The 115343-nt window shown below is 46.0% G+C and carries 75 protein-coding genes, 1 tRNA gene and 2 pseudogenes (1 of these 78 running past the window's edge); 53 read left to right on the forward strand and 25 right to left on the reverse strand.

Features of this window, described 5'->3' with window-relative positions; translation table 11 throughout:
* From DW800_RS03995 to DW800_RS04050, 12 genes and pseudogenes are all read left to right on the forward strand, one after another.
* On the forward strand, positions 1–937 hold a 937-nt coding region (locus DW800_RS03995), incomplete at its 5' end, for an RHS repeat-associated core domain-containing protein (protein ID WP_243634903.1).
* 299 nt (positions 938–1236) lie between these two features.
* Positions 1237–1824 carry a TIGR00730 family Rossman fold protein gene (locus DW800_RS04000; RefSeq protein WP_044468813.1) on the forward strand — a complete coding sequence of 196 codons (588 nt, stop codon included), beginning with the start codon at positions 1237–1239 and terminating at the stop codon, positions 1822–1824.
* Complete coding sequence (locus tag DW800_RS04005) at positions 1821–2552, forward strand: DUF4271 domain-containing protein (protein WP_117703878.1); 732 nt, start codon at positions 1821–1823, stop codon at positions 2550–2552. Before DW800_RS04000 ends, DW800_RS04005 begins: the two co-directional genes overlap by 4 nt.
* Before the next feature lie 4 nt (positions 2553–2556).
* On the forward strand, positions 2557–3309 hold the full coding sequence (locus DW800_RS04010; protein WP_005834069.1) for a uroporphyrinogen-III synthase: 753 nt from the start codon (positions 2557–2559) through the stop codon (positions 3307–3309).
* 170 nt (positions 3310–3479) lie between these two features.
* The gene (gene rnpA, locus DW800_RS04015; RefSeq protein ID WP_044468782.1) at positions 3480–3896 is read left to right on the forward strand and encodes a ribonuclease P protein component; all 417 of its coding nucleotides are present in this window, start codon (positions 3480–3482) and stop codon (positions 3894–3896) included.
* Entirely contained in the window at positions 3893–4114 is a 222-nt protein-coding gene (gene yidD, locus DW800_RS04020; protein ID WP_005831056.1) for a membrane protein insertion efficiency factor YidD, read from the forward strand. Before rnpA ends, yidD begins: the two co-directional genes overlap by 4 nt.
* Positions 4111–4776 (forward strand): TatD family hydrolase, encoded by a 666-nt coding sequence (locus DW800_RS04025; RefSeq protein WP_044468783.1) that lies wholly within the window; start codon positions 4111–4113, stop codon positions 4774–4776. The genes yidD and DW800_RS04025 overlap by 4 nt, the downstream gene beginning before the upstream one ends.
* Positions 4777–4883: 107 nt before the next feature.
* Positions 4884–6176 carry a tyrosine--tRNA ligase gene (gene tyrS, locus DW800_RS04030; RefSeq protein ID WP_009037551.1) on the forward strand — a complete coding sequence of 431 codons (1293 nt, stop codon included), beginning with the start codon at positions 4884–4886 and terminating at the stop codon, positions 6174–6176.
* Between the two features lie 124 nt (positions 6177–6300).
* Positions 6301–6371: transfer RNA gene (locus DW800_RS04035), tRNA-Gln, on the forward strand.
* A gap of 253 nt (positions 6372–6624) precedes the next feature.
* Positions 6625–6759: pseudogene (locus DW800_RS04040) on the forward strand (5-keto-4-deoxyuronate isomerase); the annotation flags it as partial.
* A 56-nt stretch (positions 6760–6815) separates the two neighbouring features.
* Positions 6816–7619: a gluconate 5-dehydrogenase gene (locus DW800_RS04045; RefSeq protein ID WP_005831048.1), complete on the forward strand. Its 804-nt coding sequence runs from the start codon at positions 6816–6818 to the stop codon at positions 7617–7619.
* Between the two features lie 165 nt (positions 7620–7784).
* Positions 7785–9017: a DUF4861 domain-containing protein gene (locus tag DW800_RS04050; RefSeq protein ID WP_044468667.1), complete on the forward strand. Its 1233-nt coding sequence runs from the start codon at positions 7785–7787 to the stop codon at positions 9015–9017.
* A gap of 78 nt (positions 9018–9095) precedes the next feature.
* On the opposite strand, the gene DW800_RS04055 is transcribed toward DW800_RS04050, so the two are convergent.
* Both DW800_RS04055 and DW800_RS04060 read right to left on the reverse strand, forming a co-directional pair.
* Complete coding sequence (locus tag DW800_RS04055; protein ID WP_005831042.1) at positions 9096–9728, reverse strand: response regulator; 633 nt, start codon at positions 9726–9728, stop codon at positions 9096–9098.
* Positions 9725–11614 carry an ATP-binding protein gene (locus DW800_RS04060; RefSeq protein WP_117703879.1) on the reverse strand — a complete coding sequence of 630 codons (1890 nt, stop codon included), beginning with the start codon at positions 11612–11614 and terminating at the stop codon, positions 9725–9727. The genes DW800_RS04055 and DW800_RS04060 overlap by 4 nt, the downstream gene beginning before the upstream one ends.
* Before the next feature lie 321 nt (positions 11615–11935).
* Here DW800_RS04060 and DW800_RS04070 point away from each other — a divergent pair, with 321 nt between their 5' ends.
* A complete protein-coding gene (locus DW800_RS04070) occupies positions 11936–12832 on the forward strand; it encodes a DUF4595 domain-containing protein (protein ID WP_005831035.1) in 897 nt (298 codons plus the stop codon).
* A gap of 143 nt (positions 12833–12975) precedes the next feature.
* Here DW800_RS04070 and DW800_RS04075 read toward each other — a convergent pair whose 3' ends face one another.
* Positions 12976–13632: a polysaccharide deacetylase family protein gene (locus tag DW800_RS04075; protein ID WP_117703880.1), complete on the reverse strand. Its 657-nt coding sequence runs from the start codon at positions 13630–13632 to the stop codon at positions 12976–12978.
* Positions 13633–13776: 144 nt separating this feature from the next.
* On the reverse strand, positions 13777–17121 hold the full coding sequence (locus DW800_RS04080; RefSeq protein ID WP_117703881.1) for a DUF2723 domain-containing protein: 3345 nt from the start codon (positions 17119–17121) through the stop codon (positions 13777–13779).
* 419 nt (positions 17122–17540) lie between these two features.
* Between DW800_RS04080 and DW800_RS04085 the strand changes: the two genes are divergently transcribed.
* The 17 genes from DW800_RS04085 (at position 17541) to DW800_RS04170 (ending at position 50417) form a co-directional block, all read left to right on the forward strand.
* A complete protein-coding gene (locus DW800_RS04085; protein WP_044468759.1) occupies positions 17541–18812 on the forward strand; it encodes an ATP-binding protein in 1272 nt (423 codons plus the stop codon).
* Between the two features lie 918 nt (positions 18813–19730).
* Positions 19731–19958 (forward strand): hypothetical protein, encoded by a 228-nt coding sequence (locus DW800_RS04090; RefSeq protein ID WP_117703882.1) that lies wholly within the window; start codon positions 19731–19733, stop codon positions 19956–19958.
* A 411-nt stretch (positions 19959–20369) separates the two neighbouring features.
* Positions 20370–20669 (forward strand): hypothetical protein, encoded by a 300-nt coding sequence (locus DW800_RS04095; RefSeq protein WP_119957836.1) that lies wholly within the window; start codon positions 20370–20372, stop codon positions 20667–20669.
* A gap of 23 nt (positions 20670–20692) precedes the next feature.
* On the forward strand, positions 20693–21874 hold the full coding sequence (locus DW800_RS04100; protein WP_117703883.1) for a DUF4988 domain-containing protein: 1182 nt from the start codon (positions 20693–20695) through the stop codon (positions 21872–21874).
* Between the two features lie 321 nt (positions 21875–22195).
* The gene (locus DW800_RS04105; RefSeq protein WP_052573212.1) at positions 22196–24100 is read left to right on the forward strand and encodes a hypothetical protein; all 1905 of its coding nucleotides are present in this window, start codon (positions 22196–22198) and stop codon (positions 24098–24100) included.
* 160 nt (positions 24101–24260) lie between these two features.
* A complete protein-coding gene (locus DW800_RS04110) occupies positions 24261–27467 on the forward strand; it encodes a SusC/RagA family TonB-linked outer membrane protein (protein WP_044468230.1) in 3207 nt (1068 codons plus the stop codon).
* Positions 27468–27479: 12 nt separating this feature from the next.
* Positions 27480–29003 carry a RagB/SusD family nutrient uptake outer membrane protein gene (locus DW800_RS04115; RefSeq protein WP_117703884.1) on the forward strand — a complete coding sequence of 508 codons (1524 nt, stop codon included), beginning with the start codon at positions 27480–27482 and terminating at the stop codon, positions 29001–29003.
* Between the two features lie 101 nt (positions 29004–29104).
* The gene (locus tag DW800_RS04120) at positions 29105–31477 is read left to right on the forward strand and encodes a hypothetical protein (protein WP_052573214.1); all 2373 of its coding nucleotides are present in this window, start codon (positions 29105–29107) and stop codon (positions 31475–31477) included.
* Between the two features lie 79 nt (positions 31478–31556).
* Entirely contained in the window at positions 31557–35597 is a 4041-nt protein-coding gene (locus DW800_RS04125; protein ID WP_052573184.1) for a two-component regulator propeller domain-containing protein, read from the forward strand.
* 94 nt (positions 35598–35691) lie between these two features.
* Complete coding sequence (locus DW800_RS04130; protein ID WP_117703885.1) at positions 35692–39720, forward strand: hypothetical protein; 4029 nt, start codon at positions 35692–35694, stop codon at positions 39718–39720.
* A gap of 23 nt (positions 39721–39743) precedes the next feature.
* Positions 39744–40943 carry a glycoside hydrolase family 105 protein gene (locus tag DW800_RS04135; protein ID WP_044467393.1) on the forward strand — a complete coding sequence of 400 codons (1200 nt, stop codon included), beginning with the start codon at positions 39744–39746 and terminating at the stop codon, positions 40941–40943.
* Between the two features lie 40 nt (positions 40944–40983).
* Entirely contained in the window at positions 40984–43548 is a 2565-nt protein-coding gene (locus DW800_RS04140; protein ID WP_117703886.1) for a hypothetical protein, read from the forward strand.
* Between the two features lie 13 nt (positions 43549–43561).
* On the forward strand, positions 43562–44857 hold the full coding sequence (locus DW800_RS04145) for a DUF4861 domain-containing protein (protein WP_052573183.1): 1296 nt from the start codon (positions 43562–43564) through the stop codon (positions 44855–44857).
* A 2-nt stretch (positions 44858–44859) separates the two neighbouring features.
* Positions 44860–45981 (forward strand): beta-galactosidase, encoded by a 1122-nt coding sequence (locus DW800_RS04150; protein WP_196297950.1) that lies wholly within the window; start codon positions 44860–44862, stop codon positions 45979–45981.
* 336 nt (positions 45982–46317) lie between these two features.
* Positions 46318–46473, forward strand: coding sequence for a hypothetical protein (locus DW800_RS19595; RefSeq protein WP_165859885.1), 156 nt, complete (start codon positions 46318–46320; stop codon positions 46471–46473).
* A gap of 721 nt (positions 46474–47194) precedes the next feature.
* Entirely contained in the window at positions 47195–48829 is a 1635-nt protein-coding gene (locus DW800_RS04165) for an ATP-binding protein (protein WP_044468315.1), read from the forward strand.
* A gap of 166 nt (positions 48830–48995) precedes the next feature.
* Positions 48996–50417, forward strand: coding sequence for a sialate O-acetylesterase (locus DW800_RS04170; RefSeq protein WP_044468314.1), 1422 nt, complete (start codon positions 48996–48998; stop codon positions 50415–50417).
* 153 nt (positions 50418–50570) lie between these two features.
* On the opposite strand, the gene DW800_RS04175 is transcribed toward DW800_RS04170, so the two are convergent.
* A complete protein-coding gene (locus DW800_RS04175) occupies positions 50571–53105 on the reverse strand; it encodes a glycoside hydrolase family 9 protein (RefSeq protein WP_044468313.1) in 2535 nt (844 codons plus the stop codon).
* A 339-nt stretch (positions 53106–53444) separates the two neighbouring features.
* On the opposite strand from DW800_RS04175, the gene DW800_RS04180 reads away from it, so the two are divergent.
* The 6 genes from DW800_RS04180 to DW800_RS04205 all read left to right on the forward strand — a co-directional run bounded on the left by DW800_RS04180 (position 53445) and on the right by DW800_RS04205 (position 65750).
* Positions 53445–54698, forward strand: a complete 1254-nt coding sequence (locus DW800_RS04180) for an AGE family epimerase/isomerase (protein WP_044469000.1) — start codon at positions 53445–53447, stop codon at positions 54696–54698.
* 23 nt (positions 54699–54721) lie between these two features.
* On the forward strand, positions 54722–56596 hold the full coding sequence (locus DW800_RS04185) for a hypothetical protein (protein WP_227224273.1): 1875 nt from the start codon (positions 54722–54724) through the stop codon (positions 56594–56596).
* 286 nt (positions 56597–56882) lie between these two features.
* On the forward strand, positions 56883–59294 hold the full coding sequence (locus DW800_RS04190) for a TIM-barrel domain-containing protein (protein WP_117703887.1): 2412 nt from the start codon (positions 56883–56885) through the stop codon (positions 59292–59294).
* 148 nt (positions 59295–59442) lie between these two features.
* Positions 59443–62631 carry a SusC/RagA family TonB-linked outer membrane protein gene (locus DW800_RS04195; RefSeq protein WP_117703888.1) on the forward strand — a complete coding sequence of 1063 codons (3189 nt, stop codon included), beginning with the start codon at positions 59443–59445 and terminating at the stop codon, positions 62629–62631.
* A gap of 11 nt (positions 62632–62642) precedes the next feature.
* Complete coding sequence (locus DW800_RS04200) at positions 62643–64322, forward strand: RagB/SusD family nutrient uptake outer membrane protein (protein ID WP_016272264.1); 1680 nt, start codon at positions 62643–62645, stop codon at positions 64320–64322.
* 27 nt (positions 64323–64349) lie between these two features.
* The gene (locus DW800_RS04205) at positions 64350–65750 is read left to right on the forward strand and encodes an alkaline phosphatase (protein WP_117703889.1); all 1401 of its coding nucleotides are present in this window, start codon (positions 64350–64352) and stop codon (positions 65748–65750) included.
* A 111-nt stretch (positions 65751–65861) separates the two neighbouring features.
* On the opposite strand, the gene DW800_RS04210 is transcribed toward DW800_RS04205, so the two are convergent.
* The 3 genes from DW800_RS04210 to DW800_RS04220 form a co-directional block, all read right to left on the reverse strand.
* Positions 65862–68117 (reverse strand): glycoside hydrolase family 3 C-terminal domain-containing protein, encoded by a 2256-nt coding sequence (locus tag DW800_RS04210; RefSeq protein ID WP_044468306.1) that lies wholly within the window; start codon positions 68115–68117, stop codon positions 65862–65864.
* An 18-nt stretch (positions 68118–68135) separates the two neighbouring features.
* The gene (locus DW800_RS04215; protein WP_044468307.1) at positions 68136–69746 is read right to left on the reverse strand and encodes a DUF5597 domain-containing protein; all 1611 of its coding nucleotides are present in this window, start codon (positions 69744–69746) and stop codon (positions 68136–68138) included.
* Between the two features lie 153 nt (positions 69747–69899).
* A complete protein-coding gene (locus DW800_RS04220; protein ID WP_117703890.1) occupies positions 69900–73892 on the reverse strand; it encodes a two-component regulator propeller domain-containing protein in 3993 nt (1330 codons plus the stop codon).
* A gap of 261 nt (positions 73893–74153) precedes the next feature.
* On the opposite strand from DW800_RS04220, the gene DW800_RS04225 reads away from it, so the two are divergent.
* From DW800_RS04225 to DW800_RS04250, 6 genes are all read left to right on the forward strand, one after another.
* On the forward strand, positions 74154–76529 hold the full coding sequence (locus DW800_RS04225) for an alpha-xylosidase (RefSeq protein WP_117703911.1): 2376 nt from the start codon (positions 74154–74156) through the stop codon (positions 76527–76529).
* 211 nt (positions 76530–76740) lie between these two features.
* The gene (locus tag DW800_RS04230) at positions 76741–79905 is read left to right on the forward strand and encodes a SusC/RagA family TonB-linked outer membrane protein (protein ID WP_117703891.1); all 3165 of its coding nucleotides are present in this window, start codon (positions 76741–76743) and stop codon (positions 79903–79905) included.
* Between the two features lie 31 nt (positions 79906–79936).
* Positions 79937–81625, forward strand: a complete 1689-nt coding sequence (locus DW800_RS04235; RefSeq protein WP_117703892.1) for a RagB/SusD family nutrient uptake outer membrane protein — start codon at positions 79937–79939, stop codon at positions 81623–81625.
* 167 nt (positions 81626–81792) lie between these two features.
* Complete coding sequence (locus DW800_RS04240) at positions 81793–83028, forward strand: AGE family epimerase/isomerase (protein ID WP_117703893.1); 1236 nt, start codon at positions 81793–81795, stop codon at positions 83026–83028.
* 5 nt (positions 83029–83033) lie between these two features.
* On the forward strand, positions 83034–85559 hold the full coding sequence (locus DW800_RS04245) for a glycoside hydrolase family 9 protein (RefSeq protein ID WP_044467910.1): 2526 nt from the start codon (positions 83034–83036) through the stop codon (positions 85557–85559).
* Positions 85552–87444: a hypothetical protein gene (locus tag DW800_RS04250; protein WP_044467909.1), complete on the forward strand. Its 1893-nt coding sequence runs from the start codon at positions 85552–85554 to the stop codon at positions 87442–87444. The genes DW800_RS04245 and DW800_RS04250 overlap by 8 nt, the downstream gene beginning before the upstream one ends.
* A 74-nt stretch (positions 87445–87518) precedes the next feature.
* On the opposite strand, the gene DW800_RS04255 is transcribed toward DW800_RS04250, so the two are convergent.
* From DW800_RS04255 to epsC, 9 genes are all read right to left on the reverse strand, one after another.
* The gene (locus DW800_RS04255) at positions 87519–88325 is read right to left on the reverse strand and encodes a metal ABC transporter ATP-binding protein (RefSeq protein ID WP_005834252.1); all 807 of its coding nucleotides are present in this window, start codon (positions 88323–88325) and stop codon (positions 87519–87521) included.
* Between the two features lie 10 nt (positions 88326–88335).
* Positions 88336–89262 (reverse strand): metal ABC transporter solute-binding protein, Zn/Mn family, encoded by a 927-nt coding sequence (locus tag DW800_RS04260; RefSeq protein ID WP_057281477.1) that lies wholly within the window; start codon positions 89260–89262, stop codon positions 88336–88338.
* A gap of 70 nt (positions 89263–89332) precedes the next feature.
* Entirely contained in the window at positions 89333–90019 is a 687-nt protein-coding gene (gene mnmD / locus DW800_RS04265; protein WP_034529232.1) for a tRNA (5-methylaminomethyl-2-thiouridine)(34)-methyltransferase MnmD, read from the reverse strand.
* Between the two features lie 162 nt (positions 90020–90181).
* Positions 90182–90661, reverse strand: coding sequence for a YqaA family protein (locus DW800_RS04270; protein ID WP_005830979.1), 480 nt, complete (start codon positions 90659–90661; stop codon positions 90182–90184).
* Positions 90646–91641: a hypothetical protein gene (locus tag DW800_RS04275; protein WP_016272275.1), complete on the reverse strand. Its 996-nt coding sequence runs from the start codon at positions 91639–91641 to the stop codon at positions 90646–90648. Before DW800_RS04275 ends, DW800_RS04270 begins: the two co-directional genes overlap by 16 nt.
* Positions 91642–92916, reverse strand: coding sequence for a phosphoribosylamine--glycine ligase (gene purD, locus DW800_RS04280; RefSeq protein WP_117703895.1), 1275 nt, complete (start codon positions 92914–92916; stop codon positions 91642–91644).
* Between the two features lie 183 nt (positions 92917–93099).
* Positions 93100–95325 carry a S9 family peptidase gene (locus DW800_RS04285; protein ID WP_117703896.1) on the reverse strand — a complete coding sequence of 742 codons (2226 nt, stop codon included), beginning with the start codon at positions 95323–95325 and terminating at the stop codon, positions 93100–93102.
* A 20-nt stretch (positions 95326–95345) separates the two neighbouring features.
* Positions 95346–96845, reverse strand: a complete 1500-nt coding sequence (locus tag DW800_RS04290; protein WP_016272277.1) for a class I SAM-dependent RNA methyltransferase — start codon at positions 96843–96845, stop codon at positions 95346–95348.
* Positions 96846–96984: 139 nt separating this feature from the next.
* On the reverse strand, positions 96985–97884 hold the full coding sequence (gene epsC, locus DW800_RS04295; RefSeq protein WP_005830965.1) for a serine O-acetyltransferase EpsC: 900 nt from the start codon (positions 97882–97884) through the stop codon (positions 96985–96987).
* A 219-nt stretch (positions 97885–98103) separates the two neighbouring features.
* Between epsC and cysK the strand changes: the two genes are divergently transcribed.
* Entirely contained in the window at positions 98104–99051 is a 948-nt protein-coding gene (cysK, locus tag DW800_RS04300; RefSeq protein ID WP_022400956.1) for a cysteine synthase A, read from the forward strand.
* Between the two features lie 63 nt (positions 99052–99114).
* On the opposite strand, the gene DW800_RS04305 is transcribed toward cysK, so the two are convergent.
* The gene (locus tag DW800_RS04305) at positions 99115–99591 is read right to left on the reverse strand and encodes a pyridoxamine 5'-phosphate oxidase family protein (RefSeq protein ID WP_005830961.1); all 477 of its coding nucleotides are present in this window, start codon (positions 99589–99591) and stop codon (positions 99115–99117) included.
* A gap of 158 nt (positions 99592–99749) precedes the next feature.
* Entirely contained in the window at positions 99750–101894 is a 2145-nt protein-coding gene (rnr, locus tag DW800_RS04310) for a ribonuclease R (RefSeq protein ID WP_005830959.1), read from the reverse strand.
* A gap of 226 nt (positions 101895–102120) precedes the next feature.
* On the opposite strand from rnr, the gene DW800_RS04315 reads away from it, so the two are divergent.
* The 3 genes from DW800_RS04315 to DW800_RS04325 all read left to right on the forward strand — a co-directional run bounded on the left by DW800_RS04315 (position 102121) and on the right by DW800_RS04325 (position 105084).
* On the forward strand, positions 102121–103059 hold the full coding sequence (locus tag DW800_RS04315) for a cation diffusion facilitator family transporter (protein ID WP_034523299.1): 939 nt from the start codon (positions 102121–102123) through the stop codon (positions 103057–103059).
* A gap of 61 nt (positions 103060–103120) precedes the next feature.
* Positions 103121–104128: an NAD-dependent epimerase/dehydratase family protein gene (locus DW800_RS04320; RefSeq protein ID WP_005830955.1), complete on the forward strand. Its 1008-nt coding sequence runs from the start codon at positions 103121–103123 to the stop codon at positions 104126–104128.
* Positions 104119–105084 carry a phosphatase PAP2 family protein gene (locus DW800_RS04325; protein WP_005830954.1) on the forward strand — a complete coding sequence of 322 codons (966 nt, stop codon included), beginning with the start codon at positions 104119–104121 and terminating at the stop codon, positions 105082–105084. Before DW800_RS04320 ends, DW800_RS04325 begins: the two co-directional genes overlap by 10 nt.
* Here the strand turns inward: DW800_RS04325 and DW800_RS20020 are convergent.
* The 3 genes from DW800_RS20020 to dusB all read right to left on the reverse strand — a co-directional run bounded on the left by DW800_RS20020 (position 105081) and on the right by dusB (position 106545).
* Complete coding sequence (locus DW800_RS20020; RefSeq protein WP_262703106.1) at positions 105081–105206, reverse strand: hypothetical protein; 126 nt, start codon at positions 105204–105206, stop codon at positions 105081–105083. The genes DW800_RS04325 and DW800_RS20020 overlap by 4 nt on opposite strands.
* Positions 105207–105216: 10 nt before the next feature.
* Positions 105217–105462: a hypothetical protein gene (locus DW800_RS04330; protein ID WP_165859886.1), complete on the reverse strand. Its 246-nt coding sequence runs from the start codon at positions 105460–105462 to the stop codon at positions 105217–105219.
* 102 nt (positions 105463–105564) lie between these two features.
* Positions 105565–106545 (reverse strand): tRNA dihydrouridine synthase DusB, encoded by a 981-nt coding sequence (gene dusB, locus DW800_RS04335; protein WP_005834282.1) that lies wholly within the window; start codon positions 106543–106545, stop codon positions 105565–105567.
* Between the two features lie 69 nt (positions 106546–106614).
* On the opposite strand from dusB, the gene DW800_RS04340 reads away from it, so the two are divergent.
* From DW800_RS04340 to dprA, 3 genes are read left to right on the forward strand one after another with little or no spacing between them, the layout of a single operon-like run.
* A complete protein-coding gene (locus DW800_RS04340; protein WP_016272282.1) occupies positions 106615–107907 on the forward strand; it encodes a peptidase U32 family protein in 1293 nt (430 codons plus the stop codon).
* 24 nt (positions 107908–107931) lie between these two features.
* Positions 107932–108348 (forward strand): acyl-CoA thioesterase, encoded by a 417-nt coding sequence (locus DW800_RS04345; protein WP_005834284.1) that lies wholly within the window; start codon positions 107932–107934, stop codon positions 108346–108348.
* A gap of 11 nt (positions 108349–108359) precedes the next feature.
* Complete coding sequence (dprA, locus tag DW800_RS04350; RefSeq protein WP_117703898.1) at positions 108360–109478, forward strand: DNA-processing protein DprA; 1119 nt, start codon at positions 108360–108362, stop codon at positions 109476–109478.
* Positions 109479–109497: 19 nt separating this feature from the next.
* On the opposite strand, the gene DW800_RS04355 is transcribed toward dprA, so the two are convergent.
* Positions 109498–110301, reverse strand: coding sequence for a glycerophosphodiester phosphodiesterase (locus DW800_RS04355; protein WP_016272284.1), 804 nt, complete (start codon positions 110299–110301; stop codon positions 109498–109500).
* 536 nt (positions 110302–110837) lie between these two features.
* Here DW800_RS04355 and DW800_RS04360 point away from each other — a divergent pair.
* The 4 genes and pseudogenes from DW800_RS04360 to DW800_RS04375 form a co-directional block, all read left to right on the forward strand.
* A pseudogene (locus DW800_RS04360) lies at positions 110838–111353 on the forward strand (DUF3575 domain-containing protein); the annotation flags it as partial.
* Positions 111329–112333 carry a DUF5119 domain-containing protein gene (locus DW800_RS04365; protein WP_373153572.1) on the forward strand — a complete coding sequence of 335 codons (1005 nt, stop codon included), beginning with the start codon at positions 111329–111331 and terminating at the stop codon, positions 112331–112333. The pseudogene DW800_RS04360 and the gene DW800_RS04365, both read left to right, overlap by 25 nt.
* Before the next feature lie 45 nt (positions 112334–112378).
* The gene (locus DW800_RS04370) at positions 112379–113347 is read left to right on the forward strand and encodes a fimbrillin family protein (RefSeq protein WP_117703901.1); all 969 of its coding nucleotides are present in this window, start codon (positions 112379–112381) and stop codon (positions 113345–113347) included.
* Positions 113348–113495: 148 nt separating this feature from the next.
* Positions 113496–114359, forward strand: a complete 864-nt coding sequence (locus tag DW800_RS04375; RefSeq protein WP_117703902.1) for a helix-turn-helix domain-containing protein — start codon at positions 113496–113498, stop codon at positions 114357–114359.
* A 138-nt stretch (positions 114360–114497) separates the two neighbouring features.
* Here the strand turns inward: DW800_RS04375 and DW800_RS04380 are convergent, their stop codons facing one another.
* Positions 114498–115253 (reverse strand): succinate dehydrogenase/fumarate reductase iron-sulfur subunit, encoded by a 756-nt coding sequence (locus DW800_RS04380; RefSeq protein ID WP_117703903.1) that lies wholly within the window; start codon positions 115251–115253, stop codon positions 114498–114500.
* A 33-nt stretch (positions 115254–115286) separates the two neighbouring features.
* Positions 115287–115343: the end of a fumarate reductase/succinate dehydrogenase flavoprotein subunit gene (locus DW800_RS04385; RefSeq protein WP_005830924.1), read on the reverse strand. It continues 1890 nt past the right edge of the window; the window shows 57 of its 1947 coding nt (coding positions 1891–1947); the start codon falls outside the window, past its right edge; it ends in the stop codon at positions 115287–115289.

The raw sequence follows: 115343 nt of genomic DNA on the forward strand, positions 1-115343 counted from the left end.
CGGTTACAAATTCACTTATGACGGATTAAGCCGCCTGATGAACGCCACCTACGGTGAAACAGCCGGCATCAATACGAACACCAACCGTTTCAGTGAGAATGTAACCGCCTATGACAAAAACGGCAACATCAAGACCCTGCAACGTTACGGTCAGACCGCTGCTTCCAGTTACGGTTTGATTGATAACCTGACTTACACTTTGAACGGCAATCAGCTGACCCGTGTGGACGATGCCGTGACGGCTTCCGCCTACAACGGTGGCTTCGAGTTCAAGGACGGTGTGAAGCAGGCGAACGAGTACGTTTATGATGCGAACGGCAATTTGACCAAAGATTTAAACAAGGGAATTAGCGATATTACGTATAATGTATTAAATTTGCCAACAGGCGTCACTTTTGCTTCCGGCGGTTTCATACAGTATGGCTATACTGCCGACGGCATCAAGCGGCGCATGATGTATAAGGAGGCAGATGGTTCGGGCAATCTGGTTCCTACGGTGTATTGCTGCTATGTGGGCTATGAAACCGGTGTTGCCAAGCTTCTTCTTACGGAAGAGGGGTATGTTACGCTTTCGGACAAGAAGTATCACTATTACCTGCAGGACCATCAGGGAAACAACCGCGTAGTCCTCAGTTCCAGCGGTGCTGTTGAGGAAGCGAACCATTACTATCCCTTCGGTGGTGTGTTTGCAAGTTCAGGCAATGTGCAGCCTTATAAATACAACGGCAAGGAGTACGATGGCAAGAAGGGGTTGAATCTGTATGATTATGGGGCACGCATGTATGATGCTGCGCTGGGAAGGTTTACGACGGTGGACCCTTCTGCTGAAAATTACTTCAATACAAGTCTCTATGCTTATTGCGGGAATAATCCTATTAATCGGATTGACCTTGACGGATTACTTTTGGCTCGAATATTGATATATAAGGTCCTCTGATTCAATAAAGTGAACGATTCCCTGCTTTCATCACTATATGTCAACAGGGAATTTTACCTTTTATATAAGGCTACACCCTTTCCCTGACATGGTGTAGCCATTTACCCCAAAGGGTGTAGCTATCCGGGGCAAAGGGTGTAGCTCTGTTTAATGTGCCTTATCAGTGCCTGCGGCACACATAATCCGTTATTGATTTATGAAAAATCCCCCGTCGTAAGTGGGAAGAAAGAAATTTGTTTCAAATCTCCCCGAAATCATGTACCTTTGTGGCGGTACCTAAAAAAGGAGGTAACAAGATGATGAACAAGATAAATTCCGTATGCGTATATTGTGCTTCGAGCACAAAGATAGATTCCGTTTATTTCGATGCAGCCCGTGAGCTGGGCACTCTGCTGGGGCAGCGGCAAATTCGCCTGATTAATGGTGCGGGAAATATGGGACTGATGTCCGCTGTGTCCGATGCGGCACTCCGGGCAGGGGGAGAGGTGACGGGCGTCATTCCCCGCTTCATGGTGGAGCAGGGATGGCATCACACCGGACTTACCCAACTCGTGGAAGTGGAAAGCATGCACCAGCGGAAAAAGACAATGGCCGACCTGAGCGATGCCGTCATCGCCCTGCCCGGTGGTTGCGGCACCCTGGAAGAACTGCTGGAAATCATCACTTGGAAGCAACTCGGACTGTATCTGAACCCGATTGTGATACTGAATGTCAAGAACTATTTCGGCCCTCTGCTCGATATGCTCCGGCAGGCGGTGGACGAAAACTTCATGCGTACGCAGCACGGTGCCATCTGGCATGTGGCGCAGACACCGCAGGAAGCCGTGGAACTGATATATACCACTCCCTTGTGGGACGCCTCCATCCGTAAATTCGCTGCAATATGATAGGGCTGTTGATGGCTTGGGCAGTAGTGGGGACGGAGGGGATTCCTATTCCATATTCTCCGAGAATGGACGATGGCATCACCGTGGTCCTTTTGTGCTGTTTCTTTCTGTCGGCCTATGTCTTGTCACGCAGCCGCAAGTTCCTGCTGCAACTGGTGAAGGATTTCCTGCTTCATCGCGAACGTACCAGCATATTTGCCACTTCCACAGCCGCCGATATGCGCTATCTGCTGCTGCTCATCCTGCAGACCTGCATCCTAGCAGGCGTCTGTATCTTCAACTACTTCAATGATATACAGCCGGAACTGGTACACCATGTGCCGCCGGGACTTCTATTGGGGATTTACATCGGTATGTGTCTTCTCTATTTGTGCTTGAAGTGGATGCTTTACTCTTTTCTGGGTTGGATTTTTTTTGACGAAAGTGTTACAACGCTATGGCTTGAGTCCTATTCTACGCTACTTTATTACTTGGGATTCGCCCTTTTCCCGTTTGCTCTGTTCATAGTCTATTTTGATTTGAGTTTGCAGCTGACGATAATAATCGGATTGATTTTAGCCTTTTTTGCTAAAATATTGATGTTATACAAGTGGTTAAAGCTTTTTTGTGGTAATTTATATGGCGGTTTGCTTTTAATTGTGTACTTTTGTGCCCTTGAAATCATGCCTTGTTTTGTGTTATATCAAGGTGTGATGCAGCTAAACAGTTATTTGATAATAAAATTTTAGGACGTTGAAAATTAAGAAAGTACTTGTGTCGCAGCCGAAACCGGCATCAGAGAAATCTCCTTACTACGACATCGCCGAGAAGTATGGTGTGAAAATAGATTTTCGCCCATTTATCAAAGTGGAGAGCCTTTCAGCGAAAGAGTTCAGACAACAGAAAATTTCGGTCTTGGATCATACTGCCGTTATTTTTACTTCGCGTCATGCTATTGATCATTTCTTCCACTTGTGTACAGAATTGCGTGTGACAATTCCCGAAACAATGAAGTATTTCTGCGTGACGGAGGCCGTTGCTCTGTATATCCAAAAGTATGTGCAGTATCGTAAGCGTAAGATTTTCTTTGGAAACACCGGGAAGATTGACGATTTGATACCTTCCATTGTTAAGCATAAGACTGAAAAGTACTTGGTACCAATGTCGGATGTGCACAATGATGACGTGAAGAATCTGCTGGATAAGAATAAGATTCAGCACACGGAAGCTGTCATGTACCGTACTGTCAGCAATGACTTTGCTGCAGATGAGGCTTTTGATTATGACATGCTGGTGTTCTTCAGTCCGGCAGGCATCAGTGCCTTGAAGAAGAATTTCCCTGATTTTGACCAGAAGGAAATCAAGATCGGAACATTCGGCTCTACCACTGCCCAGGCAGTCCGTGATGCCGGACTTCGTCTTGACTTGGAAGCTCCCAGCGTGCAGGCACCCTCAATGACGGCGGCGCTTGACATGTTTATCAAGGAGAATAATAAAGGAAAGTAAAAAGAGTTATGAGTTATAAGTTATGAGTGATTTGCTTATAGCTTGTAGACATAACAATGGATTTATAAAATTGAGCTACAAGTGGTTGTGCTTTTATGTTGCCAGGTACTTGTAGCTCGTTTTTGTATCGCCCCATAACTTATCACTCATAACTTATAACTCATCACCCCATGCCAAATACCTTGCGTAAGTCCGAACGGTTGGACAAGAAGAAAGTGATAGAGAAGATGTTTGCGGGCGGCTCACGCTCGTTTTCGGTTTTCCCTTTGCGTGTGGTGTATCTGCCGGTGGAGGAGCTGGAGGCACCCGTTTCCATTCTTGTAAGTGTTTCGAAACGCCGTTTCAAGCGGGCGGTGAAGCGCAACCGCGTGAAACGCCAGATACGTGAAGCCTACCGCATGAACAAACACGGACTGCTGGCCGTGCTGACGGAAAAAAAGTGCCGTCTGGCCGTGGCCTTCATCTATCTTTCGGACCAGTTGGTAGACTCTTCTGTCATTGAGGACCGTATGAAGACAGCTTTGGCACGCATTGCCGAGAAGGTAGCGGTAAATGCCGAAGCCGAGCAAACTCCGCAGGTGTCATGAAGCGTCTGCTTTCATATCTGCTGCTGCTTCCCATCTATTTCTATCAGAAGTGCATATCGCCCATGATAGGGCCTTCATGCCGTTTTACCCCCACTTGTTCGCAATATGCGGTGGAGGCCATCAAGAAACACGGACCTTTCAAGGGGTTTTGTCTGGCAGTAAGGCGCATTCTGCGCTGCCATCCCTGGGGAGGTTCCGGATATGATCCCGTTCCATGAATATTCCAGTTGACATACATACACACCGGCTTCCGCAAGTACCCGGAACTGCCATTGCAAATTGCTATCCCGAAACGTTCTCTCCACAGAGCGGCGGATGGTATTCGGTGGGGATACATCCCTGGCATATAGGTCGGAGTGGAGGTGAACACTCAGGAGCCGAAGGTGCTGTGGCTAGCAGGGTGTGCGGCCTGGAGGAGTTAGTGCGCCATCCCCAAGTACTTGCCGTGGGCGAAGCCGGGCTGGACAAGCTGGCAGATGCTCCGATGGATTTGCAGGTGGAAGTGTTCAGGTGCCAGGCATGTTTGGCAGAGGAAGTGGGAAAGCCGCTGGTGATTCATCTGGTGAAGGCAGTTGATGAACTGCTGAAGGTGAAGCGGGACTTGCGCCCGTCGAATCCGTGGATAATACATGGTTTCCGTGGCAAGGCGGCGCTGGCGGAGGAATATCTGAAACATGGCTTTTACCTTTCATTCGGGGAGAAATACCAGGAAGCAGCCTTGTGCCGGGTACCTGCCGACCGGCTGTTCATCGAAACGGATGAAAGCGAAGTTTCCATCGGGGAATTGTATGCACGCGCTGCCGAAGTGCGCGGCATCTCTCCCGAGGAGCTTGGAGAAACACTCCGGAGAAATGTCTGCAAAGTCTTTTTTAAACCCTAAGAGTTGTTTCTTCGAATAAAGAGTCGTATTTTTGCGCAGATTAAAATAGGAATCAAACAATTCATAGATAATCACTTAAATAATTAATCAGATAACTTAATCATTCGATGAATTTTGTAGAAGAATTAAGATGGCGTGGCATGCTCCACGATATGATGCCGGGTACGGAAGAACTTCTGGCTAAGGAACAAGTGACTGCATACATTGGTTTCGACCCTACTGCGGACTCTTTGCACATCGGGCACCTTTGCAGTGTGATGATTTTGCGTCACTTCCAGCGTTGCGGACACAAGCCGTTGGCACTGATTGGCGGTGCTACGGGTATGATTGGTGACCCTTCCGGAAAGTCTGCCGAACGCAATCTGCTTACGGAAGAGACGTTGCAGCGCAACCTGGCCGGTATGAAGGCCCAGCTCTCCAAGTTCCTGGATTTTGATTCGGATGCCCCCAACCGTGCCGAGTTGGTGAACAACTACGATTGGATGAAGAACTTCACTTTCCTCGATTTTGCCCGTGAAGTGGGTAAGCACATCACCGTGAACTATATGATGGCGAAAGATTCTGTAAAGAAGCGTCTGAACGGTGAGGCACGTGACGGTCTTTCCTTCACGGAATTCACCTACCAGCTGTTGCAGGGGTACGACTTCCTTCATCTGTATGAAACCAAAGGCTGCAAGCTCCAGATGGGTGGCAGCGACCAGTGGGGTAACATCACCACCGGTGCCGAACTGATTCGCCGTACGAACGGTGGGGAGGTATTTGCACTGACCAGCCCGCTGATTACGAAGGCCGACGGTGGCAAGTTCGGCAAGACAGAGTCCGGAAACATCTGGCTCGACCCGCGCTACACTTCTCCATATAAGTTCTACCAGTTCTGGCTGAACGTGAGCGACGAGGATGCCAAACGCTACATAAAGATATTCACTGCACTGTCCAAGGAGGAGATTGACGCTCTGACGGCCGAGCACGAGGCTGCTCCCCATTTGCGCGTCCTTCAGAAGTGCCTGGCCAAGGAAGTGACTATCATGGTTCATTCCGAAGAGGACTATAACGCTGCTGTGGATGCATCCAACATCTTGTTTGGCAATGCAACTTCTGATGCACTGAAGAAGTTGGACGAAAATACGCTGCTGGCTGTGTTCGAGGGTGTTCCCCAGTTCGAAATATCCCGTGATGCACTGGCTGCCGGTGTGAAGGCGGTGGATTTGTTCGTGGATAATGCTGCTGTATTCGCTTCCAAGGGCGAGATGCGTAAGCTGGTGCAAGGCGGTGGCGTTTCTCTGAATAAGGAGAAACTGGCTGCTTTCGACCAGGTGATTACGACAGCCGACCTGCTGGACGAAAAATACCTGCTGGTACAGCGCGGCAAGAAGAATTACTATCTGATTATCGCCAAATAGCGGTATCCTAAAGAGAAGTAATTAAGGAAATAATGCTTCGGCAGTAAAAATAGCCCCGAAATATTTGGATATTTCGGGGCTTCCTTTTATCTTTGCACCGCTTTTTAACAGAAAGCCCTATGTTTGGACTATGGTGTAATGGTAGCACAACAGGTTTTGGTTCTGTTTGTCCAGGTTCGAATCCTGGTAGTCCAACTACGATACAGCTAATTGCAGCTAAAAACCCACTAAAATCGCAAGTTTTAGTGGGTTTTTTTGTTATTCTTTCCCCCTCTTGTTGGCACTATAGGTATAGATTTTTTCTTTTTACGAATCTTTGAACGATATTGCTATATAATTGACACAAATTTATACGGTTTCTCCATTTTCTTTTGTTACATTTGCATCGTGTACGCAAACGATGTGTATTTGATGGCTGAAGTTATAACCTATTAAATGTAGTGCAATCATGAAAACGAACTATGAAATTCGCTATGCTGAGCATCCCGATGATGTGAAAAGCTACGATACGAAAAGCATTCGCTGCGATTTCCTTATAGGGAAGGCATTCTCCCAAAATAAAGTTTCCATTGAGTATAAACTACTTGCAAATCGTACATAAATAGAATATCACTTATTTAAACTTAATAATTTAACGTTATGAATCCGTATTTGAATTTTTCTTTGGAAGGTAAAGTAGCCCTTGTTACAGGTGCTTCTTATGGTATCGGTTTTGCTATCGCTTCAGCTTTTGCAGAGCAAGGAGCAACTATCTGTTTCAACGATATCAACCAGGAGTTGGTAGACAAAGGCTTGGCTGCCTATACTGAAAAGGGTATCAAGGCACGCGGTTATGTATGTGATGTGACAGATGAACCTGCTGTTCAGGCCATGGTAGCCCAGATTGAAAAGGAAGTAGGCTCTGTTGATATCCTCGTAAACAATGCCGGCATCATCCGCCGTGTTCCTATGCACGAGATGGAGGCTGCTGACTTCCGTCGTGTAATCGATATCGACCTCAATGCTCCGTTCATCGTATCAAAGGCTGTTCTGCCTGCCATGATGAAGAAGGGCCACGGTAAAATTATCAATATCTGCTCTATGATGTCCGAACTGGGGCGTGAGACTGTGTCGGCCTATGCCGCTGCCAAGGGTGGCTTGAAGATGCTGACTCGCAACATCTGCTCTGAATATGGTGAATATAACATCCAATGTAACGGTATCGGTCCGGGTTACATCGCTACCCCGCAGACTGCTCCGCTGCGTGAAAAGCAGGCCGACGGTAGCCGTCACCCGTTCGACTCGTTCATCTGCGCCAAGACTCCGGCAGGCCGCTGGCTGGCTCCGGAAGAACTTACCGGTCCGGCAGTGTTCCTGGCATCGGAAGCCTCTAATGCGGTAAACGGTCACATCCTCTATGTAGACGGAGGTATCTTGGCTTATATCGGAAAGCAACCGAAATAAATTTAAGGATAATTGAGAAGGTGATAAAGTGGCAGGATAATGTCACTTGTCACCTTTTTCTTTTGGGCGCGGATTACGCGGATTTCGCGGAAAGGATAAGGAAAATCCGTATAATCCGCGCCTAAAAGAAAGTTATACAACTGATTAGGAAAAAGCAATGATTATATGAGAAACTTTCTTTTATTATGTATGGCGGCCCTCTGCTGTCTTGCTTGCAACGATAGCAAGATAGTGACTGTTACGGTAACCAATCCGTTAGCGATGGACCGTTCCGATGAGATGGTAGAGGTGTCCATGACCGAAATCTCAAACCTTCTGAATCTGGCAGACACCGCACAGATTGTGGTTCTGAATGTCGAAGGGGAGCAGGTGCCTTACCAAGTGACCTACGATGACAAATTAATCTTCCCTGCGACGGTAGCTGCCAATGCATCGGCTGCATATACCGTCCAGGCCGGTACTCCCGTCGATGTGGAGGTAAGGGCTTGTGGGCGGCAGTATCCCGAACGTCTGGACGACATGGCCTGGGAGAACGACTTGGTAGGCTTCCGTGCCTACGGTCCTGCATTGCAGGCAAGGGGTGAACGCGGTTTCGGCTACGACTTGTTTACGAAGCGAGGCACTGCTGCACCGGTACTGGAAGACATATATGCCAAGGAACTGGATGCAGACTCCTGGAAGCAGGTTAATGAATTGCGCAAGACAGACCCGAAGGCAGCCGATGAGCTGGTACGCACATTCTCCTATCATATAGACCACGGTTATGGCATGGACTGCTATGCAGTAGGCCCAACATTGGGAGCCGGAGTGTCTGCATTGATGGTGAATGATACCATTATCTATCCGTGGTGCTACAAGACGCAGGAGGTGCTGGACAACGGTCCGTTGCGCTTCACGGTGAAGCTGGAGTTCAATCCGTTGGCTGTGAAAGGGGATACTGCGGTGGTGGAAACGCGTCTGATTACGCTGGATGCCGGTTCTCATCTGAACCGTACTGCCGTTTCGTATAGCAATCTAAAGGAATCTTTGCCCATTGTTACCGGTATTGTGCTGCACGAACCGGACGGTGCTGTGGTGGCTGATGCCGCCGGTGGCTATATGACGTATGTAGACCCCACTACCGGACCGGATAATGGCAAGATATTTATGGGGGCCGCTTTCCCTGCCGTTGTGAAGGAAGCCAAAACCGTGCTTTTCCCCATAGAGGAGAAGAAGATGCGTAACAATGCGGACGGTCATGTACTGGTTGTCAGCGACTATGAGCCGGGCGCTGACTACGTGTATTACTGGGGCTTTGCCTGGGACCGCGCGGACATCAAGACTGCTGAAGCCTGGAACCGATACATGGCTGATTTTGCACAGAAGGTGCGCAATCCGATGACGGTGAGTATCCGCTAAGTTGATTTTCTTCCTTTTCAGACGGAGAAGCTTGAGAAGCTGGAGGCTTGTAACTGTCCGGGCGAATGACAAGTGTTCTCAGAATAAGCTCTTCCCCTTGTAGACAAGTTCTGCAACGTTTTTGGCCTCCAGTTTTTCCATCAGGCGCTTCCGGTAAGTCTGTATTGTATTGATGCTGAGAAATAGTAATTGGGATATTTCAGAAGTGCTCAGTCCTTGCGAGAGATAGGCGAGCACTTCTTTTTCACGTCTCGACAATTCGGGAAGTGCATGTGGTAGGGTGTTTTGTTTTTCCTTGTCCAGTTCGCTGAAAACATTGCTGAAGTATCTGGTTCCGTTTTTCAGTGTACTGATGGCGTCTCTCAATTCGCTGGTGCTGGCATTTTTTGAAACAGCTCCGTTGATGTTTAGGGTGGATAATTTGGCTATGATCCAAGGTTCTTCATGCATGGTATAGATTAAAATGCCGCATTCGGGTATCTGGCTGTGAAGGTGGGATATGAGTTGGAATCCATTCATATCCGGTAGTTCAAGGTCAATGATGCAAAGGTCAAATCTCTCTTTGAGGGTCAGTTGTTCCACGTCTTTTGCACAAGTGGCTCCTTTGCACGTCACTCCTTCGAGTTGCGAGGCCAATGCGATGATGCCTTCAGCAACAATCGGGTGGTCATCTATTACCAGTATTCTGTATGTTTCTTTGTTTGGTTTCATTCGTTTATGTTAAGCAGTAGGGTGAAAACGTTGTTTTCTGTTGACGAGCATACATTGGCGGTAGCGTTGATGGCTCTGATACGGTCGTTTACGGTGTGCAATCCTATGCCGTCATTGTTGTTTGTTGCTGTTTGTTGCTTGTTTGCATTCTTACCGTTGTCTGTAATTTGCAGGGTATATTTATTTTCATTGTCGGCACGGAGACTGATGACTATATGACTGGCTGAGGCATGTTTCACGATGTTCATGGTGAGCTCTTGTACGATGCGGTACAGCTCATAAGCGGTTTCATTGGGAAGATGGCGTGATGCGTTGTTCTCCGTTGGATGATAGCTGACCTCTATGCCGGTGTTCTCGGTCAGTTTGGCAGCATAACGGTCGAGTATCTGGTCTAGACTGAGATGCTCGAATTCGGGAGGCATCAGTTCGTGTGAGATATTCCGCACGTTGTTTCTCAGTTTGCTGACGAGTGAGGCCAGTTCCTGCTCATTCCCTTTGCCGGCAGAAGTTTCTATCTTCATTTGCAGCCCCAGCAGGTCGTTGGCTATGCCGTCATGCAGTTCCTTGGCAAAATATTTGCATTCCTCTTCCAACCCTTCAATGTAACGGCGTGCCGAGTTCAGTTCGTTTTCTTGCTTTAGCAGTTCAATCTTCTTTTCGGCTATTCGTTTCTTGTGGCGGAGCGTCAACAAAGTAATGAGAGCAAGACCGGACAGAAGGGCTACAGCAATGGAGGCTTTTAGCAGGAAGGCTTGGTGTTCCAGTTGTTCTTGTTGCAGGTGGGCTATCTCCAATTCCTTTTCTTGTGTGTGATATTTCACGTTGAATTCTGCCATTTGTTGCGTCAGATTGTGCTGTGCCAGCGTATCAGTCCACATGCGGGCACTATCCATATAGGTGTAGGCCAGTTTGGGGTTTCCCAAGGCATCGTAGCATCGTGCCATTTGTGTAAATAATGTTTTGGGCTCGGTACCGGTTTTCCGGTTACGCAGCCAGTGGAAGTCCTTCAAGGCGCGGGCATAGTTTTTGCGGTTTGTTTCGGTGGCTGCCCTCGATTGTATGAATCCTATGGCAGCGATGGAGTTGGATGGTACCCGTTGTAGTAGTTTGTTCCCCAATTTCAAGTAGTGGTCTATGGAATCGGGTTGTTCTTTTCGTTCAAAGAGTCTCAGCATGCCGGGCAGGCAGCGTATCTTCCATAGGTCTTCGTTTCCCTCTCCGTGGCAGGCAATGTTCCAGGCTTTGCGGTTGGATTTTTCAGCATCATCCAGCTTGTTCAGTTCAGCCTTTATGGTTGCCCTGATTTGCCAGGTGGTGAAGGCTACGAATGGGTCTTCGGTTCTGGCGGCATGTTCGGCGGCCATGTCGGTATACTTTTCGGCTTCGTCCAGCTGCCTGATATTGAAGTATAGGATGGACACATTGTTGCAGATGTGGGCTATCCAGCTTTCGTCTCCGTATTGCAAGGCAGTGTCCAGTGCTTTATTGTAATAGTAGAGTGTAGAGTCATTCATTTGGTGCTGACGGTAGAGGAGGCCCAAATCGTTGTATACGCTGATGTGCTTTTCCAAATCATCTATCTGCGGCAGGTAGGGGAGCACATTTTTTTTCATGGCAAAGGCTTCTTCTGTCTTTCCCACATAGATCAGTAGTGTGGCTTGTTCGTTCAGCAAGATGGGATACATGAAGGAGTGCTTTACGTTCCGGGTGGCAAAGGCGCTGTCGAAGCTACGTTGCGCTTCATCGTAGTGTCCTTCTTCCATGAGATTGGCTGCCCGGTTGTAGAAGTGTGCCAACAGAGTGTCTGTTGGTATTTCTCCGGCGTGAAGCAGGATAGTGGTTAAAGAAAAGAGGAGTGATAATAGCTTAGTATGGCGTACCCTCATATCGGTATATTTTAGTGGAATTCAATCTGTGCTTAGTTGTTGCAAATATACGTCTTATTCATTTTGCTTTTTATTGGAGATGCTGAATTTTTTCTGTATGTGGCTGAAAAATCACCTTTTTCAGTGACAAGGAGTGAAAGGAAAAGTTTATTACTTTGCAAAAAATATTAAGCTTTGTCTGGGAATGATAAATGGCCAAAAGTATCTGTCCGGGTTTGAATGGCAGAGTCTTGTTGTCGTGAGATACGGACGGCATTCCTTATACTTTTGTTATTATGGATTTTCCTTAGAGGGATGGGGATAAAACAAGATTTGTAACTTATGAAAATGTTTAAAATGATGGCTGCCTCCATGTTGGGTGTGGCGTTGTGCTTGGGATTCACTGCTTGCAGTGACGATGACGAAAATGAGAATGGTGAGGGTGGCGAAAACACCGCCACTGTGGTCAATCCTTCGCAAGTGTTTACGGGAGGGCTTCCGAAGTCGGTTTCGGGCATGGCGATTTCTCACAATGAAGAAGGGCTGGTGACGAACATTACAACTGAGGATGGGGATAAAGCCGTCTTTGAGTACTTTCCCGCTACTACAAAGGCAGATGTTGCAAAGGACCGAGCAAGAATCACCGTGACGGATGAAGAGGGCGATGTTACAGAACTGAACTTGCAGCTCAACAGCGATGGTTATGTGGAATTTTGCAACTCAATAGACCACGCTGGTACTCCCGATGCCGATGAGTTTACTTGGGAGATGGAATACGACACTGAAGGCCATCTGGTTGTAATGAAACGCTCTGAAAGCGATGGTGAAATAACGAACATCACCTATAAGGATGGAGATGTGGTGAAGACTTCCACACGTTATGTAGCTAGTGGGGATCTCAATGGTGACGGAATTATCGACAGCAATGACGAGTGGGAGTATAGTGCTGCCATAGACTATACGACGGATAATATAACAGCTCCTATCGAGAATAAGGGCTGCCTGATGTTGTTTGATGAAATACTGGATGTGGATATGGACGAGATGATATATGCCTATTATGGAGGCATGCTTGGTAAGGCTACGAAACATCTGCCGCTTGTAGGGCATTATACATACAATGGCGAGGACTCTGTGTCCGATATGTATTTTACATGGACATTGAATTCCGACAGTTATCCTACGGAACTGGTTGTAAAAGACCAGTGGGATGAATACAGATGTACATTTACTTGGTAATTATAAAACATCTGTTTATTCTTGTGGAACAGGACATGAGCCTATAAAATGTAAGGGGTTGCCTTTTGCCGAGACAACCCCTTCTTATTTTATGTGGAATTTATTGTGACAGCAGATGTTGGTAACTTTCTGCTGTTTCAAGTTTATAATACTTTGAATTCATATCCCTCTTCCTTCAGGAAGTCAATGGCGCGCGGCAATGCGTACTGCAGGTTTCCGTTGCACCAGGATTTCAAGGAATCGTGGAAGGTGATGATGGAGCCGTTGCGGGCGTAGCGCATCACGTTGGCTAGCACTTGCGGACCGAGCAGCTTCTTGCTGTAGTCGCGGGTCACGAGGTCCCACATCACAATCTTGTAGGTTCGTTTCAGCGTGAGATACTGGTTGGCGAACATATGGCCGTGGGGAGGGCGGAACAAGAGAGGGTAGAGAACCTTCTCCACATTGCAATTGATGTCCCCACCCATTTCCATGAAAATCTTCGCCTGTTCGGTATTTCCCAGATAATTCTTGGCCGTGTATTCAAATCCACGGATATGGTTGAAGGTGTGGTTACCGATGCGGTGCCCACGCTCAACGACCATCCGGAATTCGTCCGGATGCTTCCGTATGTTGTCACCTACCATGAAGAAGGTGGCTTTGATGTTGTGCTTATCCAGCAGGTCGAGCACCCAGGGAGTTACTTCGGGGATAGGGCCATCGTCGAAAGTCAGATAAACGGCTTTTTCATTGGGGTCCATCCTCCAGACTGCACCGGGATATAGTTTGCGAAAAAACTCAGGAGGTTGTTCTATAAACACGTGATTAAGGATTAAGGGATTAGGGATTAAGGATTAGGGGTTAATGATTAAGGATTAGGGGTTAAGGATTAGTTATTAATGATTAGTGATGAACTGCACAGGCTAATCCCTAATCCTTTAATCCTTAATCCCTAATCCTTATTCTCACTCCTTCATTCTGTCCACATACATATTATACAGTTCTTCCACCTTCGGCTCGTAGATTTCGGCGAGCTTGGAGTTGTACTTCTTCATGGCCTTCACCTCGGCATCGAGTACAGCCCAGTGGTATTCAAATTCACGGGTAGAAATCATGAAGCGGTTGTCGTCCAGGCTCAGATACCAGGTCAGGTACTCTACAGCCTTGTCAGCAAGGGCTTTCATCATCTCGTCCGCCTTGGCGGTTTCGCCCAGTTGGTAGTAGGCTTCCGCCATCTGTACGGCACCGTTCTGCCAGTCGTAAGGCACGTTGTAGGCGGGAATCATCTTTTCGGCATAGTCCAGGGCGGCTTTTGCCTTGTCTTTCTTGCCCTCACGCATCAGCTGCTGCACGAGTTGGGAGAAGATGCGACGGTGAGAGTGACACATGCGCATGGCGTTCTCGTCGATATAGATGCCCGGCTTGTCGATGCCACCGAACTTGAACTTGTTCATCAGGTTGTCGTACATCTTTTCGGAGTCTATTGTCACGCCCGTCTTACTGGTGTCGAACGGAGTGAAACGATAGGCAAGACCTTCCTGAACGAAGTGGTTCTCCATGTTCAGCTGGTTCTCCCTGCCTACGCTGACAGCGATATAGATGGGGCGTTCCCAGTTGGCCTCGCTCAGCATTTCGAGCATCATCAACTCGCTCTTGTAGAGGGCGCGTTTGCCTTTCAGCGAAATGTGCATGTAGTCGGGGATTGAGTCGCCCGGTATCATCATGCCGCTGCGGCGCACGGCTTCCTTGTCTACCTTGATGACAATGCTGTCGGTAGGAATCACCTTCAAGTCCTGATTCTTGTTGCGCACCCAGTTCTTGAGGATATTCTTTAGCTCATACGGGTTGTCACCGAATTCTTTCTTTACATTGACCAGTGCTTCGGGATTACCGTCCAGTGCCTGCTTCTCGGCTTCGGCATAGAGCTGGTCGATGCTTTTCTTGTACTCAGGCTGGATGGGGACGTATTCGTTGGTGCCTTCTACGTACTCCATTCGGTCCCACGTGATGGGGAGAGAAGGACTGTCGTAGGCGGGGCGCTTCATCTGGTCGATGTACCAATCGGTCTGCAGGTACGAGAGGTTGCAGGTGCGGGCGTCGGTACGGAAACCTTCGGTCTCCTGGTTGTACCAGAGGGGGAAGGTATCGTTGTCACCGTTGGTATAGATAATCGGATTGCCGCTTTCTTGCAGGGACATCAGGTAGTTCTGCCCGAAGTCGCGTGCCATGTAGCGGTCGCTGCGGTCGTGGTCGTCCCAAGTCTGGCTTGCCATCTGCACGGGGACAAGGAGGCAGGCTACGGAAACGATGGCGGCAGCAGGCAGTTCCTTCATCTTGGCATAGTCTTGAAGCAGACGGACGAGTCCTGCCACACCCATACCAATCCAGATGGCGAAGGCGTAGAACGAACCGGCGTAGGCATAGTCGCGTTCGCGCGGCTGGCTCGGAGTCTGGTTCAGGTAGAGCACGATGGCAATACCGGTCATGAAGAAGAGGAAGAAGACCACCCAGAATTGCTGGATGCCTTTCTGCCCACGGTAGGCTTGCCATAGCAGGCCGATGATACCCAGCAGCAGGGGCAGGCAGTAGAATACGTTGTGTCCCTTGTTGTCTTTCAGTTCCTGAGGCAAGAGGCTCTGGTCGCCCACCAGCCAGTTGTCGATGAACGGGATACCGGTAATCCAGTTGCCGTGTTCGATTTCTCCGCTACCCTGTATGTCGTTCTGGCGTCCGGCGAAGTTCCACATGAAGTAGCGCCAGTACATCCAGTTGAGCTGGTAGGAGAAGAAGAACTTGATGTTTTCCCACTGTGTGGGCATGTTTACCATAATCATGTTGCCGCATTTGTCATAGGGCACATCGTAACCCTTGATGTCCTGCCAGGCATGGTATTGTTGTGTATGGGCACTGCTGTACATACGCGGGAACAGCATGTTCTGGGCGTATTCGTACTCAATGCGTCCGGGGATTTCGATGTACGAATCCTTTTCGTCGGGCGTAGCTTTCTCCTTGCGGATGAACTTCGTGCCGTTGTACTTGATGCGCGGTTCGCAGTAACCGTCTTTCACGTCCAGTGCCACTTGCGAGGAGAAGGCAGGGCCATAGAACAGCGGGCGTGTGCCATACTGCTCGCGTCCCAGGTATTCGCCCAGTGTGAAGATGTCCTCCGGAGAGTTCTGGTCCATCGGCGTGTTGGCGGTGGAGCGGATGACGATAAGTGCATACGAGGAATATCCGATGACAATCATCATGGTGCAGAGCAGCGAGGTGTTCAGCGTGCGTGCCGATACGCGGAATTTCTCTTTGACGGCTGCCTGCGTCTTCGGACGGAGGTAGAGCCACAATGCGGCAATGACAATAACACCGATAACTACCGAGCTGGTACCGTGTCCGTAGAACGGGATACCCAGCATGGCGATGGTGAGTATGAACGAGAGTGCCATACGTGCCTTGTTGCGTTCGGTATAGCTTTCGTAGATACCCCAGATGAGGCAGGCTGCCAACAGAATGATATATACGATGACACCCGTGTTGAAGGACATGCCCAGCGTGTTGACGAAGAGCAGTTCGAACCAGCCGCCCACTTTCACGATACCCGGCACGATGCCGTAGAGTACGGCTGCTACCAGTATGCCCGAAGCGAGCAATGCCAGCAGGGAACCTCGGGCATTGGCGTTGGGTACTTTCTTGTAGTAGTATACCAGTACGATGGCGGGCAGGCAGAGCAGGTTCAGCAAGTGCACGCCGATGGAAAGTCCCGTCAGGTAGGCGATAAGAATCAGCCAGCGGTCACTGTGAGGCTCGTTGGCAACGTCCTCCCATTTCAGTATGAGCCAGAATACGACGGCAGTGAACAGTGAGGAGAAGGCATACACCTCGCCTTCCACAGCGCTGAACCAGAAGGTATCGCTGAACGTGTAGGCAAGTGCGCCCACCAGACCGCTACCCATGATGGTAACCATCTGGCCGCGTGTGATATTGTTTTCGTCTGTCACCACAAGTTTGCGTACCAGGTGCGTGATGCTCCAGAAAAGGAACAGGATACATGCGCCGCTCATCAGCGCGCTCATGTAGTTCACCATCTTGGCAACGGTGGAGGCATCGGAAGCAAATTGTGAGAATAGGTTGGCTACCAGCATGAAGAACGGTGCGCCGGGCGGGTGTCCTACTTCCAGCTTATAGCCGGTGGTGATGAACTCCGGGCAGTCCCAAAAGCTTGCAGTAGGTTCGATGGTCATGCAGTAGACCGTCGCTGCAATGAGGAAGGTAATCCAGCCTACAAGGTTGTTTACGGTTTTGTACTGTTTCATTCAGATGAAATTCGTTATTATTCAGTTTTGTTTTTTACAAGCTGTTTTGCCATCGCTTAGTCAACGTATTGGCATATATGGGCGCAAATATAATGATTTCGCTTCTAAATAGGTGACAATAAGCAGCATTATTAGGATAGGTTAAGGGATTTGCTGCATCTATAGATGCAGCACGGTGGAAGTATAGATGCAACGCGGTGGATATATAGATGCAACAATGATGATTCTATAGAGGGAATATCCGGCCGATAAAGGGGGATGCGGAAAGGAAATATCCTCCTTGCTTGTCTAAATGAATCTTTCGTTTATAACCGAAAATCTAGCCTTTTTCGCAAACTTTTTAGGTTATGAACGAAAGAATTGATGGGAATGTTCGTTTATAACCGAAAATTGTTATCTTTGTAACTAAAGTTTAGGTTATGGACGAAAGAATGGATATACTTAGGAAGTACAATCTCTGGACAGAAGGAGATTTTGACTTCGGTTTCATGCGGGTAGCTTATACCGGCAGAATCATGGACTACGTAGGCAATCGTCTTGTAAAGGTGCTCATCGGTCAGCGGCGTGCTGGGAAAAGTTATGTGTTGAGACAGATAGCAAGGGAACTGATAAGAAACGGTGTCCCTCCGCAGAACACTTTGTTCATCAACCGGGAACTGAGCGACTTTGCTTTTTTGAAGACTCACAAGGATTTGGAAGAGTTGGTGACGCTTTATAAAAGCGAACTGCACCCTCAGGGGAGGATATATATTTTCATCGACGAAGTGCAGCTCATCGAAGAATGGGAAAAGTCGGTCAATTCTTATTCGCAGGACTATACCGAGGAGTACGAGCTCTTTATCAGCGGCTCCAACTCACGGATGCTGTCCGGTGAGCTTGCCACGCTGCTTTCGGGGCGATACGTCCAATTTCCGGTATATCCCTTCAGCTATCAGGAGTATACAGAGATAAGGCATCTGGAACAGAACCGTGAGAGCTATATGGGCTATATGAATACGGGCGGAATCCCGGAACTTTTTGTCTTGCCCGAAAAGCAGGAGGTGCAGCGCAATTACTTGTCTGCCTTGAAGGACACCATCTTGCTGAAGGACATCATCCAACGCTACAGCATACGTGACCCCCGGCTGCTTGAGGACCTTTTTGCGTTTCTTGTAGGCAATGCCTCCAATTTAGTGTCCATCGGCAACATCGTGAACTATTTCAAGAGCCAAGGCCGGAAGACGAGCTATGATGCCGTGGCTGCCTACATAGGCTATATCGAAGACTCGTTCTTGGCGTATCGTTGTGAACGCTTTGACTTGCGCGGAAAGGAAATACTGTCCGGTACGGCGAAATATTACATCAACGACCTTGCCTTTAAGAATTTCCTCTATCCCGGAACAGCCTATGGTGTGGGTTATAAACTGGAGAATCTTGTCTATCTGGAGTTGCTTCGGGCGGGCTATGATGTCTATACCGGATGTGCTAAAGAAAAAGAGGTGGACTTCATCGCTCGGAAAGGTGACCGTACGATATATCTGCAATCCACCTACATGCTGGTAGATGAACAGACGGTGCGCCGTGAGTATGCTTCGCTGGAGGCGATACAAGATAATTATGAGAAACTGGTTGTCTCGCTTGATGACTTCTGCCTGCCGTCCAATGAAGGAATATGGCATGTGCGGGCGTGGGAGCTGCATGGGTTGTTGTAAAAGGTACTGAAAGGCAGTAATATCCTTATATTTTTGACAAAAAGTAATGTTTCTGTAGATTTCTCTGCCGCACATGGTTGGGCAGAAGGACGAATTTAGGATATATTGTGGATATTGGGGTCATAAAGATGCGTTCTTCTTGCATATTCTTCCGCTTTTGTAGGGCTTTTATGCAGAAATTGGCTACACCTTTAAGCTAAAAGGGTGATTGCTTTTTACTAAAAGGGGTATTGCGTTTTAGTAAAACGGTTACTCTGTTTTAGTAAAACGTTCTTTTGCTTTTGCATTTTCGGTGTATCAGGGCTTTCGGAGGTGTGATTTCGATTTATTGGAAGGACGTTCGTTTTGGTATAATGCTTATAACTTGACACTTATGGATTTTCGCTCTCGTATTTCTTTCTGTGTGGATAATCGGTCGGAAATACGGGATTCTCGTGCGATAGAAAATACAAAGTGTCAGAATGACAAAATCATATTTATCTTCTGTAGGTATCAGCCTTAAAAATACTTTCCAATCTTTTTCTTGTTTTCATTCTTTATCGTTAAATTTGCCATCGAAGCAAGGAAGTGTCCTTAGCTTCAATATTTTTGTGAAATGATATTGTAAGAAGCGTTGTGCTTCATTCTTGTCTTTGAGAACCTAGGAAATTTTCGAAACTATACAAGAATGGCATAGACTGCTCCTACGCTGGTTTCGGCGTGGGTCTGCTGTTTGTTCATTTGTATAGTTGGGTTTTCCTAGGACCTTCAAAGACAATGAATAGCACGCAGTTCCACGCTGTCTTTTTGTGTAATAGCCCCAACTCTAAGGAACAAGTGGCGTAAATAATATATTTAAGAAAGAAACGGATAGTAGTAGTTTAAATGTTAATTGCTTTGCGGTGAGCAATAAATAGAATGTATAATTAAATATGAACTATGATACAACAAAAAAATTATAACGTAGGAGACTTTGTTAAAGATAAATTGGGAAATGAATGGGAAGTACTTCGCTATAAAGAAGTCTTTGGTTTAGGCTTGTCCATGCAAAAGACTGACTTTGTAGTATGTAGAAAATTGGAGAAAGATAATAGTCTAAATGTGACCTTTCACCAAGATGAGTTAGAATATGTTAGGTCAAATGCTAAACCTTTTATTATAGAATAATAGAAAGAAGATGTTTATAAGTTTATACTCATATTATTTATAGGGATAAGTATGTCTGCTTACGATAAATTAGATGACGATGTACTTCTTATAGATTATTTTTCAGAGTATAGAGAAGTTATTGGCATTTGGGATGCTCCTAATTGGAATAGTTTGGGGATGCGGTTGAACGCTGATAAGACATGCAAAATATATTGAGGTTTTGATACCTTAAATAGAAAAGGTAGTTGGGGGTATGATCCTAAAACTCGGAGAATAAGTACGACATGTGGATATGATTTTTGCATTACAGAACTGGCTTCGTATGCTATGACTTGTATTGATTAGGATGGAAATTACCATTCTTTTAAGGCTCGTAATTCTATTGCGGACCATGAATACTGGAAGGCTAATTCTTTTTTTGATCTCAATATGAATCGACAAGTGATTGTTGGGAGTTGGAAAAATATAGCAACAGATACAGTTTTAACATTTTATACTGATGGAAGATTCAGATTGGTAAATGGCACTATTCAATATAATGGAAGTTATAGCTGGAATATGGATGATCTTGTTTTGGATTGTGGACTTTTTGGAATTGATGATCAAATAGTGAATGTAGATACTTTCTTAGGCACAAGATTGGAACTTTCACATGGGTTTGCTTATAAGCCAACTTATGGGGAGTCGTTGTTGAATGGAAATTATGATTATGTGTTTTTTAATTATTAATGATATATTTAAATTGAAGGAAGATGAAAAAAATAAAGTTTATTTGTCGAGTAATCCTATTGTTAATCTGCGTGTCGGCATGCAGTAAGTATGATGACAGCGAATTATGGGATGAGATTAATTCACTGGATAATAGAGTGACTTCCATTGAAGAGCAGTTAAAATTGCTGAATAGTGATATTACTACCATTAAGTCCATTGTGGCTGCACTTCAGGATAGGTTGTACGTTGCCAAGGTTACTACGTCAGGAGATGGCTATACTCTTACATTTTCTGACGGTTCAAAAATAACAATATCTGATGGAAAAGATGGAGTTGATGGAAAGGATGCTCCGGTGATTAATGTTCGGTATGATAATGGTAAATACTATTGGACCCAGACTATTAATGGTACAACTACTTGGCTTTATGATACTGAAGGAAATAGAATTCCTGCGTCAGGAACAGATGCGATTACGCCATTATTGAAAGTGGATTCAGATAATTATTGGATTGTAAGTTATGACAATGGGTACACCTATTCTAAATTACTTGATGAACATGGAAATGCAGTAAAAGCCTCTGGTAAAAATGGTGATTCATTCTTTGAATCAGTAGAAGCAACAGAAGATGAACTGAGAATTGTTCTTAAGGATGGAACAGAAGTAGTTATTCCTTTAGGCGAACAGTCACCTTATAAGGCTATTGACTTAGGCCTTAGTGTAAAATGGGCTTCATTCAATTTAGGAGCAACAACATCTTCGGAAGCAGGTGGGCTTTATCTGTGGGGAGATGTTGAGAATAGTGGAATGACACCTTATTATGAAGCTCCGGATGTTGATAATATTTGTGGAACTAAATATGATATTGTACGCGCAACATGGGGAGGGACGTGGAGGTTACCGAGTAAAACAGAGCAAGTGGAACTGGTAACGCAATGTACATGGGCAAAAGCTACAGTAAACGGGGTGGTAGGTATGAAAGTAACTGGTCGTAATGGAAACAGTATATTTCTACCTCCTACGGGTTATGGATTGCCGATGAGTGGTCCTATAGGACAGACTCAAATAACAAATGCTAATGATGGTTATTATTGGGTAGGAGAATCTTATAAAGATTCTTATGGGCGTTTTGGATACATCTTCTATTATAACGAGAAAAGCCATTATTATAATGCAAGTTGGAATGCTAATTTCGCTAAAATGGCAATTAGACCTGTAAAATAGAAATTCTTTACTTACGTTGTAAGATCTGTCAAGAACGAAAGTAGGCAGAAAATGAAGTTAAAAGTCCTTTACCTATCAAAATAGAAAACCCCACTTCGCAAGTGAGGTACGCAACTTCAGGCATTGCGATTGGAAGAACAAGTCTCTCGCCATATCCTTCACCCTTTGGGTGATGATTTAGGGTACAAAGGTACTGATTTTCCCATAAGCAAACAAAAGAAGACGAGAAAGAGATGATTTTACTAAAATAGAAGACGATTTTCATACCTCTAAAAAGGATTCGCATTTACATTTGTCCTCTAAATATAAATACGGAAATACATGAAAACTCTATCTTATCACCACTTTATTTTTCTGTTGGCTGGACTTCTTTTTGCAAGTGCCGTAAATGCCCAAATAGCCTATATGCACGGTTCTACTTATGAAGAACGCAGTCATTCACTCATCGACCAGATGTTACAGACCCAACCGGTGGCCAACGGTAATATAAAATATGTGTCGCCTTTCTACTTCGCCCGCTTATGGCGTGACTATGAAAAGGAAAAAGCCATAGAAAAACTAACCGAAATGTATCAATACCAGTTGGAACATGTGAAAGCGTTCTATAACTCCGGTTCCGATATGGATTTCTTTGCCCATGCCACCATGCACGGCTACATGCTCACCAAAGAAAAAATGCCGGATTCGCTGCGAGAAAAGATTAAAGCCTTTATGGAAATAGGTAAATATACCAGAGATAACGGTACGCTGAATATGAAACTCATGCATCAGACCAGCGGATTGCTCTGCGCCGAAGAATGGCCTGACTTTACAGATGCCGACGGCAAAACCTCTGTCCAGCTAAAAGAATTTCTGCATGACAGAATCGTACATACATTAAAGCAATTCATCACTCATAACTGTCCTGAAGCAGATGCTTTTACCTATCTGGGAACCAATCTTCAATATATCAGGATGCTTGCCGAGTTCTCTAAAAATGAAGAGATACGTAAAAGTGCTTTAGCAGCTTACCACCATATTGTGGCACAATTGCTGTTACCCTGGAATCAAGGCCTGTATTGTGCCAACCCTCCCCGTTGTAAAGGTTGGAAGAACTTATATACAGGTAATTTGAGCACCGGCGTACAGATCGTTCAGCTAACCTGGTTATTCTACGGTAGCCCCGATGAGCGTATCATCCTCCGTGAAGCTGCAAACAGAGACAATTTCGGCTGTTTCAACTTCTGGCTGGCCTACGAACGTACTGTAAAACCACTCCCTTTCCTACAAGCTCTGAATAACTCGAAAAGTTATCCTTACGATTTCAAAGCTTTACGGATAGACAGCAAGCATTACTATTGCCGCTACACTTATCAAAGTCCGAATTACGGTTTATCCACCCAGACAGTGGAAGCTTTTCCTGATAAACTGAAAGATTTCCAATACACCTACGCATTTAAAGAGACTAAGAACATACATCTTGTCTGGCAATCGGATAATTCGGAAGCATCCGTATTCAGTGTGTGCCACGATAACCCCGAACGCCCTCAGATTTATCAGACACACTCCAACAAGCTGGGGTATGGGGAGAATCCTTATCACCGTGTCTTCGGATACGAAAAAAGTGCCATTGGCGTATATAATGTTACAGAAAACTATATGAATATCCCCCATTTCTATCAGATGTACGTACCATTCAGCCGCAAAGGCATAAAAAAGAGAATGGTGAAGAAGATCAACGGATTGCAATGGATATTGTGTCACACAGGTTCCATGATGTTCGCTTTCGCTACTCCGGAAGAATGGGCTTTTGAAATTTCCGGCGGCAAGTATGATATAAAAGCACACGATGTTCTCATTCTTAAAGACAAGAAGCGTCGCAGAGGCTCCTGGGTATTGGAAACGACTGAAATCACCGAACAATACAAAGATGCCCGAAGAGATATGAAAGCTGAACTGGAGAATTTAGCCAATGATATTCGCGAAAAGGTAAAGTTTAACTGTTCCGGTGACTATGAAACGAGTGAAACTCCGGGAATTTCATATACCAACCTACAGGGACACACACTGGAACTGACATTCTTTTCCCCTGAAACAGCCTATAACGGACAGTATAAACTGAATGGAAATCCTGTAAAACTGAATACCGAATACATATCTCAAAGCAAGTATATGGAGCAAAAAGCCAATAGTAACGTACTCCTGTTCCACACCCCGGAAGGTACAAAAAGCTGGGAATTGGAATAACGTACCAAAGCTGGGGAAAACGGTCGTTTGAGACCTTTTTTATAGGTTTTGAAACGATTTTCCATATCCCTTCCTAGCCCATCGGCTACTTTTGCGAATGAAAAACAAACTTGCTTTATGCATATTTAAAGAAATTAATAGTATCTAAAAAATTTAATTTATGGAAAACAGAATCACACTCTCAAAACGTGTGGAAGGAAAATCCCGACTTTGGGTGACTTTACTCCTTCTATGCTTCTGTAATTTTACTTGGGCACAAGTAAAAGTTACCGGTGTTGTAACAGACCCGTCGGGTGAAGCCATTATCGGTGCCAACATCGTAGAAAAAGGTGTACCGGGAAACGGTACAATCAGCGACATTGACGGAAACTTTACCTTAAATGTAAAAAGCAACAAGGCCACAGTAACCATCTCTTTCATTGGCTACAAAGACAAAACAGTAGCCCTCAACGGGAGTACAAATTTGAAAGTAACATTAGAAGAAGATTCTCAGTCATTGGACGAGGTAGTGGTAGTGGGGTACGGCTCCGTAAAGAAAAGTAATCTGACGACTTCCGTATCCAAGATGACCTCCGAAGCCATTGAAGGACGTCCGGTCACAAATCTGAGTGACGCCCTCTCCGGTCAGTTGGCCGGTGTGCAAACTCAGACCAGCAGTGGTATTCCGGGTGAAGAAATGCAGATTACCGTACGTGGTGTCAGCTCTATCAACGGTTCTTCCAATCCCCTCATTGTAGTGGATGGAGTCATCACCGAAAATATGAGCAATGTGAACCCTTCCGACGTAGCATCTATCCAAGTATTGAAAGATGCGGCAGCCACTTCTATCTATGGTGCACGCGGTTCTGCCGGTGTAATCCTGATTGAGACCAAACAGGCTCAGAAAGGTGCTCCCGTCGTTAAATGGGAATCATACTTAGGTTTCCAGAACGCCGTGGGCCTGCCCGAAATGATGTCTCCTAAAGAATGGATGGCATACAACCTGTATCTGAAAAATGCGATGTGGCTGCAAAAAGACGGCAACAATACACTGGATACCCCCAATAAAGACCGTCCGAGCGGTGACCGCGTAAACCCGGACTGGTTGTTGAACCCTAATTCCGACACAGCCGACTGGACATTGCGTTCCGACCTTCCTCAGACAGATTGGATTGACGCCATTCTCCAGACCGCTTTCACCCACAGTCACCAGGTATCGGTTTCCAGCAAAGGCGACAAATATTCTATCTATGCCTCTGCCGGATACCTGAACCAGGAAGGTATCGTAAAACATACCGGATACGAACGTTTCAACTTCCGTATCAACGCTTCCATGAACATTAACAAGCACATCAAAGCCGGTGTGAATTTTGCTCCTACCATTTCCTCACAAGACAGAGGTGAATCTGAAGGTAAGGATAAAGTCATCATGACTGCCCTGACCATGATTCCTACTATCGGTATCAACGAAGGTACCCGCTCGTTAGGCTTCAGCAAATTCAGAAAGGATGACGTTAACCCATACGAACGCCTCAGACAAGTTACCGACAGCAGAAATATCAAGAACTTCGATGTTGCATCATGGGTGGAGGCGAATATCATCAAAGGACTGACGTTCAAGTCTATGTTCAACTATAGTTCTGAAAACCGCATCGATGAATATTTCCTCCCGCTCGACGTGCAGAAAATGTCTGTCAAGAGCGCTACTGCTTCAAGCAAAGTGATCTCCGGCAGTCGTACCGGATGGCAGAATACACTGAGCTATGACTTTACTCTCTGGAAAAAACATCAGATGAATGTATTGTTAGGACAAAGTATAGAAAACCGCAGCATCTATACTGCCGATATGAAAGCTACCGACTTCCCGTTGGATAACGTTCCGACCTTGAACCAAGGTGCCACTCCAAGTCAGGCCAGTACCCTGAAGAACATCGTTCGCACAGCTTCTCTTTTCGGTCGTTTAAGCTACAATTATGATGATAAATACTTAGTATCTGCATCCATGCGTCGTGACGGTTCTTCCCGTTTCGGTCCTTCCAATCGCTGGGCTACTTTCCCCTCCGTATCCGCCGGATGGAAAATCAACAGTGAAGAATTTATGAAAGATGTAGAGTTCATCTCTCTGTTAAAGCTCCGTGCTTCCTGGGGTATGTCCGGTAACGATCGTATCGGCTACAGTGACTATGTTTCTACTTTCACTACCGGAAATGTCGCTTACGGAAATACTTCACAAATAGCCATCTATCCGACTAACTATGCCAACTCAGATTTGAAATGGGAAACGACCAAAGCATTCGACTTTGGTTTCGACCTCTCCCTATTCAAAAACCGCATACAGTTGAACGTAGACTATTACATTAACCGCACGGACGACTTGCTGTATAATTTGCAGCTCCCCGCCGCTACCGGCTTCAACAGTATGCGCACAAATCTGGCTTCCATTGAGAACCGTGGTTGGGAAATTGACCTGACAACAACCAATATCAATACAAGATCATTCAAATGGTCAAGCACACTAAACCTTTCCGGAAACAAGAACAAGGTACTGGATTTAGGTGGAAACGATGAAATCATCACCGATGCATGGAACGCACAGTTCATCACAAAAGTAGGAGGTCCTATTTCTCAATTCTATACTTACCTCACAGACGGTCTGCTAACGGAAGCTGACTTCGAAGTAGGCGCTGACGGGCGTTATAATCCCAACAAACCATTGGTTCCTACCGTAAAAGGTAAAAAGCAGAGACCCGGTAACGTGAAATACGTAGACGTTGACGGAAGTGGTTCTATCGACAATGACGACAGAGTAGCTTACGGTTCAAATGAACCTGACGTGATGTTCGGTTTCACCAACAGATTTACTTATAAGGACTTCGAGTTGAGCATATTCCTGCGCGGACAGATTGGCGGTAATGTACTTTGGATTGGTGCCCGTAACCTGGATACCGGTGGTAAATATGGTGCCAACAACACACTGAGAAGATGGTTGCACTGCTACAAAGAAGATTATCCGAACGGCAACCCCATTCCTACTGAACTGGGTGTAGATATGTCATGGGATGGGAAAACACCGACTCCTTACGGTTTGGGTGACAACTCCGAGCAGGACGGACAATTACACAGAACAGATTTGGAAATCTTTGACGCAACCTTCTTACGTATTCAGAATGTCAGCCTGGCCTACAATATGCCCAAGAAATGGCTGAATGCCCTGGGAATCAAAGCAGCCAAAATTTACGGAACAGTAGAAAACCTGCATACCTTTACCGATTATGTCGGCAACCCGGATACCAATAGCTATAGTACCAATCCGATGCTCAGAGGTGCAGATTACAATACTTATCCGCTGTCAAGAAAATATATATTTGGTGTAAACGTAACCTTTTAATCAGTAACGATCATGAAAATAATAACTAAAATAGTAGCCGTATGTTGTTTGTGGGGGCTATCCTCCTGCGACAGCTATCTGGACGTCAACCAACCGTCTATTTACACAGACCAGAGCTTATACAAGACTCCTGCTGATTGTGAAGCCTCCATTGCCGGAGTTTACTCACAACTACAGACTGTCTATAATCGTAACTATCTGGAAGCAATCGTATTGAGGGAAGACGCTATTAAAAACATGAACAATAACATCACCCGCTTCACGGATACTTCTACCGAAAAGACCTGGGAAACCGCATGGAAATCGCTCTGGGTACTGGTATCACGCAGCAATAAGATATTGGACAACATCAACCGGGTAGACTTCTCTGATGAAGATCAGAAAAATCATATCAAAGGCGAGGCTTATGCCATGCGCGGACTAGCCTATCTGCAATTCGCCTGGTGTTGGGGAGGTTCTCCACTTATCACTACGGACCTTTCATTGGCCGAATTGCGTAAAGTGAAACGTTCTTCACAGGAAGAGACTTACCAGCAAGCAATCAAGGACTTCGAACTGGCTTATGACCTGCTTCCCGAAAAAAGAAGCGGCACAGAAGTGGGACGTATCACCAAATATGCAATGGCCGGTATGCTGGGACGTACTTACCTGTATATGCATAATCCTGCAAAGGCAGTAGAATGGTTGAAGCTGATAATTGCCAAAGAACCCGCTTTATATAAAATGGCCGACAACTATGAAGATTGTTTCGATGATAAATTCGACAACACATCCGAACGTGTCTGGGAAGTGCAATACATGGGCGGTTCCACCGGTAAAGCTTTGGGTATCAGCCAAACGTTCAACAGTATGTTGCTCGCTTCCAGTATCAATCTTGAAAAGGATGCTCCGTTCCTTCATAATGTAACGTTCAAAGGTCCTTCCGGTACCGCCCAGGTTTCCGAGTCCATCTGGGGTGAAGGTGTTTACGAAGAAGGCGATATCCGCCGGGCCGCTACCATGGTGAATAACCTTTATTACGATAAAGATTACCAGCATGCTGACACTTACACAGCCCGTAAGTTCCTGAAAGCAACGCAGACGAAACCCGGTTCTTATGACGAATGGGGTAATAACATCTCTATTCTGCGTTACACGGATGTCAAACTGATGTATGCCGAAGCTCTGAATGAAGTGGGCTATGCAGAGAATATCACTACAATCTTATCCATCATTAACGAAGTGCGCAAAAGAGCCGGTCTGGAAGCCATTGATGCTGCCAGACTGAACAGTAAGCAAGCTACATTCGATTACATCGTTCACGAACGTTTTATCGAGTTCTGTTACGAAGGACTTCGTTGGCCCGACCTGATTCGTTGGGGGCTTGCCGAAGAAGCAATGGAGAAACACTTCTCTCTCAAAAACGAAGGTTTCAACACAGCTACCCAAACACCGATGTATGTAATGGAAAAACGTAATCTGCTGGCACCGATTCCACAATCTGAAATCAATGCCTATGGTGACGGAACAATCATGTGGCAAAATCCCGAATATTAAAATTCTGTCATAGAACAAAGAGAGTATATGTATGTTGGGCAAGCCGGAAAATCCGGTTTGCCCACTCTCTTATTAATAAACTCTATCAAAAGAAATCCAATATGATACAGAAATTGTCTGCCTCCATTTTTCTTTGCCTTTGGGGAATTATTTCAGTGTATGGAAACCTGTATCCAGCAATAGACAAAGATCCGTTGTCCATAGCCGTCGAAGCCTTTGACAACCAGACCTACCCATACAGTAAAGAACGCATCCAGAAGGAAATTCAAAACCGCAATGTCCGTTGGACCACCCACCTGATGAGCGCTGCCGGTACTTTCTATGAAGCTACCGGACAGAAACGATTTCTGAACATGTCCGAAGAGATTTTCCGGTATGCCGTCACCGCCTGGGAAAAGGACGAACAACTGATGCGGGGACGAGATGATTTCTTCTCTACCCGCAACGTGGCAGCCACCTACAAATTACTTAAAAAAGAAAGACGCCTGAAAGGAAACGAAGCCCGGGAAATTGTGATCCGTTTTGCCGACCTGCACTTCGAGCCTCATTTCATCACCGATCATAATCAGGGACAGGAACGTGCTTTAGGCTTCACCAGAATGTATAACTTGTTTCCGGATGCTCCCAATGCAAACCAGTGGAAAGCCTATACAGATACTATGTGGAATTTCTGGTATGCCAATAAGGATGTAGACGAAACCGCTACTTTATATTCAGCCATCCACTTAAATGACATTATCACCATCGCACAAGAAAGTGGACGGGTCGAATTGCTACAGACTCCCGAAATAGAACAATGGTTTTCACGCTATCTTCATCAGCAAGCTCCCAGCGGTTACATGCCGGAATATGGAGATGACTTCTTCTTTGCCTATTTTGAATGGATCGTAGTCTTTGAAAAGATGGCTCGCTTGACTGGTAATGCAACCTATCAGGAAGCTGCCCGCAAATTATATAAAACAGGACTTCCTAATTTACCCGAAAAATATACTAAACGAGGCTGGTTTCTACGGGATGCCTGTGAATGGGCCTCGATTGCGGAAATAACCCTGTTACCGCCATTTATTCCAAAGACTTCTATCCCGGATTGGGGTGGCATGGTGACAACACGCACCAACCGGGAAGGACAAGGTGGTATACCGGACCAGTTATTGCTAACGGCTTCACACGTTCCGGGTACTCCTTTTGTCATGAGTGATCTTTATGCCGAAGGTTCTCACAAACATCCGAATCTGCGCGGAACCATCAATTATTTTGAAACCGACTGTTGCCCGCACTTTCACGGCGTGCAACGTCATGCTACGGATATGCGTCATGGCAACACCGTGATCCTGATGAAAGAAAAAAGCAATGGTTTCCCTTTCGGTGAAGGCTCCAACCGCTGGCTGACCAACCGTTGGTTTACAGACTGGATTGACTTCAGCTCAACCACACATATATCAAAAAGTGATCCGCAAATGAGGGGATTTCAAAACATCACTTTCCGTTTTCAGAATGGACAGCCGGGCGAAGTGATCTGCATTGATAAGGTTCGGTTACGAGGTAAGGCCGGAGAAAAGATTCTGCATGATTGCAACACATTGGATGCATGGGGAGACGGTGTAGAACTTGCAGACAATGAGAAAGGTGGAAAGATGATACGTATTACTTTGAAAGATAACGGCATTCATTTTATTAATCTGAAAGTGGCGGCAGATTTCAGTCTGAATGAGTACCGATACATTGGTTGCGACTGGAAACATTACACGACTGACGGCAGAATCAAGTCTCCCATGAGTTTCAAGATTAGAGCCTACAACAAGATCAGAAAACCGGTAGAAGACTATGTACATGAAGAAGTAGGTGTGCTGTTCAATCCCAATATCGTGCGGACAGCCAAAGTTGTGAATAAAGATAAAGACTCATACGCTGAAGTGATTCTGGATAATCACTGTGTCGATGGTTCCACCCTGCAACGACGCATGGTATTGACAGCTGAAGGTATTCTGATATTACAGGATCATCTGATTCCCGGAGAAGATACCGAAGGATATACGGCAGGTAGTATCTGGCAGTTGTATCAAATGGATGAACGGGGTGAAAACTGGTTCAGTACTCACGGAGGGAAAAAAATATATAGGGATACCCCAAACGCAGGTCAACCGTGGAAAGACGCATCCGGTAACGAAATAGAGAAAAGGCAATTACTAGTCTATTTTGAAAAGCAACCCGACTGCAGTTACGGATTTCAGAAACAAGAATATACAATACAGCCCACCACAGTCTTCTCCAAGCAACGTGTTACTCCATTCGAGCCTTTGACATTTGTTACCGTAATCGTGCCCTACAGCATAAAGAAAAAGGCCGTTGATATCGTACAGTCTTTATCTACACGAACTCTGGATGGATGCAGCACCGTTCAAATAAAAAACAACAAGGAAGAAATCACCATTCAAATAGACATGAAAGGGAATTGGAATGTATTCCGTAAATAACCATATAAAAAGCGTTTATGCTTGTATGAATTGCATGTTTTGCATTATCTTTAGGGGCTCAATTTATAACTTGAATTTTATGTTTCCGAAGATAATGCAGAATATCACAAAGCATCTATTTATCTTGTCCATACTCTCATTAGGGTATATTAGCGCATCGGCACAGAACATCACGCTGAATAGCTATTCTGTAAAGGATGGATTATCAAACAGCACTGTAAAAGCTATCTGCCAGGACGATAAAGGTTACATTTGGATTGGTACCAAAAATGGGTTAAACCGATTAGACGGTTACGAAATAAAGAACTATTATCACCTGCCAGGCAAAGAAGTCAAGCAGCCTAACGATATAGTGAGTATTACGCAACTATCGGACGGTCTCTTCTGGATCGGTACCTTCAGCGGAATCGTTCTCTTCGATCCCATGCAGGAAAAGTTTATCGATTTACAGGAACGGTATGCGGGGAAAGAATTTCCCTCGTCCGTGGTTGTAGGCCTGCACGAAGATCCCAAGAAAAACATCTGGGTAGCTACCAAACAAGGATTATATGTTTTCAAAAGCGACGGAACGTGTTCATATGTGAAAGATATGCGTGATACCTATATTCACATGATGGCTGCCGCGAGCCCGTATGCCCTGTTGCTGGATGTGGTGAATCAGGGGCTGGCACTTTATGACGTAAGGACCGAGCGTTACAAGATATTACACAAAAATGAAAAGCGTTTCTCCTTAATGAAAGGATTTACAGATAGCAAAGGACGCATCTGGCTGGGAGAAGAGCTAAAGAATTTCTATCAATATTTTCCTAAAGAAGAAGAAATCAAGCCTATCTCATACACGGTTCATCCGGATGTTCCGATAGAAAGTAATTACATTCATGACATCACAGAATATAATGATTCCACCTTGCTGCTTGCAACCGACCGCGGACTGGTGGCTTATGATATTAAGCACTCTTTCTTTTATACCAAAGTTGATCAACACCTTGCTATAAGCGACCGCCTAATGACAGTCTATAAGGATAATCAAGGAGCATTATGGATAGGAACTTTCGGTCAGGGAGCCATTTATTATCATCCCAAGCTGTTTACTTTTACTCATCATTCTTTAATATCCTCCCCTCAGCAGGCCACCGGAATCCAAGTAGTAGGTTCATTATCCGAATCACAAGGTAAATTATGGATTGGACATAGCAAGGGGCTTATAGCCATGGATGTAAACAATCCGAAGCATATAGAAGAAGTAAATATATCCGGAGGTAATTCTCCCAAACACGATACGGACTTATACTATGTTTACCGGAATTCACCAGACGAGCTCTATCTCTATTTTTTAAATATGGGAGTTTATTCACTCAACTTGAAAACCCGTTCCATAACCAAAGTGATCGCCCCAATGAGTGGTGAAGAACAAATTCGTGCAATGGCAAGAGATGCAGAAAATCGCCTATGGATAGCAGAAGATGACTTGTCTTACTGGGATAAGAATACGCAAAAGCTGGATCGGAATCTATCGACCAACTATAATGCTACTACCCGGTATATGTTGACACAGGATATTCTGCGATATGAAGATGACATGATAGTGGGAGTTCGTACCAATGGTTTATGGATATTCAGGCATCAACCTGAAAATCCCGAACACTATTTTAAAGGTGAACGAACCACATTCGAAGAACTGAATGACAAGAATATAAGTGTACTCTACGAGGATCACGCCAAGAACATCTGGATCGGTACTTATGACAATGGATTATATAAATGTAATCTGGAAAAACAGGAAATACATCATTATAATAAAGATAACGGATTAGTACACAATTCCATTTGTGCCATCCTGGAAGATCGTACCAGCAAGGATATATGGGTATCTGCCATCAACGGATTGTCACAGATCAAACCGGATGGAATCATCGTAAATTTTACGCGTGGCAACGGCTTTCCTTTGAATGAAGTTTCGCACAAGTCACTGTTGCAAGCCAGCAACGGACACATCTATATAGGCGGTAACAACGGACTGGCGGAACTGGACCCGACACGTTTGTCTCATGACAGAAAGACGGCACCTTTGGTACAGATATCCCTGGTGGAGTCACTAAATTCTAAAAATGCACCCGACCATATTGAAATCAATAACTTCAATGAAGGAAACAAGGTTGATCTGCCGTATGATAACTCATCTATACGAATCAAATACTCTGCGCTCGACTTCATCTCCCCCAAGGGATATAAATATGCTTATCAGTTAAAAGGCCTGGATAAAGAGTGGAATTATATTGAAAATAATGAAGTAATATACTCTAATCTTCCGGCAGGTAAGTATATTTTCAGTATTAAGGCATGCAATAACGAAGGAATCTGGAGCACGGTAGAAACAACCATTATCATATCGGTACATCCTGCATTCTGGGCCACCTGGTGGGCAAAGGCCCTCTATATCTTATTCATCATCGTCTTTCTGGCAGTATTAGCACGCTATTTTTATGAAAAGAAAACAGCCAAGTACAAACGCCAAATCGAACAGATAGAAAAAGAGAATATCGAGAAGAACTACCAGATGAGGATTGAGTTATTCACTAATTTCTCTCACGAACTCCGGACACCGCTCACATTGATAACCGGTCCGGTAGACGATATCATCAACGATGAACAGCTTCCTTCGGGTTTAAAATATCCGATGAAACAGATACAAAAGAACGCAAACCGCCTGCTGCTTCTGGTGAACCAGTTGATGGATTTCCGCAAATTAGAACATGGAGCCATGCAACTGAAACTAAGCTGCCTGAATGTACCTGTATTTATTACTGAACAGATTGACAGTTTCTCCGAATTGCTGAACAAGCACGAACTTACCATTTCGTACTCCAACAACTATTATGGAAACAATTTGTGGGTAGATGTAGACCTGATGAGTAAAGTAATGTTTAATCTGCTCTCAAATGCAATAAAGCACTCTTCCAGAGGTGGAAAGATCCAGCTAGAATCCAATATGGAGGAAAACAGCGTTGTTCTTTCCGTAAAAGACTTCGGGGAAGGTATATCTCCTGAAAACCAAAGCAAAGTTTTCGATCCTTTCTTTCAGATAGGAAATGGCAACAAAGGTGGAATGTTCGGCAGTGGCATCGGACTTAATCTGGTGCAATACGTGGTTAAACTGCATTTCGGCAAGATATGGCTGGAAAGTACGCCCGGACAAGGAACGACGTTCTTCATACGCCTGCAACTGGGAAAGGAACACTACGCCAATTCCAATGTTATCTATACTGACCAGGCAATTACTCATACATTGAAAGTAGAAAAAAATAGTGTATTGTCCGTAGAACCGGAATATCACCAGCAAATACCCGAAGATTCTGATAACCGCCTGCGGATTCTGGTAGTAGAAGATGACGAGGATATGCGCCAATACATCGTTTCCAAACTATCCAAGACCTACAATGTGCAGGAAGCTCCTGAAGGAAAAAGTGCCATAAATATAGCCAGAGAGCAGATACCCGATCTGATTATCAGTGATATCATGATGCCCGTAATGGACGGACTGGAACTCTGCCGGGTTATAAAAAATGATATGGCCTTAGCTCATATTCCGGTAGTCTTGCTAACAGCAAAAAGCCTGGAAGAGCATGTAAAAGATGGGTATCAGGCTTTAGCCGACGACTATATATTAAAGCCATTCAATGCGCAAATACTACTGGCTAAAATAGAAAGCCTCATCAAAAACAGAGAAAAACTGAGAGACTTGTTCTGCCAGAAGTTAGAGAGGACAGAAGTTCCGGTAGAGGAAATCACAGTAGAGGACCCATTCATGCAAAAACTGGTAGAATTAATTACAGAAAATGCACAGGATCCGGAATTATCCATGGAAGTTCTATATAATAAATTAGGCATGAGCCGTACACAATTCTTCCGGAAAATTAAGGCGATATCCGATTTATCACCCAACAAACTGATCTTAAATATCCGGATGAAAATGGCTGTGGAAAAATTCCAGTCCGGAGGCATGACCATTGCAGAGGTTGCCTATGAAGTAGGCTTCTCCGATCCGGCTTACTTTAGTAAGGTTTTTAAATCTGTATTCAATCAAACTCCTACCGAATATATCAAGAATATAGGTAAATAATCGGTCGCAGGTCTAAAATACAAGCCTTTGACACTATTTTCATAGTCTGTCAAAGGCTTTTCGCCTAAGTTTGCAAAAAATTCAGGTAAAGTTTATGACCATGAGAAACCACGTGATTACATTATTACTCATACTATTTTTTGCAAATACAGGCTTTGCACAACAGACCATCGTATCCAGGGAGAAGCCGCTGAATTTCTCCCGGAAAGATTGTATAAACCTATCTATATACGACTGGCCCCGCACCCTTTTAAGTTATCCGGTTTACTTTCCGGAAGGAATACAGTCCGAATCGGAGCTTAACCTTTCCGATAATAAGCAGAACTGTTCTGTTCCATTCCAATTATCAAACAAAGTCATTGAAAATGGGAAACTGAAATCTGCCGTTATAAACTTCTTCGCAGAGCTACCAAGCGGAGGGGAATTCGACTATTCATTGTATCTTCGGAAAAACAATGCTTCCCGGCAAAGTTCACCCGTTATACTTCAGAAACAGGCGTCAACCTGGCTGATTAGTGACGGAAGCTTCGGTGTGGAAATACCTGCCGGAGGAATCAATCCGGGGCACACAATTCCCGCTCCCATAATCTCCATATTGAACGATCATCAAAAGATAGGCAATAACAAGCTGCACACCGGACAGCGCACCGTAAAAAAGATAGAAACGTCTGTTTTAGAATTAGGCGACTTGTTTATAGAATGTGGAATACATTATATATTAGATAACCAAGCTTCTTATTATGCCAAGGTAAAAGTCATACAAGGTTATCCCTTCGTCATCCTCGACGAACAAATGGAGAATATATCAAACCAAGATGAGGTGTTTATAGATATGGAATGGGATAACTTCTATCCTACGCGCCGTTATGGCAACTGGGACAGACAAAAGGAAATATCAGTAGACGGAGGTTTGCCCATCGACCAACCCATATACACCAACTGGAGCCAGGAAGATCCGCACTGGACAGGAATGGGCTGGATAGAAGAGCCCGATAAGCAAATGTTGTATCGCCTCTTACCCTTCGGAGGAAATTCAACACGTGAACAGGTTCCGGCAATCTCTTTCTGGGAAACTCAGGATGCAGCCAGAGAATTAGGCATATTTGTATATGACCATAATCGCTGGGATGATCAGCAATACGGGATCTGGCAACCCACTCCGGATTTATCTGTATATTTCCGTTATGCCGGTCAGAAATTATATTTCAAGTACCCGCTCCATTCCGGCAGCCGGTCCACGGCCATAACTTTATACACGATTGAAAAGAAACAGGGTATAGTTGACAAATTCAATAAACGCATTGACGAAATAGCAGTCAAGGGTGGTGCAGACCATTCGGATGAAATGGGCTTCCGCTACGCTATGCTATTACACCGCCAGTATGCGCTATTAAATTTAAATAAGGTGAAAGATTGGATTCTGGAGTATCCGGTACATGCAAAGCATCCGGATACTCCCTTTACAGGGAAAACAGGCTCACCCACTGCCGAACAATTCTATCAGCAGATAATAACCTCTCCAATGGCTTATTATATGACAGGCTTAAATGGATTTCCCGGCATTCATTCCATTTCTCACCGCCCGCTTTTCGGTAGCTGGATAGAAGATTACCTAGCACTTTACAAACAACTGACCACAGAACAAAAGAAGACCGTAGACGGCCTGATGCTCATATCCGCCTACATCAATACACTGGAAGCGATGAATACCATTCGCACTTCATTAGCAGGAACCGCTAATATGGCAGCAGACGGCTGGGCAGTACCGGGGCAGATGTCTTTCCTCTACCCCGAACACCCGATGGCCAAAGAATGGGCGGATTTCTTTGAAAAAACACTGGAAATATACGGTATCTTCTATACACGTCCTGAAGTAAAAGCCTTCGAATCCAAAGGCGGACGTTGGGTAGAAAGCCTGGGTATCTATAATTGGGCTTTCTTACGTCCTACCTCAGCCACCAATATCGCACTAAAAGAGTTCGATGGCAAAAATCGTTTTGCCGGAAAATACATGGCGCAACGGGGACACTGGATGTTGGACATGATGACCGCTCCCATTCAATACAATGAAAAGATGGAAAGAAGTTATCCGCCCCATGGTGCTCACGGAGGGGGACGGATTGTTCCACGCTATTGCTCCGTTTACCAGTTAGCAGACTGGATGCAATACTACGATCCACTCTTAGCCGAAAATCTATATTGGACCGGCAAGATGGGTCCGGGTGTTGAAACCAAAGATACACACACCAATTGGGGGGATGTCCATCAGAAACAATACCCTACCCATAACATGGGAACCAATCCGCATTTAAGAAGCACGAAATATACCGGACACGGCATTGTTCTGCGTGCAGGAGTAGACACAGACGAAGAATTGTCCATTCACTTAAACCAAGTGGATAAAGGCCCTAACTATCGTTGGGGGCATCAGGGACAAGGCAACTCCGGCGGACTTTACTTCTATGCAAAAGGTAAAATATATACGGGGCATGAAAACGAAGTGGTAGGCGACCATGTACAAAATAACCTGGATGGCATCACTAACTTCGGAGTAATGAAAAATGGAGCTTTCTGTAACATCGGAATGAACGAACTTGTGGCTCCACTTTATGACCTGGATATAGTGCAGCTGGCAGAACTTCGTTCCGCTAAAGGAAAAGACAGTTTTGCCTGGCCGGAATATTTATCACGCAGCATCCTACTAGTAGGTACAGACTACTTCCTACTCTACGACCAGACCGGAACGAACTGGAGAGCAGGTGCCCGTTTCTCTTGGTTCGTTCAGAAAGAAGATGAATTTCCACAAATCGTTTTCTTTGGCAAAAAAGCACGCCCGGATCATTGGACTAAAGGAGAAACCAATAATTCCAAAGGTTTCTACCGGGATGCGGACGGTTCGCTACTGACATTGGTTTCACACAAGAAAGGAGATATCAACGTTCTACATGGGAAAGTAGTGAACCCGGCTTTGTTGGCCCATACAAGCATTTACGAATTTGTGCCCGAGCAAAAAAATGCACCATCTAATATATTGTATATCAAAGCTCCTCACAGTACCGATGTTATCTTCCGTGATGGAACAGGAATAAGCCATCAGTCCGAAAAGGAATCATTCACCGGAGAGGTCGGTGTAATCCGCCGGATGGATAATGGAACCTTGCAACTTGCTTTAATGAAGGGTACACTCCTTTCTGCCGATGGTTTTTCGATTGAATTGTCGGACGCCGGTACGGCAATTGCCATGACCCGCACAAACGCCAACACTTGCAAAGGACGCTATAAGAGTGATGGAAAAGCTAGGTTAACCCTAAAAGGAATGTCCGGCGGAAAATTATATATCGACGGTATCGCACAACAGGGAACAAGCAATATCTCTTTACCCGCAGGAGAGCATCACATAGAGTTTGCACGTGAAGCAATTCCAATGCAAACAGATATTATCGACACAGAATATACTCCTAATGGTACCCTTATTTATCTGGATATACCTGCATCAGCCAAAAAGGTAAAAATAGAAACATCACGGGACAATGGGCAAACATGGACGGAGGTAGGCACAACCACCCGGTCAATATACAAACTTGCTCCGCAACCTGCCGGGAAGATACATGTACGAGCTCTGTCCGTAAATGGAAAACATACGGCCGTCTTTGCCCAAGAGTATCCGGTTTATACCACTAACCAAGCACCACATTACCCGGAAGGTCTGCACCTGAATTTAGGCAAGGGGAAGGTAGACTTATCATGGGGAAAAGTATTAGGTGCACAGAAATATCGTATATACCGGAGAAAGGCCGGTGATAAAGATTTCGCACTTATATTTGAAGGTAAAGCTAATCAGTATACAGACATGAAAACAACCGGAGTCATCAAAGCATGCCGATTCCCCGGTAAGTTAGACAATCCGACTCTTGATGCCGGTTCGTTTACAGTCTATGAATATACCGTTACCACTGTGAACGGGTATGGCGAAAGCGTACAGTCTCCTGTTGCCGATACGCATCCGGCATCCTGGGCCAACTGGTATCCGAATACCGAATTGAAATACAAGCGTACCTCTGCATTCTGGATGGAACCTTATGTACCTGCATTCATGACACCCGAGAAATATTATCCGAACTAACAATATAAAAAATACAAGAAAATATGAAAAGTAAACTATTCACAGCAGCATTAGCTGCGTTGATGCTGTCATCTTGTACTCCTAAAGAGAACGGGTACTTTGACAACCTCCCACAAGAAGCCAACCCTATAGAAATCGGGAATAAAATTACGAATCGGTTTCTGGAGCAAGGGCATTCGCAATATGGCAGCCCCTTACGAGTGAACGAACCAAGAACACAAATCACCTATCCGGATGTATGCACTTGGTTGGGAGGACTTTGGTTTGCTCAGGAAACAGATAACAAGGAATTGACAGAACGTCTGAAAGCCCGTTTCGAGCCCTTATTCACCAACGAGGCTTACTTGCAGCCGAAGCCGAATCATGTAGACAATAATGTCTTCGGAGCCGTGCCGCTGGAACTCTACCTGCAAACAGGAGAAGAGCGCTATAAAACATTAGGCATGATGTATGCCGACTCTCAATGGGAATTACCAGCCAACTGGAAACTAAAAGAAGGCGAAGAACGTCAAAGTAGTATGTATGGAGACTTCAAAGATGCCGATATCTGCCAACCGGAACAAAAGGAATGGGCCGACAAAGGTTATTCCTGGCAAACTCGTTTTTGGCTGGACGATATGTATATGATCACCACTATCCAGGCGCAGGCCTATCGGGTAACGAACGACCGTAAATATATAGACAGAGCAGCTCGCGAAATGGTGCTTTACCTGGATTCAATACAGCAAACTTCAGGACTGTTCTATCACGCACCAACAGCTCCCTTCTGCTGGGGACGCGGTAATGGTTGGATGGCAGTCGGTATGTCCGAACTGCTCCGGATGCTTCCGCAAGACAATCCGGACAGAACGGAAATCATGAAAGGATATCTGAAAATGATGGAGAAGCTAAAAGATACGCAGGATGAAAATGGTATGTGGAAACAGGTAGTGGATGATATTTCCATGTGGGAAGAAACTTCCGGTTCGGCCATGTTCGCATACGCCATGATTACAGGTGTCAAGAAAGGTTGGTTACCTGCCGAAGAATACGGACCGGTAGCCCGGAACGCCTGGATAGCTTTAACCAAATATGTAAATGAACAGGGAGATGTGGAAGCCGTATGCGAAGGTACCATGCTGGGAGATAATAGTGAACACTACCGCAACCGTAAAGCTTTAACGGGAGATCTCCATGGACAAGCTCCGGTTTTATGGTGCGCCTATGCATTACTTGCCAAATAAAATCACGTACTTTGCAAAGTAAAAACTAATCTCACAAAACATGAAAAACATAGTATTAATCACCGGATATTCTTTGCTGACAGCCTTTTTCTTGTGCACACCACCACTGTGTGCACAAGAAAAGGTACTCGACCGGATGACACGCAGTGAAGCCCGACAGGAAATCCTCCGACACACCGAAATCAAGGATCATGTTACTTTTTATCATAGTAACGATAAGGATATCTACGTTGTCTATGATCTGGCAAGCTCCGGCAATAAGGAGAAAATGCTTCAAGGCAAAACCATTCTATTAGGTATCCTGGATGCCTTCGAGTCTACCCGGAACCAATCCCGCCCCCTGGAAGTATCTTTCTTTGCCCGCGAGAAATTCTTCGATGCCATACGCATACTTAAAGAAAACAAACTGATGGACGCGGAACTCAGACAACAGTCCGAATCTCTTGTCAGTCAGATGAGTTTCTGTGAAGAACGCGGTCCGAACAACCGGGCAGCAAATTATGCCATGGGAGCACTGGCAGCTGCCAGATTATTTCCGAAACACAAAGATGCCAAATTGTGGAAGGCTTATGCCGAAGCCGTATGGAATGACTGGTATGAACCAGGAGACAGTTATGAACCTGCATATGTAGCCCATAATATTCCCCGCCTGATAGCTTTAGGTGTAAAGCTTGGCAAGCAGAAGGAATTAAAAGGAGATAAACTGAAACAGGTATATTACAAATTCAGAAACCATGTCAGTTCTTCCGGCCTGGTATGTTCTACAGGAGATGGAGAACCGTACGACCAGGAATCCTACGTAAAAGCTTTTGATGCCATTATGGAAGTTTGCCCCGAACCTACTATTTTATGGGCGCTTAAAAAAACGTATCTGGCAGGCAACATGAAAACCGGAAGACTTCCGGAAAAGGCTTTTGAAAAAGCTTATCCCCAATATGCAGGCATGGAAGCCAAAGCCCCGGAACTACAAGCTTCCGTGCAATGCCTCTTCCCTGCCACTTACCAAAGTAAAGATCGTCTGATACTGGCACCTTCACGCAAAGAAGGCGCTCCGTTTGCCCAATTCTGGATTCAGGATGATTGCAATGTCCTCTATCATGGTGGAATTTCCGACACACGTGGCGACCTGATACATTATGAAGTAGACGGCACCATGATCATTGCCGACAGAGGGCGCTATGAATGGCCGGCATGGAACAATACGCTACTGGTTTCCGAACCGGATGCGCAGTATCCTTTCCGTCAGACCACGGGAGTATATTCCGGACGATGGTATCATTCTTCCGCCAATATGCGAGTTACCCGAGGGTATATGCCTTCAAAACGATACACCATCAATTCCCAAAAATCTACCGATGTCCATTATGCACTGACTGACCAGAAGGCTCCTTATGGTTATATGTGGGGAAATCCGGAAGCTGTAGCCGGAAATAACGACCTAATAAACCTGCATGAAATCAGGTTGGAGTTTGCACTACTCCCTACCGAAGGAGAAGAATCAGTCGGTAAGGTATTTCCCGGAAGAACTTGGTTCGGAGGGTATGAAAAACGCAATGTATGCCCTTCGGATGTTCCCGTAGATATTTATATCAGTGACCTGTTCATTGCCGGAGATAAAGGAGAGAAAATACTGGTACCGTTTGATAAACTGACGGACAAGCTATCATTTGGTTTTGTTGCTCCCGACAAGACACAGCAATTCCCTGAAACGGAATTAGCCAAAGAGGATTATGGCATTGTAACCGATGCAGAAACGGGCAAACAAGTATTGCGCATCCGCACGAAGTATGGCCGTACGGTTCTTCGTATTAAAATGAATGAACAGGTTAATGTGAATGAAGATTATAGCCGCATCGGATTATCATATAAATACGTCACTCCCATCAAGGGTTGGACACGAGTACCCATCCTGATAGCCTTCAACGATAACGATATGAAACATAACTTACGCCTAGACCGTCAGCAAGGTGGTATTCTGACTGATGCCAAAGCTGAAAATAAGGCAGCTGACAGTTATGGTTCCGTATCTTATAAAGAAATCTGGACCCACGATTCATCCTGGAAAAGAAGCACTCTTCTGACAGAAGAAGGTTTTCTGATCGTATTGGATGAGTTCCTGCCGGGAAAAGCTGCTGATAAGCTGGTGGCGGGTCCGGTATGGCACGTCCCCTCCACTCCCCGTTGCGGAAATTCGGATGGGGCTACAGCTGACTGGTTTGATGCTTCCCTGCTACATTACCCTGCACAAGCACGGGCTTTCACTGATAAATACGGTGAAGGAGACAAATGTCTGTTTATTGCTTTCGATGCACCGGCAGGATCGGAAAACGGAATTCAGTATCAGCCTAAACATTGGAAGAATGATGATTATGCAGTTTATAGCAAATGTCCGCTGGAGGCCGGAAAAACCACACGTTGGTTATCTGTCCTGGTACCTCATTCCAAAGAAACGAATGCTATCAAGTTATCACAAAACATAAAAATAAAAAATCTGGTAGATAAGGGTTATCAAGTAAATATTCAATGGAAAGAGCAGGGCAAAAGCCCTGTCAAGTTGGAAATAAAGATGGGTAACCGTGACGAATGGGAAGTAATACGCAATTAACAATAGAAGAATCATGAATATAAAATATCATTTCATAGCGAGTTGTTTCGTTCTGTCAGGAGGATTGGCAATGCTGACCGGTTGTAACCCTCCGCAGAGTTTAAAGGAATTTACCGTGGAGAATCCTTTGGATATAAATCGTGAAGACGAAGCACTGGTATTGACACGTGCCCAACTCAATCCGACAGAAAAGCTACTCAAACCTGTGATAACCAACAGACAGGGAGAATATATTCCTTGTCAGCTGGACGACCTCGACGGAGACGGAGAATGGGATGAGTTGGCGTTCGTATATACTTTTTCCCCTTCCGAAAAGACCCGCTTAAAAGTGGAATGGATTGCTCCGGAGAGATATCCGGTATTCGCCCCTCGCACGAATGTCCGCTATGGAAAGATGACCTCCCCCGGAATTATCGAAGAACTGTCCCGGGATGCACACGACAAACACAATCTTCCACGAGGAAGTGAGATGTATCCTTATCAAATGGATGGTCCTGTCTGGGAAAATGATAAAATGGGATTCCGGCAATACTTCGATGGTCGTAACTGTTGCGATGTTTTCGGTAAAAGAATATCTGAAATGGTGCTGGATACAGTGGGAATCAGTCCGGAAGGACATCCGGCAAATACATACCAGGTAGTACGCGAATGGGGATGCGACATTCTGAGTGCAGCCAACTCATTCGGTTTGGGCGGACTTGCCATGCAGACTCCGGATAGCCTGGTACGTATGGGTGTCCCCGCAAGTTATACAGAAGATGTTATCGACTCCACCTACTACGAGCTGGTTACAGAAGGACCGGTCCGCTCCATCATTCGCTTGACATATAAAGGATGGCAAATAGGAAATAACAAGATAGATCTTTGCGAAGAAATCAGTATATGGGCAGGAAAATACGGATATGAAAAGAGAATCAGCACCACTACCCTACCCGGCAATTACTTCCTGGTGACAGGCATTGTCAATAACCTGAATACACAACCTTTCACGGAAGAAGAATATGAAGGAAAACAGTATGCCATGCTCACCCATGACAAACAGACCGTAAACGAAAGCTTCTATTTCGGCATGAGTTTATTGATACCTGGTGACAATCTGGTAGAAACCTTCCACGCACCGGAAGAAAACGCAGATATTATAAAAACCTGGTGCGTCAAAATGAAACCTGACGCAAACGGACTCTACAATTACCGGGCTTATGCAGCCTGGGAGTTGAGAGACAAACAGTTCCGGGAACGGGAGACATTCATCAACCTGATAGCCCATGAGGCATTATGCATCAATCATCCCATTATCATTCAGCTATAGCTATGAGGAAGTTACTGATCAGCTGCCTGCTCTTCTTTGGCGGTTTCATTTCAATCCATAGTCAAGTTTATACAGGAGCTGCCTATTATCCGGAGCATACCGATAAAGAGCAGGTTGAAAAGGATGCACACCTCATGGAGGAAGCGCATTTCAACATAGCCCGAATGGGTGATTTCGCCTGGCATAGTATGGAACCTAAAGACGGAGTCTTTACTCTGGAATGGTTAGACCATGCTATCCGGACACTGTCACAGCGCGGCATACAATCTCTATTATGTACCCCTACTGCCGCCATACCCAAATGGATGCACGATGCACACCCCGACATTATGATCATGGGAGCAGACGGTCAGAGAAAGCCCTATGGACGCCGGCGTCATGCCTGTCTCAACAACGAGGATTACCGCCAATACTGCACTCGCATTACACGCACCTTGGCGGAACGCTATAAAGACAATAAATCCGTCATCGGATTTCAGATAGACAACGAGCTGGCCACCGAAGAGCCCTATTGCTATTGTCCTGAATGCCTGAAAAAATTCCAGTTATGGCTGAAGAAAAAATATCAGACTATAGAAACCTTAAATAAGGCCTGGGGAACCGTCTTCTGGAGCGAAACATTAGATAACTTCGAACAGGTATGGTTACCCCGCAGGATGGATAATCCGGGCATTTATCAGGATTATCAACGGTTTTATTCGGATGTAGCATTGGAATTCTTCCGTATACAGCGGGATGTGGTTAAGGCCGTGGCTCCCGGCATGACAGTGACAACTAATATCGGAGGAAGCGGCTTTGTGACCACCATGAACCTCTATGAACTGGCAGATGAATGCGATGTCCTGTCGTTCGACAATTATCCTGTAAATGTGACTTTGGAACATCTCTATGGGAATGATATCGGACACCCTTTTGATCCTGCCATGACATCTTTTGCCATGCAGATAATACGGGGAGGCAAATCACGGCCTATATGGGTGCCGGAAGCACAGATCGGACGTACGGCCCTTACACAAAAGGAGATTGTAAAAGAGGGATATCCCCGTTTATGGAACCACGTTTATCCGACATTTTTTTTAATGCGTCTTTCTGTCGCATCGGTCGTTTTCGTTTCGGGTGCTTAAAAAGGTAGGGATTAGGGAATGCAAGGTTTTTCGGAAAAATACTACCCGAAGGGCTGGAGATTTTTCAGAAAAACAGGAGGCTTGACCTTGCTTTCCCGTACAATCCCGGAGTTACCTTTGCACCCAGCACGAAAATGACTGCCTGATGCGGCTCACTGAAAGGCGCGAAAATGGAGGTAAACGGAAGTGGAGGCAGATTAGACAGGAAAACTTCAAAAGAGAAATCCGTGAAAAAGACATCCCCAACAGAAAAGAACATAGCCGGTAGCGTGAAACCGGGCAAACCATCGGCAAGGAAGTATGTTTTTATCTGTTTGGCCAAACGTGTTTGGTCGGATGGATAAAATCATTCTTCCCGGTTTGTCTGCCGTGAGTGACGGCTTGTTCCATTTATGGAATGTGCGGTCATACACGGCTTTCCGCTTCCAGCTCAAAAGGACAACTAAAAAAGAAAAATCGTCAAAACCCCGTAAAAGCACCTCTTTGGCATAAGCACAAAAGAAAGGGGCCTTGTCTCATCAGTCTAAACTATTGTTTAGGCGTGAGGCAAAGCCCTTTTCTCCGCTTATGCGGCAGTCGGCACACGTTCGTTCAAAATTTTTTTGGGCGATGGTGTGCTGACGGATAAAATCGCTTTTACGGAAAAACTTGTGTGAGAAGAAAAAATCAGGAGATTCATTTCTAAATCTCCCGTTTTATTGTTACTTTTGCATACGAAGAGTTCTTTGAAGGTTACGCAACGCACAGAAGAATAATGCAGTAGATAACTAACTAATTCGTAACCTATTACTATTATGAGCGATTACCCAATGCTCATTTCCAATAAATTACACTCTTTTCGTAACTTCCAGTTACAAATGTACTGCTTTTAAGGCAGTAAAGCAAATGCTATGTACTGTTTAGCATCACGGTTCTTTCATTTAAGGGAGCTATCGGGAGTTAGAAGCTGATAGTATAACTATACATCAACAAGAGTAATCGGCCTTTAACTCCCGATAACTCTTCTAAATGAAAAAGCTGTGTGTTTAACATAAGAAGCTTGCTTTTGGTACAGATTATACATCTATGTATAATTCTGCATCGGAACATGTGCAAGAACACCCACTTTTTGCACATGAAACGGAGAACGTGAGCAAAAAAAGATTATTTTTGCCGATGTCATCGATAATAGACCGATGTACTATGGAATAAAGCATCATTTAATGTAATGTATATGGCAGAAGGTGAGAAACAGACCATCGAATATAAAAGCATTCAGAAAATAAGAACCGGAGATAAAGGATTCAGGGATTTGGCTGTTACTTGCGTATCATTGGCCAATGCTCAGGGTGGAAAGATCTTTGTAGGATATGATGATAAGGGTAAATGTCCGCTTTTGGGTCAAGTTGTAGATACTGATGAGGTGAACGATGCTGTCAGTAAGCTGCGAAGTCTTTGTTTTAATGTAGCTGTTGCTGCTTCGGAAGTACAAACGGATAATTTTGGAAGTCAATATTTTATAATTACTGTTTATCCTTCATTTCGTTCTATTGCCACTACTTCAGATGGGAAGATATATATTCGTGTGGCAGATAAATGTGAACCGGTTCGAAGTGAGGACATTCAGCGTTTGAGTGAGGAAAAAGGTACTTACCAGTGGGAAATAGTTCGTACTAAATTCATACTGGATGAAAGTGTATTGGATAACTTGCATCGGCTTGCCGAAGAGATACGTAGGTCACCTCGGGTAGCCTTTCACATCAAGCAATTGGATGATATAGAGTTGGCAGAGCACTACTGTCTGATGGATGCCGGTCAGTTAACCCATCTCGGAGTGCTGTGGTTGGGTACGTCGAAACAAAGGCAAACGATTAGTTACCCCATTACTGCCCAATACATTGTGTATGATAATTTGGAGAGGAAAGTCCGTAAAGTGGAGTGGCACGATAATGCATTAAATCCTAAGGAGTTACTTCTGTCCATTGAAAAGGAAGCGATAGAGTTGACTTACTCCTATGAATTTCCCGATGGGCTGTTTCGTAAACAAATTCGTCATTATCATCCCAAATTGATAAGGGAATTATTGGTTAATGCCTTTGCCCATAAGAGCTTCACAGTATCAAGTGATATTATGATTCAAGTTTATCCGGATAGGTTGGAGATTTCTAATCCCGGTGGATTGCCTTTAGGAATTACTAAAGATAATATTCTTCATACAAAGCATCGGCGGAATCCTCATTTCATAGAGATATTGAGCGCTTTGGAACTGATGGAAGGTGAGGGCTCTGGTTATGATTTGATTTATGAATTAAATTCTATGGAAGCAAAGCATCAGCCTGCCATTGAATCATCATACAATGAAGTGAGAGTCATTCAGCCAGCCGAGATAATAGACAGGGAGTTATTGCCATTGTTGGACTATGTGCTGCAGAATTATAGGCTGACACAAAAAGGCTATATTGCTTTTGGAATCATTGCTCGAGAAAGAAAGATACTTTCTACACAATTGTCTGCCATTCTTCAGTTATCAGAGGAAGAACGCCTACGCAGTTATACTGATAAACTGGTGAAAGACAATATTGTATGTAGGAAAGGAGTAAAAAAGGGAAGCTTTTTCAGTATAAATCCTCAATTGATAAAGAATGCCAAGGTGAATCTGGTTACAACACTCAAGACATTAGAGCCTCATGCTTTGAAAGCATTGATTATGGAAGATTTGAAATTACATCCTGGCAGTCGTATTTCTGAGATTGCCCAGCGACTGCCTGAGGCTGATATAAAGGACTTGAGAAAGATAATCTATCCATTAGTGAATAAGGAATTGCGTGCTGACGGAGCGAAATCGGAAAGAAGATATTGGTTTCTTTGAGTGGCAAAAAAAAAAAGAAAAAAGAATGACTTGAGTGTTGGGCTGTTGTTAATATATTGATATATAGGTATCTATATGTTTTCTGCTTATATATTTTGTTTTTATTAAGAAAAAGGAATTTTAGGTTTACATATTCGATTATAAATATTTAGAACGCAAATATACTATGAAAAGTAAGACTCTTGCATTGATTCTATTATGTTGCGCCGCCTCGCTGGGCGCCAAAGTAAAGCTGCCTGCACTGGTAGGCGACAACATGATACTCCAGCAGCAGACTGAAGTGAAACTGTGGGGAACGGCTGCACCGAAAGCCGAAGTACGCGTCACGCCTTCGTGGAATGGACAGACAACGACTTGCCGTGCCGATAAGGATGGCCATTGGCTGCTTGCCGTGAAAACTCCGGCAGCAGGGTACACGCTTTATGAGATAACCTTTGATGACGGAGAAAAAACTACGTTGAAGAATATCCTAATCGGTGAAGTATGGCTTGCCTCCGGCCAGAGCAATATGGAAATGCCCCTGAAAGGCTTTGCCGGCTGTTGCATCATGAATGGAGCAGATGATATTATAGCTTCTGCCGAAAACAAAGGCGTGCGTATGTTCACCGTTTCCAAGCACCAGACTTATGAACCGCAAACCGACTGCAAAGGTAGCTGGAACATATCTTCCATAGAAACCGCACCCGATTTCAGTGCAACAGCTTACTATTTCGCAACTTCACTGAGCCGTGCCCTCCGTATTCCCGTGGGTATCATCAGCAGTGCCTACGGTGGAGCCACTGTGGAAGGTTGGATAAGCCGGGAGTTGCTGGAAAACTATCCGGACATTTCCCTCAACCCCGATTCCATCGAACGCCTGCACCCCATGCACCGCCCCATGCTGATGTACAATGCCATGCTGAAGCCGCTTCAGAACTATACCATAAAGGGATTCATCTGGTATCAAGGCGAGTCTAACGTAGGCCGTCATGAAACATACGCCGAGCGTTTGGCCGATATGGTGCAGCTGTGGCGCAAAGAATGGGGACTGGGCGAATTGCCTTTCTACTTTGCCGAAATAGCGCCGTACGCCTATGGAGGTACCCAGCAAGAGAAAGCTGCTTACCTACGTGAAGCGCAATTCCGTGCCCAAAGCCTGATTCCGAACAGTGCCATGATTTCTACAAACGACCTTGTAGAGCCTTATGAGATATACAATATCCATCCCCGCAACAAGACGAAGGTGGGCCAACGTTTGAGTTATCTGGCATTGAACCTCACCTATGGATTGAAGCAGATACACTGTTTCGGCCCACAATATAAGTCATGGACCGCTAAAGGCAATGAAGCCTGGGTCTCTTTCGACCACCTGGAAATGGGTATCTGCCGTAACTATGACCTTCGTGGCTTCGAAGTGGCAGGCGAGGACCGTGTGTTCCATCCTGCCGACAAAGTATGGCTGCACTGGCAGACGAATGAAGTGGTAATCTCTTCAGAAAAGGTATCCCATCCCGTCAGCGTGCGCTACTGTTTCCATGATTTCCAGATTGGTACGATGATTGGCGGAAATGAATTGCCTACCATTCCGTTCCGTACGGATAATTGGTGAAAGAATGGAAAGTAGATAAACACTTTCATTATACTATAATATTAGGCGCGGGTTACGCGGAATCCATGGATGCAGTAAACTAAATCCGTGAAATCCGTGTAATCCGCGCCTAAAAGAAAACATCCAGAGGGTTTTGTTCCCCCTCTGTCTTTCTTATTGTTTCAGCAACTGTTCTGCTGCAAGTACCAGGAACATATAGTGGGATGAACCTCCTCCCAGCACATATTCAGTTTGCTGCCAGAGGAACGGGAACGTGAGGAGTTCCGGGAAGTCGGGACGGATAAGAGCTGTACCGGAAATGACTCCACCGGGAATATACGACCAGTCTGCGCGGTTCAGTCCGTAGCCCACAGTGGCTGATTGTGCGCCGACACCCGAGGCGAAGGAAGCTTGGTTGGAGCCCGGGTGGCATCCGAGAATGAAGTTGAGGGCATTGAATACCGGTGCTTTCGGGAATATTTCCGGATAGGCGGTTGTCAGGAAGTAGTGCTGGAAGCCGAAACGCTGTATATCCCAGCCTGCACCCCAGATATGTGGACGGTAGGGAATGCCGTAAGGAGTCTCCTGCACTTGCTTGTTCAGCTCTTGTTCATATCCGGTCAGAGCTTTGCGGAAAGCGGTGGAGAAAGCTTTGGCTTTCTTGTTCTTCATTTGTGCAAACTGTTTTTCCACACGTGCCGTGTACCAGCCGATGCGGCCTATCTGCTTGATGATGAGCTCTTTGTTGTCCAGAATGAAGTCCATATAGGGTTGTTCGCCCGTGGTGAGGTACAGTTCTACGGCTGCCTGCACTTTGGGGAACAAGGCTCTGTTGTTGCCGTTTCCGGTAGAAGCATATACTTTGCGGGCAATGTCGAGACAATGTACACTCAATGTATCATTGAAGCCTTTCAATACGCGTGATACGGCAGCAAGTTGGGCGGCTGTCGACAGTTCTCGTCCGGGGTTGTCTTCTGTAAATATCCAACGGTCGTCTTCATTACCGATTTTTCCGTCCGTCATGGCGGCGGCATCACCCAGAAGTACGTATTGGCGAAGGTTGTTGCAGATGATTCCCCGGTAGAGACGTCCCAGTGCCAGGTAGCCGTTGACTACCGTAAGGGCGCCGTTCTCTACTTGTTGCAGCAAGTCATTCTTACCGTCGGGCTGGTGGATTTCCGTCACACGGTTTATCTGGTCGATGGAAGTCACGTCGAGATTCGGGTGGAAAGCTTCGTAGGCCAGTGCCAGGATATAGGATTCTCCGGCTTGGGATTCGATGCGGAGGTCAAAGTCTCCGGCATCGTGCCAGCCGCCTATGTTCACTCCGGGAACCACTTCACCCGGTTTGAACTTGGACAGGCCCTCTTTCTGGTCGTAGCCGTCGATATGATTGTGTGCCGGTGCCATCTGGGCATCGTCCATGTGGCAGCAGTCGTGCCATACGCGGTATTTTTCGTTGACGCGCATGTGGCACATCTGTACGGGAAGGAAGTATTCTAGTACGGGCTGCCATACGCCGCGGGCATATACGTCATTGTCGATGCGGAAGATAGGGGATACGGAGGTATCGTATTTAATCTTGTAGAGTCCCGGTTCCTTCACATCCGTGAAGTCCACCTTCAGATAGTTGTATCTCAGGAACTTGCCCCAATTGGCAGGAGTGACGTTCTTGACCACTTTCTCGCCGTCTGCGTCAATGCGGATGATTTGTGCCGTTTCCTTTCTGTTGTCACGTATATCCATTTCGATGACGGCTTCCTTGTCCTGAGTGGGATGATAACCTATCTGTGAAGTCTGGATAACCGGCTGATACATCCAGTCGGCCACTACGTTCGGAGTGATAATCCATTTGACGGCACCTTTGGTGACACCCGGTTTTATGTTGCTGCGCAGTACGAACCAGCCGTTGTTGTGGTTCATACGCCCGTCAAACAGTTGCAGGTCACCGCTCAATGATTCGATGGTAACTTTGTTGTAAGGGTCATCGGGCCGGGAGGTGAACTTGGTTCCTTTGGCATAAGGTTCGCTGATGATGTCGTCTGCCACAATCGGGCTGTAACCTTTTCCTATCAGTTTGTCCATGTCTGCCAGCGATTTTTTGCCGTCATGATAGTTTCCTGTATGCAGATAGTTGGGCTGGGTTGTCATCAGGGGGGAGTTGGGCTGTTGCGGGAAGATGCCGCTCTGACCGTCCATAATCCAGGGCTTGCCGAAGAGGGAACCCGGGAAGAATTCAAGGTTGAAGCCCACTTTTCCGATGAATTCCTGGGGAATGGGGCGGTCAAGATCTACGGTCACCTCTATGTTTTTACCTTTGCTTTCCACGTTTACCGTATATATAAGGTGGAGGTCCGGGTAAATCATCGGGTTGAATCCGGTGAGATGGCGTGAGGAGTCGGGATAGCACAGCGTGGCGGTGATGCTGTTGTCACCGAGCTTCCGGTCGAGCTGTTTCGGTACGGGTTGCCATTGTCCGGGCGTGGCTTCCAGGCGGATGTCTCCGTTTGTTGCCACACGGTGTCCGTTCATGATGATGCATACCCCTCCCTGGTGTCCTTCGGGATAGATGTCATCAAAAGCCATGACGTCGACTCCCTGGTTCTTGAAATAACCGGAGGATGTCAGCTTGAAGTCTTGCGCATGCAGCGTACTGCTGCCGCAAAGCAGTGCCAAGACTGATGCAAATAGGAAATGTTTCTTTCTCATAGTATCTATTTTTGAGTTACGAAATTTTCTACTAATATACGGACTAAAAAGGAAACGGATGGCTTTTGTTTGTAGCCAATAACGTTATGAAATGTGTCTTTTTCCTCTATTTTTATGATATTCATTGTTATATTTGTCATACAATGGTGTTTGAACTGCCAGATACCAACGTTTGAGCTAATAAAAGCTGATGTCTGGTAAAACAAGGACTCAGTACCCAAAAACAGCCTTTATCGGAACCAATTGTATCCATTGAAAAAGGATGGTAGTGAGTAGTGGCAACTTGTTTTTTTGTACATTTGCAATGTAACTATGATTAATTCCTTAAATCGCTATATTATGAAACGTATGTTTTCCGTTTTTTTGCTGATTACAGTATGGTTGCTGGTTACACCTTTCCTGCAAGCACAGTCACACGTAGACAAGGTTTTAAAAGATGAAATAACCTCGGACTTGAAAGAGAATATCCTCTCTTTTTGGGAAAGATACAGCGTAGATTCTTCCGGAGGCTTTTATGGTTCATTGGGACGTGACGGTGCCCCGATAGCGGATGCTCCCAAAGGTGGTGTACTGAATGCCCGCATCCTTTGGACTTTTTCAACCGCCTACCGGATGTATGGCGATACTGCCTACCGTAAATTGGCTGACAGGGCGCAACGGTATTTCATAGACCACTTCATTGATTCGCAGTATGGAGGCGTATATTGGCTGATAAAAGCGGACGGTACCCCATTGGATACGAACAAGCAGACTTACGGCTGCTCTTATGCTATCTACGGTTTGTCCGAACATTTTAGAGCAACGGGCAACAATGAAAGCCTGCAAAAAGCCATAGAACTTTACCGGACCATGGAGAGCAGAATCAAAGACCCCGTAAACGATGGTTATATAGAATCTTTCACCCGCGAATGGGGAGTTCCCCAAAAGCTGGGATATGATGGAGATGGCGTTGCCACCAAAACAATGAATACCCATATCCACGTATTGGAGGCATACACAGCTTTATATAAAGTATGGAAGGATAATGGCCTACGCGAACGTCTTACAAAAGTAATAGATTTGATAATAACCAAGCTCTACAATCCACAAACACATCACCTGATATTGTACTGTGATTCGAATTGGAACAATCTGGATGACATCGACTCTTACGGGCATGACATCGAAACTTCCTGGTTGCTGACGGAAGCTGCAGAGGCTCTGGGTGACCCGGAGGTTATCGGGAGGTGCAGGAAGGTAGCATTGGAACTTGCAGACGCCTCCTTGAAAGAGGGCATCAACCCGATGGGCGCCATGATGTACGAACGGCATAAGGACAAAATCAGGAAGGATGCTTCCTGGTGGTGCCAGGCGGAAACTGTGGTCGGTTGTATCAATGCCTGGCAACTGACTGGTGAACAATCTTATTTGGACAGTGCCGTCCGCACTTGGAACTTCATCAAATCACGGATGATAGACAAGGAGTATGGTGAATGGTTCAGAACGGTGCTGGAAGATGGAACTCCCCGCTACAAGGAGCCTAAAGCAAGTATGTGGAATTGTCCCTATCATAACAGCCGTATGGGGTTTGAGATTGATACCAGACTGAAATGACAACCTTTTATAGATTTGATATTATGAAGAATTTACGAATTTTCCAGTTTGGAATAGTTGTATTGCTGTGTGGTATATTATCTCTGCCGCTTTCTGCCCAGACGGAAGTGATGGCATGGAGCAATATCACGGGTGTCCGTGTAGACGGTGAATTGATAGACTTTGAGTCATCCCTGCGTGTCGGAACCTTGAAAGGAGATATGGAGATTACTGGAAAGGAGAAGCAGGTCCGTCCCGTTTTCCATCGTGAGGGGGATATGCAGGAAGTGACGACTACTCTACGAGGTGTAAAGTTCCATCAGAAAGTGACTGATAAGGGAAAAGGCTTGGTGGAGATTTCTATTGATGCGCTGTCGGACACTACTTTGAACCAGACAGCCTATTACTGTATTGCTTTAAGTCCGGAAAACTACGTTGATGCCAAAGTAAGGACAAGTGGCAGGAAGCTGACCGTTACTTCGGCCAATAGGAAGTTGGAATTCAAGTTCAATAAGTCTGTAAAGGCCACGGTTGAAAAAGAGTCTACCGGTACTGTTGTGTATATCTCGCTGATGTCGATTCTGAAAAAGGCTGGGAGAACAGCATTGTCTATGGAACTGCATGCTTCCGGAGTGATAGATCACAGTGACGCGGAAATTACATTGGATATGCAGAATCCGGGAAGTTTGTTTGCAGGCTTTGGAGGGAATTTCCGCCTGCAGAATCCTGCTGCCGACCCTAAAGTGATAGATTACTGTCTGGAAAACTTGCGCGTAGCTTATGGCCGTGTGGAATTTCCGTGGAGATTGTGGCAACCCGAAGAAGAATCCGATCCTATTGCCGTGGCACAGAATGGGGGACTGAACAAGCGGGTGGAGGAAAGTCTCCTCATGGCAAAGCGCTTGAAGGCGATGGGAATGCCGGTAATACTAAGCTGTTGGTTTCCGCCTGCATGGGCCATTGACGGAGGTCCTGCAAGTTATGCCCGTCAAGGTGGTGTCATTGCTTATCGTCTGGATAGCCGGAAAAAGGAGAAGATTTATAAATCCATGGCAGATTATCTGTTGTATGCTAAACGGTATTATGGTATTGAGTTCTCCATGTTCTCGTTCAACGAATCGGATTTGGGTATTGATGTCCTTCACACGCCGCAGGAGCATGCAGATTTCATTCAGGAATTCGGTGCTTATCTGGCAGGGTTGAATCTTCCTACCCGTATGCTGCTTGGCGACAATTCGGATGCTACGACTTTTGATTTTATCCTTCCTGCTTTGAACAATCCTGAGACTCATAAGTATATTGGTGCAGTTTCTTTCCATTCATGGCGTGGTTGTGATGATGTTACGTTAAGGAAGTGGGCGGATGCTGCCAAAGAGATTAATGTACCACTCTTGGTTGGTGAGGGTAGTACGGATGCCGCTGCTCATGGTTATGCCGAGATATTCAATGAGTCGACGTTTGCACTTTATGAAATCAATCTGTATACACGTATTTGTACGATTTGCCAACCATTGTCCATCTTGCAGTGGCAGCTCACTTCAGACTATTCGTTGTTGTGGGGAGGCGGCATTTATGGTTCCAAAGGTCCTTTGCGTCCTACGCAACGTTTCTGGAATATCAAGCAACTGGCCTCCACTCCGGCCGATGCTTTGGCCATTCCGGTCAGTAGCAGCAAGAAAAATGTAAACTGTGCGGCTTTCGGAAATATGGTGCGCGGAGAATATGCCGTCCATATGGTCAATAATGGGGCGGATTGCGAGGCTGTCATCTCCGGTATCCCTGCAGAAGTGAAGAAACTGAAAGTCTATGTGACCAATACAAAGGACTGCATGAAGGAAACTGCTGTGAAGGTAGAGAATGGACTGGTACGGGTACATTTGCCGGCCATCAGTTTCATTACTTTATTGTCAGGCGAATAACTCTAAAATTATATGTATCTTGCCCCGTCAGGGGAAAGTTGCCGTAATATAATGATGGCGAGGTACGTGAATTTACTGTTGTTGATACTGTTACGGGTGATTGTGTGTTTATAGGTAGCCGGAAGGAATGGAGGTATAAAATGTGTTCTGTAGGCTATATAAATGTGTTTGAACATTTATTCGGCAACAATTTTACCCTTTCAAAGAAATATTTGGGACACTGCAGAGAATTGTAAATCTCTATATTTGCATTAATTGGATTCTATTTATTTCATAGTATATCAAAATGAAAAAAATTCTATTTGCATTATGTGCGATTTTATGGTCAACAGTAGTGCTTGCCCAAGTACAGGCAAGAAGTAATGGTTTTGTCGTGACAGTCAAAGGGGTGGTTGTTAAGGTGGAGTTTTATACTCCCAATATTGTTAGAGTTTCGAAGACACTGGAGTCGGGCAATGTCAATCTGAGGAAAAGTCTGGCTGTGGTGCTTGAACCTACTCAGGTTGAAGTCAATGTTTCTCGGCAAAACGATATGGTAAAAGCTTCTTCTTCATTGTTGGAAGTTATTCTAGATTTAAATACGGGACGTGTCCAGTTCAGTAATCTGGATGGGAGTAAACTCTTGACTGAAAAAGACTACGGTGTCCAGTTGATGCCGTTGCAATATGTTCAGAGAATAAGGGAAAAGAAGGTGGAATCTCATGTTACTGGTGAGGTTGTACCTACTCAAAGTGCTCCAGGACAAAATACTCCCGGTTTGGATAGAGGAAAGATGCGGACTATTGTTGAGAATACTTATGAAGTGTCGCAATCATTTATTTTGGACGAGGATGAGGTTATTTACGGACTGGGCCAACAGCAGACTGGCAAGATGAATCAGCGGAACCAGCGGTTGGTTCTTGAACAAAATAACATGCAGATTGCTGTACCTTATTTCGCGTCTGTCAAAGGTTATGGTCTTTATTGGGATAATTATTCGATTACGACATTTGATGATACGCCTATGGGGACATCATTTAGATCAGAAGCTGGTGAAGCGATAGACTATTATTTTCTTTATGGTGGAAATGGCGATGCTACTGTAGCACTTTTGCGACAGCTTTCGGGACAAGCTCCTATGGTACCTTTATGGACTTTGGGCTTTTGGCAGTGTAAGGAAAGATATAAGTCGCAAGATGAGGTGGTAGAGGTTGCTGAAAAATATCGTAAATTGGGCGTACCGCTTGATGGGATAATTCAGGATTGGCGTTATTGGGGAGAGGATAATTCTTCTTGGAATGCGATTCAGTTTCTTAATCCAAATTTTTCCAGACCTCAAGAGATGTTTTCCAGTTTAAGGAAGATGAATGTGAAAATGATGATTTCTGTATGGCCGAGTTTTGGAAATGGAACGGAAATTTTCAAGGAACTTGATAAAAAGGGTGCATTATATCCTATGGTTTCTTCGCCCCGTGAGGCAAAAGTCTATGACGCTTTTAATCCGGAAGCTCGTGGGATAGTATGGGATTATATGAACAGGTATATGTTCCAGCTTGGTATGTCGGCATGGTGGATGGATGCTACAGAACCGGAATTTTATGGTGCCAAACAGTCTGATTTCAATTTTCAGACGAAAGAAGGGACTTTAAGAAATGTCCGTAATATTTATCCTCTGTACACTAGTAAGGCTATTTGGGATAATCAGCGTGCTACCACCTTGGATAAACGTGTATATATATTGACTCGTTCGGCCTATATAGGTTCGCAACGTTATGGTGCCGGTTCATGGAGCGGTGATATCCGTGCAAGTTTTGATGTTTTCAAGAAACAGATTCCGGCAGGTTTGAATTTTTCGATATGTGGCATTCCTTATTGGAATACCGATATTGGTGCATGGCATCCCTATGGCAATGTTTATAATACGGCACATAAGGACCCTGCTTACCAGCAGCTTTATGTGCGTTGGTTTCAGTTTGCTACATTTAATCCGATGATGCGCTCGCATGGTACAGGTTCACCCCGTGAAATTTATCAGTTTGGTGAACGTGGGTATTGGGCTTTTGATGTGCAGGAACAATACATTAAGTTACGTTATTCACTGCTCCCTTATCTTTACTCTACGGCTTGGCAAGTTACTAAAAATGGTTATTCTTATTTGCGCCAACTTTCTATGGAAGCTCCTCATGATACATCAACCTATCAGATTTCTGATGAATTTATGTTTGGAAGTGCTTTCTTGGTTGCACCGGTTGTTGAAGAAGATGCTGTTTCGCGTAGTGTCTATTTGCCCGATAATACTAAGTGGATTGACTTTTGGACAGGACAGATTCTGGATGGCGGGCAAGTAGTGGAACGTGCCACTCCTATAGAGATTATTCCGGTATATGTTAAGGCCGGCTCTATCGTACCTTTCACTACCAATGAGGTACAATATGCCACAGAACGGAAATGGGATAAACTTGAACTTCGTATTTATCCGGGCGATAATGGGGAGTTTGTACTGTATGAAGATGAGAATGATAATTACAATTATGAGTCGGGAGCCTACAGTGAAATTCCTATTACATGGGATAATGAAAAACGTATTTTGACTATAGGTGATCGGAAAGGCCGTTTTGCAGGTATGGTTAAGAATCGGAAATTCATTGTGAATATAGCAGGTAGTTCTTCTTCAAAAACAGTTTGTTATAATGGGCGAGAATTAAGGATTGAATTTTGAATCTATCGTTTTTGAGGGGTGTATATTTTGTGCAAATGTGTATTTGTTTTGTTGCTTTATTATGGAGAAATGAACTATGAAACAAAAGCAGGCATAAAAATACTATTTTTTCTCCCTTATGTTTAATCTATGCTAAATAATTTTGTGAATGATATTTCATAGCTCTTTCTTGATGGAAAGAAGGGCTTTTGTTAAACCAAATTATTTAGTACTTATGAAAAATGTAAGGAAGTATTTAGGGCTTGTGTCCATGTCGTTGGTATGTGCCAGTCCTCTTGCGGCAATGGTTATACAACCGTTTGTAGGTGTTACCATTGTACAACAAAATGTCATTACAGTGAAAGGACAAGTGATGGATGAAAAAGGAGAGGCGATTATCGGTGCTAATGTCATTGTAGAGGGTACTGCCCAGGGAATGATTACTGATATGAATGGAAATTTTTCTTTTCAATGTCCTGTTGGGGCTATTCTAAAGGTTAGTTATATAGGCTATTTGTCACAAACAATTAAAGTCTCGGGAAATGCTGGTACATTGAAGGTCATTTTGAAAGAAGATGCAGAAACCTTGGACGAAGTGGTGGTTGTAGGTTATGGCATGGTTAAGAAGAGTGACCTTACAGGTTCGGTGGCTTCAGTGAATGTTGATGAAATGGCTAAGCGTAATCCGGTGAATATAGGTCAGGCATTGCAAGGTGCTGCTGCTGGAGTACAAGTCATGAGAAATGGCGGTGATCCTTCCGGAGAAACCACAATCCGAATTCGTGGTATCGGTACAGTCCAAGGTTCTGCCGATCCCCTTTATGTCATTGATGGTATTATCAGTAGTGCTTCTATGGTTAATCCTGCTGATATTGCTTCTATTGAAGTCTTGAAAGATGCCTCGGCAACTGCAATTTATGGTTCGCGTGCGGCAAATGGAGTGGTAATGATTACTACTAAACAAGGTGACAAGAACAAGAGTCGTATCAACTTTACTGCTAATTTATCGGTTCAGTCTGTAAACAATACGATAGATGTTGCTGATGCTGACTTGTTTACTTGGGGTGTTCGTCAGAGTAAAGCGGCGGATGGTAAGTCCTTGACCAATTTAGCTTGGGGAGAACAATATGCAGGGCAACTTCAAACTATAGACTGGCAGAAAGAAATGACACGGACTGCTTTGTCGCGTAATTATCGGTTATCGGCCTCCGGAGGCAGTAGCACTTCCAACTATATGGCTTCCATAGGTTATACAAAAAATGATGGTACCATTATCAATTCTTGGTATGAACGGATTACAGCCCGTGCTAATGCAGTCAGCAAAATTCGTGACTTTCTGACTGTTAATACTAATCTTGCGTATGTTCGTACTGGTAGTCACGGAGGTGGGAACATGCGGCCATATGCTTTGACGGTTCCAACTATGGACCATCTTGATGAAAACGGTAATTTGATGAATGTACCTATCAAATATCCTGACGGAAGTTATGGGGTACCTTTGCAAGAGATGAATGGGGATGTACCGAGAGGTAGTGACAATTTAGTGGCGAGAGCATACGATAATGACAGCAAGAATTTTACAGACCGGGTACAGATTGATTTTGGTTTGACAGTGGACATTTTGAAAGGCTTAACATTCAAAACCACCAACAGTTACAATGTAACCAATAAAAGTTCTTGGGATTATTCACCTCGAAATGAACGTACCATTACTTCTGATGGTTTGGATACCTTTTCCATGGAAATGAGTCGTAGTAGTGATTGGAACAGTGAGAACTACTTTAATTATATTTTTGATACAAAGGGGCATCATATCAATGCTATGGTAGGGCAATCATTCAATCAGTCGGTAGATGGATTTGAACTAAAAGGAAGCGCTAAGGATTTTCCTGCGGATAACTATCGTGACATCGCTTCTACATTGAATTCTACTACTAAAAACGTTGAAGGTGCTTTAAAAGTTAAAACTACCAGTCTTTCTTATTTCGGTCGTTTGATTTATTCTTATAAAGATAAGTATTTATTTACTGGTACAATCCGTCGTGACGGTTCTTCAGCTTTCGGACGTACAAATCGTTGGGGAACTTTTCCTTCAGCTTCGGTAGCTTGGCGACTGAATGAAGAATCTTTTATAAAGAATCTGAATATTTTCAGTAATTTGAAATTTCGTATTGGCTGGGGTAAAACTGGTAGTTCTTATGGTGACGGTTCTAAATCTATTGCCCAGATTTCAACAAGTAAGATGTATTATTATTGGTGGAATGGGGTAAATTACACAGAACAGATGGGAGCTGCCAAAGACAAGGAAATTGATACGAATCTTCATTGGGAAACGAATGAACAGACCAATTTGGGTATTGATATGGGATTTATGGACAATGCCTTGAATGTAACATTGGATTATTTTATACGTAATTCTTATGATTTGTTGCTGGATCGTAATATGCGTCCTTCTACAGGTTTTACTTCCATTTATACGAATGCCGGTAAAATCCAAAATAAAGGATTTGAATTTGCTGTGAATTATCGTAAGACTTTTGGAGACTGGTTTGTCAATGTGGGAGTGAATGGTTCTGCCCTTAGGAATGAAGTAAAGGAAGTCGGTGATCCTATTTTTGCTACAGAGGCCTCGAAGGGATATGAATGGGACAACCATTCCATTATTAAGAATGGATATGCCATAGGTTCGTTTTATGGTTATCGTGTAAAAGGAATTTTTCAAAATCAGGCCGAAATTGATGCCCTTAACAATGCGTCTTCCACTGGTAAATACCAATCCGGTTCTACACAACCCGGTGATTACTATTATTGGGATAAAGATGGTAATGGATATATCAATGCGGACGATAAGGATATAATAGGCAATGGATTTCCTAAACTGACTTATGGTATCTCTATTAATGCCAATTATCGTAAATGGGATTTTATGCTTTATGGTTATGGAGCTTATGGGCAAGATATTCTATCGTATTCAGCGATGAGTCTGTCTTCTATCCATAATTCAACGGGTGAATTCCAGAATTGTTTGCAGGAATATATAAGTAATGCTTGGACACCAGAGAATCACAGTACCAAATATGCTCGTATGACGGTTTCGGACAATAATAAGAATACACGTGTGTCTGATGCTTGGATTAAAAAAGGTGATTTCTTCAGACTTCAAAATATTCAGGTCGGTTATACCTTTGATTGGGGAATGAGAATTTATGGGAGCATTGAGAATTTATTCACGATTTCTTCCTATAATAAATACGGTGATCCGGAGATAGGTACGGGGAGATTGAATTTGGTGGGATATGATTCAGGCCGTTATCCCTATCAGAGAACTTATAGTGTGGGTATTAGTTTACAATTTTAAAAAATAAGAATATGAGAAAGAACAAAATATTATCTGTTATCGGTGGATTGGCAGCCTTTATATTTACTTCATGTGATGGTATATTTGATGTGGATTATTATACATTTTTGCCCGAAGATTATATATTTACCAATGAATCTACTATTGAGGAGGGGCTATTGGGATGTTACGAATTGCTTTATCCGAATAGTTTCGGAGGGAGTTCGTGGGGGGTACGTCCTCATATGATGCTTGCGAACTTACCTACTTTAGATGTACAAGCTTCCGGATGGGATTTTAATTATTGCAAGTATGAGTGGACTGCTTCCGAGAGCCAGTTCCGTTATTCATGGAAGTGCTCGTATGCTGCTATCAGTCGTATAAACAGTCTGCTTGCGGGAATGGAGAGTGTCAAGGAATCCGTATTTAAGGAAGGGATAAAGGCGAAAAATGAAGTTATTGCTCAAGCCCGTGCCTTGCGTGCGTATAATTATATTTATTTAGGTAAGAACTTTGGACGTGTACCAATGTTGATGACCGGTGAAAACTACTCAACCTCTCCCGCCAAGCCTCGTCCTGAAACAGCTGATGAAATGTGGAAGCTCATTATTGAGGATTTGGAATATGCGACTGGTGTGCTTGATTGGCAACCGTTAAATGGCCAGTATGGGCGTGTAACGAAAGGTATGTGTCTGGCCTATTTAGCTGAGGCTTATATGTATAATAATGATTATGATTCTGCCAAGCAAAGGTTGAAGCAGATTATTGATAGTAAGACTTATGAATTACTTCCTTGTTTTGCTTCAGTTCACGATATGGGAAATTATTGGTCGAAAGAAAGTGTTTGGGAACATTCCTTCTATAAATTCTCTACAATGACCAGTAGTGCGAGTAAACTTACTGATGCCTTGATTCAGATGGGTTACCGTTGTGCTTCTATGGAACATGCAGGTTATGGCTCATTCTGCTTGTCATGGGAGTTTTATAATTCGTTTGAACCGGGTGATAAACGAAAGCAGTATTCGTGTGTTGCATTGGGTGAAACCAATCCTTATACCGGTGAAGCTATAGGGGTTGATCCTGCTTATAATGCAGAGTTTGTAGGGACAGACCATAATCCGAATGTTTATACATTGAAATATTGGCGGGAACAGCATGGAGCCATGAAAAAAGATCATAACTATAATCCTTGTTCACTTACCATGAAACGATATGCAGGTGTATTGTTGGATTACGCAGAGTGCTGTTTCCGTACCAACGATGAGGCAACCGGTTGGGAAATAATCAAGCAGATTCGCAACAGGGCGTGGGGAAATCTGGAAACTGGGATGTCGGGTGAATATGTGTTTGGTTTTGAGGATCTTTCTTATGTAAGAGATGATTATAAACTTAATAAGGTAAAAGTAGAGGTGCCTGATGCTAAGAGCTTCTATACCAGATATAAGGCAGAAAAAGGATATACGGCAGATGTATGGTTAGTGGCTCTGACGATTGAACGCCGTCATGAGTTCAACATTGAATTTGAATTGTGGTATGATTTATGTCGATCGGGAATGGCCGAACAGTTTATCAATTGCGAATATCCGATGAATGAAGGTTGGACGAAACGCGATTTTCCGTTCTATGACTACTACATGCTTTTTCCGATTCCTACGGATGAGATTTTGAATAATGATCTTATTAATGAAGAAGACCAGAATCCCGGATATTAAAAATAATAACCTATAAATTTTTAGTATATGAAACGATTGAGGTGTATTTGCATTTTACTGTTTTTGTTTAGTCTGGCTTATGCTCAGCAAGCAAAATATGTATTCTATTTTATTGGTGATGGAATGGGAGTAAATCAAGTGAATGGTACGGAAATGTATCTTGCGGAGCAGGAAGGCCGTATTGGAGTAAAACCATTGTTGTTTACTGCATTTCCCATTACGGGTTTTGCTACAACATTTTCTGCTTCCAATTCTGTTACTGATTCTTCGGCTGCGGGGACAGCTCTTGCCACCGGAAAAAAAACATATAATGGAGCTATTAGTATGGATAATGAAAGGAATGTCCTTCAAACTGTTGCTGAACAAGCGAAAAGGTCCGGTCGGAAAGTGGGCATAGCAACAAGTGTCAGCGTGGATCATGCAACTCCTGCTGTGTTTTATGCTCATCAACCGGATCGTAACATGTATTACGAAATAGCTCTCGATCTTCCAAAGGCTGGATTCGACTTTTATGCAGGTAGTGGCTTTTTGAAGCCTGCAACTTTTGCCAATGGGAAAGAAGCACCAACAGTTTTTCCTGTCTTTGAGGAGGCTGGATATGCGATAGCCAGAGGTCTGGATGATTTTAAAATAAAAGCTGCACAAGCCGGTAAGATGATTCTTATCCAGAAAGATGGTGCATCGCCTTCCAGTTTACCTTATGCTATCGACCGTAAGGAAGGGGATATGACATTGGCACAAATTACGGAAAGTGCCATCTCTTTCTTGACCAAGGACCGGGATAAAGGTTTCTTTTTAATGGTTGAAGGTGGGAAAATAGATCATGCCTGCCATGGTAATGACGCTGCTACTGCTTTTGAAGAAGTCATTGATATGGATAATGCGGTGAAAGTGGCTTATGAGTTTTACAAGAAACATCCGAAGGAAACTTTGATTGTTGTTACGGCTGACCATGAAACGGGTGGTATGGGTTTAGGGACTATCAAATACGAGTTGTCACTGAAATCTTTGGCTAGTCAGAAGCAATCTCAAGATATCTTGTCGCGTTATATTACAAACTTGCGGAAAGATAAAAACAATAAAGTTTCTTGGGAGGATATACAATCATTATTGGCTGATAAAATGGGCTTCTGGAAGGAACTGCCATTATCTTGGGAGCAAGAAAGGATGTTGCGTGATGAATACGAACTTTCTTTTAGAAGAAGGAAAGCTGTTTTTGAAGAGACCCTTTATGCACGTACTGAACCTCTTGCTGCCGCAGCCAAGAAAGTGATGAACCTGATTGCCATGGTGGGGTGGACGAGTGTAAATCATACAGCTGGATATGTACCGGTTTTTGCTATAGGCATCGGTTCCGAGCTGTTTAAAGGAAAGATGGACAATACGGAAATCCCGAAACGAATAGCGAAAGCTGCTGGATATAAATGACAATAGGTATGGAAAAGGCCATTCTAATTCAAATGATTGGAATGGCCTTATTTTTTAGCTGTTATTTATTGAATAGAAATCAGTCGCAGACTCTCTGCCGGAACCTGAACCCTACTGTGGCTTGTATACATTGATAAGATTGATTTCAGTATTCAGAGGTAAATTCTCAGAGGAACTGCCTACCCTGATGATGGCAGGACCTTCTTCGAAAGTCCAACCATGTTTCTTTTCGTCCCAATGGCACAACTGTTCCAGAGGTATGGAGATAGTAATTTCTTTACTTTCTCCGGCTTTTAGGGCTACTCGCTGGAAACCTTTCAGCTCGTGTGCCGGACGTTCGATGGCAGATTGAGGGCGTGTGATGTAGACTTGTGCTACTTCTTCCGCATTCATTTTTCCTATATTATCTAATGTGAAACTGACGTCCACTTGGCTTTTGTTGATTTTGGCTTGCAACGCTGAATATTGGAAATTTGCATAAGAGAGTCCATGGCCGAATGGATAAAGAGGAGATATATTCTTAGTGGCATACCAGCGATAACCCACAAAGATGTCTTCGGCATAATCAGCTTCGGCTTTTTGCTCTGCACGGAATTTATCTCTGTTTACGAGGTCTACGAATACATCGCGTGGCCTTTCTGGTTGTTGCTGAGGGTAAACCCCTAAATGATAGGCTGGCGAATCTTCCAGTTTTATAGGAAAAGTGAAAGGTAATTTCCCCGAAGGCGAAATTTTCCCGGACAGTACATCTGCTAAGGCATGTCCTCCCTCTGAGCCATTAAACCAAGATACTAAAATACTTGAAGAGTTTTTCTCTATTGTCTGCAAATCAACAGGACCACCAATTACCATTACCGAAACAATGTTTGGATTGGCTTTGGCTATGCTCTGTATTAATTCGTCCTGATGCGATGGTAAAGTGATATTTTTGCGGTCAGAACCTTCTGTTTCCACTTCGCGGTTGTTGCCTCCGACAAAGATGACCAAGTCCGCTTCTTTGGCTAAGGCGATTGCTTCTTGAACCAGCCGTTCGCTTTTTTCTCTGATCTCTTTCTCTGATGAGGCTGTTTCGTTGCTGTTGCGCTTGTGCCGTGAGGAACGTTCCTGCGGCAGGTAACCTTGTGCATACTTGATTTTGACATTGGTTCCCTCATAAGCCTTCTGTAGTCCTTCCAAGGGTGTAATTTCATATAAAGCCTTGACACCGGCACCTACACCGCCCGTAGCCATATGCCGGACTGCATTGTCTCCGATGACGGCTATGTCCTTCACTTTTTCGGTGTTTATGGGCAGCAGTCCGGAGTTTTTGAGCAATACGATGCTTCTGGAAGCAACTTCATAGGCAATCTGCTGCTGGGCAGGCAGGGAAGTCATTTGGGTATTGGCTTCTTCTTTGGGAACAGCCGGGATAGCCAGCCGCACACGAAGCAGGTTCCTTACTTTCTCGTCAATGACTTTTTCCGAGACGACACCGGCTTGTACCGAATCGAGCAATGCCTTACCAAAATATCTGTCGTTGGGCATCTCTACATCAAGACCTCCCAGTGCAGCTTTTGTGGTGGAGTGGGTGCCTCCCCAGTCGGAAATGACGATACCCTTAAATCCCCATTCACCGCGTAGGATTTTATTCAGGAGGCGGTCATTCTCCGAGCACCATTCACCTGACACTTTATTGTAAGCAGCCATTACACCGTAGGCATTGGCTTTCTTCACAGCCGCCTCAAAAGGGGCGAGGTAAATTTCTCTCATGGCACGTTCGGAAACTTTTACGTCTACGAATCCGCGCATGTTTTCTTGGTTGTTCAGTGCATAATGTTTCAGACAGACAGCTTCCTGATGGTCTTGTGCACCTAATGTATAGTTGACAGCCAGTTCACCACTCAGTAGGGGGTCTTCACTTAAATATTCGTAAGTACGTCCTCCGGTTGGGATGCGTTGTATGTTGATGGCCGGCCCTAAGATCATGTCTTTACCCCGGAGTTTAGCTTCGGCAGCCATTCCCTCTCCGTATTTGTATGCCATTTCCGTGCTCCATGTAGCTGCAAGGGCAGAGCCTGTCGGGAAGAAAGTGGCGGAATCGGTGCTTAAATGCAAGGAGTTCCATGAATGCGGTTCCATTTCTTCGCGAATGCCGAAGGGACCGTCGGCATATTCTATGTCAGGTATATTCAGACGTTCGACACCTGCCGATGAAAACATGTTTTTTCCGTGGAGCATGTTTATTTTTTCTTCCAGTGTCATTTCTGCTATGATGTTTGTGATTTCGTCCTCGTGTTGTGTCAGGGGATTGACCTTTTCATTGGTAGGACTACATGCAGAGAAACATCCTCCTATGCAAATTAGTAATGATAATGTTGAGTGTTTCATGGTATGATTTTTTTATTGTTATCTTGTTGTCAATGTAAAATGGAGGATACTGGGGGCATCACCTACTTGCGGTCCTCCCCAGTCTGTCTGGTCACCGTTGAGGATACGGAGCATTTTGAAATCACCGTTCTCATCATAGAATCCTTCTTGTACTTTCAGGTACTGCCAGGCTTTTCCTTGTTTTTTCCCTATTGGTTCGAAAGTGAACCGGCAATTAGTACCGATACCGATGAATTCGTTTTCGCCAAGTTGGATAATCATGGCCTTTCCGTTGGCCGGACGCTTTTCGGCGGCAGCGGTTTGCCCTCCACGGGTGTTGCCGAATTTGATGATGGCTTTCCAACTGCCTAAGCTGACGTACTGTTCTGAATGGTCGGAAGGCTCTATGACAGGGTGTATCCTGTCTTCTGCACTCCATTCAGCCAGCAAGTGTGCCATCGGTTTTAGTATTTCATATTCAGCGGATAAGGGGGATTGCCTTTGCATGTCTGGAGAAAAGTTCCTCCGTTGGTCTACGCCGAATGGGGAAAAGCCGATTCCTTTTGCGATGGTATGATAAAGGAATCTCGGGCTTCCGATGGTTTCGGGAACCATTAATGCGTTATCGGGGCGGGCATATAGTTCGAGCACTTTCAGGACCGCCTTGTCATCACGGAGGTAGATGTCCGGAGCGACGAAGTCGATGTCAGGGGCTGCGGCTTTCCAGATGGATATGACATTGTCCGTTGCACCGCCGCTTTCATAGTGGTCTGCTGTGGGATTCGTCAGAGGATCTCTTAAGGCAACATTGATGTATAGGGGAAGCGGATAAATTTCTTTTCCTGCTTTGGCCACATAATTGATATAACGGGCTACGTACCATGCATGGAAATATTCGTCTGCCCGTTCGCCAAAGACTTCCTTCCAGCTCCCTTTTGCATTTTTCGGTACATTCAGTTCTTTACAAACAGTGGGTGTCAGAATTTCTTGGGGAATGGAGCCTTCGAATAGTTTTTGGGCTTTCTTCGAATAGTCTCTTACGCTGCCCCATGTCCCTGGTTCATTCTCCACTTGTACCATGATGACCGTATGTTGTGTATCTGCTTCCTTCAGATAACCCATGAATCTGGCGAAAGCTTTGGCATCCGCTTTCATCGCTTCTTCACAATGCGGACTGGGAGAGTCTACTTCTTGACCATTTTTGCCGACAACATTGGGATACTTCTTAGAATCTGTTTTCATCCATTCGGGCATGTAGTGATTGCTTCCGTTCTTCCAGGTGGCAAACCAGAGGAAGATAAGTCTCATATTGTTTTGCCGTGCCTGATTTAATACTGACTGCACTTGTGAGAAGTCGAACTTGCCTTCTTGAGGTTCCAGTTGTTCCCAATATACCGGTATTTCTAATGTGTTGGCATGCATTTCTTTCATCACATTCCATACATTGGGCAGCATGGAGGCCCAGTTGGATGAGTTTCCGCATTGTCCTCCCAGAACAAAGAAAGGTTTGTTGTCCACCAAGAGTGTGTAACGTCCGTTTTTCTGTATAAGCTTGGGGATGGATGTGTCTGTTTGTGCTGACAGCCACGTTGTGGTAAGTAGCATGGCGATACAAAAAGCCCATGCCTTGTAATTGGAGATTTGTTTCATGCTTGTTGATTTTGAAAAGGTTATTATTTGGCAAAGATGCTGATTCTTTTCGTGAAACGGCTCTCTCTTTTGTGTCTGATAAGGGAGGATAATGTTTCCCGTTTATTATTTGTTGGCAATAACTGTTTCTGCAAGCATAAACCGGAGTAAAACCTATTCTTCCGGTGTCTCTTCAGCATCTTGTTCCGGATACTGTCCATCTTCTTCTTCTTCGTTGGTTTGTATTTTTCTGCTATGTTGCCTTATGAATTCGGAAGGGCTGATGTTGAACTCATCTTTAAAATGTTTGGAGAACACTTTGGGTGAGTTATAGCCCAATATGTAGGCAATCTCTGAGATTTGCATCTGGCTTTCTGTCAGGAGTTGTTGTGCCCGTTTCATGCGGATGGTCTTGATGAATTCGATGGGTTTCTTTCCCGTTATCTTAATCATCTTCTTGTAGAAGTAGCTGCGTGATATGTTCAGGCTGCTGGCAAGTTCCTCGACGGAAAATTCCGTTTCATTTATATTGTCTTCTACAATGGCGATGGCTTTTTCTATCAATTGCTGGTCAAGGGAGGTAATGGTGATGCGGCTGGGTTCGATCTTTATCTCCTGATTGAAGATTTCTTGCCGTTTTATATTCATTTCAATCATTTTGCAGATGCGGAGTTTTAGCACTTCCATGTTGAATGGTTTGGTAATATAATCGTCGGCACCGGTTTCGAGTCCTTCCAATTGGTGCTCTTCGCTTGCTTTGGCTGTTAAAAGTATTATGGGAATATGAGAATAACGTATGTCTTTTTTAATGTTTGAACACAGTTCCAGCCCATCCATTTCCGGCATCATGACATCGCTGATTATTAAATCTGCATCTTCTTTTTTTAAGATGGATAAGGCTTGTTTTCCATTGCTGGCTTTCAGTATATGATATTGTTTGGAAAGACTTTCAGAGAGAAACTTGAGAAAGTCGTAGTTGTCATCTACAAGCAGAATAGTGGATTGGCGAGATTCTTCTTCTGCCGATTGCATTTTGATTGTATCATCTTCTTCGATTACTTCACTGTTTTGGTGTAACGGGAATGTAATTAAAAAGATAGATCCGCAAGGATGATTGTCTTTGACACTGATTTTGCCATGATGCATTTTTATATATTCGGAGGCAATATGTAACCCAATGCCGCTGCCTCCGCTATTTGCCGGATTTTTGCTTGACTGATAAAATCGCTGGAATATTTTCTCCTTGTTTTCGTCTTCGATGCCGCAGCCGGTATCTGCGAATGTCAGTTCCAGATTTGATTCTTTCACCTCAATATTCATTGAGATACTTCCTTTGTTAGGAGTGAACTTAAAAGCGTTGGTTAGTATATTTGTACAGATTTTGCGCATTTTGTCATAATCAAAATCCATAAAAACAGAGTGTTGCGGGCAAGTGAGAGTATAGTTTATGCTCCTTTTTTGTGCTATCGGGTCAAAAGAGTAGAATATTTCGCTTAGAATGATGAGGATATTGTCATGTTTGCATTTCAGGCTCTCGGCTTTGGCATCCAGTTTTCTGAAGTCCAACAACTGGTTGATGAGTTCCAGCAAGTAGTTGGCGTTCTGCTTTACCATGTCAAGTATGCCTTTTCGGTGTTCGGGATGGTTTTCGAGAAATTCTTCAAGCGGATTAATAATCAGTGATAAAGGGGTGCGTAGTTCATGACTTATATTGGCGAAGAACTGTAGTTTCATGTCATTGATTTTTTGTTGTTTTTCATTTTCTATTTCAACAGTTTGTAGAATCAATTTTTGTTTGTGACGCATGCGCAGGCTTCGAATAACCAGTAAGATTAGGCACATGGCGATACATGTATAAATTGTGTATGCCCACCAAGTGCGCCATAGGGGAGGAAGGATATTGATTTTCAATTCTTTGATGTTTGGACTCCAAATGCCTTGTGAGTTGCATGCTTTTACAGATAATGTATAGTCTCCGGCAGGCAGCATAGACAGATTGACCTTATTGTTGTCTGCGTACACCCAGTCAAAGTTTCTTTGGTTAATTTTATAGGCATATTTTATTTTGTCTGTTTCTGCAAAGTCAAGTGCAGAGAAAGATAAAATGAATGAATTTTCTTTTTCAGTAAAAGAAAGGGTCTGTGTGCATTCAAGTGAACTTTCATTCGATAAGTTGGGATGGTATATTCCTGATTTGAGTTCAATCCCTGTCAGGTAGATGTTTGCGTGGTAGTCTGTTGCTAAAATTTCTTGGGGAATGATTGTCTGATATCCTTTGGGGGTACCTATTAAGATATTGCCATTGTCCAACTTGAGTATAGCATGTATATTGGTATCATTGCATATTAATCCGTCTTTTATGGTATAATTCACAATGTAATATTTTCCATTTACTATTTGGACTCGTGAAATACCGTTTCCCGTACCGATCCACATTTGTTTGTTGTTGTCTTCTATAATAGCTTTGACGAAGTTGGTGGCAAGCCCACTCTTCTGGTCAAGAAAAAGGATGGAATCGTTCTTCTGGTCCCAGACACTTATTCCATGTGAATGGCCTATCCAAAGAAGGTTGCGGCTGTCTTTGTAGACAGTAAGGATATTCTTTTCGCTGAAGTGGTTGTCTTCATCGAAAAGGCTATAGGTTTGGTTTTCTGTATCAATGATGATCAATCCTCCGTTGGAAGCTACATAAAGATATTTGTCGCTGTCATAGTACATATCTCGGATGAAAAACTCTCCGGGGCGATACAGAACTGTGTCGAACTCTTCGGTTTCGGGGTTCAGCCTTTGAACGTAACCTCTCATTGTCCCTATCCATATATAACCATATTTGTCGACTTTTACTGTATATACGTTGTTTTCGAGCAAGTGGCTGTTGCTTACTGTATACTGTTTGATTTTCCCTTTTGAGTAGCACAAGAGTCCTTTCTGATAAGTTCCGATCCACAAACGGTCTTTGGAGTCTATGGATAAATCAACCACAATATTGGCAGGGGTTGGTATTTTTTCATATAAGTCACTTGCCAATGATTGGCGGATTAAACCTGTACCATCCGTACCGTAATATATAAATTCCTGATCGGTGTCTTTACAGAAGGTCAGGATGTCATTGTACTCTGGAGACTTGTTGCACAGTATGATTTGAGACATCGGACTGTAATAGGATATGCCGTGTTTAAAGTTGCCTATATATACAATTCCATCTTTGTCTTGATAGATTGTACTAAGGTTGTTACTGGCAATGGTATGCTGCTTTAGAGGGGTATGGGTCAGGTTGGTAATTGATTTGTTCAAGGTATTGTATATGAATAGGCCCTTGTGGCTGGTAAGTATCCATACGTTTCCATTGCCTATGTCCAGGATGCGTTGTATCCGGTTATATTGCATGTCCTGGCCATTGTTTAACTTTATTTCTTCCCATTGCCGGGTGAAGCTGTTTTTGTGCAATAGCAGGCTGTTCTGGTATGTATATAACCATATATTCTCGTTCCGGTCGGTATAAATATGAGGCTCGTGGTTTTTCAATAAAGGTATGAATGTTGTAGGGATGGCGATTTCTTTGGTTTCAGAGGTCTGCTTGTCTATACTGTATAATGCGCCGTCGGAGTACATTATATAGATGGACTGTACTGCAATAGATATGTTTGAGATTTTTTCAGTTTGTAGGGGAAAAACCTTGATGGGGTTCTTGTCTTCATTTTGTAAATAGAGCTTGCTACGGTTGTAGGCCCAGAATTCATTTCTGGGAGTCATGCCTATTCTTTGAATGTTTTTGCTTGGTATATGTTTCTTTTCAAGTACGGACTTGTAATCGTTGCTGATTTTCCCTGTTTTATAGTCATAAATGCTGTATTCGTTGGCTGTTTTAATCCATATGTTGCCTTGCGGCCCTTCAAAAACTTCAAAGATGGCATCATCGGATAGTCCTGAATTACTTTGATAATATTGATGGAATGAGTAACCGTCGTATTTGTTGAGCCCTGATTCAGTTCCTATCCACAAAAAGCCTCTACTGTCCCTGAAGATGCTTCGGACACTATTGTTGGAGAGTCCTTCTGATATGGAAAGTTGTTTAAACATCATGGTTAGTGTTTTCTCGTTCGTATTTCCTGAAGTGGTGAGTATAACACACAAGATATAAATGGCGGTTGTGAATAGGCGCTTCATGTATTTCTTAATTTTAAATTAGGAAGGTTAACAATATCATAATTCAAAATTAAAAATAATATTCTGATTAGGCAAGACTATTTTTGTGTATATATTGAGGATTATGTCATTTGTTTGTTGAAAAATAATGTATTGTTTGTTTCCAAAGGTGCCGAAATGTGCATTGTGAAACAAAATTGGGTATTAAAAGACATTTTTATAACCTATGTTTCGCTTTGGAAAGGAATATATTTGGCAGCAAAATCACTTAATTCTAATATTATGATAAAGAAAATTTTAACGGTGGCGATGCTTGTGTGCACTTGCAGTAGTTCATTGGCACAGCCGCATGTCAATGATGGTACTTCGTATTTGATGAATCAGGCTTTGGATATGAGTACGGACTTCCTTGATTTAAGTAATACTTTATTCTTTGCAGACCATCTGGAATCATTCGACGTTAAGTCGGGTGAAGGACTGGTGAATTGGAAACGGGGGCATTTAATGCCACGTCAGGCTTTCAATACCAACGGTGCGCAACCCCGTAAAATGAGAATGCTCGATTTTCCTTTTACTGCTTATGAGAATGACCCGAACTTAAAATTTAAGATTGACTTTGTAACTCCGCGTACAGTACGTATTCGTATGCTTACTACTCCAGTGGAACCTAAGGTAAGTACATCCATTATGCTGGCGAAGGAACCGGGTAAAGATGAAAGTTGGAAGGTAACCGAAACGGAAAATACCATTGTCTATGCCGGTAATTATGGAACTGTACAAATAAACAAGAATCCTTGGAGGGTTGTATTGAAAGATAAGACAGGACGTATATTAAGTCAAACCGTTACTTTGCGTGATGCTGATTCTACGCAAGTGAAGTATACCCCTTTCAGTTTCATTAAAAGGGGAAGCGACAATGCTCGTCGTATCAATCCCGTGTTTACTCTGACTGCAGATGAGATGATTTTTGGCTGTGGCGAGTCTGCTACAGGGTTGAACAAAGTGGGGCAGAAAGTAAATCTGTTTGTTACAGACCCACAAGGTCCGGAAACAGACCAGATGTACAAGCCCATTCCTTTCTTTATGAGCAATCGGGGATATGGTATGTTCATGCATACTTCCGCACCTGTCACTTGTGATTTCGGTGCTACTTATATCGGGCTGAACAAAATGTTTATGGGCGACGAAAACTTGGATTTGTTCGTATTCTTCGGTGAGCCGAAAGACATCTTGGATGAGTACACTGATTTGGTAGGAAAACCGGGTATGCCTCCATTGTGGTCTTTTGGTACATGGATGAGCCGTATCACCTATTTCAGTGAAAAAGAAGGTTATGATGTGGCTGCTAATATCCGCAAGAATAAGTATCCGTGCGATGTTATCCATTTCGATACCGGTTGGTTTGATGTAGACTGGCAATGCGATTATAAGTTTTCTGAAAACCGTTTCCAGAATCCCCGGCAGATGTTGAAGGACCTGAAGTCGCAAGGGTTCCATGTCTGCTTGTGGCAGTTGCCTTATTTCACTCCCAAGAACCGTTATTTCCCTGAACTGATAGAGAAAAACATGTATGTGAAGAACGGTAACGGGGAACTTCCTTATGAAGATGTAGTGCTCGATTTCTCCAATCCGGAGACTGTAAACTGGTATCAGAACAAGTTAGCCGGACTCTTGAATATCGGTGTCAGTGCCATCAAGGTTGACTTTGGCGAAGCTGCTCCTCTGAACGGTATTTATGCCTCTGGCAAGAGTGGTTGGTATGAGCACAATCTCTATCCGGTGCGCTACGACATGGCAGTATCCGAGATAACCAAGAAGCTTCATAATGAAAATATTATGTGGGCCCGTGCTGCGTGGGCCGGTTCACAACGCTATCCGTTGCATTGGGGCGGTGATGCTGCTACGACGAATACGGGTATGCTGGGTACACTCCGTGCCGGTTTGTCCTTCGGTTTGTCGGGTTTCTCTTTCTGGAGCCATGATATGGGAGGGTTTGTAAAATCTACTCCCGAAGATTTGTATTGCCGTTGGTTGCCGTTCGGTTTTCTGACTTCTCATACTCGTGCACATGGGGCACCTCCGACAGAGCCGTGGTTGTACGACAGCAAGCGTGTACAGGATGTTTTCCGCAAAAGTGCAGAGATGAAATATCGGCTGATGCCTTATGTTTATGCCCAAGCTAAGGAATGTACCGAGAAAGGTTTGCCGATGTTGAGAGCCTTGTTCGTGGAGTTCCCTGATGACCCTGGAGCATGGAGGGTGGACGATGAATATCTTTTCGGTTCGCAGATTCTGGTTGCCCCCTTGCTCGAATCCGGTATAACCGGCCGCACCGTTTACCTTCCCGAAGGAAAGTGGATAGACTATCAGACGGAGAAAGTGTATGAAGGCGGATGGCACAGGATTGAAGCAGGCAGCCTGCCGATAATCATGCTGGTGCGCGACGGTTCGGTGCTTCCTCATCTGAAGTTGGCGCAGTCCACCTCTGAGATGGATTGGAGCAAGATGAGCCTGAAAGTGTATAGTGCCGATAAGAAACAGGCGGAGGGCTTGATATGCCTGCCTACAGACAACCGCATTCAGGTAGTGAAAGTGGATTGCGCAAAGGCGAAACCGCAGTTGCTGAATCAGGTTGAAGGCACTTCCCTGAGTTTCTGAACTTAATCTTTGAAAATCTATATTTAATCCACTCCTGCCGGTAGGCCGGGAAAAGAGTAAACCTTTTTTGCCACTATAGTGGCAAAGTCTTGCCATCACATTGGCAAAACTTAGCCAACGGCTTGGCAAGACCGTGCCAGCAAACTGGCAAAACTCTTATTCCCGGTATATTCCAAGCAGGGTCTTTGTTAAACCTAAGTATTTAGTATTTATGAGAAATGTGATGAAGTATTTGGGCATCATGTCAGTATCGCTGGCATGCGCCGGACCTCTCTTTGCAACAAGCGGATATCCGTTTGCAAGTGTCGCTGTAGTGCAGCAGAGTGTAGCCACCGTAAAGGGACAAGTGGTAGATGAGAAGGGCGAACCCATTATCGGTGCCAATGTCATCGTAGAGGGTACGACAAACGGTATGATTACCGATTTGGACGGAAACTTCTTTTTGCAGTGCCCCGTAGGCTCTACGCTGAAAGCCAGTTACATCGGTTATCTGACAAGGACCGTTAAAGTAACCGGAAACATGAATGCCTTGAAGATTATCTTGAAAGAAGATGCCGAAACATTGGAAGAAGTGGTGGTGGTAGGTTACGGTACGATGAAGAAATCCGACCTGACCGGTTCCGTTACTTCTGTAAATGCAGAGGAGATGATGAAACGTAATCCGGTGAACTTGGGACAAGGTCTGCAGGGAGCTGCCGCCGGTGTTTCCGTCATCCGTTCCTCCGGTTCGCCCGACGGGGGATTCAACATCCGTATTCGTGGTGTAGCCACCGTAAACGGTAGTTCCGACCCTCTTTATGTAGTGGATGGAGTGCAGGTCGGTACTTCCATTGACTTTCTTAATCCAAACGATGTGGAGAGCATTGAAATCCTGAAAGATGCCTCTGCTACTGCCATTTATGGAACGCGCGGTGCCAATGGTGTTATCATGATTACCACTAAAAACGGAAGCAAGGGCAAGGCACAAGTCAACTTCTCTGCCAACTATTCTCTTCAATTCAACAACAACAAGATAGACGTGGCCGATGCAGATCTCTTTGCCAAGGCAGTGCGCGAATCTTGCCGTAACGGTTCGGTCATGACCAATCTGGCTTTTGGCGAAGAGTACATTGGCAAATTGAATAGCATTGACTGGCAGGATGAAATGTCACGTACAGCGTTGCAGCAGAACTATAATCTCTCCGCTTCGGGTGGTACGGAAGCCACGCAAGCCAACCTTTCGGTGGGATATCTGAATAATGAAGGTGTTGTCATTGAATCTTATTTCAAACGTCTGACAGCCCGTGCCAATATCACTCATAAAGTGAAAGATTTCATTCATGTGGGATTGAACTTGAACTATACACATGCCCAGCATCACTTCAGTGGCAATATGCGTAGTTATGCGCAAGCCATTCCTACGATGGACTATGTAGAGAATGGAGTCTTTTATTCTATGCCTATCGTTTTGCCCGACGGTTCATGGGGACATTATAAACAAGAGTCTGATGGTGACATCAACAAGGGGGCCGACAACCTGGTGGCTGCAGCCAAGACCAGAACCGACCAGATTTCCAAATGGGACCGTTTGGTGGCCAGTGCATTCCTGCAATTGGACATTGCAAAGGGATTGACTTTTAAAACCATCGGTAGCTACAACTATTTCACAAAAGGTTATGATGGATATACCCCTTATAATCCTCGTACATTTGGTTCGAAAGACCGTAAGGACAGTTATTCTATCAATCAGAATCAGAACTCGGAGATTGCCTTAGAATCGTTTGTCAACTATGACTGGTCGAATGCCCATCATCGTGTAAGCGCTATGGCAGGTTTCTCTATCAGCGATACGGACGGTGTCTGGCTGAATACCAGTGCCAGTGATTTCCCGGCTGACAACATTCGCCAGATTTCTTTGACAAACGACCCCAGCTCCAAGAATACAAATGGGGGACGTGACTTGAAGACCCGTTATCAATCTTATTTCGGACGTCTGACCTACAGTCTGAATGACCGTTATATACTGACGGCTACAGTACGCCGCGACGGTTCTTCCAACTTCGGTTCGGGCAACCGGTACGGTACTTTCCCTTCCGCTTCTTTGGCATGGCGCTTGTCAGAGGAGAACTTCATCAAGAATCTGAATCTTTTCAGCAACCTGAAGATACGTGCAGGTTGGGGGCAGACCGGTAATGCGGGTAGCGGAACCAGTCTTTCTGTCCCTCAGCTCTCTTCTTTGGATTGTATGTATTATGTCATGGCCGGGGGCGGCATGATGAATGCAGCCGGTATCGCACAGCAAAAGGAAATTGACACCAACCTGAAGTGGGAGACCAACGAGCAGACCAACATCGGTCTGGACATGGCCTTTATGAACAACGAGCTTTCATTCTCGGTGGACTACTTTATCCGTGACTCGAAAGATTTGCTTATTTATCGTCAGATCCGTCCTTCTACCGGTTTTACGTCTGTCTATACCAATGCCGGACATATCCGTAACAAAGGTTTTGAGGTTAGTGCTGCGTGGAATAAAAGTTTCGGTGATTGGAATGTAGGAGTACGTGTAAATGGTTCTACCTTGAAAAATGAGGCGGTAGAGGTGGGTGACCCTATTTTCTATAAAAACAACAGTTATGGTACGCAGGATGGTGATGACTGGGACAATCACTCCATCACACAGAACGGTTATGCCGTAGGTTCTTATTATGGCTGGAAAGTGGCCGGTATTTTTCAGAACCAGCAGGAGATTGATGCCTTGAATGCTCAATCGCCTACAGGCAAGTACCAGGATGGTGACACCGCTCCGGGTGACTTCAAGTATATCGACCTGAATGGCGACGGCCAGATTACAGACGAAGACCGTACGGTTATCGGTAATGGTTTCCCGACTCTTTCCTACGGTTTGAACCTTACTGCCTCTTACAAGAATTTCGACTTTTCAATGAATATGTATGGGGTAGCCGGAATGGATGTCTATTCTTACAGCGCTGCCCGTCTGACTTCTATGTATGGTCCTGACGGCGGTTACCAGAACGTTCTGGCAGAATATGTGAAGAATGCCTGGACTCTTGAGAATCCCAATGGCAAATATCCGCGTATCACCAAGGGCGACCACAATAAGAATCACCGTTCCAGTGACGCTTTCATTAAGAAAGGCGATTATTTGAAGATTTCGAACATTCAGTTTGGCTATACTTTCCCGAAGAATTTGGTAAAGCACGCGAAGATGGAGAATGCCCGCATGTTTGTCAGTGCAGACAACATATTGACGCTTTCTTCGTATAACAAATGGGGTGATCCGGAAGTCGGTTCGGACAGAGTGCTGCTGACAGGTTTCGATGGCGGACGCTATCCGTTCCCGTTATCCGTCTCTTTCGGTGTGAGTGTACAATTCTAATCTAATACTTAACAGATAAACAAATCATATTATGAGAAAAAGTTTTTACCATATATTGTTGTTGGGTGCTCTCACCTTGGGTACTACCAGTTCTTGTGATGACTATTTGGAAGTCGATCATTACGATATTCTGCCCGAAGATTTCATGTACCGGAATGAGGCAAATATAAAGTCGGGGCTTTATGGTATTTATGATACTTTTTATACCTATCAAGGCAGTGATAATAGTGGCGATGATACGACATGGGGATTTAAGCCCAATGTATTTATTGCCGGACACAGTACGATGGATTGCCAGGCGTCCGGCTGGGATGCCGAATGGCAACGTCATGCGGTATTAGCCAATAAAGGTTCGCTGGATACGGCTTGGCGTATGAGCTATAAGGGTATTGACCGTGCCAACCGTTTTCTGGCCGGATTGCAGAATGTGGACGTTTCCGTGCTTTCTGCCGAAAAGAAAGTGCAGTTTGAAGCCGAGGCGCGTGCCATTCGTGCATACAATTACTTGTATTTGTCAAAAGTCTTTGGCCCTGTCCCCATGTTGCTTACGGGTGAGACTTATACAACCAGTGCAGGAAAGGCGCGTCCTGAAAATCTGGAAGGCACTTATCAGGTTATTGAGGAAGACCTTAAGTTTGCCATGGAAAAGCTGGATTGGGAACCTGCCGATGGAGAATACGGTCGTATTACGAAAGGTTTCTGCAAGGCATTTTTGGCAGAACTCTATATGTATCAGAAGAAATTTACTGAAGCCAAGAAGGAATTGAATGACATTATTACCAGTAATACCTATGCATTGGAGCCGTGCTATGCCAATCTTCATGCCTGGGACAACCATTGGACAAAAGAATCCATTTTTGAGGTGGCTTATCATATTCACGGCAATATGAATTGGGGAGGCAACAGCCACGATGACGGCAAGATATGGTATGGCTATATGTGTGCCGCTCCCGAGTATGGCGGTTGGGGGTCCTTGGCTCTGTCTTGGGAGTATTATCGCTCTTTTGAGCAGGGAGACAAGCGCAAGGAGTATACTTGTGTAGGTACGGGTGACGTACATCCTATTACCAATGAAAAACTGGGTACCAATCCCTCTTACAGCGGATATGTACAAGGCTCTGAAAATGTACCTTGTGTATATTCACTGAAGTATTGGAGAAAGCAACCGGGTAAGGACGGGTTTGTGTATTGCCCGATTTCATTGACTTTCAAACGTTATGCAGGCGTATTGCTGGATTATGCCGAATGTTGTTTCGAGACGGGCGAGGAAGCAACCGGTTGGGAGATGATCAGGCAAGTGCGTAATCGTGCGTGGGGGAACTTGGAAATTGGTGTACAAGCCATTGATTTTCCGCAATCTATGTTGAGTACAACTATTGTCGATGTGCCCGATGCAAAGACTGTCTATGCCGAATATAAGACGCGGAAAGGGTATACAAGTGATGTATGGAAAGTGGCTTTGACACAAGAGCGCCGTCACGAACTCAATGCAGAGTTCTCTTTATATTTCGACCTTTGCCGCATGGGGCTGGCAGAAGAATGGTTCAGATGCGAATATCCGAAAACGAAAGCCAATTCTACACCGGAGGAGTGCTGGGAAACTGGCGATTCTTTCCGTTATTTTGAGCATCAGAAATATCAGGAGATTTTCCCAATACCTACTAATGAGATTCTTAATAATCCTCTCATCAATTCGGAGGACCAGAATGAGGGATATTGATGACTCTAAAATTGTGCTAAGAATAGACAATTATATTGTTCTGTTATTCTGAACGAAGTGAAGAATCTCTTCTACAGAAAAGAGATTCTTCACTATGTTTGGGGTATGTATTCCTGAATGAGCAAATCAGATGATTAAGTGTCCACAATTTAAACTTGTAGTTAAGTATGGCAAGAAAAACATTTTGTTTCCTTCTATTTATATGTATGGGCGTGTGTGCATGTACTGTTCGGCATAATTCGTTACGGTCGACATTGTGTGCGGAAATTGTTGCCAATGTCCGGGACAGTGTACTGCCATTTTGGATGGATTATGCAGTGGCGCCTGACGGCGGTTTTTATGGGACTGTATTGCGGAATGGTACTCCGGTGGTAGATGCTCCCAGAGGAGGAGTGTTGAATGCCCGGATTCTGTGGAGTTTTTCTGCTGCATACCGTACATTTGGAGATGAATCTTATCTGAAACTTGCCAACAAGTCTCAGCGCTATTTTATCGATACATTTATTGATAAGAAGAACGGTGGGGTATATTGGCTGGTCAATCCCGATGGTGAGATAGTGAATGCTTCTAAATATACTTATGCCATGACCTATGCCATCTATGGACTGGCAGAGCACTATCTGGCGACGGGTAACGACGAAAGTCTGAAAACTGCTATTAGTTTGTATCATGTCTTGGAAGAAAAAGGTCGCGAACCGCAATATGACGGTTATGTGGAATCCTTTACCGAAAATTGGAAGAAATTGGAGCGATATGACAATAATGCTCCCAAGACCATGAATGCCCATCTGCATGTGTTGGAAGCTTATACCCTTCTATATCAGTGCTGGAAAGACAATGGCTTGAAGAAAAGGCTTGAGTTTTGCGTCGATTTGTTCATGAACCGCATTTACGACCCGTCAAGGAAGCATTTCAATCTGTTCTTTGATAATGAGTGGAACAGTCTGGTCGAAATGGATTCTTACGGACATGATGTTGAGACCGGATGGTTGCTTTGTGAGGCTGCCCGTACGCTGGAAAATCAGGACTTGATAGAACAGACAAATCAGCTTGCATTGGATGTGACGGAAGCTTGTCTGGCTGAAGGAATGAGTGATAAAGGCTATATGATTTACGAGAAGAAAGGTGACAGAAAAACCAAGCATGCCTCATGGTGGGGCCAGATTGAAACGGTGATAGCTTGTGTCAATGCTTGGCAAATCAGCGGGAGTGACGTTTATCTACAATCGGTTGATACGGTCTGGACTTTTGTCAAAGACCATATGGTGGACAAGGAATACGGGGAATGGTATAGCGACTGTTTCGACGGAGAGCCTAAAAAGGAGGCTCCCAAAGTAAGTATGTGGCGTTGTCCATATCATACGGTACGCTTGGGAGTGGAAATGTATAATCGTTTAAAATAATACGTATGAAGAAATTGATAATAGGTGCGGCATCACTGATGCTTTGTGCAGGTTTGCAAGCCCAGGACTTCAAGATTAACCCGTCGGGGTATTTTGAAAACCACGGGGCCAATGTGATGGTTTTCAGTGATGTCTATCCTGAAGGACACCAAGGGGGTGTCACCTTGGTTTTGAATGGAGACCGCAGGGCCGCAGGCGGTGATGTGCGTTTCGAGATTTCGCAGGGGCAGTGGCAGGGATTGCCCAAGATGAGGAAACGGGTGGTGGATGAGGCTGCTAACGAAATCCGTGTCACACTGAGCTATCCTGACTCGGCCAAGCATATGGCGGGGTTCAATCCGATGCTCTATCCGGATTTTGCTTTCGGCTATACTATCAAGGTGAAAGGGGAAAAGGACTATCTGGTATTGACTGTTGATTTGGACCGGCCGGTTCCGGAGCGCTTTGCCGGGAAGCTCGGTTTCAATCTGGAGCTGGTGCCTTCTACCTTGTTGGGCAAGCCCTGGATTATGGATAACCGGACGGGTGTTTTCCCTCATCAGGCGATGGGGCCCACCATGAAGCAGACCTCCAATATGGAGCATATCGGAGACTTCAATCCTAAGGGGAAAGCCAGCCTGGACCAGTTGCTTCTGGACCGGAAGACTTATAATCCGATGATTGCCGATGATATTGTCTCTGCCCCTCTTGCCGCGGGAAAAAAGTTTGTGCTCAATCCGCAGGATGAGTTGGCAAAGATTACGATTGAGAGTGAGAAGGGAGATTTGATGCTGTATGACGGACGGATAAACCATAATAACGGTTGGTTTGTGCTTCGTTCGGAATTTCCGGCAGGAACGAAAGGGAATGCGGTGAGATGGATTATCCGTCCCACAGTTACCAAGGAGTGGCGCTATGCACCGGTGGTACAGGCCTCTCAAGTGGGTTATCATCCCGGACAGAAGAAAGTGGCTGTCATCGAATTGGACAAACGGGATACAGATTTCCGGCAACCTGCCCTCTACCGTATTGCGGCCGACGGCAGGAAACTGGTGAAACAGCAGGCTGCCAAGGATTGGGGAGATTTCCAGCGTTACCATTATTTGCAGTTCGACTTTACGGAAATTACGGAAGAGGGACTTTATCAGGTGATGTACGGTGATGCGGCTTCTCCGGTGTTCCGTATTGCAAAGGATGTTTGGGATAAAGGAATCTGGCAGGCGGAGGTGGAATATTTCCTGCCGGTACAGATGTGTCACATGCGTGTCAACGAGAAGTATCGTGTATGGCATGACTTCTGTCACCAGGACGATGCCCGAATGGCCCAAACGAATATCAATCACATTGACGGATATAGCCAGGGACCTTCTACTCTGTGTAAATATCAGCCGGGCGATCTTGTTCCGGGATTGAACGTAGGCGGTTGGCACGATGCAGGCGATTATGACCTGCGTGTGGAGTCGCAGGCAGGTGAAGCCTATATCCTCGCTATGGCTTGTGAGAATTTCGGTGCCTACTGGGACGAGACTTCCATTGATTTCGAAAAACGGATTGTAGAGATACACCAGCCTGACGGGAAAAACGACTTGTTACAGCAAGTGGAAAACGGGGCTTTGACCGTAGTAGCCGGTTGGAAGGCATTGGGACGCCTCTATAGAGGAATTTTGTGTCCTACTGTACGGCAATATGCACACTTGGGAGATGCTTCGGCCCATACTGATCATGTCAGTGGAACGGCTGATGACCGTTGGGTGTTTACGGAAGACAATCCGGGACGTGAGTTACAGGTGGCCGCTTGGCTGGCAGGTATTTCACGCGTGCTGAAGGGACATAATGATACTCTGGCGGCAGATTGTCTGGAAATAGCCCGTGAGCTGTTTAAGATTACACGTTGTGATAACAATTGGATACTGACAACGAAAGTACATGCCGCCGTAGAGCTTTATCTGGCAACGAAGGAAGCCGGGTACCGCGATTTCGTTTTGCAGCAGCAGGATTTCATCTGCAAGAATATCCGTCAGACGGGCTGGTTCATCGGGCGGTTCGACCAGGCTGTGGGCAATGTCCGTTTCAGCAAGGCTATTCGTAAGGCATTGCCGGAGTTACAGGCCATGTATCAGGAGTATAGCAGTAAAACCCCGTATGGAGTGCCACACGACAGAGGTAACCGTTCTTCCGGTTCATGGGAGCCTCAGCATTTGGGCTATAACTACTGTTATTTACATGCTGCTTATCCTGACTTATTTACACCGGACTACATTTTTAATGCCGTCCAGTATCTGCTGGGTATGCATCCGGGACGTAACCAGGCAGCTTTTGTAACGGGGGTTGGTGCCGAAACGATGAAGGCCGCCTATGGTGTCAATCGTGCTGATTGGTCTTATATCCCGGGTGGAGTTTCTCCGGGTACTAATCTGATTCGTCCCGATCTACCGGAACTGCTTCATTTTCCGTTCTTGTGGCAGGAAGGTGAGTATTGCCTGGGTGGACATGCTACGTGGTTTATGTATATGGTATTGGCGTCTAATAAAATATTGAATTGCAATGAATAGTAAAATAAAGGTAGATAAGTTTGTAATTGTAGTTTTTCTGCTCTGCATGGTTTGTAATATGACCATGCAGGCAAAAGCTTACGAGAGTTTCAAAGTATCCATTTATGTCCGTGCTTACGAGGTAGACAAGATGAAGGACATCCATTGGCTGGATTCTACCTGGAATGTGATTTCACAACAGTTGGAAGTGGACAAGATTTATCTGGAAACACACCGGGACTTGCTGGTTGTGGAGGATGCCACTCTGGAGCAGGCAAAGAAATTCTTTCATGACCGGGGTATAGAGACAGCTGGAGGTATTACCTATACCATCAACGAGGCAAACAGTTTCGAGACATTCTGCTATTCCAATCCCGAACACCGCAAGATGGTGCAAAAGATTGCGGAACACACGGCGAAACACTTTGATGAGTTTATTCTGGATGATTTCTTCTTCACCAGCTGCAAGTCCGACATAGAAATAAAGGCAAAAGGAATGCAGAGCTGGACGGACTACCGCTTGAAGCTGATGACCGAGGCCGGTCGTGACCTCGTGCTGAAACCTGCCAAGAAAGTGAATCCTCAGGTAAAGGTGATTATCAAATATCCCAACTGGTATGATCACTTTCAAGGTTTGGGATTTAATTTGGAGGAAGGTCCCCAGCTCTTTGACGGTGTCTGGACCGGTACTGAAACAAGGGACCCGGCAGGTAATCAGCATTTGCAGAACTATCTGAGTTATAATATTATCCGTTATTTCGATAACCTGCGTCCGGGTTATAACGGTGGGGGATGGGTCGATGTAGGTGGACTGAACATGGGTATGGACCGGTATGCCGAACAGCTTCATTTGACCATGCTTGCCAAGGCTCCCGAGATTATTCTCTTTGCCTATCACCAGCTTCTGGATGTGAAGTTGTCTCCTAAATACCGTACTCCCTGGCAGGGAATGGGTACCAGCTTTAACTATGATGAGGTGACCGCTCCCATCCGGTTGGAAGACGGCTCTTTGGTAGAACCTACCACGATGGCCCGTATAGCCGGTGTTGTGCTGAAACAAACGGATAAGTTGATTCATAAGCTGGGGAATCCGGTGGGTATAAAATCCTACAAGCCTTTTCATGCCGCCGGTGATGATTTCCTTCAGAACTATTTGGGCATGATAGGTTTGCCGATGGATATGCGTCCTGTTTTTCCGGAAGACCAGCAAGTGGTTCTGCTGACTGCACAAGCTGCACAGGATACGGAAATTATGGCTAAAATCAAGAGACAACTGCAAAGCGGGCGTGATGTGGTGGTTACGAGCAGTTTGCTGAAAGCCATTCCTGAGAAGCTTACAGAGGTAGCCGAGTTGCGTTGTACTGATTTGAAGGCTCTTGTCAATGATTTCGGCCGTTACGGGCAGTCCGGACGTGACCTGTTGATTCCGCAGGTGCAGTATTATACGAATGATGCTTGGGAGATGGTCAGTGCCGGTCGTCCGCTGACGGGTGGAGTTTCGGGCTATCCTATTCTGTTGAGAGCCCCGTATGCTACCGGTAATCTGTATGTTCTTACCATTCCCGACGATATGGGCAATCTGTATGATTTTCCGGCCAATGCCTTGAATGAAATTCGTCGCATTATGAGTAAGGACATAGGAGTCTGTCTGGAAGCTCCCTCCAAAGTAGGCCTGTTTGTATATGACAATAAAACGCTGGTGGTAGAGAACTTCAATGACGAACCGGTAGAGGTGCGTATCGTGACCGGTGATAAGGTGATGAAGCTGGAAAGCTTGGAGGATGGGACTGTTTTGAGTCCTCTTCCTGCCGGACCGGTGATACAGACCAGACGTCCGGTTACGCCTAAGAATTCTTTCCGTTTATTACTGTTGCCCCATTCATATAAGGCATTCCGATATAAATAATGGGTAAGAAGATTGCCGGGTGACTATTTGAAAGAGCAAGGAGGCTGGTTTACTGTAAAACCAACCTCCTTTGCTTATTCATGAGCATGCTTATGCTCCCCCAGTATTCTGTGTGGCAGTGTTCCGTGTCCCAATAACTCTATCGGGCAGTTGAAGTTCCGTTCCAGCCACTCCTCCGTGACACCGGTGTCGGGGTGGTAATCCAGCGTTTCGTTGACGCAAGCGATAGACTTGACTTGCTGCAATACCGTACCGATGTCATGGCTGACGAGGATGATGGCACATTCTTCATTGATTTCTGTCAGTAGTTCGTAGAGGCGGGCTTCAAAACGCTTGTCAATGTAGGTACTGGGCTCATCAAGAATCACGACCTGTGGGTCGGAGATGATGGCACGTCCCAGCAAGGCGCGTTGCAACTGTCCGCCGCTCAAGGCACCTATGGCGCGTTGTTCCATGCCTTCCAGTCCCATGCGGGCTATCACATGGCGGGCCTTTTCCCGGTGTCGGGTATTGAAGCGCGAAGCAAGTGGCTTTTGGCTGCTGAGGCCTGAAAGGATGACTTCTTCTACTGTAATGGGAAACTTCCGGTCGATGCTGCTGTACTGGGGCAGATACCCCATGGATAATCGAGTGTTGAGGGGTAGGCATTGAGAACCGGCTACTTCGGGTGACGGGGAATCGGTATGATAAAGTATCTCTCCGGCAGTGGGCTTCAGCAGTCCCAGGATGCACTTGATAAGTGTGGTCTTTCCTCCACCGTTGGGGCCGATGATACCCAGAAAATCACGTTCGTAGATAGTCAGGTTTACATCGTGCAACACAGTCCGGTTATCGTATCCGGCACTGAGGTTCTTTATTTCTATAATAGGAGATGCGAGCATGTTTTTTTCTTTATTCTCCTTCTCCTTTAGGGGAACGAGGGGTGAGCAGTGCTTGGGCCGTATTCATCATCTCCTCCTCCCAGTCGTATGAGAGGGGATTGATAGCCACCACCCGGGTTCCGGTCTGCTGGGCGATAAGGTCGGCATTGCGGCGGTCGAATTCCGGCTGTACAAAGATGACGCGTACCTTCTCCTTCTTGCAGGAGTTTATCAGGTTCTTCAGATGGGTGGGAGAGGGTTCCTTTCCACCGGCTTCGATAGGAATCTGGTGCAGGTTGTAGTCGCGGGCAAAGTAGGAAAGTGCCGGATGATAAATCATGAAGGCACGGTCGGCATTCGGGCTGGAAAGCATCTGGCAGATGAGGCTGTCTGTATGCTCTATCTGCCGGATGAGTACGTTGTAACGTTCCATGTAGACGCTTTCATTGGCTTTGTCTATGGCGCAGAGTGCATTCAGAATGTTTCCGGCAATGATTTGGGCGTTGATGGTGGAATTCCAGATGTGGGGTTCCACACCACCGGCGTGCGTATGGCCTTCGTGTACATGCCCGTCTTTATGATGATGTGCATGGGTATCGTCCAGAATGAGTTCCACATTCTCGGACATATCGAAGAATTGCAGGTGGGGAGCATTGTCCGTCAGTTTTTCCGTCCATGTCTGCTCGAAACCGATGTAGCCGATGCGGAAATAGGCCTTGCTTTGGGCAAGGTCGACAAGCTGCTGGGGCGTGGGGTCGTAGGTTTCCGGACTTGAACCTTTGGGCACCATGCTGACGACGGTGAATTCATCGCCGGCAATGGCTTCGGTGAAATACCGCAGCGGCTCGATGGTGACGGTAATCACGGGTTTATCGTCATTCTTCTTGTTCTGTTGGCCTCCTTGCTTGCACGAGAAGAGCAAGGTGGCTATGAGGAGTAAAAAACAAAACTTTTTCATTTACAATTTACTATTTACAATTTACAATTTGGCTGCGCTGTGGCAGGGGGCATCAACTATTCATTATCAACTATTCCTTATCCATTATCACTTCCTCTTTCCTTCCCCTCAGTATCTCCCGTTTCCCTCCGGGGGGGCCTGGAAGACGCTCTACCTTGAATCCTATGGCTTGCAGCATGCGACGTACTACTCCTTTGGCGCAGTAGGTGGTCAGCACGCCATCAGTGCTCATGGCGGCATGGATATTCCGGAAGACTTTTTCCTCCCACATTCCCGGTTGCTTTTCGGGTGCAAAAGCATCGAAGTAGACAACGTCGAACGGAGATTTATTAATCATTAACAAACTGTCGATGCTTATTGTTTCGATATCTGCCCGCACTTTTCTCAGTGTGAAATAAGGAGTTATGGCAACTTCTTCTTCCCACGCAGCCCGATGCAGTTCCTCGAACAGAGGATTGTCGCTATATTTTAGCGCATCCACCTCCGGCCATGCAAGCGGATAGAGTTCGATACCGGTATAGTGCACAGGTCTCTTTTCCTTTTCGGCAGTTTCCAGTGTAAGCAGGGCATTCAGCCCGGTGCCGAAACCGATTTCAAGGATATGCGGGCGGGCAGTAGCGGATGCTTTCAGTCCCATGTCGATGAAGATGTGCTGTGATTCTGTACGTGCCCCCTTTACCGAATGATAATGTTCATTCAGTTCCGGTACAAACAGTGTCGCACTTCCGTCTTCCGTCTTCTCTATGATTCGTTGCATCACTTCTGCTTTTGTTGAATGTTTTTATTTAGTTTAATTCTCTGTGATTCAGCGTGTTGTTGCGCCTATATATCCAGCGTGCTGCATCTATACATCCAGCACGTTGCATCTATACATCCAACGCGTTGTATCTATACATCTATTGCTCAAACTCACTACATGTCAATAATTCATCATCGAAATGGCTCCTTGCAGTGCCCACAGCATAGCTATGTAGCGCACCAGTTTCCCTGCAAACATGGACGTGGTGGTCAGCATCAGATTACTGCGCATGAAGCCCAGTGCAATGGCTATGGCTTCTCCCACAAAAGGCAGAAAGGCGAAGAAAGCCATCAGTGCCCCTTTCCCTTGGAGGAAATGCTGCATCCGTTCTATCTTTTCCCTTTTTACCTTGAAATATTTCTCAATCCAGTCTATACGTCCCAGACGTCCCATGTAGTAGCACGTCATGCCTCCCAGCGTATTTCCCAAGGTGGCGGAGAGTACGCACAGTGCCGGGCTCAGACCGACCTTGACCAGTGCTACCATCACTATCTCGGAACTGAACGGAATGATGCTTCCTGCCAATAGGGCAGAGATGAACAGACCGACATATCCCCAGTCAATTAGCAGCTGTACGAGTGTATCTACAAAAGCGTCCATATGTTGAATCCTAATAGAATGAATAATCCGATAAATGCACAAATGAAGAATATATTGGAACTGCGGCTATTTGTCAGTACAAACAAGTGTCCCGCCAGGATGCTGACACCGATGAGCAGGAAGGACATCAGGTGGACACTCAATACCGGTTGCAGTCCGATATAGACAAAGATGCAGAAATTCAGCAGGATGAGGAAGTGTAGATAGCTTCGGGTGCGTATCTTGTCTTCATAGCCGGCAATGAGACAGTGTGCCGCGCTGATGATGAACAGAACAAGGAGATATCCGAGGGTGGCGAGTTCCCACGGCTGATAGTCGAACCGGGTGGGAGCGAAGGTCACCAGCTCGCGGAAGGGCTGGCAGAAGAGTTCCATTTGCCCGTAGTAGAGGGCGTGTCCCAGCAACAGCCAGTAGGGTACGCTCCATCCTACCAAGGAAGCGAAGAAACTTTTGGGTTGGAGAGACTGGAAGTTGTAGGCACCTATCCAGAAGATGGGGACAAACAGCATGAGCTGCGGAAAAAGCAGGCTGCCCAGTCCGATGAAGACAAAGGCGTGGAAGAGACTGCCTGTGGGCCGTGCCTGCTGGTAGCTCTTGAAGAGGAAAAACAGTGCCACCAGGAAGGAGGCGGCTGCCAAGTCTCCCGCATACAGCATGTGTAGGCTGGGGCAGACGGATATCAGCAGGAAGTAGACAGAAGTCTGTACCGATGCCCGCATCCGGATGATGGCGAACGTATTGTTGAGCTGTATCAGGAAGTACCCGATGACGGCATACAGAATAAAGCTGAAGAGACGGTTTGCCCAGGTGGGGATGCAGAAGTCGCAGAATGTTTCCCAAAGGGAATATCCGCTTTGCTGTGTCTCCGTCTCGGGCAACAGAACAGCGGTCAGTATCCAGCAGGATACTGAAATCAGGATAGCGGTGGGTAGTGTGAACCGCCCTGCCGTTATCCGGTTCTGGAATCTCTTCGTTCTCATTTATAAGTCAAATCCGATGTCGCGACGGAAATATTTCTTCTCGAAGTCTATCATGTCGGCCACGCGGTAGCTCTTCTGCAAGGCTTCTTCCTTCGTTTCACCATAGGAGCAGACGGCGATGACACGGCCACCGGAGGTTACGGTCTGTCCGTCTTTGGTGGCTGTTCCGGCATGGAAGAGGATGCTGTCTGTTTCGGCAGCCTTCTCGAATCCGGTCATCACCTTGCCCTTTTCGTAGGCTTCCGGATATCCTCCGCTCACCAGCATGACGCAAGCGGCTGTGCGTGGGTCGAATTCCAGTGTACGCTGGTCGAGGTCGCCCTGGGCAACGCCTTCGAGTAGGTCTACCAGGTCGCTCTTGATACGTAGCATTACACTTTCGGTTTCGGGGTCGCCCATGCGGACGTTGTATTCAATCACCATCGGTTCGCCCTTCACGTTGATAAGTCCCAGGAAGATGAAGCCTTGGTAGCCGATTTCTTCTTCCAGCAGACCGTTTACGGTAGGTTCGATGATGCGGGTGCGTACTTTTTCCATAAATGTTTCGTCGGCAAAAGGTACGGGAGTAACGCTGCCCATACCGCCGGTGTTGAGGCCTTTGTCGCCTTCGCCGATACGCTTGTAATCTTTGGCTACGGGCAATACCTTATAGTGGCGGCCGTCTGTCATCACGAATACGGAACATTCGATGCCGCTGAGGAACTCTTCAATGACTACCGTGGCGCTGGCATCGCCGAACATGCCGTCCAGCATTTCCTTCAGCTCTTTCTGAGCTTCTTCCAGTGTGGGGAGAATCAGCACGCCCTTGCCTGCACACAGTCCGTCGGCCTTCAGTACGTAAGGCGCTTCGAGGGAAGCGAGGAAGTCGAGTCCCTCCTGCAAGTTGTCGGCGGTGATGCTCTTGTAGCGGGCAGTGGGGATGTTGTGGCGCATCATGAAGCCTTTGGCAAATTCCTTGCTACCTTCCAGTGTAGCACCTTTGGCGGTGGGGCCGATGATGTCGATATGGTGGGTGGCAGGGTCTTCCTTGAAGCTGTCGAAGATGCCTTGTACCAACGGGTCTTCGGGACCCACAACAATCATGTCGATTTCTTTCTCAAGGGCAAAGGCCTTGAGTGCGGGAAAGTCTGTCGCCTTCAGGTTCACATTCTCGCCTGCTTCGCTTGTACCTGCATTGCCGGGAGCAATATATAGTTTCTCTACTTTCGGGCTTTGGGCAATCTTCCATGCCAGAGCGTGTTCGCGGCCACCGGAGCCTAATAATAATACTTTCATGGGTTCATTTACAATTTACAATGTACAATTTGTCTGTGCTGTGGGGCATCAGGTAAGTTGTACAGATTGTTATACTTAATGATTTATTCTCTCTTTTATTCTCTTCTTTCTTCTACCATCTACTCCCTATTTGCACGCCCGCACTGCATAGCAAATTGTACATTGTATATGGTACATTGTACATTAAAGATATTCTTCAAAATATCTTGTTATCTTCTCGTGCAGATGCACACGGTCGCGTCCCAGGACGTTGTGCTTGTGCGTGGGATAGATAAACAAATCGGGATAGGTACGGGCATCCACGCACGCCTTCATGAATGAAAGGGTGTGCTGCGGCACGCAGGTGTCGTCGTGGTCGTCGTGTATGATGAGCAGATGTCCTTTCAAGTTACCGGCAAGGTTTTTCAGATTTGTCTGCTTGTAGCCTTCCGGGTTCGCTTGCGGAGTGTCCATATAGCGCTCACCGTACATTATCTCGTAGTATCCCCAGTCGATAACCGGTCCGCCGGCAACGCCTACCTTGAAAATTTCGGGATAGCGCAGCATCAGCGCCGTAGTCATGTGTCCTCCGAAGCTCCAGCCGTGCACTCCGATACGCTCTCCGTCCACATAAGGCTGGCTTTTCAGGAATTCTACGCCCTTCACCTGGTCTTTGCCCTCTTCGATGCCCAGCTGGCGGAAGGTGGCGTTTTCAAACTCCAGTCCACGGTTGCTGCTGCCACGGTTGTCGAGGCTGAACATGATGTAGCCTTTGTTTGCCATGTAGATGTCCCAGCCGCGGGCATCGTTCATCCAGCCGTTCGTTATCATCTGGGCGTGCGGGCCGCCGTATACGTAGACGATGGCGGGATACTTCTTTGCCGGGTCGAAGTCGGCAGGCTTTATCAGGCGGTAGTACAAGTCTGTCTTGCCGTCGGCGGCTTTGATGGTGCCTACTTCTATGCTGGGCATTTCAAAGCCTTCGTAGGGGTTCTTGGCTGTCAGCAGTGTGTGTTCCCGTTGTTTTTTCGGGTTGGTGGACATCAGTTTTATGATACGGGGGCAAGTGGGCGAAGAGGCATTGTCGATGAGGTAAGTTCCCATGAAACCGGAAATTTGTGCCGAGTGCATGCCGGTTGGGTCTCCTATCAAGCTGCGTTTGCCATTCTTCAGGTTGACAGCGTAAAGGTTGCTCTGCAAAGGAGAGATTTCCGTACTCTTGATGATGAGCTCTTTCGTGTTCCGGTTAAAACCTACGATGTCTTGTACAAGCCAGGGGCCGGAGGTGAGTTGCTTCAGCAGTTCCCCTTCCGTATTGTATAGGTACAGATGGTTGAAGCCGTCACGCTGGCTTTGATAGATGAACTTGTGGCTGTCCCATGGCAGGAATAGAATGGGAGATTGCGGCTCCACATATTTGGGATGTCTCTCTTCGATGAGCACTTGTTGCAGCTTTCCGCTTTCAGCATCGTACCGGCACAGTTCGGAGTGGTTTTGGTCTCGGTTTAGCTCTATCAGATAGAGGCTTTTGCCATCCGGTGCCCAGGTGATGTTGGTGAAGTAGCGGTCTTTTGGGTCGCCCATGTCCAGGTAGATGGTCTTTTGAGTAGCCGGATTGTAGATACCTACCTTTACCTGATGGCTGAGCATGCCGGCCATGGGGTAGCGTATTTTATCCACCAGTGCTATTCTTGTCGTGATGTCAACCAATGGATAGGGGGTGACCATGCTTTCGTTCATTCGATAAAAGGCCAGCAGGTCCCCGGCAGGATTCCAGAAAGTGCCTTTTGAAATGCCGAATTCATTGCGGTGCACACTTTGTCCGCAGACGATACCTTCCGGTTCGTTGGTGACTTTCAGGGTTTGCCCGTCACCGGTCATCACATAGAGATTATTGCCGATAGTATAAGCCAAATGGCGGCTTACCTCGTTCCAATCCTCATTTGCGGCTTGGGCGGGGCAAGGCTGGCTCCAGATGACTTTTTTCTTCTTCCAGTCGACGAGGGCACGGTACTTGCCGGTGTTCAGCAGCAGGAGTGGGTCTATTTGGACTTGAATACCCAGATTGACGCCTCGGGGTACGTTGACAGCCTTTGCAGCATGAAAGTGACGCAGTTTTCCAAGTCCTTTTTCTTCCAGCAGCGCGTTGGCTTCTTCCAATGTGATGGCAGTGAATTTCTCTCCGGGCTTGGCACCTAATCCTTTGACAGCCCATGTACCTTCTATATTGTCGATGCCAAGTTCCAGACAAGCGGCATCGCCCCACCACTGGTACGATTTGTTTTCCGGTTTGTGGTAGGTCTCACCTCCGGGAATCAGATCTTCCAGGGTCGGCTTTTTCAGTTCTTGTGCCATAGCGTTTGTTGCAAGCAGAGCAGGTACTGTTATCAGCAGTGCAAGAATGCTCTTACTTATTTTCTTTGCATTCATTCTCCTTGTCATTGTTCGTGTTATTCTTCTTCCTTCTTTCCCGCCTCTCTTCTTTTGCTTTCCGGGTAAGACTCACCCAACCTTGTTCTGCGTTCTCCACCGAATTCACGTCTTTCCCTCGGCTTGAACTCCCGTCTTTCCCCGTCTTTGAACTCTCTTCTTTCACGCGGACGGAATTCGCGCTTTTCGCCGTCCTTGAATTCTTTTGGTCTGCGTTCGCCGTTGAACTCGCGTCTTTCGCTACCGAATTCACGTCTCTCTCCGCTGAATCGGGGACGGAATTCGCGTCTTTCTCCGGGTTTGAACTCTTTCCGTTCCCCAGAAGCCGGACGAAATTCTTTGCGCTCCTTGCTCAACTCCTCGCCTTCGGCACGGAATTCCTTGTACTTTCCATCGAAGATTTCGTACTGGCGGAATTCGCATTCCAGCGCACCATTGAATAAAGGTATCTTGGAGGTGGCTTTTAGCCCGATTTGGTCGAAGCACTCTTCCCGGTAAGAAAGAATCCATGCGGTGTTGCCCGTAAAGGCATGTTTCAGACGCTCGCCAATCATGGAGTAAAGGCCCAGCAGGTCGTTGGTAGAGATACGCTCACCGTAGGGAGGATTGGTGATGATGATGGATTTCTCCGCAGGTTGCTCGAATTGCTGGAAAGGTTGCAGCTTCAATACCACGTCCTTGCTTACGCCGGCAGCCTTTATATTGTGTGTGGCAATTTCGTTTGCCTTCGGGCTGTTGTCGTAACCGTATATCTTATGCGTAAATTCACGTTCCTGGCTGTCGTCATTGTATATCGTGTCGAACAGCTCCTGGTCAAAATCCACCCACTTCTCGAAAGCGAACTCCTTGCGGAATACGCCCGGAGCGATGTTGCGTGCAATCAGCGCCGCTTCGATGGGAATGGTTCCCGAACCACACATCGGGTCTATCAGGTCACATTCGCCACGCCAGCCGGTCATCAATATCATGCCGGCGGCCAGCACCTCATTCAGCGGGGCCTCTACTGCTTCCTGGCGATAACCGCGGCGGTGCAGCGATTCGCCGCTGGAGTCGAGAGACAGCGTACATTTGGTTTCGGCAATGTGTATGTTCAGCAGCACGTCCGGTTTGTTGACACGCACGCCGGGACGTTCGCCGGTCTTCTCGCGGAAATAGTCCACGATGGCATCCTTCACCTTGTAGGAAACGAACTTGGAATGACGGAACTCTTCACTGAATACAACCGCGTCCACGGCAAAGGTCTTGTCCGTATCCAGATAGTCTTCCCATCGGATGGCTTTAATCTGTTCGTAAACCTCGTCGGCATCCTTGGCTGTGAAGTGTTTGATGGGTTTCAGTATCCGGATGGCTGTACGCAGGCAGAAGTTTGCCTTGTACATCATTTCCTTATCACCACTGAAAGATACCATGCGGCGGCCTATTTCTATTTCGTTGGCGCCCAGTGCAGTCAGCTCTTGTGCCAGTACCTCTTCCAGTCCTTGGAAGGTTTTGGCAATCATTTCAAAAGATTGTTCGCTCATCTATGCATTTACTTTATGTGAATCGGCAATCTGGGTAGTTGTCACTCGTTTCTCTCATTAGTGGCTGATAACCACTTAACTACTTGAACTGCTGATTTGAGTTATTTACGATTTTAATTGTTTATTGGTTGTTTGTGACTTACTTCTTGGCCTTTGTCTGTACAATCCTTGCTCCTGCGGGAACATCTTCTGTCACCCAGATATTGCCGCCTACGGTGGCTCCTTGTCCGATGGTGATGCGTCCCAATATGGTGGCGTTGGAATAGACTATCACATTGTCTTCCAGAATGGGATGGCGGGGAATACCCTTGATGGGCTTGCCGTCTTCGTCTAGCGGGAAGCTCTTGGCACCGAGGGTCACACCCTGGTACAGCTTCACGTTGTTGCCGATGATGCAGGTCTCGCCGATTACCACACCCGTACCGTGGTCGATGGTAAAATAACCACCTATTTCCGCTCCTGGATGGATATCGATTCCCGTTTCACTGTGCGCCATCTCGGTGATGATGCGGGGAATGAGGGGAACACCCAACTTGAGCAACTCGTGTGCGATGCGGTAGTTGCTGATGGCGCGGATGGCCGGATAGCAGCTGATGACTTCGCCGAACGACTGTGCGGCGGGGTCACCGTTGTAGGCGGCTTCCACATCTGTGGCGAGTGTACGTCTCATTGCCGGCAGGTTGCTGATGAACTTGGCAGCCAATAAGGCGGCTTCTTCCCGTTGGAGCTCGGTACAACAGTTGCATTCGCCGTCGCCTGCAAAGCAGAGGCCGGCAAGGATTTGCTCGGTCAGCAGGTCGAACAAGCGTTCGACATTGACACCGATATGGTAAGTCACCGTACGGCTGTTGACCGTAGAATTTCCGAAATATCCGGGGAAGATGATGGCTCGCGCCAGTTCGATGATGTCGCGCAGCACTTTTGCCGAAGGCAGCGGGTTGCCGTCCGTATGCTGGTGAAACAGTCCTTTGTATGATTCGCTTTCCGATAGCTCATCGACTGCTTGTGTCAAAATGTGGGTAAAGTTGAGTGGACTCATTATGATATCCTTAAGTTTAAAAGTGGCAACAAAGATAGGAAATACTCGTCAAATATCCTACATATCCCTCATTTATAGTACGTATTTACCATATTTGTGGTATTTTCTACGAACCAATTTTGCGCTACTTTTGTCTTGTAAGAAATAACATACCTCGTTCCACTCCGGATTGTTAGTCTTTTCCCTTAGGGGAATGAGGAATTTAAAAACAGTTGGATTATGAAGAAGATAGCAGAACGCCTTACCGACCTGGTAGGCAACACTCCCTTGCTGGAGTTGAATAATTATAACAAGAATAAGCGTCTGAAAGCCCGTGTTATCGCCAAATTGGAATATTTTAACCCCGCCGGCAGTGTGAAGGACCGCGTGGCGCTTGCCATGATAGAAGATGCCGAGGCAAAAGGGCTGTTGAAGCCCGGTGCCACCATCATCGAACCTACCAGTGGGAATACGGGCGTAGGGCTGGCTTTTGTGGCCGCTGCCAAAGGTTACAAGCTGATACTGACGATGCCCGACACAATGAGCTTGGAACGCCGCAACCTTTTGAAAGCCCTCGGTGCGGAATTGGTACTGACTCCGGGTGCCGACGGTATGAAAGGCGCCATAGCCCGTGCCGAAGAACTGAAAGCCGCCAACCCCGGCTCGCTGATTCTACAGCAATTTGACAACCCTGCCAATCCGGCAATGCACGAGCGTACTACCGGACAAGAAATCTGGCGTGATACAGACGGCCGGGTGGATATTTTCGTGGCCGGTGTAGGTACGGGAGGCACAGTGAGTGGTGTGGGTGCAGCCTTGAAAGCCAATAACCCAAAGGTAAGGATTGTGGCTGTGGAGCCCGAAGATTCTCCCGTACTTTCCGGTGGGAAGCCCGGTCCCCATAAAATACAAGGTATCGGTGCCGGATTTGTGCCGAAGAACTATAACAGTGCCGTGATAGACGAAGTGCTGCTGGTATCCAATGATGACGCCATCCGTACGGGTCGCGAACTGGCGAAGTATGAGGGACTGCTGGTCGGCATCTCTTCGGGAGCTGCCGTTGCTGCAGCTACCCGCTTGGCACGGTTGCCCGAGAATGAAGGAAAGACGATTGTAGCGCTGCTGCCCGATACGGGAGAACGGTATCTTTCGACGCTGTTGTATGCATTTGAGGAATATCCGTTGTAAAAGTAAATATTTCTGCCGGTTATCCGCTCCATCAATGTGGAGCAGGTGACCGGCAGATGGTATTTATAGTTCACTTGGTCTTAACCCGAACGATCGGCAGCTTATTTTCTCTACTTTCACTTCCCATATCTTGACATTGCGTACGGCGGGTTCGGCATATTTGCATTCATTTTCCGTATATTGCTTCATCAGCATGTCGAGTACGCGTCGCTTCTCTTCCATGTCTTCCACGAAGTGTACTTTCCCACGACAGATAACACTGCGCGACTTCATGCTGTAGCTGCATGCCACTTGCCGGTGCATATAAACCAGCTCGTGTCCTTCGCAGAAGGTGATGCAAACTTGCGGGTGCTTTGTTACCATCTCCACTTTACTGCCTTCCGGACCGGAATGCAAGTATATTACCCCGTCTTGATAGGCAAAGTTCATGGGAACCGCATATGGGTTTCCTTCAAGGTCTGTGATGCCCACTATGCAGTATGGGCATTTACGGATAATTTCCTCAATCTGTGTAGGGTCTGTAATAGTAATTGTCTTCATGTGCAAAGCCTCATCCCCGGCCCCTCTCCGAAAGAGAGGGGAGTGGGGATATTTAAATATTGTAGGGTTATTCTTTATTTCACTTCACTCAAGTTTCGCAAGTTTTCAATTCATTGCTCTCCTCTCCCCTCTCTTTCGGAGAGGGGCCGGGGGTGAGGTTACACCAGTGCAAAGTCCAGCTGCTTCTTTTCCAAGTTAGCGCGTGCCACCTTAATGGTAATGGCATCTCCCAGACTATAAATTTTATTTTTGCGGCGTCCGCGCAGGCAGTAGTTCTTTTCGTCGAATTCGTAATAGTCATCGTCGAGGTCGCGGATAGGAATCATGCCTTCGCACTTGTTCTCATTCAGCTCCACGTAGAGTCCCCATTCCGTTACGCCGGAGATGACGCCGTCGAAGGTCTGTCCCAGGCGTTCGGTCATGAATTCTACTTGCTTGTACTTGATGGAGGCGCGTTCCGCGTTGGAGGCTATCTGCTCCATGCTGCTGCTGTGTTCGCAGAGGGCTTCGTATTTCTGTTCGGACACGGTGCGGCCTCCCTGGTCCAAGTACTTGGTGAGCAGACGGTGTACCATCATATCCGGATAGCGGCGGATGGGCGAGGTGAAATGGGTATAGTAATCGAAAGCCAAACCATAGTGCCCCACGTTATGCACGGAGTAGCGTGCCTTCTGCATGGCGCGGATGGAGACGGTTTCAATCAAGTTCTCCTCCTTCTTGCCCTGGATGTCGTCCAGCAGGTGGTTGATGGACTTGGAGATGTCGGTCTTTGTACCGCTGGTACGCAGCTTGTAGCCGAAACGGGCGATGAACTGTGCCAGGTTGTCCAGCTTCTCCGGGTCGGGGAGGTCGTGAATACGGTATGGCAACACTTTGGCTTTCTTGCCTTTGGGCACGCGGCCTATCTTTTCGGCTACGGTGCGGTTGGCAAGCAGCATGAACTCCTCTATCAGCTTGTTGGCATCTTTCGACTCCTTGAAGTAGACGCTGACGGGTTTGCCCTTCTCGTCAATTTCGAACTTCACTTCGTAGCGGTCGAAGTTGATGGCTCCTGCCTTAAAGCGGTTCTCACGCAGTATTTTGGCAAGCTTATCCAGTTGGAGCACCTCTTCCTGGAAGTCTCCTTTGCCGGTTTCTATAATCTCCTGGGCTTCTTCGTAGGTGAAGCGGCGGTCGCTCTTGATGACGGTATGTACCACGCGTGAGTTCTTCACTTCGCCTTTTTCCGTCATTTCAAAGATGACGGAGTAGGCAAGCTTCTCTTCGTCGGGGCGGAGTGAACAGATGAAATTACACAACCGTTCGGGGAGCATTGGGATGGTGCGGTCTACGAGGTAGACGGATGTGGCACGCTTCTCGGCTTCCTTGTCTATGATGCCGCCCTCTTTCACGTAGTGGGTCACGTCGGCAATGTGTACGCCTACTTCCCAAAGTCCCCCTTTCAGTTTGCGGATGGAGAGGGCGTCGTCGAAGTCCTTGGCATCCTTGGGGTCGATGGTGAAGGTGGTCACACCCCGGAAGTCCTCACGTCGGGCTATTTCCTCGGCGGAGATTTCGGCGGGTATCTTGTCGGCAGCTTTCTCTACGGCAGCGGGGTAGACATAGGGCAGGCCGAATTCCGCCAGGATGGCGTGCATCTCGGTGGTATTGTCTCCTGCGCGCCCCAGGATGTCGATTACCTGGCCGATGGGGTTCTTGGCTTTGTCGGGCCATTCCACCACCTTTACGATGGCTTTGTCGCCCGTCTTGCCGCCTTTCAACTTTTCTTTGGGGATGAAGATGTCGTTGGCAAGCGTACGGTTTTCCGTTACAAGGAAAGCGTATGACTTGGCAACTTCCAGGGTACCCACGAAGGTGTCGTTGGCACGTTCCAGTATCTCGATGACTTCTCCTTCGGCTTCGCGTCCGCGACGCTTGGCATAGAAGGCGATACGCACTTTATCATTGTTCATGGCGTGTGCCGAGTTGCGTTCGGCCACGAATATCGGTTCGCCTCCACCTTCCGGTATAAAGGAATTCTTGCCGTTGCTCTTGCGCTGGAAGGTTCCGGTCATTTCCACGCCGTGGTTGTTCAGCTTGTATTTGTGCTTGTCCACTTCTGTGATGTAGTCGTCCATCGACAGTTCGGACAAGATGTCCATGCACAGCATCTTCAGCGGATGTGTGGTGAGGTGGAGTTGTTCAAAGATGTATTTCAGGGATAATACTTCGTCTTGCTTTGTGTGGAAGAATTCCAGCAGTACTTTGACGAGCTCTTTCTTCTTCATGCGTTTGCCGGCTTTCTTTTCTTTCTTTTTGGCCATAATGTTATGATGTATTTTATGTATAAATAGAGATTCTGTGTCAATCTGTGTAATCTGTGGTGATTACCTCTTGCAAAGTAAACAAATAAATACGTTCCTTCGTTCACTCAGACTTCAAAATATTATCATTCTATTGAAAATAATGAAGGAACGACAGATTGTAATGGATTTATGTACTATATTTGCACACAAAGTGAAGATAGGCTGTACCTTAGACGAAAAGCAGATGGAAATGCAAACTCTGAACAAAAAAGCAGATGCCACACGGGAAAAAGACATTTACCGGGTGACGGTTGTGGGAAGTGTGGTAAACTTTCTCTTGCTTGTCTTCAAATTCTTTGCAGGTATTGTAGGTCACAGTGCCGCCATGCTGGCGGATGCGGTACATTCTTTGTCGGATTTCATTACAGATATTATTGTCATTGTTTTTGTGCGCATTTCGGCAAAGCCCGAAGATGAAGGACACGATTACGGTCATGGCAAGTACGAGACGCTGGCAACTGCCATTATCGGTATTTTTCTGTTGTTTGTGGGATTCGGCATTTTCTGGAACGGGGCTTCCTCCATTTACCGCTTCCTGCAAGGCGGCTCTCTGCAGGAACCCGGTATACTGGCACTGGTGGCTGCATTGGTATCCATCGTTTTCAAGGAAGTGCTTTATCAATATACCGTATTCAAGGGCAGGAAGTTGAATTCGCAGGCGGTTGTTGCCAATGCCTGGCATCACCGGAGTGACGCGTTTTCGTCCATAGGCACGGCAGCGGGTATAGGTGGCGCCATTCTTTTGGGTGACCATTGGCGGGTGCTGGACCCGGTGGCAGCGGTTATTGTCAGCTTCTTCATTATGAAGGTGGCTGTGCAGTTGTTGATACCGTGTGTGGACGAACTGTTGGAGAAATCATTGCCTGCCGAGGTGGAGGATGAGATACTGAAGACGATTCTCTCTTTTCCCGGTATCAGCTCGCCGCATCACCTTCGTACGCGCCGCATCGGCAGTTATTGTGCCATCGAGGTGCATGTGCGTATGGATGGCAGCATCTCGCTGGAGGAAGCCCACGAGACGGCAACGGCGGTGGAGAACAAGCTGAAAAGGCAGTTCGGCAAAGGAACACTGGTCAGCATCCATGTGGAGCCGGTGAAGAAGAGTAACGAGGCGACAGAGTAACACAAGGAGCGTCAAGGTGACGGACCGGATGAAAAGTAATTAGTAATTTGTAACAGAAGAAGTGGAATCGATTTTAATTACAGGAGCAAGCGGATTTATCGGAAGTTTCATCGTGGAGGAGGCGTTGAAGCGCAAGTTCGGTGTGTGGGCGGGTGTACGTTCGTCCAGCAGCCGCGAGTATCTGCGTGACCGCAAGATACATTTCCTCGAACTGGACTTTGCGCACCCCAATGAACTGAGGGCACAACTCTCGGGACATAAAGGGACCTACAATAAGTTTGATTATATTGTCCATTGTGCCGGTGTGACGAAGTGTGTGGACAAGAACGAATTCGATTTGGTGAATTATCTGCAGACCAAATACTTCATCGATACGCTGAGGGAGCTGAACATGATTCCCAAGCAGTTTATCTTCATCAGTACGCTGAGTGTGTTCGGCCCGGTACGCGAGAGGACCTACGACCCGATTATGGAGAGTGACCCCCCTTCACCCAATACCGCCTACGGACTCAGTAAACTGAAAACAGAACTTTATTTGCAGAGTATTCCGGGTTTCCCCTACGTCATCTACCGGCCGACGGGTGTATACGGGCCGCGTGAGAAGGATTATTACCTCATGGCGAAGTCCATCCGGCAGCATACGGACTTTTCTGTAGGCTTCTGCCGCCAGGACTTGACGTTTGTATATGTAAAGGACATCGTGCAGGCTGTCTTCCTCGGGATAGAGAAGCAGGTGTCCCGCCGCGCCTATTTCCTGGCTGACGGGAAGGTGTATAGCAGCCGTGCTTTTTCCGATTTGATAAGGAAAGAATTGGGCAATCCGTTTGTTATTCGCCTGAGATGTCCGTTAATTGTATTGAAAGTCGTATCTTTGCTCGCTGAATTCTGGGCGAAGCGGCAGAACAAGACCAGCACGCTCAATTCGGACAAGTATAGAATAATGAAACAACGCAACTGGCAGTGTGACATCACACCGGCCGTCGAGGAACTGGGCTTCAGTCCTGAGTACGACCTGGAACGGGGTGTAAAGGAAACCATTGCCTGGTATAAGGATAAGGGATGGCTTTAGATTTATTTAAAAGGGTAGAAACCCGTAAGGGGCTTTTTGCGGTAGAGAAGATTACGCTGATATACAATTTGCTGACTTCCATTCTCATTCTGTTTCTTTTTCAGGAAATGGATCATCCGGTGCAGATGCTTGCAGACCGTGTTGTCATTGCGGGTATGACGTTCCTGCTGATGTATCTTTACCGGCTGGCACCCTGCAAGTTCTCTGCCTTTGTGCGCATAGCCATCCAGATGTCACTGCTTTCCTATTGGTATCCCGACACCTTTGAGTTCAACCGGATATTCCCCAATCTCGACCACGTGTTCGCGTCGGTGGAGCAGTGGATGTTTGGCGGACAGCCTGCTGTATGGTTCTGTGAAAGGTTTCCGCAGATGTGGGTGAGCGAGCCGTTCAATATGGGATACTTCTTCTATTATCCGATGATTCTGCTGGTGGTGGTGTGGTATTTCCTTTATCGTTTCGACCTTTTCGAGAAGGTTTCGTTCGTCATCGTCACCGCTTTCTTCATCTATTACCTTATTTATATCTTCGTCCCCGTTGCCGGGCCGCAGTTCTACTTCCCCGCCATTGGAAGCGACCATGTGGCGCAAGGTATCTTCCCGTCCATCGGTGACTATTTCCATCACCATCAGGAACTTCTTCCCGGTCCGGGCTATGAGCACGGCTTCTTCTACAACCTGGTGGAGAGTTCCCAGCAGGTGGGTGAGCGCCCCACGGCTGCTTTTCCCAGTTCGCACGTCGGAATGTCTACGGTACTGATGATTATGGCATGGCGTGGCAGCAAGCGTCTGTTTGCCTGCTTGTTTCCTTTCTATCTGCTGTTGTGCGGGGCTACGGTCTATATCCAGGCACATTACCTGATAGACTCTATCGTGGGTTTCGTATCGGCTTTCGGCATTTATATCCTGGCCACGTGGATGTTCAAGCGATGGTTTGCGCAGCCGATGTTCCGCTAGTCGGGCACGGTGATTATCTTTCCACTGTCTGTGGGCAATACCAATGTACGCGGATAAACTTCTGCCGGAAGTGAATGCTGGAAGTTTACGATGAGCTGTTTGAGTAGTTCTTTCTTTTTCATAAAGACATATTTATGGGATTCTTTCTTTCTTGGAAAGACGAATATAGGGACTTGTTTCTTTCTGCCAAAGAAACAATGTTTTTTTTCTTGCCTCCTTGTTGGTAAGGTTTTGCCTTCCCATTGGCAAGGCTTTGCCACCGCGTTGGCAAAACTTTGCCATAGGCATGGCAAAAGTTTGCCAAGGGCAAGGCAAGTGGTTGGCAAAATTTCTTGCTGACAGACAGTGAGTTATGCGGATGGCAACAAAGCGTGTCATCTGCGTCTGAATGGCCTCCCTTTCAGAAGCTATTCAAGAAGGGGCGTGAGGATGATTGCTCAAGTGTCGGACTCGATGGTAAAAATCGTATGCGGTTTTCTCCTATGGCAGCAACGGTTCTATCTCTTCGAAGATGCGGTACAGTTCCTCCTTCGTTTCTGCCCGCAGCATGGCTATCCGGGTGTCGCGGAAATTGGGAATCCCTTTGAAGAGCGGGCTTGCTGCCAGGTGGCGGCGCACGTGCAGTATGCCTCGTCGCTCATCCAGCAGGTTGACGCTGTCTTCCACTTCCTGGCGGAGTACGTTCAGCCGCCATTCGGAACTCAGCGGAGGGAGTTCTTCGCCCGTCTCCAAATAATGCTTCACTTCCTTAAAGAACCACGGGCGGCCGAAGCTGGCACGGCCTATCATGATGGCGTCCACACCGTAGAGGTCGAAGCATTCTTTGGCCCGTTGGGGAGTGGTGATATCACCGTTGCCGATGATGGGAATGTGCATGCGTGGGTTCTTTTTCACCTCGCCGATAAGTGTCCAGTCCGCCTCGCCGGTATACATCTGGGCGCGGGTACGGCCGTGGATGGTGAGGGCGGCAATGCCGCAGTCCTGCAACTGCTCGGCAAGGTCTACGATGATTTTACTGTTGGCATCCCAGCCCAGGCGGGTCTTCACGGTGACGGGAATCTTCACGGCATCTACCACGGCACGAGTGATTTCCAGCATCAGCGGAATGTTCTGTAGCATACCGGCACCGGCACCCTTGCCGGCAACGCGCTTCACGGGGCAGCCGAAGTTGATGTCCAGCGTGTCCGGATGTGCCTGCTCCACAATGCGGGCGGCTTCTACCATGGTGGCGGTGTCCCGTCCGTATATCTGTATGGCTACGGGCCGCTCTTCATCGCTGATATTCAGCTTCTGCTGGGTCTTGCCTACGGAGCGTATCAAGGCATCGGCAGAAACGAACTCGGTATATACCATGTCTGCTCCGAAGTGCTTGCACATCAGGCGGAAAGCAGGATCGGTAACATCCTCCATCGGGGCGAGGAATACGGGGCGTGGACCCAGGTCTATATCTTTAATCTTCATAATCTAAGCGGATTTGTCCGCAAAAGTACAGAAAAAAGCCTACCTTTGCATACTCTAATTCAAAAAGAAATGATGAAACACTCAATCAGTGACTTCGAAATCATGGCACCGGTAGGCTCGCGCGAATCTCTTGCAGCAGCCATACAAGCTGGTGCCGACTCCATCTACTTCGGTATAGAGAACCTGAACATGCGTGCCCGTTCGGCAAATACCTTCACTATCGACGATTTGCGGGAAATAGCCCGGACGTGCGACGAACATGGCATGAAGAGCTACCTCACCGTCAATACCATTATATACGACCATGACATTCCGCTGATGCGTACCATTGTAGATGCGGCAAAGGCGGCAGGCATCTCGGCAGTCATTGCCGCTGATGTGGCAGTGATGAGCTATGCCCGGCAGATAGGGCAGGAGGTACACCTCAGCACACAGCTCAACATCAGCAACGTGGAAGCCCTGCGCTTCTATGCACAGTTTGCCGATGTGGTGGTGCTGGCGCGTGAGCTGAATTTGGAGCAGGTGGCAGAAATCTACCGACATATCCGTGAGGAGAATATCTGCGGTCCCAGTGGAGAGCAGATACGTATAGAGATGTTCTGTCACGGTGCGCTTTGCATGGCAGTCAGCGGAAAGTGTTATCTCTCATTGCATGAAATGAACCACTCCGCCAACCGCGGTGCCTGCATGCAGGTATGCCGCCGTAGTTATACGGTGCGCGACAAGGAGACGAATGTGGAATTGGAGGTGGACAACCAATACATCATGTCCCCCAAAGACTTAAAAACTATCCACTTCATGAACAAGATGCTGGATGCAGGTGTTCGTGTTTTCAAAATAGAAGGACGTGCCCGCGGACCCGAGTACGTGCGCACGGTAGTGGAGTGTTACAAAGAAGCCATCCGTTCCTATCTGGACGATACATTCACCGATGAGAAGATTGCCCGGTGGGACGAACGTTTGAAGACGGTCTTCAATCGTGGTTTCTGGGACGGCTACTACCTGGGACAACGCTTGGGCGAATGGACCAAGAACTACGGCTCTGCCGCTACGGAACGTAAAATCTATGTGGGTAAGGGCATCCGCTACTTCTCAAACATCGGTGTGGCAGAGTTCCTGGTAGAAGCAGCCGAAGTGAGCGTAGGCGACAAGTTGCTGATTACGGGTCCCACAACGGGTGCCGAATTCGTCACTTTGGACGAGGCACGCGTCGATTTGAAACCCGTGCAGACTGTAAAGAAAGGCCAGCATTTCTCGATGAAATCGGTGAAAATACGTCCCAGTGACAAACTCTACAAGCTGGTCAGCGTAGAGGAACTGAAGAAGTTCAAAGGCTTGGATGTGGAGAAACAACGTGGCTAAGTATCAAATAGTCCAATAGTAAATATGAATTATATCTATGAACTTCCCATGAAGGTGCGCGACTATGAATGCGACCTGCAAGGCATCGTCAATAATGCCAATTATCAGCATTATCTGGAGCATACGCGCCATGAGTTTCTGTTGAGTGCCGGCGTCAGCTTTGCCGGACTGCACGAGCAGGGGGTAGACCCGGTAGTGGCACGTATCAATATGGCTTTCAAGACTCCCCTGAGGAGTGGTGACGAGTTTGTCTCCAAACTCTACATGAAGAAGGAGGGTATCAAGTACGTCTTTTACCAAGATATCTTCCGTGCTTCCGACGGCAAAGTCTGTCTCAAAGGCATAGTTGAAACCGTATGTGTGGTGAACGGGCGGTTAAGCGATAGCGAACTGTTCGACCGTCTCTTTGCCCCTTATCTCAATCCGTGTGAATCTGTGTAATCTGTGGTGGAATGAACAGTGACGAACGGATTTGCAGCATAGCTCTCACACTTTGCCCCGGTATAGGACATATCGGGGCAAAGCGTTTAATAGAGGGTATGGGCAGTGCTGCCGAAGTATTCAGTCGGCGGAAGGAGCTCCCCGAAATCATGCCCGGTGTGAATCCGGGGGTAGTGACGGCTCTTGATTGTCCCGCTGCCTTTCTGCGTGCCGAGCAGGAGATGGAGTTTGTAGAGAAGAATCGTCTTTCCTGCCTGACGTTGAAGGATGAGGCTTACCCTTCCCGCTTGCGCGAATGTGAGGATGCGCCGATTGTACTTTTCTTTAAAGGAAACACCGATTTCAACCGCCTGCATGTCATCGATATGGTAGGTACACGCCGTGCCACCGATTACGGCAAGCAATTCTGTGCCGACTTCCTGCGCGATTTGGCCGTTCTTTGTCCCGATGTGCTGGTAGTAAGCGGACTGGCTTACGGGATAGATATCCATGCCCATCAGGCCGCTTTGGCAAATCATCTCCCTACCGTTGCTGTCCTTGCTCACGGACTGGACCGCATCTATCCGTATGTACACCGGAAAACAGCCATCGACATGCTGGCACAAGGCGGACTGTTGACCGAATTCCTTACCGGGACGAATCCGGACAAGCATAATTTCGTCAGCCGCAACCGTATTGTGGCGGGTATGAGTGATGCTACCATTGTGGTGGAGTCTGCCGCAAAGGGAGGTTCCCTTATCACTGCAGAGTTGGCGGAGGGATACCATCGTGACTGCTTTGCCGTTCCGGGGCGTGTTACGGACGAATCTTCCATCGGTTGCAACCGGTTGATACGCGACAACAAGGCCGCCCTTATCCAAAATGCGGAAGAGTTTGTGCAGATTATGGGCTGGGCCGTAGCGGAGCAGCCTGCCCGGACAGAAGGTATTCAGCGTAATCTTTTCCCGGAACTGACGGAAGAGGAGGAGCTTGTTGTACGCATCCTTATGCGGCAAGGAGACCTCCATATCAATGCGATGGTGGTGGAAGCGGATATACCCGTCAACCGGATGAGTGCCTTGCTTTTTGAATTGGAGATGAAAGGAGTGGTCAAGGCAATGGTGGGCGGTGTCTATCATTTGCTGACCTGAGCGCGGCAGGTCTCTTGCCTTATATGGACGGTTGCCCGTATTTCATGATGAACTTTTCCGGATGGTCCGTCGCTATGATGTCTACCCCCAGGTCGACCGCCTTCTGGTTCTCTTCCGTCTTGTCGTCCAGCCCCAGGACAAGTGCCAGTACCTGTAGGTTGTGCTCACGGCATTTCTTTACGAATTGCGGGGTAAGGGAGTCAATCCAGACGACAGCGATGTCGGGATGCAGTTCCTTTACGACATGCTCTATGTCCTTTTCACTTTTGATGTAGGCTTGCAGGGTTCTTACCTCGGGTGCCATCTTTCTGAAGCATTTGGCATGATACTCCTTGCTGAAGGTGAAGTTGCAGTTTTCCAGCATGCCTTCGTCCTTTATCAGATTCAGTAATTGGTGCAGACCGCCGTTGCGGTAGTCGATGGTGATTCTTAAACCGTGCTCTTTGGCCTTGCGTAGCAGGTCGGTAAGGCGTAGTACCCGTTGTCCGGCAAATCGGGGCGCAAACCAAGAGCCGGCATCCAGTGTGTCGATGTCGGTGGACAGCCATTGGGAGATGGCGCCGGTACCGTTGGTGGTACGGTCGAGGGTGGAATCGTGCAGTACGTAGAAGACACTGTCCTTACTGATGCAGACATCGCATTCTATATTGCCTACACCGTATTTGATGCACGAATCTACGGATGCCATTGTGTTTTCGGGAGCGATGGTGGCGGCACCACGGTGTGCGCTGGTCAGGGGTATCTTGGTGGTGGCGGCAGGCCGTTGGGAACATCCTGCGGTAAGTAGGATTATGGAAAGCAATGCGAGTACCGGTTTTTTCATAATGGGCTCAAGTGGTGATGTTTTCTTCTTTAACAGTTATAAAAGCCATCAAAGATAGCTATTTTTTGTCATTCGGAGAAACGTATGGGCATAAAAAAAGGAGTACCGCTGTACTCCAACCTTTGTTAACCTTAAATCTAATACTATGAAAAAAATCACATTACAAATGTAAGGTTCCCGTTGTTATCTTCCAAATTTCAGAATGTTCCTGCTACTTCTTTTGTATTTCTTTCACTGAATTTTACTGTTTTCGCACACGGATTGACTTTTTGAGAGAGAAGAATCTATTCACAGCGTCCCGGATAAGGCAGAAGTTGCAAATCTGTTTCAATCGTTTCACAGAACCTTTCAGCCTTTGAAAAGAGTGATGGAAAGTGATTTTTATTCGGTAATTATCTTCTACTTTTGTTTGTATACAACGCGAAATTATGGGAAAACGCATTTTTATATATGTCCTTTGGCTACTCCTTTTTTGTATGATGTCGGGGCAGGTAATAGGGCAGAATAAGTCGGCAGAATCCCATAGCCATACTTGTAAAACGGTGCTGGCGTTAAAAAATAATTTGCTTTACGACCTGGCCTTGGCTCCGAACATAGAAGTGGAGCTGCCATTGGGAAAGAGGTGGTCTTTGAATGTTGAGTACAAATGCCCTTGGTGGTCTGACAGCGGATGTAATTTCTGCTATCAGCTCCTTTCGGGAGGGACAGAGGCGCGTTACTGGTTGGGAAACCGCCATACGCGCGGAAGATTGTCCGGACACTTCCTGGGAGCATATGCCGAAGGAGGTACCTATGATTTTCAGTTGAAAAAGGAGAAGGGATACCGGGGGAAGTATTACGCAGCTGCAGGAATAACTTATGGATACGTGCGTCCACTGGCTCGGCATCTGGCGATTGAATTCAGTGTGGGCATTGGATACTTGGATACGGAGTACAGGAAATATACTTCTTATGGAAATGACTTGGTTTGGGTCAGCAGTGGAAAGTATCACTTTATCGGGCCGACAAAAGCAAAAGTTTCTTTGGTGTGGCTTCTAACGTCGGGGAGATGAGTGGTATGAAAGATGCACGGCATATGATTCTCTGGCTGTTCTTCGGGCTGTTGCCAATGCTGGGAAGCTGTGACTTCCGCGATATGCTGGATGATTATCCCGTTAGCGGAGTACAGATTAAACTGGATTGGAAAGGGGTGACGGATAAGCTGCCGCAGACCATGCGGATTATCTTCTATCCGAAAGATACTCAGGGGAGAAAGGTTGAAAGTTATCTGCCTGCCGGAGGGGGTGAGGTGAAGGTACCGCCGGGGAAGTATGCGGTGGTGGCCTATAACTTCAATACGGAGAGTATACAGATACGGGGCGACGAGAGTTATGAGACGATTGAGGCTTTTACGGGACACTGTACGGGGCTGGATGTACACGAAGATATGGTTTGGTCGCCCGACCCTTTGTATGTGGTGGCTTTGGACGAGGTGGAAATAAGGCAGAGTGATGTGGCGCTTCCGTTGAACTGGAAGCCGGAAGCGGTAGTGGACCATTATTCCTTTGATATAAAGGTGGAAGGATGGGATAGAATATCGAGCATCATCTGCCATGTGGACGGCTTGAACGGAAGTTACTTTATAGGCAACCGTGCTTGCCATTTGAGCGAGGTACCTATATGTGTGGATACAAAGCGTGAAAACGGGCTTTTATGGGGGTATTTCTCCAGTTTTGTATTATTGAAAGATGCCAAGACCCGTGCGGATAGTCCTATGTTGCTGACACTGAAGATTGTGAAACGAGATAAAACGGTTCAAGAGGTGAAGGTGGATATCACGGAAGTGATTGAAACAGCTCCTCCCTCGGGAGGAGGCGAAGAAGAACCTGATGTGGGCGTTCCTGGGTCGGAAATCCATATCGAGGTTCCCGTACCGGAGGACAAGGTTGTGGTGGATGATTTGGAACCGGGAACCGATGAAGGAGATGGAGGGATTGGTGGCGATGTGGATGATTGGGATGATGAGACGGATGTGGAGCTACCGGTGAATTGATAGCAAACAGACAAATAAATATATTAACTTTAATAACAGACAATTATGAAGAAGGTTTTATTTTTGGCTTTGGCTGCAGCAGCAGTAATGAGTTGCTCGGAAAGTGAGGAGATAGAGAATGCCGGACAAAAGGCAGAGATTAAATTGGGAACAGTAGTGGGTAACACTACGAGAGCCACAGTGACTGATTTGCCGGAATTGCAGAAGGTAGGGTTCACTGTGTATGCTTATAATACGGGAGCGACAGCAATGGCCTCCGTTGCGACTTTTGATGCGATGAAGGAATTCATGACAGATGTTAAAGTAACCTATAGTGCTCCCAACTGGAGTTTGACTGGGGGAACATATTATTGGCCAATGACGGATAACTTGCAGTTCTTTGCTTACGGGAATCCGGGTACCGGAGCCTTGACGTACAATCAACCGGCTGCTGGTGCTATATATCCTTCCATTACTTATACGGTAGCAGATGTAGCTGCCCAAACGGACTTGGTAGCCGCGAAAGTGACGGATGCAACCAAGGCATCAAATGCCAGTGGGGTATCTTTGAAATTCGGCCATATACTGACCCAAATAAATTTCACTGTCAAGGCAGCCGACGCTTTGACTTATAAACTGAAAACACTTACAATATCCGGCGTGCACAATAAGGGAACTTATGGTTTTGATGATTCAACATGGAAGTCACAAGAAGGAACAGCCACTTATGCGCATACGATTGCCGGCAGTGCATTGGAAGTGAATACAACGGGTGTGGAAATGAATGCAGCCTGGATGTTGATGCCCCAGACGTTGGATACGAATGCCAAAATCAATGTTGTCTATGACATCTATGAGAAAGACGTTCTTCTTGATACTGTAACTTCCGCCATTGACTTGGATGGTACACAAGCCTGGGGTGAAGGCAAAAAGATACGTTATACGCTGACGCTGGCCAATAAGGCGGCAAAAGTAACCTTTGTACCTGAAGTTGGTCCATGGAGTACGGCTGATGATACGAACGTGGAAAAATAAAACGGCACTGTCCGCAATAAAAAACTGAATTACTTCTATTTTATTCATTCCCCGAAACTTCTTTATGAAAGTTTTCGGGGAATGTTTCTTTTATGAGTATTATTTATCTATTTTTGTCACTGCAACAAACAAACAAATCTACTTGCCGATGCCCAACTCTTCTGCTTGCAGAGGTAAAAAACAATGCGCTCAATGTCCCAAGGCTGTGGACAATGCAATAATATATGCTTCCCACCTCAGAGGATTCCATCTGCCGGCGCGAAAGTGTGAGGAAAATATTATAATTTTCCTGCTGAAAGGAGAAGTGCTTGTCAACAGTAAGGAGTATGCGGGAACTGTGTTGCATGCAGGTGAGTTCATCCTTCAAGCTATTGGTTCCAAGTACGAAATACTTGCCATGACGGATGTGGAATGCGTTTGTTACCGGTTCAGTAAGCCTGAATTCTTCTGTGAGGACCGGTATAACCATATTATGAAAGAGGTTACCCCTCCATTGATATTCTATCCTTTGACCATTACTCCCGAGTTGCAGCTCTTTCTGGAAAGTTCCAAGGCCTATTTGTCCGAGGAGAAGATTTGCCGGGAAATGCTTTGTTTCAAACGGAAAGAACTTGCTTTCATTCTTGGAAATTACTACTCCGACTATGAGCTTTCCATGCTGATACATTCTCTTGCCCAGTATACTAATTCCTTTCACTACTTTGTCTTGCAGAATCATGCCAAAGTCAAGACGGTAGAGGAACTTGCCCAGTTGGGAGGATATACAGTAGCTACTTTCCGGCGTATATTCAATTCTGTTTTTCATCAACCGGTGTACGAGTGGATGATGGAACGGAGGAAGGAAAGCGTGGTTTATGAACTTCGTTATACGGATGCTTCTATATCAGAGATTTGCTATAAATATGGCTTTGAATCGCTGCCTCATTTTTCCAATTTCTGCAAAAAGAATTTCGGGGCTTCTCCCCGTAGCTTGCGTGCCGGCAATTTATCTGAAGTAAACGGCATGTCATAAAAAAACTCCTCCGGCGGTTTCCCGGCAGAGGAGTCTCTTGTGATATTAATCAAATATAGTGAAAGCTGAGTGATAAATCTGAGCTTGCTCAAAAGGTTTATCCGAAGCGCATCCTATATTATTTGCAGAAAGACCGGATTAGTCTTTCAGTTTCGCAATGATAAAGTCGCGGTTCAGGCGAGCAATGTTGCTGATGGAAACATTCTTCGGGCATTCAGCTTCGCACGCACGAGTGTTTGTACAGTTACCGAAACCGAGTTCGTCCATCTTGCTCAACATAGCCTTGGCACGGCGCAATGCTTCCGGTTTGCCTTGGGGCAACAGGTTCAGCTGGCTCACCTTGGCAGAAACGAACAGCATAGCAGAACCGTTCTTACAAGCAGCCACACAAGCACCACAACCGATACAGCTGGCAGCATCCATAGCCTCGTCAGCGATGGACTTCGGAATCAGGATAGCGTTGGCATCCTGGGGAGCACCGGTACGTACGCTGACGTAGCCGCCTGCCTGCATAATCTTGTCGTAGGCCGTACGGTCGACCATCAAGTCCTTGATAACCGGGAAACCGGCAGAGCGCCACGGTTCAACAGTGATGGTATCGCCGTCGTTGAAACGACGCATATAAATCTGGCAAGTCGTAGCGCCGGTTGCAGGACCGTGGGGGTGTCCGTTGATGTAGAGCGAACACATACCGCAGATACCTTCGCGGCAGTCGTGGTCGAATACAACCGGTTCTTTACCTTCAGAAATCAGCTGTTCGTTCAGGATATCCAGCATTTCGAGGAATGAAGTATCGCCCGGGATATCTTTCATTTGGTATGTTTCAAAAGCGCCTTTTGCTTTCGGACCCTTCTGGCGCCATACCTTGAGCGTAAATGATATATTTTTATCCATTTTCTTTAATTCTTTAAATGTTCAACTTCCCGATTAGCTCTTGTAGTTACGAGTCTGTACCTTGATTGCTTCGTAAACCAGCGGCTCTTT

Source organism: Bacteroides sp. AM32-11AC (assembly GCF_003603515.1).
GTDB classification, from domain to species: Bacteria; Bacteroidota; Bacteroidia; order Bacteroidales; family Bacteroidaceae; genus Bacteroides; species Bacteroides uniformis.

Coding starts and splice junctions, on each gene's coding strand:
- DW800_RS04000 (WP_044468813.1), top strand. CDS start 1,237: ATGAACAAGATAAATTCCGTATGCGTATATTGTGCTTCGAGCACAAAG.
- DW800_RS04005 (WP_117703878.1), top strand. CDS start 1,821: ATGATAGGGCTGTTGATGGCTTGGGCAGTAGTGGGGACGGAGGGGATT.
- rnpA (WP_044468782.1), top strand. CDS start 3,480: ATGCCAAATACCTTGCGTAAGTCCGAACGGTTGGACAAGAAGAAAGTG.
- yidD (WP_005831056.1), top strand. CDS start 3,893: ATGAAGCGTCTGCTTTCATATCTGCTGCTGCTTCCCATCTATTTCTAT.
- DW800_RS04025 (WP_044468783.1), top strand. CDS start 4,111: ATGAATATTCCAGTTGACATACATACACACCGGCTTCCGCAAGTACCC.
- tyrS (WP_009037551.1), top strand. CDS start 4,884: ATGAATTTTGTAGAAGAATTAAGATGGCGTGGCATGCTCCACGATATG.
- DW800_RS04045 (WP_005831048.1), top strand. CDS start 6,816: ATGAATCCGTATTTGAATTTTTCTTTGGAAGGTAAAGTAGCCCTTGTT.
- DW800_RS04050 (WP_044468667.1), top strand. CDS start 7,785: ATGAGAAACTTTCTTTTATTATGTATGGCGGCCCTCTGCTGTCTTGCT.
- DW800_RS04055 (WP_005831042.1), bottom strand. CDS start 9,728: ATGAAACCAAACAAAGAAACATACAGAATACTGGTAATAGATGACCAC.
- DW800_RS04060 (WP_117703879.1), bottom strand. CDS start 11,614: ATGAGGGTACGCCATACTAAGCTATTATCACTCCTCTTTTCTTTAACC.
- DW800_RS04070 (WP_005831035.1), top strand. CDS start 11,936: ATGAAAATGTTTAAAATGATGGCTGCCTCCATGTTGGGTGTGGCGTTG.
- DW800_RS04080 (WP_117703881.1), bottom strand. CDS start 17,121: ATGAAACAGTACAAAACCGTAAACAACCTTGTAGGCTGGATTACCTTC.
- DW800_RS04085 (WP_044468759.1), top strand. CDS start 17,541: ATGGACGAAAGAATGGATATACTTAGGAAGTACAATCTCTGGACAGAA.
- DW800_RS04090 (WP_117703882.1), top strand. CDS start 19,731: ATGATACAACAAAAAAATTATAACGTAGGAGACTTTGTTAAAGATAAA.
- DW800_RS04095 (WP_119957836.1), top strand. CDS start 20,370: ATGAATCGACAAGTGATTGTTGGGAGTTGGAAAAATATAGCAACAGAT.
- DW800_RS04100 (WP_117703883.1), top strand. CDS start 20,693: ATGAAAAAAATAAAGTTTATTTGTCGAGTAATCCTATTGTTAATCTGC.
- DW800_RS04105 (WP_052573212.1), top strand. CDS start 22,196: ATGAAAACTCTATCTTATCACCACTTTATTTTTCTGTTGGCTGGACTT.
- DW800_RS04110 (WP_044468230.1), top strand. CDS start 24,261: ATGGAAAACAGAATCACACTCTCAAAACGTGTGGAAGGAAAATCCCGA.
- DW800_RS04115 (WP_117703884.1), top strand. CDS start 27,480: ATGAAAATAATAACTAAAATAGTAGCCGTATGTTGTTTGTGGGGGCTA.
- DW800_RS04120 (WP_052573214.1), top strand. CDS start 29,105: ATGATACAGAAATTGTCTGCCTCCATTTTTCTTTGCCTTTGGGGAATT.
- DW800_RS04125 (WP_052573184.1), top strand. CDS start 31,557: ATGTTTCCGAAGATAATGCAGAATATCACAAAGCATCTATTTATCTTG.
- DW800_RS04130 (WP_117703885.1), top strand. CDS start 35,692: ATGACCATGAGAAACCACGTGATTACATTATTACTCATACTATTTTTT.
- DW800_RS04135 (WP_044467393.1), top strand. CDS start 39,744: ATGAAAAGTAAACTATTCACAGCAGCATTAGCTGCGTTGATGCTGTCA.
- DW800_RS04140 (WP_117703886.1), top strand. CDS start 40,984: ATGAAAAACATAGTATTAATCACCGGATATTCTTTGCTGACAGCCTTT.
- DW800_RS04145 (WP_052573183.1), top strand. CDS start 43,562: ATGAATATAAAATATCATTTCATAGCGAGTTGTTTCGTTCTGTCAGGA.
- DW800_RS04150 (WP_196297950.1), top strand. CDS start 44,860: ATGAGGAAGTTACTGATCAGCTGCCTGCTCTTCTTTGGCGGTTTCATT.
- DW800_RS19595 (WP_165859885.1), top strand. CDS start 46,318: ATGGATAAAATCATTCTTCCCGGTTTGTCTGCCGTGAGTGACGGCTTG.
- DW800_RS04165 (WP_044468315.1), top strand. CDS start 47,195: ATGGCAGAAGGTGAGAAACAGACCATCGAATATAAAAGCATTCAGAAA.
- DW800_RS04170 (WP_044468314.1), top strand. CDS start 48,996: ATGAAAAGTAAGACTCTTGCATTGATTCTATTATGTTGCGCCGCCTCG.
- DW800_RS04175 (WP_044468313.1), bottom strand. CDS start 53,105: ATGAGAAAGAAACATTTCCTATTTGCATCAGTCTTGGCACTGCTTTGC.
- DW800_RS04180 (WP_044469000.1), top strand. CDS start 53,445: ATGAAACGTATGTTTTCCGTTTTTTTGCTGATTACAGTATGGTTGCTG.
- DW800_RS04185 (WP_227224273.1), top strand. CDS start 54,722: ATGAAGAATTTACGAATTTTCCAGTTTGGAATAGTTGTATTGCTGTGT.
- DW800_RS04190 (WP_117703887.1), top strand. CDS start 56,883: ATGAAAAAAATTCTATTTGCATTATGTGCGATTTTATGGTCAACAGTA.
- DW800_RS04195 (WP_117703888.1), top strand. CDS start 59,443: ATGATATTTCATAGCTCTTTCTTGATGGAAAGAAGGGCTTTTGTTAAA.
- DW800_RS04200 (WP_016272264.1), top strand. CDS start 62,643: ATGAGAAAGAACAAAATATTATCTGTTATCGGTGGATTGGCAGCCTTT.
- DW800_RS04205 (WP_117703889.1), top strand. CDS start 64,350: ATGAAACGATTGAGGTGTATTTGCATTTTACTGTTTTTGTTTAGTCTG.
- DW800_RS04210 (WP_044468306.1), bottom strand. CDS start 68,117: ATGAAACACTCAACATTATCATTACTAATTTGCATAGGAGGATGTTTC.
- DW800_RS04215 (WP_044468307.1), bottom strand. CDS start 69,746: ATGAAACAAATCTCCAATTACAAGGCATGGGCTTTTTGTATCGCCATG.
- DW800_RS04220 (WP_117703890.1), bottom strand. CDS start 73,892: ATGAAGCGCCTATTCACAACCGCCATTTATATCTTGTGTGTTATACTC.
- DW800_RS04225 (WP_117703911.1), top strand. CDS start 74,154: ATGATAAAGAAAATTTTAACGGTGGCGATGCTTGTGTGCACTTGCAGT.
- DW800_RS04230 (WP_117703891.1), top strand. CDS start 76,741: ATGAGAAATGTGATGAAGTATTTGGGCATCATGTCAGTATCGCTGGCA.
- DW800_RS04235 (WP_117703892.1), top strand. CDS start 79,937: ATGAGAAAAAGTTTTTACCATATATTGTTGTTGGGTGCTCTCACCTTG.
- DW800_RS04240 (WP_117703893.1), top strand. CDS start 81,793: ATGGCAAGAAAAACATTTTGTTTCCTTCTATTTATATGTATGGGCGTG.
- DW800_RS04245 (WP_044467910.1), top strand. CDS start 83,034: ATGAAGAAATTGATAATAGGTGCGGCATCACTGATGCTTTGTGCAGGT.
- DW800_RS04250 (WP_044467909.1), top strand. CDS start 85,552: ATGAATAGTAAAATAAAGGTAGATAAGTTTGTAATTGTAGTTTTTCTG.
- DW800_RS04255 (WP_005834252.1), bottom strand. CDS start 88,325: ATGCTCGCATCTCCTATTATAGAAATAAAGAACCTCAGTGCCGGATAC.
- DW800_RS04260 (WP_057281477.1), bottom strand. CDS start 89,262: ATGAAAAAGTTTTGTTTTTTACTCCTCATAGCCACCTTGCTCTTCTCG.
- mnmD (WP_034529232.1), bottom strand. CDS start 90,019: ATGCAACGAATCATAGAGAAGACGGAAGACGGAAGTGCGACACTGTTT.
- DW800_RS04270 (WP_005830979.1), bottom strand. CDS start 90,661: ATGGACGCTTTTGTAGATACACTCGTACAGCTGCTAATTGACTGGGGA.
- DW800_RS04275 (WP_016272275.1), bottom strand. CDS start 91,641: ATGAGAACGAAGAGATTCCAGAACCGGATAACGGCAGGGCGGTTCACA.
- purD (WP_117703895.1), bottom strand. CDS start 92,916: ATGAAAGTATTATTATTAGGCTCCGGTGGCCGCGAACACGCTCTGGCA.
- DW800_RS04285 (WP_117703896.1), bottom strand. CDS start 95,325: ATGAATGCAAAGAAAATAAGTAAGAGCATTCTTGCACTGCTGATAACA.
- DW800_RS04290 (WP_016272277.1), bottom strand. CDS start 96,845: ATGAGCGAACAATCTTTTGAAATGATTGCCAAAACCTTCCAAGGACTG.
- epsC (WP_005830965.1), bottom strand. CDS start 97,884: ATGAGTCCACTCAACTTTACCCACATTTTGACACAAGCAGTCGATGAG.
- cysK (WP_022400956.1), top strand. CDS start 98,104: ATGAAGAAGATAGCAGAACGCCTTACCGACCTGGTAGGCAACACTCCC.
- DW800_RS04305 (WP_005830961.1), bottom strand. CDS start 99,591: ATGAAGACAATTACTATTACAGACCCTACACAGATTGAGGAAATTATC.
- rnr (WP_005830959.1), bottom strand. CDS start 101,894: ATGGCCAAAAAGAAAGAAAAGAAAGCCGGCAAACGCATGAAGAAGAAA.
- DW800_RS04315 (WP_034523299.1), top strand. CDS start 102,121: ATGGAAATGCAAACTCTGAACAAAAAAGCAGATGCCACACGGGAAAAA.
- DW800_RS04325 (WP_005830954.1), top strand. CDS start 104,119: ATGGCTTTAGATTTATTTAAAAGGGTAGAAACCCGTAAGGGGCTTTTT.
- DW800_RS20020 (WP_262703106.1), bottom strand. CDS start 105,206: ATGAAAAAGAAAGAACTACTCAAACAGCTCATCGTAAACTTCCAGCAT.
- DW800_RS04330 (WP_165859886.1), bottom strand. CDS start 105,462: ATGACACGCTTTGTTGCCATCCGCATAACTCACTGTCTGTCAGCAAGA.
- dusB (WP_005834282.1), bottom strand. CDS start 106,545: ATGAAGATTAAAGATATAGACCTGGGTCCACGCCCCGTATTCCTCGCC.
- DW800_RS04340 (WP_016272282.1), top strand. CDS start 106,615: ATGATGAAACACTCAATCAGTGACTTCGAAATCATGGCACCGGTAGGC.
- DW800_RS04345 (WP_005834284.1), top strand. CDS start 107,932: ATGAATTATATCTATGAACTTCCCATGAAGGTGCGCGACTATGAATGC.
- dprA (WP_117703898.1), top strand. CDS start 108,360: ATGAACAGTGACGAACGGATTTGCAGCATAGCTCTCACACTTTGCCCC.
- DW800_RS04355 (WP_016272284.1), bottom strand. CDS start 110,301: ATGAAAAAACCGGTACTCGCATTGCTTTCCATAATCCTACTTACCGCA.
- DW800_RS04370 (WP_117703901.1), top strand. CDS start 112,379: ATGAAGAAGGTTTTATTTTTGGCTTTGGCTGCAGCAGCAGTAATGAGT.
- DW800_RS04375 (WP_117703902.1), top strand. CDS start 113,496: ATGCCCAACTCTTCTGCTTGCAGAGGTAAAAAACAATGCGCTCAATGT.
- DW800_RS04380 (WP_117703903.1), bottom strand. CDS start 115,253: ATGGATAAAAATATATCATTTACGCTCAAGGTATGGCGCCAGAAGGGT.